This is a genomic window from Actinoallomurus liliacearum, from assembly GCF_039542035.1.
GTDB classification, from domain to species: domain Bacteria; phylum Actinomycetota; class Actinomycetes; order Streptosporangiales; family Streptosporangiaceae; genus Actinoallomurus; species Actinoallomurus liliacearum.
The window spans coordinates 57,116-169,807 of record NZ_BAABHJ010000001.1 but is presented as its reverse complement, the minus strand read 5'-3'; the positions used below and the strand labels follow the sequence as shown (position 1 = coordinate 169,807).

Below are 112,692 nucleotides of genomic sequence, written 5' to 3'. Positions count from 1 at the left end.
TGCGAAGAGGGTGTCCAAGATCGGTTTGTCCGCACTCGCGGTTCTTCTGGGAGCTGCGCCTGTATCTGGTGTGTACCCCGGCGGGAATGCCGATCCTGTGGGGCCTGGCCGATCCGAAGCTGGGCGAGCGGGAGGTCTTGGCGGCGATGCTGGAGGTCGACGCCGACCTGGTCGCCGACCGGCCGGGCCTGCTACTGATCACCGACAAGGGCTTCGCCGGAAAGGAGTTCGAGCAGTCGTTACGGTCCGGAACACGGCATCACTCTGCTCCGCCCGTCCCGCAAAACCGAGATCCTGCGGGCAGGTGAGCCGATGCCCAGGAAGGTCCGTCAGCTCATCGAGTCGATCAACGACACCCTCAAAGGGCAGCTTGACCTGGAACACGGCGGTAGGACATGGAAGGCGTCGCCGTGCGCGTCGCCCAACGCGTCTTGGCCCTGGCCGCCGCGATCTGGCACAACTTCCAGACCGGGCAGCCCGTCAGCCGGTCCCTGACCGCCTACGACCATTAACCGTAACCACGATTAGTCGGGTTCAGTCGCCTACCTGACCATCGACGAGCTCGCGGATGATGTCGATATGCCCGTTGTGTCGGGCGTTCTCCTCGATGAGGTGCATGATTACCCAGCCCAGAGTGACCGGCTCGCCGGTCTCGCGGGCCTTCCAGATGGTCTTGGTGTCGAGATCCATGCCAGCGATGATCTCGTTGTAGCGGGCGGACTGGGCCTGATAGTCGGCCAGTATGTCGGCCAGCGGCCGGTCGAGCTCGTAGTGGAACTCCCGGTCCGGGTCGTCCGGGTCGATCCAGGGGTGATCGGCCGTCTCGCCGAGGAGACGCTCCTCGATCCAGGACCACTCCACCCAACGCAGATGGCTGACCAGGCCCGATACCGACATCATCGGCGAAGTCGGCAACGGTGTCGCGCGGGCGTCCGCATCGGAGAGCCCTTCGCATTTATAGGCGGTGGTGGCGCGGGTGTAGTCGAGGAGCGTCATGAGCAGGCTGCGCTGGTCGAAAGCGCGCGGCAGGTCGGTTCTGTTCTGCATCCCATAACAACTACCGGGTATCCGGCGGTTGGCAAGTCAAATATCGCGTCCGCCAGGCCGCCCGCCCTCTTCGGGTGCCGCGACGCATCCACCACGGCGTGATCAATTTGGCTAGCGGAGGCCGGCCGACTGGACAGGTTCCCGGGCGGTGATCGACGGCTTGCACCTGCGGGTGCTCAAGGGCGGCCAGAGGTGGGCCATGCCCGATCGACCGCGCGCGAACGGATTCGAAACCTCGTGTCCTGATCAACGGCACGGGATCCCGCTCGCGGTGTTGGGGACCGGCAGCACCTGTAACGATGCCACCCGGGCTGATCGGCAAGGTCCCGTCGGTGCGACCTGGCGCAGACTCGTCCGGATCTTTCTGCTGCGACCTCTTAGGGACGAGTCAAGGATCCGCTGTGGTTGTTGCCCGTCAATGTGGCGACTGTCGATAAGACTGACACCTTGCTGACCCGCGTCTGATTCTTCTCAGTAGCATACTTCTACTACTGGGTCTTCGCTCTGATCACTTGAATGGGTGTGGAGCCATGGCGTCCAAGTATCCTCGGAGACCTCCTGAACCGGATCCGAGCCTATATCTCACTGAAGAACGTCTCGCGGAGCGATTTGGCTGTCATCGCGACTCCTTGTACGAACTTCGTCGCAAAGGTCGAATCCCGTTTATGCGCATCTCCAATCGTATCGTGTACAGGATTAAGGATATTGATCGCATTGAGGCGGCCTTCCTTAATGAGGTGGCAGAGTGAGTGCTGCAAGGCGCGTGACGGGCGCCCGTCGACCTTCATCAGCGTGTTATCTGATGTGGAGCCGTCTAGGGTTGGGCGGAAGATCATTGATCCGGTGCGGAGATGGCAAGTGACGCTCCAATGAGATCGAAGTCGAGTTCCAGGCCGGTGTCCAGGATCGTTGAGACGTCGGCGTGGTCGGCCGATCGTACCGTGCCGATGAGTCGTGTTCCTGAGAAGATGCCGATGGGTGCGGGCTCGGGGGAGCCGGGGACAGGTGCAAGGGAAAGTGGATCGGCGTTGGTGTCTGGGACGCTGTTCTCAAGGTTGATGTCGATGCGGGTGGTGGTGTTCTCGAGGAGATTGCGTAGGAGGCTGCGGTGGCGTGTACGGGTGAGGCCGAGCAGATCGAGTATTTCCGAGGTTGAGGCGGTGAAGCGCTGTCGCCATTCGGAGATGGTCATCGTCGCCAGCCACTCGCGGGGGTCGGTGCCGCCTGGCTGATCGTCTTCGGGGATCTGCTGGGCGATCTCGTGGGCGAGGCGCCAGGATCGCAGGCCCTGCATCATCAGTGACAGGGCGCTGGGGTCACTGACGCCGTAGCGGATGTAGGGGCCTAGTTCGGGGCAGAGCCGGTGGTCGCTTTCGGCGTCGGCGAGGTAGAGGTTCACGAGTTCGACCAGTGCGCCTACGGTCCAGGACAGGAAGTGTTCGAAGCGGCGGGTGACGGCGTCCACCATTGCCTCGATGCGTCGGGCGGCGTTGGTGATCTGGGTGAGGTGGGCCTCAGCGAGTTGTGCGTAGGAGTGGCCGTTTAGCCAGTCGGCGAGGACGGCGGGTACGGAGACCTCGAAGCTTGCTCCTTGAGGCGTGGTCCGGAAGCTCCATTGAGCGGTGTTTTCGGGCAGCGCGAGCAGGGCATTGATCGCGCCGTTCTGGCGAGGAGCTCGAGCGCGGGGCCGGCTCGGTTGAGAGGGTCGACTTCTGGGGTGTCTTGTTGACTGATCAGCGTGGCGAGCTGCCGGGCGCGAGCGTCGATGATCTGTGCTGACCCGATGCTGGTGCCGGTGCGGGGCCAGCGGCGCCGGGCGGTCGGATCGGTTCGCATGTACTGGCGTTGCACGGTGTGGGCGACCGCCGAGAACGTTGGCACGTGCTCAGGTGTCTGCGCCGCGGCGAGCAGTTCGTCGATGAAGGCGTCGAGGTCCACCTGATCAGGATCGATACCGTGGGCTTCTTCGTCGGCGAGGTAGAACCATAGGATTGCGACGAAGTCGGCGGCCGCGCCGCTGGCTCGGCGCAGGACAGCGTCATTCGCTTCCCTGGCGGTGCGCTCCAGGTCGGCGATGGCCTTGGGTGTGGTGGCGGCCGGCGCTGAACTGTCAAGCTGTCGCAGACGTCCAGGCGTCGCAGTGGCTTTTCCTGTGCTCGCAAGGTAGTCCGGCGCATCACTGCTCTCGGTCATTCGGCGGGTGCGGTCGTCCCACGCGCTCAAGCGGTCCGCAGATGACCGCTGTCACTCGTGGGGAAGCTCTGGCTGTCGCAGGCGTCATCCGGCTGTGCATGAAGTGGTCCGGCGGGTCAGCCTGGCGGCCTTTCCATGATCGATTACCCTCCGTCATGAGGCGATCACTCGGGTAGACGATGGGGCGGGGAAGGAACACGATGCGCACGAGTACGAGGGCATGTGTGGTGCTGGCTATGGGAGCAGGGCTGGCCGGGGCCGGTATGGGGTCCGCGACCGCAGCGACGCCCACGGCGGCGGCCACGCCGGTTCAGGCGCCGTCCCCGCAGACGAACGTCCCGGACCTGGATGCTCCGGGGCCGGCCAAGACGGTGGAGTACCCGCCGGACTACCAGACGCGGTCGCACCCGGATGAGGCCAGGATCGAGGCTCCGCAGTACACCCGGATCACCGGCGTGGACCCGCACTGTCCGAGCCCGATGATCTGCCCCGTCGACATCACCCCGGACGGCAAGTCCGCCACCGTCAAGCTGGACGGTACTAACTGGACCTGGACCCGGCCGTGGGCGGTGCATGTCGCCGCCAACAGCGACGCGCCGCTGGCCGGTGGCGCCTTCACGGGCACTCTGACCTTCGAAGGAGTGACCTTGCCGTTGCGGGTCAACATCACCGCAGGCGGCGCCCAGGCGATCTTCGGCGGATACGTCGCCAATGCTTCGGGCGGCGGGGGTGTCAAGGTCAACTACGTCGAGCCCGGTAGCAAGGCTGAGATGTCCGGGATCTTGCCGAACGACGTCATCACCACGCTGAACGGGCAGCCGACCCCGACCGTGAGCGCTTTCCACGAGATCCTGGCGGGCAAGCGCGCCGGTCAGACGGTGCCTGTGGTCATCAACCGCAACGGCGCCACGATGGCGTTGCAGCTCACGCTTGACGGAGCCTGACCAGATGGCCGGTGGGCGGCCGCCCACCGGCCATCTCAAGGCCGGTCCGCGCTGAGCGGTCCTCGACCGCCGGCGCCTCAGGCCTCGGGGACCGCGTCCGGTAAGGACGCCGGGCGGCCCGAACCTCGGCCGATGTGAGTTCCACACTCCTGCCCGGCCTGGAAGGTGACGCCGCTCAGTCCGGCACGTCGGGTCGCCGCGATGGACCGCGTATTCGCCCATCGCCGCGACTCGCCCACACACCCTGGAAGTAGGACATGCCCAATATTCGTCTGACCGGCCTGTTGGCCACATGCGCGTCGGCGCTGCTGATCGCCGGCGTCTGCTCCCATCAATCGGTGTTCACGGCGGCGGCGAGCGCAGCTCCTGCCGCCGTCGCGCCGCCACCCCCACCGACGCCCACGCCGACGCCGTGCCCGAATGGCGAACCGCACCCGTGTGGTGCGTCGGCGAAGGAACGCGAGGGCGTGGAGTCCGACCGTACGGCCGCTAAAGAGGACACCGCGAAGGCGAAGGAGGACATCGCCGCAGCGAAGCAGAAGGCGGAGAAATGTCCGCCGGGATCCAAGCAATGCATGGACGAGCTGACCGGCGGCGGCGCCGAGCAGCGCCGGGACATGAACCAGGCCCGGGAGGGGCTGGCCGGGATGCACCCGGTTCCTGAGGACAACGCGGGCCCGGTCATGGACCGGGCATGCCAGGAGTTCGCCGCGGACCTGCCACCCGGGCTCAAGGGGTCTTCCGATTCGGCTGAGCTGACGAGCCTGTGCGAGGCGATGCACTCATGACCATCACTGTGCCCCGCCTCCGGCGGATGTCACTGCCCGTGACCGCGGCGCTGGTCGCGCTCGGGCCGGTTGGCGCCTACGCCGCGCCTCGACCGGGTCTGCCGGTCGCGCAGGCCTTCGAGGGCGACAAGCCGCTGCCGTCGACTCGGCCGGCGATCGAGCAGTGCGCCGCCCATCCCGACGGCTGCCACTTCCACATCGACACCGCTTTGTCCGGTGAGTACTACAGCGCCGTGAGGTCGCTGGGCAACGCGATGATCAACTGCACCAAGGATCCGATCACGGTGACGCGCCAGGTCACGTTGAAGACCGGCAGCACCGACAACCTCGGCGGGGAGATCACCGGCAAGCTCGCGGTCGAGGGGCAGATCAACGCCTCCGGCGAGGTCACCGCCACGGTGCACGCCGAAGGCAGCGGGGACTTCACCACGCCGAACAAGCAACAGGGACCCTCGGCCACTGTCGGCGCCAAAGCGGGAGCCAACGGCGGCGGCAAGCTGGCGGGCGCGCTCGGTGTCAAGGGCGCGTTCGAAGGCGCTTTCAAGCTCACCTACCAGCACACCTGGACGACAGAGGTCACCGAGGCCACCACCTCCACCACCATGGTGCAGCCCGGTGACGCTCTCGTCTTCGGGGCGAGTTCGGCGATGCGGCGGATCGCCGGCACGCTCAACGTCGGTGGCCTGCAGGTCCGCAACATCGTCGTCGACGGTCCTTCGACGGTGAACACCAGCACGTTCATCGCCGACACCTTCACCGCGCCCGGTAATGCATGCGACCGGCTGCGCACCCGGGGCAGGACGGCCGTGGACGACACCATCAACAACAGCAGCGCCCGTATGAGCGGCTTGGTCAGAATTTCCGCACTTCCGGCGGGCGCACGGCTGACGCACCGGACGGTGCTGACCCCCGAGCGTTACTGACCGCCCTTCCGGCATCATCTCCTGGAGATCATTGTGAAGACACCGCACCTGCGCGTCTGGGCCGTGGGGACCGCCGCCACCACCGCCGGCCTGGGCCTGGGCCTTCCCGCCTCGCTCGCATACGCCGACCCGCCCGCCAGTACCCCGGTCGCCGTCATCAACGGCGACTTCACCCAGCCCGCCATCGTCGGCGACGGCCCGGACTTCACGGCGGTCAAGGGCTGGTCGGTCGGCTCGACCGATGGAGCCGGCACCGTGGGCGGCGTCGGGCGCTATCCGGGAACCGTCTCCGGCCACCCGGACCACAAACCCGCCGTCATGCTGCGCCTCCCGGCACGGGAGTCGGCGTTCAAGCAGCGGCTCCGCGGCGTGCGCCCCGGCGCCAAGGTCACCGTCACCTTCGACGACAGCCCCGGCATCGCCACCAAATGCGCCCCGGCAGCCGTCGCCCAAGGCCAGGCCTACACCGTTCAAGGCGCTGGCGGCCCGGTCAGTGAGCGGACCACCGCCCCGGACCCGGACAAGAAGGCCAACACACTCGGCAAAGGCGTCTGGCGCATCGGGCAGACCTACACCTTCACCGCCGGGGAGACCGAGCCCCTGCTCACCTTCACCTCCCAGGTGCCCGCCTCCGCCAACGCCACCGGATGGTGCGGCCCACTGATCGCCAAAGTCCAGGCCACGCAGATTCCACCGCCGGTGGACAAGACCATTCCCAAAACCGCGCTGCCGACCTCGGAGGCATTCCGGGGCAACGACCGCCGGAGCGTCGCCGACGCGGTGGCCCAGTGCGCCGGCGCACCGGGCGCGTGCACCTTCACCCCCGAAGCCGCCTACTCCTACGCCTACTTCGAACCCGCACAACTGAACGGCGACGTCTACATCAACTGCACCCGCAACACCCTCACCCGCACCCGCCCGGTCCCCTTCACCGGACGCTCCTACGGCGACCTGCCCGCCCTCGCCGGACTCCCCGGCACCGGATCCACCACTACCAACATGGCCAGACAGTTCACCGCCGGAACACGCACGAGCCCGCGCTGGACGACCGACATCACCCACAACATCAGCGAGATCGTCAAGCCCGCCGAAGTCGCCTGGATCGAGACCCAGGCCGGCCGCCGACGCACCGAAGGCTGGTTCACCACCTCACCGGATCCCGACGACCCACACACCCAATGGCGCCTGCACACCGTCCTGGACTACCCCGCCCCCGATCTCACCGACCGCTTCTACCAGCGCACCGGCCCGCTCACCCCCGCAGAGAAACAACGCTGCCAATCCGACCGACCCACCGCCAGCACCCCCGTCGGGGCCGACACCCCGGCAGGCGGCGGCAGCACGCTGCGGCTGTCCCGAGCCACCCGAAACCACTGATCTCCGAGCCTGGACGGCGAACCCGCCGGAACACCGTCGATTAGACGGCCACCGGTGGGCATCGTCGGCCGGCCCGGCCGGGGATGACCGGTGGGCAGCCGCCCACCGGCCACCCGGTCGGTCCCTGTCCAAGGTAAATAGGCGGGTCGTGGTGCTCCCGCCGCGATTGACGAACACGGGCACCGTGCGACTGGCGCGCATGCCCGCCGCTTCGGCCCTGCGCGTGACCCGTCCTTTCCGGGGCCCGGTGTATCGGAGGAGCGCGGGGCACTGGAGGCCGCATCCGGGGATTCGGGGAACCAGGCGAGGTGGGTCTGTCCCATCCAGCGCCCAGCATGGTCACGGTCTCCGGCTTGCCGGTACTCCCTCCTCAGGGGCCGGGCCTGGGCTGAAGCTCTTCGTTCTCTCCGACTGGTATGACGGCTGGACCCGCGGTGCGGTCACGAACTCCAGGAGCTGTCGTTGGCGTCGCTGCTCCAGAGCCGGTCGTTGCTGGGGTAGGCGGTGTCGAGGTAAAGGGTGTCCCAGCTGCCGTCGTTGTAGCGCGCCAGGCTGAGGGCGACGTTACGGTTGACCTTGGGCCGCCACATCCACCAGCCGGTGTACGCGTCGTTGACTTTCTCGGGCTCGAGCAACCACTTTTGAAGGTCGGAGCCGTTGCAGGTCTGGACGATGACCTGAGTGCCGCGCCCGGGGCTGGCGGATGCGGGTTGCAAACACTTGTTGGCGGCCCGGTTCTTGTAGACCGCGGTCCACCCGCCCGGCTCGTCGGGGGTCGGGGTCTCCTCCGCGTCCCACTGTTCGGTCGAGTATTTCCAGGCCGGGTCGCGCAGGGTGATGGCGGTGGCGCCCTCGGCGGTGCTGTTACTGCTGAGGGCCAGACGGCTGCCGTCCATCTTGTTGATCAGATCCAGGTTGGGCCTTGGCTCGGCCGACGCCGGCGACATGGTGATCGCCAGGGCGGCGGCGAACGCAGCCGGTAGGACGTCTCGGGCAGCGATAAGTAGGTTCATGATCGTCTCTTGTCGTTGGTGGGCTTCGCGGGGGCGCATCCGATGCGGTGATCGTGGTGAGCGGCCTTCAACGCGGTCCCTGAACACACAAGAGTGAACGTCCCGTCGTCGCTGGTCCCGCGGTCGTCCCCTCCGTTGGTGCTGCGTACGGCAGCACGAGGAATGATAACGGTGTGTACGCGACTCGCAGCAAAGGGTGACGCGTGTCGGGCGGTGCTGAGGGCGCGATCGATAAGTTCTGGCGCCACCCAGCCGACGCAGGTGGCCGCTTCTGACGTGCCGAAACTCTGACCGCACACTCGTGATGCCCCAGAGAAACGCCGGGGACCCTGACCCGAGCGGTGAGCACCTCTTCACGTCCCTGGCCGAGGACGTCATCGCGTTCGCGGCCGCTGGGGGCGCCGAGGTTGAGTTCGAGCGCGTCGCGGTCACCGCCCGAGCAGGTCGTGACCTACAACCTGCCGACGGCTCCCCCCAAGACGACCGATCGGCGCTCGTTCTCCGGCACCGCCACCACCCAGGCCGAGGCCCTGCCCCCGGACATCTTGGCTGCGATCGTGCGCGCGGCCATCGAAGTTCACCGCGATCCCGAGGTCCATCGGCAGGCCCTCACCCGTGAACAAGGTGAGCGCCGCGCGATCCGCCAGCGCCTGAGCAGGTGAGCGCACCCGGGTCCGGGCGACCATGCCCGGCAGGCTGCGGCGGTGAGGCCGGGCCTGCCGGACTTGGGCCGGTCGGTCAGCAGCGCCGGGGCGGCGCCCGCCGCGGCCCCCGCACGATCGTGATTCGCGTTCGTCGGGGATTCACGGTCGCGGGGAGAAGCGTGCCCGGTGCGTAAACAGTGGGATCCGGACGAGCTGATCGAGGCGTGGACGTTGGTCGAGGCCGACTGGGAGTTGGTGGGGAACAAGACCGGGGCGACTCGGCTGGGCTTCAGCTTGATCTTGAAGTTCTATGAGATCGAGGACCGGTTCCCCGCGTACGCGGAAGAAGTTCCCACGGCTGCGGTGGAGTACGTCGCGTCGCAAGTGAAAGTGGACACGGCGTTGTTCGCCAAGTACTCCTGGCGCGGCCGGACGATCAAATATCACCGGGCACAGATCCGCAAGGCGTACGGGACGCCGCCGCCGAGCGAGGCCGATGAGGAACGCTGGGCGCAATGGCTGGCCGATGAGGTCTGCCCGGTAGAGATCGACCGGGGCCGGCTGGCCGAAGCAGTGCGGCAGCGGTGCCGCAGCGAGCACGTCGAACCACCAACCGACGGGCAGCTGGAGCGGGCGGCCGCCTCGAGGACCTGCTGGGCAAACCCCGGCTGCTGGCGGAGCTGAAGTCCGATCCGGGACCGTTGGGGTTGGACACGCTGCTGGTGGAGATCGGCAAGCTGACCACCGTCCGCTCGCTCGGGCTGGGTGAGGAGGTGTTCGCCGAGGTCTGCTGAGCAGGCCGGCGATCTCTGTTCTTCGGTCACGGTTTGCACTCATGCGGTCCGTCCGGCGCCCACGACCGTCAGGATGGTGGCCATGGCGGGAGGCGAGTCGCGTTGGCGCGGGATCGTGGTCCTCGGGGGAATGCTAGGGCCTGCGTCACACCTTCGGCTACCGGCTCTCGGAAACATCAGGCCACAACCGCGCCGAACTCGAACGCCGACTCGGCCACGCCAACGACCGCTACCTCCGCCTCTACACCAACCCACCCGACGACATCGCCGCCAGCTACGTCGAAGACCTCTGATCTCCCCAGCGTCTCGGCAGGTCACTTATAGCTTCGTTGGATTTTCGGCGATTGCTACGGGGACCCCGACAAGCAGAGTGCCCTGCGTCACCTGACCGTCGACCACTGATCCTGGTCTGCTCCTGATCCGCGACGACGGTATGGCCATGACCTATCCCCGCTGGGCGCCCCTCTGACCAGGGCGTTGCCCCTTTTCGGCTTACCTTGGCTGCCCCCTAGAACTGGCCAGACGTCGGGGCGAGGACACCGTGGGCTGGGGCGCCTCACCGGTGGGGGAGGCGCGGTGACGGAGAACCAGAGAAAATCTTATGTGGCCGGAGTAGACATTCGCTGTCGGGGTGGGTAGTGTTCCCGATGTCGCGAGACGAGAGAACATCAAAGAGGCACGGGAGACAGCGAACTACCCGTGAACATGGTGAGCACGACGTCAGGTGCGCCGGGGCTAAGGAATGGTAAGTGGCTCCGGACGGTGGCAAGCGGCCGTCGGACGCGCTGAGACCGGGCTCGTGGGTCTTAGAAGGTCCTAGGCCGGCAGGAAAGGTATGAGGAAGATCAGAGGAGAAGGGGAGGGGCATACGCCGTCGGATCGCCCGCCGCTGGTTGTGTCTGGCCGCGCGGGTACCGCAGTCCCATCAGAACGAGAGGTGGTCTTCGGTCACGCTTACGCGATCCCCGCACCCTTCGCCGCTTCAGGTGGCCGGTGCGGAAACGACAAGCCGACGTCATCGTCGGTAGGTGGTGTTACCCAAAACCCTGGGGCCCCGGCGCATGGCGCCGGGGCCCCTCATGATGTGGAGGCTCAATGGACCCAGCCCAGCAGCACATGGCCGACAAACTCGACGATGAGGACTACCCCGCCTACACCATGGGCCGTGCCGCGGAGATGCTCGGCACCACCCCCGGTTTCCTGCGCAGCCTGGACGAGGCGAAACTGATCGCCCCGCAGCGCTCGCCCGGCGGGCACCGCCGCTACTCCCGCTACCAACTCCGCCTGGCCGCCCGCGCCCGCCAACTTATTGACGAGGGCATGCCCCTGGACGCCGCCTGCCGCATCATCATCCTCGAAGACCAACTCGCCGAAGCCCAACGCCTCAACAACACCCAGACACCCCAAACCAACTGAACCTGCGCGGCGGGACCGAGCGGCGTGAGCGGATCGGCCAAGACCGGAGAGCGCGACCCATGACCAGCCCCGAAAATCCCGGCCGAGACGGCTACCCGCGCAGCCGGGGCCGTGGTCATATACGGCCGGGAATTCCCGCTAGAGCCTGTCCTCAAAGCCACATGAGCAGGGTGGCCAGGTCGAGCATGCCCTGGTAGGACAGGGCGGTCTTGTCGTAGCGGGTGGCGATGGCGCGGTATTGCTTGAGACGGGCGAAGCAGCGTTCGACCACGTTGCGCCGCCGGTAGATCTGGGCGTCGAAGGCGGGTGGCCGGCCGCCCGCCGAGCCGCGGCGCAGGCGGCCGGCCCGCTGGTCACGTCGTTCGGGGATGGTCGCGGCGATGCCACGCCGGCGCAGCCAGGCGCGGATCGCGCGGGAGCTGTAACCCTTGTCGGCGATCACCCGGACCGGGCGCCGCCAGGGTCGTCCCGGGCGGGTGCGGGGATGACCGGGGGATACAGATCCCGGCCATCACCTGCTCGAACATGGTGCAGTCGTTGATGTTTCCGCCGGTCAGCACGACCGACAGCGGCCGGCCATGCCCGTCACAGGCCAGGTGGATCTTGGTGGTCGGGCCCGCCCCGGGATCGGCCGATAGCATGATCAACTGGTTCTGTGTGCCCGGCGCGGGGACGGGCCCCCTGTGTGGCCGGCCGGCCGGCGCCGGGCTCCGGCGGCGTGCTGATGAGCACGCACAATGCTGGAGTCCACCGACACCTCCCGGTCCAGCTCATCGATCGCCTCGGCGATCACCCGCACCCGGGAGACCAGCATGGTCAGCGTGCCGTTACGGGACCAGCGCCAGAACCGGTTATAGACCGTCTTCCACGGCCCGTACCGCTCGGGCAGATCCCGCCAGGCCACCCCGGTCTTGGCCTTGAACAACATCCCGTTGATCACTCGGCGGTCATCCACCCGGGGACGGCCGTTCGCCCCGGACGGGGGCAGCAACGGCTCGATCGCCTGCCACTGCTCATCGGTCAGCTCATGCCTGCGCACCACGAGGCAAGATCAAACCAGATCACCCGGACCCACTTTGAGGACAGGCTCTAGACGGCTGCGGTGAGGCAAGGAGCAGACCCGGCGCTCAGGGTCTGGCGGTTGGTTGAGCGGCCGCCGACGGCTTCCACCGCCATCGGCTTGTGCGGATCGGTCTTGGGCGAGGTGTGTGGAGCATCGGCATCAGAGGAAGGGAGTGGCCGTTATGGGTTTCCTAGACAAGCTCAAGAATAAGCTCGAGAAGGCGAAAGGGCGAGGCAAGGAGGCTGCGGGCCGAGGCGCCGGCGATCCGTACCTGGAGTCCGAGGGTCGCAGGGACCGTAGGAAGGGTGGCGCCAAGCAGGTTGGTGAGCAGGCCAAGGACGCCGCGAAGGAGGCCCGTCGCACCTTCAAGCGGTAGGGGGTCGGGAAGTAGGAAGGTTGCCGCCCGTCGTGCGGGCGGCAACCTTCCTTATTGAAGTCGCTAGCGAGGCCCGACGCTGTCACTCCTGGGCTCCCGTACTTCAGGGACGGATTGTGGTGTCCTCGCTCTTTTGACTGAAGGCGTGGGCCTGCTTCACGTGTTTCGATGTCGCGAATTCCGTTCGTGAACGGTATCTGCTCTATTTGTGGCGATTTCGAGGACCCTGTCCATGTTCTTGTGTACTAGGTCGTGAAACTCTGGCTGGACCCACGTGCCGTACCCGAAACACTGCCGATCGGCCGCATAACGCGTCAGCGTTGCGAGACGGCTTCGCACGCTATGGACGACCACGGCCGTCACGTCAACTTTGTACCCGCGTCGTTTGAAAGTCCTAAATAGGTCTTCGGCGTCTGTTGGATAAGTGAGATTCAGTGGCATCACAAAGTTTGCCCGCTGTCTCACTATATGACTCAGTGCCCACCTGTCCCAGCGCGCTACGGCACTCAAGATCTGCTGATCGGAAAATGCGCTGAGGTCGTCGGCCATCGCGGCGCCCTCGAAGCCTGGATGGTGGCGGAAGAGGTCATCTTGTTCATAGCGTACGCCCGATAGCTGGCGTGATGCCGTGGTCTTCCCCGAGCCTGGAGCGCCTATTACGAAATGCGCTGTCGGCTGCCCTGCCGTCGGTACTACGTCCAAGAGGGGTCTGATATCGCTGTCGAATATCCTTTTGCATTGGCGGCGAGACAGAAACATGTGATCATTCCCTGAGCTTCGTAAAGCTGGACGAGCCGATAGAGAATGTGACATTAGGTGCGCCCTGTCAGTGGGCCATTAGCTGCAGGTCAGGCAGGGCCGCTCAATGCGCCTCACAGACTGCCAAGGGTCTTGGCTCAGCAAGTCCAGGCTCGGTGGGCTGTCGATGGAAGAAGGCTGTACGGTCCGGGTCGTCGATCCTGGGGACAGCCGATCGCGGGCGGGCAGGTGTCGGACCGCGTGATCACGCGTGCGGACGCGTAGGCTCCACCGCCGACACGGTCTCTCGGAAGGCGGATCATGAGGCTCGAGTGGACGCCCCGGCCGTTAGCGTTTCGGCCCTTCGGCCGCGGCTGCAGGAGCCCAGGGCGGGGCTCGGGCCCCGGCTCGGTGACGATCGGCGCGCCGGCGGCATGAGCGGGCGCGGTCAGGTCCAGCGGCGCACCGCGTCCGGCCGGGCGGCAGACCATCTGGCGCGGATCACTGGACCGCTGCGCAGCGACCGGCGTTTCCGCCGGTACTTCATCGCCAGCCAGGTCGATGCCGCGGGGACGACGATGGAGGTCGGTGCCCTGGCGTTCGTGGTGCTGGGTACGGGGGCCGGTGCGCCGGGCATCGCGATGGTGCTGCTGGCGAACATGGTCGCCGGCATCGTGACGAGCCCGTTGGGCGGGGTCGTGGCCGACCGGCTGCCTCGGGCGTTGCTCATCGCGGTCGTGGAGGTGGTGATCGGCCTGATCACCGTCGCCGAGACCATCCTGATCGCCACCGGCCGTGCTGCCGTGTGGAACCTGGCGGTCCTCGCTGCGGCCAATTCGGCGGCCGCGTCGTTCTCCGACCCCGCCCGGGTCGGACTGATCGCGGCCATCGCACAGGCCGAGCGGCTCCAGGAGGCCAACGCGCTCGTCCAGCTGTCTCGGCATCTCATTCGCGCGATCGGGCCGGCGGTCGGCGGCACGATCGTCGCGACCGCCGGACCGGCCTACGGCGTCGGCCTCAATGCGGTCTCGTTCTTCGGCTCCGCTGCGCTGATCGCTACGATTCGCGTTCCGCGCGTCGTTCGCCAGCCTTTCAGTCTGCGTGCGGACCTGGTCGAGGGCTGGGCGGCGGTCCGATCCCGGCCATGGATCTGGGCTGGCTTGCTCGGTGCGGCGGTCATGGTTCCCGGCTGGCACGTCGGATATGGGATTCTGGGCCCGCCGTGGGTGAAAGCGCATCTGGGCGGGGCCTGGGCGTGGGGGCTGATCGCCTCGAGCCTGGGCTGCGGCATGGCGCTCGGCGCTCTTGTCGCGCTGCTGTGGCGGCCGCGGTGCGCCGGATGGACCAACTGCCTGGGCTGCGCCGCGCTCGCGCTCCCCGACCCCTTCATGGCGGCCGGCGCGCCGTTGCCGGTGGTGATGGCTTCGGTCGCGGTGGGCGCCGGTGGGCTCAGTATCGCCTCGATCGCCTGGCAGACCGCGATTCAGCAGCACGTTCCCGCCGGCCAGCAGGGGCGCGTTGCGGCCTACGCCGGGATCGCCGAGATTTCCCTGGCGCCGGTCGGGTACCTGCTGGTCGCGCCTGTCACCGGTGCGATCGGTGTACGCGCCACCTTGGCGGGGTGTGGGGTCCTGCTCGCCGCCGCGAACTTGGCTCCGTTGTTGAGCCGCGACGTTCGCCGGCTGAGACTGCACCCGCCCGGTTCGTCCGGTCCCGAGCAGGCCGGTTCGCCGCGTCGACGCGACGCTGGCGGCACCGTCGAGTCGGCCGAGACGCCAGCGGGTGCGTCGCAGGGGCGCCCCGGCGATGCACCGGTGCGGTGAGGATGCGGCGTTTGCGCGGGCGCCTCGGCGTGATGGCCGCGCCGCTGGGCGATCGGCAGTTCCGGGTCCTGTTCGCAGCCCAGGTGGTCTCCTCGGCCGGGGGAGCGGTCGCACCGATCGCCCTGGCCTTCGCGATCTTGCACCTGGGCGGCGGGGGCACGGGTATCGCTGTCGTGCTGGGGACCGAGTTCAGCGTCTACATCGTGCTCTTGCCGGTCGCCGGGGTGATCGCCGATCGGATGGCTCCCAAGCCGGTGCTGATCGCCTCCCAGCTCATCCTCGCCGTCTTCCAGCTGGCCGAGGCCGGCTTGATCCTTTCCGGCTGGGCGACGGTGTGGTCGCTGGCGGTCGTGGCCGGCGGAGGTGCTGCGGGGGCGGCGCTGTTCGGCCCGGTCGGGCGGCGCCTGCTCGCCCAGCTGCTGTCGGGGGAGCAACTGGGCCGCGCGAATGCGCTGACCCAGGCCACGAAGCATGGGACCGCCGCTTTCGGCCCGGTGGCCGGTGGCGCGCTCATCGTCACTGTCGGCGCCGGGTGGGGGATTGTGTGGGACTGTCTCACCTACGTCGCCGCCGCCGTGCTGTTCACGCGCCTTCGGGCCGTACGCACCGCAGGGGGACGCGATGGCCGGGGAGACTGCGGGACGCGTCTGGGGGACCTCGTCAGCGGGGTTCGCGCCATCACCGGCCGGACGTGGCTGTGGACTACGACGCTGGCCGACTGCGTGACCAGCGGGGCGTTCGCGGCCGCGATGCTGATCGGCCCGCTGTACGCGCGTGAGCATCTGCACGGCGCGCTGAGCTGGGGGACCATCACCGGCACGCTCGCCGCCGCCACCTCGATCGGCAGTATCCTCGCCGCCCGATGGCCAAGCCGCAGGCCCGGGATCGTCATGAGCCTGGGAACCGCAGCCACCGCGTCTGGTGTCGCCGCGATGAGCGCCGGCCTGCCGTTGCCGGTCATCGTTGCGGGAACGCTTGTGGCCGGCATCGCGTTTGGACCCGCCCAGGTCGCACGGGTGACCGCGGTGCAACAGCACGTCCCGATCGACCACCTTGGCCGCGTGGCCGCCTACCAAGAGTTCGCGACCGTCCTGCCCACCCCGCTCGTCTATGCCGCCGCCGGCATCGCCGCCGACACGCTCGGGTCCCGCACCGTCCTGGTGGCCTGTGCCGCCCTCATCGCCGGGCCTGCGCTCCTGCCGCTGACGGTCCCCAGTGTTCGCGCACTCGCCGCCGAGCCGACGGCCAGCAGCCGCAGCGCTGCCCGACCGCCCGCGGAAGCGCGATGATCCGGCGCGAGGTCGGGTCGCGGCCGCCAGCTCAACACCGCGCCCCGCACCGTCCTGGTCACCATGGCCGGGCCACGGCGGATGACCCCTCGCACGGCGACGCGCGGCAACGCCGGCGGGTCAGCGGCCAGCAGCGACGATCGAGTGCGCCAGATGAGCGGCCTTGACCGCGAGTGGGTGATCGGCCGGGCGCGTGAGCAGATCTGCGATCGCGAACAGATCCAGCGCCCGGCTGGCCTGCCGCCACTGGCTCGGCAGAACGCCACCGGCCTCTCGATAGGCCGACGGGAACCGCTCGATGAACCCCGGCGGGAGCTCATCGCCGAACCGCAGGAGGTTGCCCACGTCGAACAAGGCGCAGTCAGCGAACGCGTACTCCCAGTCCAGTACCGCCGACACCCGCCAGCCGTCCCCTGACGGTCGCAGCAAGAGATTCTTGGGGTTAAAGTCCGAATGGACCAGCCGGGGCCCCAATGCCGGGTCGGCCCGTACCTGGGCGACCAGCGGCGCCCACTCCCGGGCCAGGCCCACCAACGCCGCGCGGTCCTCCCGCGAAAGGCCAAGATCCGGCGGTGCCTGAGCCAAGCAGTCCTCGACGAAAGCCGGCAGGTCCTCGCAGAACTTAGGACGCGGCGCGTCCGTCCGTAGCTCCGGGCCGGAGAAGAAGCCCGCTGCCGGGAAGGTCACCGAGCCGATCGCCGCCAGCACCGTGGCGATGCTCTCAGCCAGTGGTGGGCCATCTTCGAGGGCGGCGCCAGCGAACACCGCCGCTCCCGACACGCCCGGAACGAACCGCGTTATCAGCAGCGGCTCGCCCACCAAGGAGCCGTCTTCATCGGCCAGCACCACCTCAGGCACCGGCACGTGCGGCGACACCCGGCGCATGACGGCCGCCTCCACCGCACAGGTGTTCCGCCGCTGGTAGCGGCGCAGCACATACGCCTCGCCGCCCGCCGTGCGCAGCAACACGTTGTCCGTGCTGAACCCCCCGGACAGCGGCCGTTCACCGACCACCGGCCCCCCGTCGAGCACCCGATCGCTCAACAGGTCGAGAATCTCGGGCTGCACTGTCGTCCCAGAAGTCGGCACCTGCCCACCCTGTCCCATGCCCCACATCGCGCCAAGCCGACACCCACAGAACATAGATTTTGATCTTTGAGGACCGCCGTCCACGCGGCGTAGGGCCGGCGTTCAACCGGCCGGTGGTCCTCCAGCCCCGCCCACTTCTCCTCGGGGACGAGCGCCTGGTCTCTCCCCGGCACCATGCCCTGCGTCGTCCGGCCGATAACCTTCCGTGCACCGGCGAGCTCTATCTCGCAGGCCAGCCGCTGAGCTCGAAAATCAGGCTAGCGCCCGGTCGAAGACCTCACGGTGTGCATAGACGAAGCGGTGCTCCCACCTGCTCCAGGCGATCCGGGCGGCCAGGACGTCCGGCGCGGCGGGGGCGGTCTCAGGCTGGGCCAGCAATTCCGCCCAGAACCGCACGTTGCGGGACTGGCGCTCGAGGACGCAGTCGAGCAGGGCATGACGCTCGGCGTCTTTCAGGCCGTATGTGTCGGCGATGAGCCGTACCTGCGCTGCCTGGACTTGCAGGGCCATGACCTGCTTGGAGGAGATCGACCACGTCCAGGCCATGTACGCGACGTCCTCGAGTCGGCTGCCGGGAGCGGCCTGGTCGAAGTCGATGAACGCGATCGGGATGCCGTTCTGGAAGACTGCGTTGTTTGGCCCAGGGTCGTGGTGGCATATGACGTCGAAGCGGCCGGCAAGGTCGCTTCCTCGCGTGGCGTCGTGCATCTCACGCAGGAGCCGGACCGCGGCCCGCACCTGCTCGTCCGACCAGGGCTGGAATTTCGCCGGAACTTCGCCCTCGATATAGGTCAGGACGTCCTTGCCGTCCACCTGCCCGAGGTATTTCGGGGCGCCCATGAAATTCTGCTGATCGAAGAGTTTCAGGAGGGAAGCCATGAATTGCGATGAATCGGACGCGGGCCGCAGCACCGTGTCATCCCTTCGGAGGACTTCAGACGCCATGCGCCCCCCGGTCAGTGCGACGGCACCGCCAGACCCATCGGTCATTGTGTCGCTTCCACAAGTTGATCACTGGCTCGCGGGCACCGCCTAGCGCTCATTCGCGCCGGGACATCCGCAGTCCGTCCCGCAACTATGCAGGCCATCGTGACCACGCCGCTCCCTGGCCGTGTCGTCAAGGGTCTATCCCTGCCGCCCGAGACGGAAGACCAGGTGCACAAGCAAGCCGGTCAGCTGCTACGGCGCTGGCACGATCACCCCGAACCGGTCCCCGGACACACCCGCGATTCGATCATGGCCTCGATCATCGAGCAGGCCGAGGAAGCCACAGCCTGCTTGGAGCGCACCGCCGAGCACCTACCCGACGCCCAGCGCGCCCTGGTCGAAGAGGTATCGCGTGACCTACCAGAGCTGACCGAAGGCCTCCCCCTCGTCTTCCGCCACGGCGACTACTCGCCCCGCAACTGGCTATGGGACGCCGAGCGGGCCACCCACGGCCTGATCGACTTCGAGGCGGCAACTCACGGTCACGCCATCGAAGACCTGGTATGGCTGCGCGGCGCGCCCGGACCTGAAGACCGCGTTCCTCACCGGCTACGGACGTGATCTGTCCAGCGTTGAACAGCGGGCACTGCTCCTGCTCACAGCAAGGCTCGCCGTCTCTTACCTGCACACCGGCCTGATCAAAGCCGAACCGGCTCTCATCGATCGCGGCCACAACGTCCTCCGCGACCTATCGCGTGCCGGCGGATGACCGGTGGGCATGGCCGTCGACCATCCGCGCTCGCCCCAGCGCCCCTTCGCCCCTGCAGGCGAGCAGCGCGCCCAACCACCTCCCGGCTACCAGCGCCGGTTGCCCAAATCGTGCGGGTACCGACGGGACAGACCCACCTGAACGGCGGCACGCATTACCTCCAATGGCCGCACCGCCCGGCAGCAACCGTTCCACTGGCGCGGCTTGGACGGCTGGGCCCGCGCGGTGCCTTGGTGGTGAAGGACCTGGAAGGAGTGAGATGAACACCGTCCTGGTCGTGGTGGCCCACCCCGACGACGCTGAGATCGCGATGGGCATGCGGATCCGGTGGTACGTGCTGAACGGTGCCCAGGTCCGAGTGCACTGCCTGACCACCGGCGCACCGGGCCCAGATGGCACCCAGGTACGCCAAGACGAATGCCTGGCCGCCGGTGCGCTGCTGGGCGTGGACCAGTACACCTTCTCTCCCATCCCCGACGCCCGCTTCGTGGAGCACCGCGGGGCCATCAACGCCGACCTGTTCTCCGTCTTCCACCAGCCCCGTCCCGACATCGTCTACACCCACTACCCCGCCGACCAGCACCTAGACCACAGCATCACAGCGCAGGAAGTCACGACAGTCGCCCTGCGAGAAGCCACGAACCTGCGCTACTTCCGCTCGCCCTACAGCATCGGGTTCGAGCCCACCATGTTCTTCATGGGCACCCAGGAACTCCTCAAGGCGAAGGTCCAGGCCCTCCAGTGCTTCGCCTCCCAACAGCAACTCGACATGGACGTCTTCCGGCAGTTGGCTGAGGTGACGCATCGCCAGTTCCTGCATCACCGGATTGTCGGGCGATTCCCATCCGAAGCGAGTTGCGCCGAACTTTTCCGGATCGCACGTCATCTGGAGTTCGGTCTCGGGGTGGGCGGCCAGCGGGTGCCGGCGAGGGCGGACGGCAAAGGCGTCAGTCGCCGCCGTGGGTGAGAGGCCGGCCGTGCTGCAGGTAGGCGGTTCTGCCGGTGGTCAGCGCGGTGGCGCAGGCGCGGACGCGCCGGGCCATGTGCACGGCGAGCAGGTCGGCCCACTCGGCAGGGCTCGCCAGATGCCAGGCGGTCAGTTCCCCAGGCGCCAGGTGCAGCGTCTGCTCGGCCTGGTCGGTGGTGATGGTGCCGCCGTCGAACAAGAAGTTCGCCAGCGCTGGCCGTCCGTCGGGCTGGGGCGGCACCCAGTCGACCGCGAGCAGGCCGCCGGGCCGCAGTTCGAGGCCGAGTTCTTCCTTGACCTCGCGGTGCGCGGTCTCCCACGGGAATTCCTCGCCTTCCATCGCGCCGCCCGGGAGCTCCCAGGTGTCGTCCCGGTAGGAGGGCTTGACCAGCAGGATCCGCCCATCCGGATCGTGCAGGATCGCGCCCGCCCCAGCGATGTGCTTCGGCAGGCTGGCGTAGTACTGCTCTGGAGGAAGGCTCACGCGCTGTGACGCTAGCGCCATGAAGCGATCCAGGCGGGAAAGCGGAGAGGTTCGCTCGCACCCCGGCACACGCGATCTCACCGTCGCCCACGCCCGCCTCATCCCGATGGGGTCGGCTGCGCCGCCCCCCCCGCGCGTTGATCGAGCAACGCGCGCCCGCATCTGCTGCTCGTTAGTGCCGAACGCCATCTGCTCGGCGCCGCCGGTGAGCTGTGCCAGCGATGGTGCCCCGCATCGCGTGCCGACCGGCGGCCTCTCCTGCTGTCCGCCCGACCAGGCGGGATGCTCTCGAAGAAGCCCGCGCCGCCTGGCCGAGCACGAGTTTCCATGGCTCTGCCGAACTACTGACCGCCAGCGCGCGGATTCACGCTGCTCTTGGAGAAAATGATGCCGCTGCCGATCTAGCGGCGAGGGCGACCGAAATCGCCGCGCAAACGAAATCAGCGAGGACGAACCTATGGGGTGCGCTCACGGTTCGGGCTTCCATCGCCGCGACGACGTGACGCACGTGTGCGGGGTTATTGGCCGTTCGGCTCCTCGCTCAACGGGCCCACGGGCACCAGAGCCGGCAATGCCCGGACACGCTCACGCAGGTCCCGGGCGGTGCGATCGGCGAGGTCGGCGTTCACCAGGTCTTGATCAAGGTCGCGGAGCCGTGTGCGGCTGGTCTCGCGAAGGGCGGAGGCGGGAATGGTGTCGAGGACCTGGTGGGCGAGGTCGACGGCGTCGCCGGTGTAACCCCGCGTGGCCTCGGCGCGGGCCAGGACGAGCGTCGCGGCGGCCCAGCCGGGCCGGCCGACAAGAATCACAGTTCGGTTGCTGCTCAAGCCCCGACTCGTGCTCAACGGCGTCGGTCATCTGGCGTCTCCTTGATCATCGGATCCGCCGTTGATTAGACACTCCCGACGCCCGCCGACACGGACGGGAAGATCTTCGTGCCCGTCCACGGTAGCCGGTCACGCTGAGAGACGAAACGAGAGCCGAAGCTGTCCAAATCTCTATGCACGCTGCGTCGTTCAGCAAAGGCCGCCAACGACGGCCAGCGGTTCCGAAAGAGGGATGAGATGAGTTCGGATCTGAGCGAACGAGCAGACACGGGTGGCAGCGGCTCGGCGATTCAAGCCGACGAGCGTGCGGTGCTCGCCGTGTTCGACGCGACGTCCCGGGCATGGGCGGAGGGCGACGCGGACGCGTTCGTCAGCTCCTACGGCGATAGGGCGACCGTGGTCCTTCCCGGGGTGTATCTCCACGGGAAGGACCACGTCCTCGCCGCTATGGCGGAGGCGTTCGCCCTGCAGCTGAAGGACTCTAAGCGCATTCATGAGGCGCGGGACGTCCGCTTCCTCCGTGCGGACACGGCGATCGTGGTCACCCGCAGCGTGACCGTCTTCTCCGGTGAGACGGAAGCCCCGGCCGAACGATGGGAGCTGGCCACATGGACGCTGTCCAGAAGTGACGGCGGCTGGCTTATCGAGGCCTACCACAGTTGCCCCGCGGGAACCGATCCCCAAGCTTGACAGCCCCAAAAAGAGAAGACAGCCGAGGAGAAATCGTGAAGATAGCCGGAAGCACGGCTTTCGTCACCGGCGCCAATCGCGGGCTGGGCAGACGGTTCGCGGAGCAACTCGTAGCACGGGGTGCCATGCTCGGGTTCAGCAGCAGGAGAACGCAGGTGGCAGCGGTTGCCGTCGGGGCGGCGTCACTCGCCGTCACATTCATGACGAGTGGAACGGCATCGGCCACGACCTACGAAGCGTGGCAGAACGTGAACTCGTCGCAGTGCCTGGGGAACGACCGCAGCCTCACCCCCGGGGCTGGGCTGGTGCAGAGGATCTGCGACGGTTCCCTCGACCGGGGCTGGTCGTTCACGTACATGGATACCAACAAGTCGCAGTTCCGGCTGCGCAACTACATCAGCGGGCAGTGTCTGGCGATCGCCGGTTCCAGTAAGAGCAACGGCGCTCGGGCCGTTCAGGAGCCTTGTGACGGCAGGCTCGACGAATCGTGGTCTAGGGACAACAACGGCAGCCTGCTCCTGTACAACGCCAACAGTCACCTGTGCCTTGCCGTGGCAGCCGGGAGCTTCGTGTCGGGTGCCAGCGTCATCCAGTGGACGTGCGGACTGAGCCACCGCGAACAGCAGTGGACGGCCTTCCCGAATACCTGACCCGTCCATTGGATCTGCATGGGCCGCTCCTCTCCGGGCGGCCCATGCCCATGTTTCGGCTGATCGGCGCAGGTAACCCGGATCGTGGCTCCAAGGCCGCGTACGACAGCGAGGACATAGTTCGCTGGACTCGATGCCCTTGCGTGCGACCCGGACGCCGATGCGCTTACCTCGTGACCATTTTCGCAGGTCAGTTCGGTCGTAAGCGTTGTCCGCATGTAGACGTTGGGGCTTGAGGTTCCGGTAGCGGTGGGGGGCGTATCTCGTTTGGTGACCAGCGACCATGGGATTCAGTCCGGCACGTCCCGCCACGGGGCGGCGCCTACCCGACCCCGCCACCGGACCCCGACCGGTCCCTCCGGCTCATCGCAGCGCGCTCGGAACGTGCCGGTCGTCACCTGGAGAGTTTCCGGGTGAGGGTTCTGAGGGCGTCTTCGAGGGCGCGGCTCTGTTCATGGGTGAGATGGGGCGACAGTTCGGCCAGCCGGACGGCGTGTTCGCCGAGTGCCGCGTCGACGACGCGCAGGCCCTTGTCGGTGAGGGTGATGCGGAAGCTCCGCCGGTCGTCGGGATCGAGGCTGCGCTCGACCAGCCCGGCGGCCTCCAGTCGGTCGACCCGGCTGGTCATGCCGGCCCGCGACATCATCAGCTCGGCCGCCATCTCCGACGGGATCAGTGCGTAGGGCGGGCCGGGCCGGCGGAGCGCGGCGAGCACGTCGAACTCTCCCCGGCGCAGTCCGTGGCGGGCGAACACGGCTTCGCTCGCGGGATCCAGCATCGCCGCCACCTGGACGAGCCGCCCGAAGACCCCCATCGCGGACAGGTCCAGGTCGGGCCGAGGCGCCACTGATCGGTGATCACGTCCATCGCGTCTCGGCGGTCGCCGTCCATGCACCGAATCTTATTCATCGTGAGATAGTTTGACTGCGTACTATCAACTCGCTTACTGTCATGCGCCTGACTATTAGGAGGTAGTTGCACATGACATCACACGAGGCGCTACTCGTACGCGGGGCCGAGGCCGAGGTGGTCGGTCGCGAGCCGAGCCTGACCCGGCTGCTGGCGGACGGCGACTCCACCGACGGGACGGTGAGCGCCATCCACACGACGATGGGCAGCGGAGTCGACGGGCCACCACCGCACTACCACGCGGGCTCGGCGGAGATCTTCTTCATCATCGACGGGGGACTGCGGGTGCTCGCGGGCGAGCGGATCCTCGTGGCAGGGAAAGGCGACCTCATTCTGGTCCCGCCGAACACCCCGCACGCCTTCCGTACGCCGGACGACACGGGCGTCGACATGTTGATCATCAAGCCGACGGCCGAGCGCTTCGACTACTTCCGCCTCGTCGACCGCGTCATCAGGGGCGAGGCGAGCCCGACGGAGATCCTCGAGAACCAGGATCGGTTCGACAACCACTTCGTCGACAGCCCGCTCTGGCGCGGTGAGGCAAGATGAGCACACCCGCCGCGCAGACGCAGGCCACGGAGGCTGGGGAGGTTACCGGCGCTCAGCGGTGGCTCACCCTGATCGTCGTTCTGATCGCCGCCTTCATGGACCTGCTGGACGTGACCATCGTCAACGTCGCCGTGCCGAGCATCCAGCGAGATCTCAACACCGGCTACTCGACCGTCGGCTGGGTCACCGCCGGCTACACGCTGGCCTTCGCCGCCGTTCTGATCAGCGGCCGGGCGGCTCGGCGACATCGACGGCCGTCGGCGCCTGTTCCAGATCGGCATGGCCGGCTTCACCGTCGCCTCCCTGCTCTGCGGCGTGGCGACCGGCCCGGGGATGCTGATCGGCGCCCGGTTCCTCCAAGGCGGCATGGCGGCGCTGATGATCCCGCAGGTTCTGTCGATCATCCACGTGACCTTCCCGCCGAAAGAGCGGGGCAAGGTCTTCGGGCTGTACGGCTCGGTGGGCGGCCTGGCCGTGGTGGCCGGTCCGCTGCTCGGCGGCCTGTTCGTCCGAGGGAACCTGTTCGGCTGGGAATGGCGGCCGATCTTCCTGATCAACGTGCCGGTCGGCCTGCTCGGGCTCGTCGCCACGTCGATCTTCGTACGAGAGTCGCGGTCGGCCACCCCGCTACGCGTCGATGTCGGGGGCGCGATCCTGGCCACCTCGAGCATGCTCCTCCTCGTCTATCCATTGGTACAGGGGCGCGATTTCGGCTGGCCCGCCTGGTCGTTCGCGATGATGGCCGGCTCAGTCGTCGTGTTCGCGGTGTAGCGGGGGTCCTTGCCGCGCACGCACCACAGGCGCGCGCCGTGACCTTCGCCCGCGCGTACCGCACCGGAATGCTGGGCGTCGCCGGGCTGATGCTGGTGGTCACCCTGCTGATGTTCAGCCTGCCCCGATTCGCCGTGCCTCGCGAGCCGTGACCCGTCCGAAGGAAAACCGATCATGATCGATATGACCCTGATGTACGCGACCCACGACGCCTTCCGGCGTGACCTGAGGCGGCTGACGGCCGTCGCCTCGGGCCAGGAGAACGGCATGCTCACCGCACGCGCGCCGATTCAGGCGGGCTGGGCCGACTTCTTCCGCTTCCTTACAGTCCATCACGAGGCCGAGGACGCGGTGCTCTGGCCGACCGTACGGGCGAAGCTCGGCGGGCGCCCGGCCGACCTGCGGTTGCTCGACGCGATGGAGGCCGAACACGCCGCGCTCGACCCGCCACTCGCGGGGGTCGAGGCCGCTCTCGCCGGCGGTGACCTCAAGGCACTGGCCGAGCATGTCGGCGCCCTGGCGACCGCGCTCGCCGCGCACCTCGACCACGAGGAGGCCGACGCGCTGCCGCTGATTCACGACACCCTGACCGAGGAGGAGTGGGCGAGGTTCGGGAACGAGCAGCGCCGACGGCTGGGCCTGTCCGGCGGGGCGGTGTACTTCCCCTGGCTGCTCGACGAGATGCCGGAGCAACGGGAGTCGCAGGTGCTGAGCGTGCTACCGTCCGCGCTTCGCCTGGTCTATCGGGTTCTGTGGCGTCCCCGATACGCTCGGCGATTGCGCTGGACCGCCTGACCCCGACGCCGGTCATACCGCCGGGCCGCCCGAAGTTGGTCACTCTCCCGGATGAGGCAACGCTTCCCCCTCGCGCTCCCGGCCACCACACGGCATGATCCCGGCACGGGCCCCACGCGCCCGACAGCGGCATGAGAGAGTGCGTCTCCGGGGTGGCCTCTGGCTTCGGTGTCCAGGGTTGCTAGTGGCTGTCAGGGGGGCTGGGCGTTGGACGGACTGGTGAGTGTGGACAGCGAGGTGTCCGCCGCGGTGCGAGCAGCGGACGGGACGGCGTTCGCCGCGCTTGCCGAGCGGTATCGGTGGGAGTTGCGGGTGCACTGCTACCGGATGCTGGGCTCTTTCGACGACGCCGAGGACCTTGTGCAGGAGACCTTGCTACGGGCGTGGCGCTATCGCGAGAGTTTCCAGGGCCGCTCCACATTCCGGGCGTGGCTCTATCGGATCGCGACGAACGCGTGCCTGGACTTCCTCGACCGGCACCTGCGGCAGCCGACTCCGGGAGAGACCGGCCGGCCGGCGGAGGTGTCGTGGCTGCAGCCGTACCCGGACCGGTTGCTGGAGCCGGTGGCCGCACGGGAGGCGGAGCCGGACGCCGTGGTCATCGCCAGGGAGACCATCGAGTTGGCGTTCGTCGTGGCTATCCAGCATCTGCCGCCTCGCCAGCGGGCGGTGCTGATCCTGCGGGACGTGCTCGGCTGGCCGGCGGCGGAGACCGCCGCGCTGCTGGAGATGAGCGTGGCCGCGGTGAAGAGCGCTTTGCAGCGGGCACGCCCGGTGCTGCGGGAGCACCTGCCGGAACGTCGCGCTGTGCAGGCCTCGGCCACGCCCCTTGCTGAGCGGGAGCGGGAGCTGCTGCGGCGTTTCATGGCCGCCCACGAGCGGGCCGACGTCGCGGCGCTCGCGGAGTTGTTGAGCGAGGACGTGCGGCTGTCCATGCCGCCGTTGCCGTACTCCTTCGTCGGCCGGGCGGAGGTCGCCGCGTTCGCCGAGAACGCCGTGGGACCGGGGTCGCCGTTGTATCGGGGGCAGTGGCGGGGTGTGCCGGTCGTGGCGAACCGGCAGCCGGCCATGGCCGGCTACATCCGGCTGCCGGGAGAGCCGGCCTACCAGCCACAGGTGCTCAACGTGCTGCGAGTCGAGGACGGGGAGATTACCGAGATCGTCGCGTTCGAGCCGCGAGTCTTCGGCGCGTTCGGCCTGCCGGCGACCCTGCCCTGATGGCTCCGATTCCTTTTCCGCGCTCCGGTGGTCTCACAGTCCACGACCGCGACCGGCGCGGTCGAGGACAAGGAGCTGGATGTGCGTACACTGACCCGCGAGGAACTGGCAGCCCTGCCGCAGGGAGACGTCCGCCTGCTGGACGGCGACGTCGCGCAGGCTTTGCTGGCTTCGACCGAGCTGGCGCGCGTGGCATACGTGGCCGCCGATGGCACTCCACGGGTGTTCCCGATGCTGTTCCACTGGACAGGGCAAGATGTGGTGCTGTCCACGTTCTTCCCCGCCCGAAAAATCGCGGCGCTGCGGGCCAGGCCCGATGTGGCGATCACGATCGACGCCGCCGGGACTCCACCGCGGGCGCTGTTGATCCGTGGACGTGCCCAGGTCACCGATGTCGACGGAATCGTCCCGGAGTACCTGCTGGCCATGCGCCGCTACGCCGGCGATGAGCAGGGCACAGCCCAGGTCGCGGCCGTCGACCATCCTGGCGTGCGGATGGCCCGGATCGCGGTGCGCCCCGCCTGGGTGGGAGTCCTGGACTTCCAGACCCGATTCCCCGGCGACTCCACGGCCGCCGAGTTCACCCGCCGGGGACAGGCGTGATGGCCGAGTACGTGTTCATCCCCGGAGCCGCATCCGATTCCTGGTACTGGCACCTGCTCGCCGACGAGCTGCGTACCCGCGGCCATCGCGTGGCCACTCCCAACTTGCCCTGCGACGATGATGCGGCCGGGCTGCCGGAGTACGCCGACACGGTGGCCGCCGCGATCGGCGACCACACCGGTACCGTGCTGGTCGCCCACTCCTTCGGCGGATTCACCGCGCCGCTGGTCTGCCGGCGTGCCCCCGTCGACCGGCTGGTCCTGCTGTCCGCGATGATCCCGCAGCCTGGCGAGGCCCCCGGCGACTGGTGGGCCAACACCGGTTACGAACAGGCCCGCCGCGAGCAGGATGAGCGCGACGGCCGGGACCTCGATGACGACGACGCCCTGTTCTTCCATGACGTCCCGCCTATGCTGGCCGCTCAGGCGCGCCGGCACAGCCGCCGGCAGTCCGCCACTCCGTTCTCCGCGCCCTGGCCGTTGCCCGCGTGGCCCTCGACGCCGACGACGTTCCTGCTCTGCCGACACGACCGCTTTCTACCCGCCGCGTTCATGCGCCGTGTCGTCGCCGACCGCCTCGGAATCGTTCCTGACGAGATCGACGGCGGCCACATGGTCGCTCTGACCCGGCCCCGACAACTCGCCGACCGCTTGGAAGCATGCACCACCACAGATTCAACCGACCAGCGCCGGTTGTGATCGAAACGCTGGAGGCTCTCTGCCCGTCCCTGTCAATGGCTGGTGACACACCACCTCCGCACTGGCCTGACATAGGCACCCCCACATCGGCCATGAGAGGTCGGCTCCAGCCCCGCGGCGGAGCGCTGAGCAGTGCCCACGGGCACGCTGATACATGCACGCGGACGCGCAGTACGGTGCCCAACGTGGTTGTATCCACGGAGGTGGTGTACGGCTCTGTACGGGGCCGAATACGGGCAGCGTTCGGGTGAGGGGGTTCAACCGCCGCAATGGGACCGGGAGCGGGACTGGGACACCCGGGCCGGCACGAGCGAGTTGGCGATCCCGAAGCTGCGGTTCGGGTCGTACTTCTCCGAGTGGCTGCTGGAACGGCGCCGCCGCGCCGAACAGGCCCTGGCCTCCGGGAAAGCTTCGGTGGAACTTCGAGAGGACGCTAGCCGAACACATGCCCGCGAGGACTGGCCGTTCAGACAGCAGCGCCTCGAACTGGCTCCACAGGGAATCATCCAGCCATGATGGAAGCACAGGCATAGGTGTCTGTGTTGATCACGAATCATCGAAAGTCCGTGAGTGACGGACCTTATTCCTGTGTCGCGTTTGGGGCTCGAAATGTTGCGCTTATATGCGCGACTTCTAAGTCCGGCAATGTAAGGGCCGGCAACAGAAGAATGTCCCGGCGGTGGAGAGGGCCCACGGCATTGAGCCGCTTCCCACCCCAACTCGCCGGGACATCACCTGGCGTCAGATGTTAGCTGAGGTAGTGCCTGCCACTTGCGCAGGTACTCAATGGCGGCCCGGGGCTCCCACTGCGGCATTCATGGGCTACCTGGCGAGCCCGGTTCGTTACATCAGGTGCGCGCGAAAGAGGTGCCCCTGGGTTGGGAGCGGCCCTGTGTGTCACCGGTGCTGGCTCTTGCCCCCCGCAGCTGCCTGGTAGACCGGAAGCCAGCGTTCCTTGGCAGCCGCGATCGTGGGGTCGACCTCGGACGCCTTGCGTGTCGGAGTGCCTGCGGTTCCGGCGGAACTGTCTTTGGCGCTGTCGGTCGCGGGCGTGCCCTTCTCCATTTGACTCTCCTTTGTTCGGGTCCCGCGCAAGCAGGACATCCTCAGTCAACGACTGTCCGGGTCGATGGGAACTTGTCATGTCTTGTCTTGAGTGGGTGGCTCCCGCCTGCGGGTGGGCCGGGCTTTGAGACCGGTGAGTTCGCCGCTTCTGGGACGCCGGGGCGCATCGGAATGCCGGTTGGCGTACTCTTCCTGCCCGGCGGCCCGCTATCGAAGCACCGGATCAGCCCTTACGTACGACACAAGCTGGCCCCGAGGACGCGGCCGCTAAGTACGTCGGATGGCAAGCCGAGGGCGGCTACTGGTCGGTGGGGCGCCTGGCGCAGCAAGATCCGGTTGCCGTCCGGATCCACTGCTTCGACGCGAACGCCGAGCGGATAGTCCTCCGGTTCGGGCTGAATGAATGTCACGCCTCGTTGGAGAGCGTCTGGAAGTCCTTCCCCAAGCCGTCCGACTCGAGGATGAGCGGACCGGGCGTGGCGACCTGCCGTGCCTCGATCGGCTGAGCTCGAGCCGCCGTCGGTGATGACGAGTTTGTCCCTTGCGGCGGAGTGCAGGCAGTGGTCCGGGACGTTCGGCGTGACCCGGCGGCCCGGCGCCGGCGGCAAGGGACCGGGCGGCACGATCTAGCGCCTGGGCGGCTTGCCCGGCGTTGTGGGCCCGAGGGGTGCACGCCGCCTCCAGCCGCGCCAGCGGCGGCACTGGGCAGAAAAGAAACGCCCACAAGCGCTGGCGCGGCAAAGATCGCGGATCGGATTCGTCGAGTGCTGACCATCGGCTCGCCCTTTCGAGCGAGGCGAACGTGCAATCAGCTCATCAGGGATTGAAAGACGAGCTCAGGGCGCCGGCCACCATCAGCCTCACATTTTCGGGCCGGCGTTCGCATGTCTCAGACGGGGGTGACGCCGTACTGGGTGTCGCCGCGGAATATGTCGGCGTAGCGGCGGGTGAATTGGGCGAAGGTGGTCGGTTCGATGTCGAAGCGCCGGTGGGTGCTGAGGTCGACGGTGGAGTGGCCCAGCTTGCGACGCTCCTCGAACAGCTGCGCGAATGCGCTCGCGCGCGGCGGCGGGTACCCGGCCTTCAGCCAGTCCTGCTGCTTTTCCTCGGAGGACACGTCGCGGTAGCGGACGGGTTTGCCGATGGCCTCGGAGATGTGCTGCGCGGCCTCGGCCATGGTGAGAGCCTCGGGGCCGGTCATGGGGTAGATCTTGCCTTCGTGACCAGGCGTGGTGAGCACCGCGTAGGCCACTTTGGCGATGTCGTCGATGTCTACCGGAGCTAGTGTTGTGTCGCCGAGCGGGAGGCGGAGTTCGCCGGAGCCGACAATGTCGGGTACCTCCTCGAAGTACACGTGCATGAACTGGCTCGGCTGGAGAACCGTCCACGGTGTCCCGGCGGCGAACAGATAGCGCTGGATCTGCTCGTGGCTCCGGCTGGAACGGAATTTCTCATTGTCGAATCCGTCGACCGAGTCCTTGCCGGAGAACTTCACGATGTGGCCGACTCCAGCGCTGATCGCGGCGTCGATGAACGTGCACTGGGTCTCCAGCATCAGCGGTCCGGCGCCGGAGATCATCAGCACGCGGTCCACCCCGGCCAGCGCGGACTTCAAAGTCTCAGGCCAGAGCATGTCGCCGTAAACGACGTCGACGCCCGGCAGGCCCCGCAGACCTTCCGCCTTCTCCGGGCCCCGTACGAGCGCGCGGACCGGTGTGCCCTGTCGCGCGAACTCACGGACGGTGGCCGATCCCGGGCGTCCGTTCGCTCCTGTGATGAGGATCATCGCTTCTTCTCCCTGCTCGGGGGTTGCCTGCGCCGAAGAGTACTAATCGATACCTATTAGTACAACTTCGTAACTAGCGTTGTTCGTTTCGGAACGAGCCTCGTTTAGACTCGGCAGGGTGGGAAGCATGCGGAACTACGGCGACGCCTGTGCGGCCGCGCACGCCCTTGATCTGGTCGGCGAGCGATGGGCTCTGTTGGTCGTACGCGAGCTACTGTTCGGCCCCAAGCGCTTCAGTGACCTGCGGAGCGGGCTGCCGAACGCGGGCCCGAACCGTCTGTCGCAGCGGCTGCGCGAGCTCGAGGATTCCGGCGTCGTGCGCCGCCGAAAGCTCGGGCCGCCCGGTCGATTCTGGGTGTATGAGCTGACCGACTGGGGGCGACAACTTCAACCGGTCCTCGTCCACCTCGGCCGCTGGGGCCGACTTTCCCCGTTTCGAGACCTCGAGGCCGATATCAGCGTCGACGCGCTCATGCTGGCGCTCCATGGGGACTTCGACCCGGAGGCGAGCGGCGGCCTCACCGCCACGTACGCGCTGGTCTTCGGCGACGACCACGTCACGGTGCGCGTCTCAGACGGCCGCATCGACATCACCCGCGGCGAATCCCCCGATCCCGACGCGGCCATCACCACCGACACCAGGACGTTCGCGGCCGTACTGACGAGGAAGCGTCGCCTCGAGGAGGCCGTACACGCCGGTCACGTCACCGTGTCCGGCGACATGCCCGCAGTCGAGCGTCTGCTCGCCTCCTTCCCCCGACCCGAGAACGCCGAGACGCCACCGGCGTAGCCGGGCCGCATCCTCTTCCATCTCTCGACGCTACGTGCTGTGGCGGTGATGATCGCCGCTGCCGAACCCGCGAGGGACTGGTACGCGCCGCCAGGTGCCGAGTCGGCGCCGTCTACGACTTCCCAGCCTGCCGCATCCGAAGCTGGCGCCGGCATCACTCGAACACCCTCCGCTCGGGTCCGTGCGATCAGATGAAAGGTGGCTCTGGAGACGTTCTTCACCTCCTGCGGCATCACCGTGCAGCGGGTGATCATCGACCACGGCCCCTGCTGGACATCCAGGCTGCACGCCTACATTCACCATCGCGGACGCACCGCGATGGGAGGTCGACCACCCGCCAGCCGCGTCCCCAACCTCACGGGAGAGAACACCTAGGGGTCACCGTTGAGTTCTTCTCCCTTTTCGGCCGATCACCTGTCCAAATCGCTATGGCAGCCGCGTCGAGTGGATGAGAGTCACCGCGAAGACGGCGGTGACCTTCGAACGCCACAAGGCCACGTAGGAGGTAGACATCATGGCGATCAAGCGGTCGCAGATGGTAAGGGATCACTGGCGCAGCATGACGGAGGCGGCCGTCGCGAATCCGAATCAGACCCCCGAGGAGGTGCGCGAGAGGGTTGAGCGGTCCTGGCCCGGTCTGACGGCCGAGCCCGGCGGGGTGGACTATCTTGAGGTCGAGGTGGGCGGTCTGCCCGCGCTGTGGGCGGTGCCGAAAGGGGCCGCCGAGGGCCGGGTGATCTTCAGCGTGCACGGTGGCGGTGGTATCAGCGGGTCGATCTATACCCATCGCAAGCTGTTCGGCCATCTCGCCAAGGCGGTGGGGGCCCGCGCGCTGCTGGTCGAGTACCGCCCGGAGAGCCACCCCGCCCCGCTCGAGGACACGACCGCCGCTTACCGGTGGCTGCTCGACCAGGGAGTCGACGCCGGGCACATCGCGGTCGTCGGTGACTCGATCGGAGGCGGGCTGGCCGTCTCGACGATGTTGCGCGCCCGGGAGCAGGGCCGGCCCACTGCGGCCGCGCTGATGCTGATCTCCCCCTGGGTGGACATGACGGTCGGCAACGAGACCTTCGAGACGAATCACGAGAAAGAGGCCTTTTTCTACAAGGAGGTGGTGACCTTCCTGGCCTCGTCGTACCTGGCGGGCGCCGACCCGAGGGATCCGCTGGCCAGCCCCCTCTACGCGGACCTGAGCGACCTGCCGCCGACATACGTCCAGGTGGGCGGACATGAGACGCTGCTCGGCGAGAGCCTTCAGTTCGAACAGCAGGCCCGCAAGGCCGGCGTGGACGTCCAACTCGAGGTCTTCCCCGAGCAGCAGCACACCTTCCAGATGGCCGCCGGGTATTCGGCCGTGTCCGATGACGCGATCCGTAAGCTGGCCGAGTGGGTCCGACCTAAGCTCGGCCTCGGCTGACCGTCCGGCCCGTTTCCACGATGGAAGTCCGGGATTTAGGGCTTCTCAATCGCAAGGCCTGGGTTCCGGGATTGCCTTTCGGGACACCCTGGCTTTGGAGTCTCTCCAAGATCCGAGATCTTCCGCTATCGATCGTTCTTAAATTTTCGGCACCTTATTCATGGGTGCCACCTCTATCTAGAAGGGAAGGTGACATGGAAGCAGGAATTCCCAAAGCTTCACATGTAGCTGTCGTCGCAGCAGCAGCTTTTACCGCTACTACTGCGATCGGAGTCTCTCAGCCTGCTAGCGCTGCTCAGGGTGTGTCGGTCGATAAGTCCGCCCCAGCTATCGACCTCACAGGCGTTTCTCAGGCGGATCTTCCTTTGCTTGGCGGGTCCGCGCTGGCGGTCGCTCTTAGTCGTCTCTTCAACAGTGCGGTCGCGCCGGCTGGATCGTTCAACAGTGCGGTCGCGCCGGCTGGATCGTTCAACAGTGCGGTCGCGCCGGCTGGATCGTTCAACAGTGCGGTCGCGCCGGCTTGAACATGTTCGCCGCGCGGCGTGTCTATTGCGTGGCCTAACTGCCGGAAGTCCACCCGTTCGGGTTTAAGGTGAGCATTCCGGGCGGCGTCGATCGCCGTCCGGAATGCTCATCTTGGATGTTTCTGGAGTGCAACATGACGATCGATCCTATAGGCCTGCCGAGGCGCTTGAAGTGGCCTGACGGAATCCTGCGGGCGGATGATATTGAAGGCAGTCGGCATATGACGGAGCGTCGGCCACTGGCCTGTCGGTGCGTGATGTCCCGTTCGACGCGGTGTTGCGCCACGCGTCCATTGTGGCCCGCCAGATAGGCGTCGCAGGGCTTAGCGACACCTGCCGCTCCTGCGCCGAACGAGATGTGTGCGGCGGCGGTTACTACCCCCACAGATATAAGAAGGACAGCGGCTTCCTCAACCCAACGCGCCGATTCGGACGGCAACGCAGAGCACGAGTCGATGAGTCTCAGCCGGCGGTCAGCGTCTCCAGCCGTCGCTCGAGCTCGGCGCGCTCTACACCGTTCGTGGAGAGCGTGATCGCTCGCTCGTAGGCGCGCACGGCGCCCGTCAGGTCACCGGCGCGTCTGAGCAGTTCGGCGTGCGCTGCGTGCAATGGCTGGTAGTGCTCGAGCGCCGGATCGTCCAGCAACGGCTCAAGGAATTTCAGACCGGTTTCGGCCCCGTAGGCGAACCCGACCGCGGTGGCATGGTTGAGTCCGACCACAGGGGAGGGGGCGAGCCGGCCGAGCGCACCGTACAGTTCCGCGATCTGCGCCCAGTCTGTCGCGCCGGTGTCAGTGGCCTGGATGTGCAGTGCGGTGATCGCCGCCTCGAGCTGGTACCGGCCGGGAGGCGCGAACCGCACGGCGCGCCCGAGCGCGCTGAGTCCTTCGCGAATCCGGTCCCGATCCCACAAGGTTCGGTGTTGATCTTCCAGCGCAACGTAGCGCCCGTGTGCGTCGACCCGGGCAGTGCGACGCGCGTCGTGCAGCAGCATCAACGCGAGGAGCCCCCACGCGTCGGGGTCGTCGGGCATCAACTCGCACACCAGGCGTCCGAGGCGGATCGCCTCGTCGCAAAGCTCGGCCCGCACCAGATGATCGCCCTCGCTGGCGGAATAGCCCTCATTGAAGATCAGATACACGACGCGGAGCACACCGCGGAGACGTCCCGGTAGCTCCTCGCCGTCGGGCACACGGTAAGGGATATGGGCATCGGCGATCTTGCGCTTGGCACGAACGATGCGCTTACCCATCGTGGGCTCGGCGACCAAGAACGCCCGCGCGATCTCACTGGTCGTCAGACCACCGAGCGTGCGTAGCGTCAACGCGACCCGAGCCGGCATGTCCAGAGCCGGATGGCAACACGTGAAGATCAACCTCAGTCGGTCATCGGCGATCGCACTCGTCTCGTCCATTGGAGGATGCTCCTGTTGGTCCAGGCGCAGCAGCGCGGTCAGCCGCGCGGCACGATCAGAGATCGACTGGGCGCGGCGCAGCAGATCGATCGCCCGCCGCCGGGCGGTGACCGTGATCCACGCTCCGGGATTGTCGGGGATCCCATCTCGCGGCCAGGTCGCGAGCGCGGCCTCGAACGCCTCTTGCACGGCGTCTTCGGCGACCTGGAAGTCACCGACATACCTGATCAGAGTCGCCAGGACGGCCGCCCGCTCATCGCGGAACACACGTACGGCCGTCCTGGCGGCAAGATCAACCACCATCGGTTCCTGCCCGCTTCCGGCCCGTCCTGTTCACCGGACCGGTCCGGTCGGAGACCGGGATCTCACTCGCGCTCATGAGCGGCCGGACCTCGACTGAGCCATGGCGCGCCGTCGGCATCCGCGCCGCGTGGCGCAACGCCTCGTCGAGATCAGCGCAGCTCAGCACGTAGTAGCCGGCGAGGAACTCCTTGGTCACCGCGAAGGGCCCATCGGTGAGCTCGGTCTCGCCACCCCGCACACGAACGGTGGTCGCGCTCGCCACCGGATGGAGGGGACTGTTCGCGACGAGCAGACCAGCCTTCCGCAGGCTCTCCGTCACGGCCAGCCACTCCGGCATGTCCGCCCACCTGTCCTGCTCCTCCTCGGTCTCAGCCTGATACAGCAACAACATGTACTCCGGCATCGGGCCTCCTCGATTCGCTGTCGTATGCCGTCTTCACTACACGACGCAGCACGACACGGAATTTGGACAGCTCCGCCATGAGAACGGCCACCGCCACCGGAATCATGATCGCTGTACACCGGCGCGCGTCCGCCTGCAGTCGTATTAAGAGCTCTGGGCCGCCTGCCGGCCGAACCGCTTCATCAGCCTTCGCGAAGGTTGCGGGTCCAGTCGGCGACCTTCGCCTGCCATGTGTCAGTCTGCTCGGGCCGTCCAGGTATGCCGGGCCGCTGTTGCCAGGGTAGGGGTCCGCCGTCCGGGCGGTACTCCACGCCGAGCGCCGCGAGGCGGGGCAGGTGGCCGTCAAGCCGCTGCCGGAAGTCCGCCAGATCCCGGTCCGAGGTGCTCCACACCGTCTCGGCGAACGCGGCGAGACGCGGGAAGGCCATGTAGTCCAGGTGCCGTGGGGAGTCGATGAGCTCGGTCCACAGGCAGCACTGCGAGCCGATGACGTGCTGGGCGGCCTGGTCGTCGGCGAGCGCGGCCGGTACGGGTTCGAAGGAGTAGACGTCCTCGAGGGTGAGCACCGTGCCGAACGGCACCGGCTCGTCCTCGCTCGGCGCCTGTCGGTAGTCGAGGTAGGTCGAGGTGTTCGGGCAGGTGATCACGGCGTGCCCGGCCTTCGCAGCGGCCACGGCGCCGTGGTCGTCGCGCCACGAGGCGATTACGGCGCCTTCGGGCGCTCCGCTCTCCAGGATCTCGTCCCAGCCGACCAGTTGCCGGCCGCGGGAGGACAGATGGTCGGCGAACCGGCCGATCATCCAGCTTTGCAGCTCCTCTTCGTCGCGCAGGCCGAGCTCTTCGATCCGGCGTTGCGCGGCCGGGCTCGCCCCCCACTGGTCCGTGCGGCATTCGTCCCCCCCAACGCAGATGTACGGGCTCGGGAAGAGCTCGAGGACCTCATCCAGTACGTTCTGGAAGAACGTGATCGTGTGCTCCTCAGCGTTCAGGACGTTCCCACCGACACCCCACGTCGTCGCCACCTCGAGGGGTACGTCGAGGTTGCCGAGCTCGGGGTAGGCGGCGATCGCCGCCTGGGTGTGTCCCGGCAGGTCGATCTCCGGGACCACCGTGATGTGCCGACGCGCGGCGTACGCGACGATCTCGCGGATGTCGTCCTGGGTGTAGTAGCCGCCGTGGGGGCGGCCGTCCATGGCGCCGTTCCAGCCGACCTGGCTCTCCCGGCGCCATGCGCCGACCTCGGTCAGCCGCGGGTAGCGTCGGATCTGAAGTCGCCAGCCCTGGTCGTCGGTCAGGTGCAGGTGCAGGACGTTCAGCTTGTGCACGGCCATCAGGTCGATGAACCGCAGCAGATCCGCCTTTGTGAGGAAGTGCCGGGCGACGTCGAGAAGGCAGCCGCGCCAGGCGAAACGCGGCTGGTCCTCGATCTGTACGGCGGGCAGCGACAGGGGCTGACCGGCGGTCGCCTTCCGGAACGTCTCGGGCGGGAGTAGTTGACGGAGTGTCTGCGCGCCGTGGAAGGCGCCGGCCGGGCCGCCTGCCTCGATGAACACCCCGCCGGCTCCCGCCGACAGCCGGTAGGCCTCCGGCGGCATCTCCCGTACGGAGAGCGTGATCGTGCCTGAGCTCGTTCCCGGTAGCAGCTCACCGCCGACGATCGGGCCGAGTTCGGCTCTGAGCCAGGCGGCCACCTCGCTGAATGCCGGATCGGCGGTCAGGGCGGTGTGCCGGTCGAGGACGAACCGGCCCGGGCTGGTGTCGAGACGCACCGGCTTCGGGATGATCATCTATGTCCTTACCCTTCGCAGGTGATCTTCGCGTCGGCGAAGTCGGCGTGGTCGAAGTAGGCGTTATCGCCGCCGTGCTCCGGCGGGCGGCCCGAGCTGGAACTCGTCGGGCAGAGGGGCACGGCGGGTCGCCGCGCGTACCGGGGAGGCACCCAGCGCGGCGGCGAGGCCCAGGCTCGTGATCACCCGGCGAGGAGAGATCGCCGGGTGATCACGAGGCTCCTTGGCTACTTGACGAGCGCGTTGCCGTCGGCGACGGCGTGGTCGGCGGCCTGCTGGGGCGTGAGCTTGCCGAGGTACATGTCATTGAAGGTCTGGTTGAGCTTGTTCTCGAAGGCGGTGAAGCCGGGGGTGATGGGCAGGTTGAAGGTGGTGCCCTTGGACTCCTCGAGGTAGGGGGAGACGTCCAGGCCCTTGTTCTTCCAGTAGTCGATGTAGCCCTGGGAGAGACCGTTCAGCGCTGGGAAGATGTAGCCGTCGTCAGCCATGATCTTCTGAGCCTGGGCACTGCCGAGGAAGCCGGCGAGTTTCATGGCCTCCGTCTTGTGCGGGGACTTGGCGTAGACGGCCTCGGACAGCCCGTTGATGTTCACCGCACGCCCGGCGGGACCAGCCGGCATTGACGCGATGCCGATCTTGAAGGTGGCGCCGGGACCGACGAAGGGAAGCAGTGCGTTGTTGGCGGGGAACATCGCCACCTGGCCGCGTTTGAACATCTCGTTGATCTTGTCGCTGGGCGGGTTGGTCTGCGCGGCCGGCGGGGACACGTGGTACTTGTTCACCAGGTCGACGCCGAACTGCAGGGCCGCCACCGAGGCGGCGTCGTTGAAGACGTACTTGCCGAACGGCTGATCCAGGATCTTGCCTCCGTTGGAGACCACCCAGTTCATCCACTGGGTCTGATAGTGGTTCCAGGACGCGAAGCCGTACTGCTTGACCGTATTGGCGTCGAAGCCGGCGTCGCCCGGGTGCCGGCCCTTGTCGTCGACCGTCAGCTTCCGTGCGATCTGCAACAGCGTGCCCGAGCCGTCGGGAGCCCAGGTGAGCTTGTCCGGCATGGTGACGCCGGCCTTCTCGAACAGATCCTTGTTGTAGAGCAGCCCGACGATGCCGAAGTCCTTCGGCACGCCGTACAGCTTGTTCTTGTAGGTGTAGGACTGTACGACGTTCGGCTGGTATTGGCTGGTGTCGAGCTTGAGGCCGCTCAGATCCGCCAGCACACCCTTGGTCGCGAACTCGGGGAACTGCGTAGTCTGCATCCAGAACACGTCCGGTGCCGTGCCCGCGACAGCATCCGCGGTCATCTTGGTCCAGTACTGGTCGTACGGCAGTAGTTCGATCTTGACGTGGATGCTGGGATTGGTTTTCTCGAAGGCCGCCATCACTTTTTCGTAACCGACCTTCTGCTGGTCGTCCCAGAGCCGGTAGGTGAGCGTGACATTTCCGCCGGAGTCCTTGGAGCCGCCACAGGCGGTCAAAGCCGACAGCAGGACGGCGGAGAGGAGCGCCGTGGCCCAGCGGAATCGGAGTGAGGACATCGTGCTGACCTTCCTTATGACGGGGCTTACTTGAGGCCGGTGAGGACCACCGAGCGGACGATGTAACGCTGGAACGCGATGAAGATCACGACCATGGGCAGCAGCGCGACCAGGCCGCCGGCCATCATCAGGTTCGGATCGACGCCGATGGCGCCCTTGAATCCAGCGATGCCGACGGTGACGACTTTCGTCTCGTCACCGCTCGTGATGATCAGTGGCCACATGAAGTTGTTCCACGACGAGATGACCGTGATGATCGCGAGCGTGCCCATGGCAGGCCGGGACAGCGGAAGCAGGATGCGGAACAGGATGGTGAGCGGCCCCGCTCCGTCGATGCGCGCGGCGTCCTCCAACCCGGCGGGCAGGCCGCGGAAGAACTGTCGCATCAGGAAGATGCCGTACGGCGTGCCGAAGAGGTACGGCAGGAGCAGTCCCCACCAGGTATTGACGAGTTGCAACTGCCGCATGATGAGGAACAGAGGGATCATGGTGACCGCGCTTGGCACCATCATCGTCGCCACATACAGCCAGAACAGCACCTCGCGGCCGCGGAAGCGCAGGCGGGCGAAGGCGTATGCCGCGAAAGTGGTGAACAGCAGTTGGCCGGCGGTGAGCACGGCGGTCATCAGCGCCGAGTGGGCGAGGTAGGCCCCGAATCCGGAGTGGAGCAGCCTGTCGATGTTCGCGAAGGTCGGTGGCAGGCCTGGCACCCATGGTCGGGTGGAGCTGAGCTGCCGCTGGGTCTTCAGCGCGGTCAGCACGACCAGCAGGTAGGGGAAGACGGAGACGAGGGCGCCGACGACGAGCGCGAGGTAGAGCGCGATGCGCTTGATCATGATTTCTCCTCAGCTCAGGTCGTAGGTGGTGCGTTTGGTGAAGAACCGGACCTGGACGAGCGTCACCGCGAGGATGAGCACGAAGAGGAGCGTGGCGAGCGTCGAGGCGTAGCCGAAGTCGAACTGGCGGAAGGCCGTCTGGAAGATCCGGAAGTTGAGGACCTCCGTGCCGTGGCTCGGCCCGCCGTCCGTCATCGCGTAGACCGTGTCGAACACCTGGAAGGCACCGACGAGGTTCGTGACGGTGACGAAGAACATCGTCGGGTTGAGCAGCGGCAGGGTGATGCGGAAGAACCGCTGAACCGGGTTCGCGCCGTCCGTGGCCGCGGCGTCGTACAGCTCCTGGGGGATGCCCTGCAACCCGGCCAGGAAGAACAGCATGGTGTAGCCGGTGTACTGCCAGACGTTCACCAGTGCCACCGACGGCAGCGCCCACGCCGGGTCGGTCAGCCAGTTCGGCCCCGTCACGCCGGCGAGGTGGAGCAGCTGGTTGAGCGCGCCGTCCCGCGGATCGAAGATCCAGGTCCACACGAGACCCATCACGATCGGCGTGGCCATCCATGGCACGACGAACAGCGCGCGGAAGAACCGGACCCCTCGGATCCGCTGGTTCAGCAGCAGGGCGAGGAGCAGCGCGAGCACGGTCTGCAGCGGGATGCAAAGGAGCACGAACAGCACGGTCAGCCATACCGAATGCCACGTGCCGCCGTCACCGGCGAGCCGCCGGTAGTTGGCCAGGCCGACGAAGGTGGGCTGGGACAACAGCTCCCAGTGGAACAGGCTCAGGCCCAGCACGATCAGCAGCGGCAGCAACAGGAAGCCGCACACACCGAGCAGACTGGGGGCGATGAACAGGTAGGCGTACCGGTCGCTGCGACCGCGCAGGCGGCGACGCCGCGCCCTCGCTGTTCCCGCGCCCGCCCGGTCGGCCGGCTCGCGACGGTCGGCCCGCGTGGTCAGGCAGTCCTCCACACTACGCGTCATGACGGCTCCGTCCGTGTGGGGACCATGAGCCGCCGGGTGGTGTCCAGGCCCCACGGGTCGAGCGCGGCGATCGGATCGCTGGATCCGCGCAGTCCGCCGGTCGTATCGATATGCGCCGCCCATTCCGCCCGCGCTTCGACCTCGGGCCGGGCCATGATGCAGTCGGGGTCGTTGACCCACCACCGGGCGTGCAGGAACTCACGCGCCGCTCCGGCGAGCCGGGCGCCCAATTGCGACGGCTGGCTGATGTCGCCCGCCTTCGGCAGGACCCGCGGCGCGGTGTCGGGGCTGACCCGCATGATGTCGACGAGGCCGATGCTCGGCAGCATCGGAGCGCCGCACCCGTGCAGGGTCGCGTCTGGGCCGGCGCCCGTACGGATGAGCTCCAGACCCCGCCGGTAGGCCGCGATCGGGTCGATGTCCTCGTGCCGCCGACCGTGCAGGGCACCGGCGTAGAGGTAGTCGAGCTTGAAGTGATCGATTCCCAGCGCGGCGAGGTTGCGGAAGACCTCGACCAGGTGAGCGGCGGCCTGCGGATGAGTGACGTCGAGTACCGCGAGTTCCTGATCCCACATCGTCCCCGCGTGCGTGTCCCGCACGAGCCAGTCGGGATGTTCCCGGTAGATCCGACTGCGCCGGCCCACCAGGAACGGAGCCACCCAGATACCGGCCCGCCGGCCCGCCTCGCGCACGGCGCCGACGGCCCGCTCCAGCGACCCGAAGCCCGGCCGGAGTTCCAGCCAGTCGCCGATCTCGGCCTCGTAACCGTCGTCGATGAGGAACATGTCGGCGCCGATGCGGTGCCGCTCGGCGAGGGCGAGGTTGTCGAGGATGTCGGTGTCGGTGACCTTGTCCCAGTAGCCGTACCAGGAACACCACATCGGCGGCACCGCCGGGAACTCCACGGGCGCGTGCCCCTCCGCCACGGTCACCGCCCAGTGCCGGAGCGCCGCACCGAGCTCGCCGTCGCTCGCCGTGCAGCGTACGGGACCGTCGGCGGACACACGCAGCCGGTCGCCATGCCGGCGAGCCCGGATGGAGGGCACCAGCGTCGGGCCGGGAGCCGAGAAGACCGAGACCGGGCCGCCGTCGCCAGGATCCACGGCCAGCAGGCCCTCGCCCTGGAACACTCCGGCCGGGACCGGTGTCTCCGGGCGATAGCAAATGATCTGTATGTTCTCGTCGGCGGCCCGCGGTGGGGTCCCCTCGAGACGGTAGACGCCGGTCGGGCTCCATGACTGCCAGCCGAACTCAAAGACCCGCGTCCGCGAGGTGACCGTGATCTCTCCGACGTCGGTGAACGGCATCTAACACCTCATTTCGGGAGGTACTTATTAAGGAGACCATCATTAGTACTCGCTTCCCAGGCCGGAGGCAATGGTGTACGGCGGGTATCTTTAGGTTTTACTTGCAGCGTGCCGGTGGAACCGCCTGGTGTTTAGAAGGGATCCTTCTGATGTCGAGCCTGTCGTTGAAAGGCGGCGATCTGTCCAGGTTGCGGCAGCTCAACTCGGTGTCCGTGATCAAGGAGCTCCGCGGAGCCGAGCCCGCGACCCTGTCGATACTCGCCGAGCGCACGGGCCTGTCGCGGCCGTCGACCAAGGACGTCGTCGACGAGCTGACCCGCCTGGGATGGGTGGAAGAGGTTCCCCCCGCCACGGGCACCATGGGCAGACCGGCACGGCGCTACCGGTTCCGCGCGGACGGCGGCCATCTCGTGGGCGTCGACATCGGTGCGCACAACATCCGCGCGGCCGTCGCCGACCTCGAGGGCAACGTCCTCGCCGAGACGCGTCGGCCGGCGCGGCCCGACGCGCCGCTTGAGGAGCGGCTGGCGGCGATCAAGCGGGTGGTCATGAACTGCCTGGATCTGGGCGGGCTGACGATGTCCGACCTGTGGATGGTCGCGGTCGGCACGACTGGGCTGGTGACCCCCGAGGGGCGCATCATCATGTCGGCGTCGATTTCAGCCTGGAAGGACCTCGACCTGTCGCGTCTGCTGGAGGAGACGTTCCCCTGCCGGGTGTTGATCGAGAACGACAGCCGCCTGGCCGCACTGGCCGAGACGAGGCGCGGCGTGGCGCGAGGCGCCAGGGATGTGGTGTTCCTGCATATCGGGCGGCGTATGGGCACCGCGTTGATCCTTGACGGCAAGCTGCACCGTGGCTTCGGTGCGGCGGCAGGGGAGATCGTCATGTTGCCGGAGACCGGCTGGGTCACCGCGCCGGAGGATCTGAACAGCGCCGCGATCGTCCCGGAGGGCACGCCGATCGAGGACGCGGCCGGGTTCACTCTGGCCGCAGCGAGGAACGGCGATCCGACGGCGCTGGACGCCGTCGGGCGCTTCACCAAGAAACTCGCGGTCGGTGCCGCCGCGGCGATCCTTCTGCTCGACCCGGAGATCGTGGTGCTGGGAGGAGGGTTCTCCCGCTCGGCCGACGTGCTGCTGCCGCCGCTGCGCCACGCGCTCGAGCGAGTCTGTCTGCGCATGCCGAAGCTCAGCGGGTCCACGCTCGGCGACGAGTGCGTGGTGCTCGGCGCCATCGACTATGCCATCGACCACCTCGACCAGTTCTTCTTCGCCCCCGACGGCCCCGCCCTGCGCCCGCCGGTGCGCCCAGCCGTCGTGCCCAAACCGGGCTTGTCGTCGAAGTAGATGATCTCTCGTCCGTCCGCGAGCCGCACGGACGTGCGAGCGGCGGACGCGGTGACGGCGTGGGCGGACATCGTCTCCTTTCGCGGAGACCGGGGGTACTACGCGGGAGGTCGCCCGGTCGGATCGTCGGCGCCGGGGCGTGTCGAGACCTCCGAGGGCCGGCGGCACGGCGCAGCCCGGCGGACGCAGACCGCGCCGGGAGGGGGATGCGGGGCGGGTGGCGTGGTGGACGGGCCGGGCGGACCGGATCGGGGACCGCCCGGCCGTCGTCGGAGGCCGTCAGCAGCGGGTGCCGGGCGGCAACGCCGGCCGGGTGTCGCGGCTCGTGACCGGCGGTGGCACGTACGCCGGGGCGGCGGTCCGCGGATGCGGCACGGTCGATGTGGCCCGGCCCAGCGACGGCGGGTCGATCGTGCGGCGCGTCCGTACGTACCGGATGAACCCCTCATGGTCGAGGCTGTGCCGCACCGCGTCGGTGTACTCCGTGAACGCCGGGTACCCGTCGTACGCGAGCACCGTGTAGGCGTTCGTCGCGACCCGATACGTCGCGCGCAGGTCGATCGGCGTGCCGTTGATCAGCAAGTTCGCGGGGTCGATGCGCTCCCCGACCGGCTTCGTCGGGTCGTACGTGTAGCGGATCTCGGCGGAGACCGCGACCGGGCAGTACCGCACCGAGCCGTCGGGCTGCGTCTGCCACTGCTGTTCGAGCCCACGGTGGAAGGCGTCGCCGGTCATCGAGACCGTAACGATCGGCGAGTCGAACCCGTACACGGTCCACGCCTCGCCGAAGAGGATCGTCCCGTCGGTGTCCGTGGCGTTGGCCCCCTTCACGTACGGCAGGTCGCCGGACAGCGGGCTCCGCCCCTTCGGCGGCAGGACCGGCGTGAACGCGAACTGCGCGTGTCCGTCGTTGCTCTGCAGGGTGTCCCACCGGATGAAGTCGGCGACCAGGTTGCCGAGTGTGCTCTCACCGTCGGCGTTCGGCTTTCGGGTGAGATCGCCGGTCTGCCGCGCGATCGGTGTGGCGTAGAGCTTGTCGGAGCTGCGGGACCAATAGTCGGCGATGTCCTGGATCTGCGGATCGACCGGCACGTCCCGGGTCACCGCGTGGTTGGTGGACGTGGTCAGCTCACGGATGACGCGGCCGGTGTCTCGGTCGAGCTTCAGGTGGATCTCGTTGATGACCTGGCCGTAGTAGCCGGCCTCGACGACGGGGCGCGGTACGCCGTTCGGGTCCGGGATCATCATGTTGAAGCGGCAGTGCCAGTGACCGGTGATGATCGCGGCGATGTCGGGGTCGGCCTTCGCCGCCAGATCGAACGCCGGGCCGGTCGGGTTCACGCCCGAGTTGAAGTCGGGCCCGGCGTACCCGCCCTCGTGCATGACGATGACGATCGCCCGGACGCCGCGGCGCTTCAGCTCCGCCGCCGACCGGTTGGCGGCCGCCACGAAGTCGGTCGTGGCGAGCGTTGGCTGGTACGAACAGTTGAATCCGGGGCCGTCGACGCAGCCGTCGACCGTGACGTGGACGAACCCGATCGGCAGCCGGCGCCCGCCGCCCGCGTCGACGTACTCGATGTTGTACGCCGGGACGATCAGCCGGCCGTTGTCCCGGTACACCACGTTGCCGCTGTAGTACCGGAAGTCAGCGCCATGGAAGCGGCGGCCGGTCGAGTCGACGAAACTGTCGAATGGCTCGTCGAGATGGTACGGCGCGCCCTTTTCCATGTGGTCGATCAGGAACGTCGGGCTTTTGTCCAGCTCGTGGTTGCCGACGGAGGAGAACCGCAGGCCGAGAGCGTTCAGCACCTCGATCGTGGGCTCGTTGTTTTGCGAGTCGACGTAGTAGGGCCAGCCTGAGAAGTTGTCGCCGGCCGAGCAGAAGATCGAGTTGTGGTCGCCCTCGCGGAGCCGGTTCAGGTGTGTGGCGAGGTATCCGACGCCGCCGACGGTGAGCTTCACCCCGTCGGCGCCGGTGATGACCCCGCCGTCGTTCGGCGCCGGCGGCTGTAGGTACCCGTGCAGGTCGGTGATGTTCAGCAGTTGGACGTCGACGTACCCGGTGCCACTGGCCGGGTCCGCCGAGGCGCGGGTGGAGAACGCGGTGGAGCCGACGGCCACACCGGCCGCCGCCACTCCGCCGGCCCGTAGTATCGAACGGCGGCTTACCGGCTTTGTGTTGCTGTCCATGGGATCTCCCGTCTTCGCGGGCAGCGGCCACCCACGACGCGCCGAGGGGACGGGCGTCCACGATGGACTCAAAAGGTCGGGGCGGCGTGCGCTGGGGGCTTGCGGACAGAACATAAGGCGCCATCCGGCGGTTCCCCATACAGCGTGCGGCTGTGCTTTTGCCTGATCCCGCTGACCTCGCCAACGGCAGGCGATCTTCGGGTGTGCGCGAGGTCAGGCGGGCGCGCGCCGGCGGACGCGCGCCCGATAGGCGGAGGGGCTCTCGCTGAAGCGGCTGCGGAACTGGCGGCTGAAGTAGTACGGCGAGGAGAAACCGACGTCGGCCGCGATCCGGCCCACCGGGCGGTCGGAGAACTCCAGTAGGGACGCCGCCTTGCGGAGCCGGGTGGCCAGCACGACGTTCACGATCGAGTCGCCGACCTCCTGGCGGAACAGGTGCGACAGCCGGGACGGCGACAGCGAGACCGAGCGGGCCAGTTCCTCGATCGTGACCTGGCGCGCGGGATCCGCGACGATGCGGTCGAGCACGCACTGGATCCGCGGATCGGGCAAATGCTTCTTACGCTGCTCGTGATCGATCATGGCCAGCAGCAGGATTTCCTCGAGCGCGTTGAGCGCGAGTTCGGTCGCGAACATGCCCGTCAGCTCACGGGACGGCGCGATCAGCCGTCCCTGCGCCACGTCCATCGTGGCCTGCATCGCGTTGCGGTGCACGCGTTCGAACGCGGCAACGGCCTGGGCGAGGCGGTCGCCGGCGAGCCGGGTGAGGCTGAAGCCGGGCGAGACTTCGGGCAGCCGTAGCCAGGAGAACCAGGCCGCCCGTGGCTGGAAGTGCGCCCACCAGTAGCCCCACGGGCCACCCTCGGGCGAGGCGCGGTAGTGCTGCACGGCGCCCGGTGCGATCAGGACGAGATCGCCTGGGCGGGTCACGAGATGCCGCTCGCCGGCCCAGTAGTCGGCGGTGTTGGTGACGGTGAGGCTCAGCATCCAGTTCCGTGCGCCGTGCTCGCGGTAGACGGTGAAGCCGGGCTTCTCGTCGAACCTGCCCGCGCACAACAGATCCGGAGCCGGAACCTCGGTGTACACGGGCTGGACTCTAGGTCCTCGCGGCTGTCGCCGAAAGGTCCACGAGGCCTGCCCGAGGCACGGGCAGCCGATGCAGACCGGCGGTGAGCCGGTTCGTTCGCATCGCGATGGGTTCGCCACAGTGGTCCCGCACCGTCCGGACGAGTACATCGGTGCCCGGTTCGACGTCCAGGACCTGGCCGCGATCGACGGTCCGGACGCCTACGACCCCTCATCTACTCTTGATTGTTACGCTCCTCGTGATACCCGACGTGCCCGCGTCTCCTACAGTCCGAGCGCGATTCGGTACCGGTCATAGATCGCCCGGTGTCCGGCGTCGTTCGGGTGGAATCCATCGGTGGTGTACGCGCCGAACGCCGGGACCCCCGTCGGGTTGCGGTTCGAGTCGTCGTCGAACAGGTCGGTGAACGGGACGTACATGCCGTCATGCCGGTGCGCCTGCTCCGCGATCAGCGCGTCGTAGCGTGCGACGTGTCGGCAGTCCGTCCACGTACCTCCGTCGCTCGGCATCCACACCCCGCCGACCACCAGCAACGCGTCCGGCGCAGCGGCGCGCACCTGGTCCAGCGTGTAGGCGCAGTCCGAGTAGAAGCCGCCGTACTCCTGTGCCTCCCGCACGTTGTTGGTGCCTAGCATCACGAAGGTTACGTCCTCGCCGCCGCTGACGTTGGAGAGCGAGGTGAAGACGGTGTTGCCGTTGGCATTGTGGGTGTGGGTGTAGGTGCCGTAGGTGACCGGCCCGACGGACTCCAGACGGGCCCGCATGAGATATCGCCAGGAGTTTTCCCGGGTACTGGCGAAGGATCCTCGGTAGCCGACGGAGTCCCCGAGGAAGTTCACTCGTAGCATTCCGCTGTCGGGCCAGGTGATTCTTCCCGCCTGAGTCACTGCCTGGACTCCATTCCGCCTTCTAGGGGTCGGCCCCAAGGGTAGCGGGCGGGCATTTTTCAGCGGACGGAAGAGTCGTGTCGGTGGCGGCGTAGCCGTCGATCAGCTCGGCGACGCCGGGGGAGCGAAACGTCGCGGCGGCTGGCCTTGGACTTCGGGGTAGGGCTTGTTCGACACGTTATCGGACCCGCCTGGCGCTCTACCACCGCGTCGACGTCTTCGACGCGAATGTCGTTGATGCGCTCCCTCCCGGAGCTATCGCTTGATGGCTGGACATTTGGGGCGAAGGTGGCGAACCTGGCGGGATGTCCGAAATGCTCGAAGGGGAGGCCGCGTCCGTCCGGCGAGCCTTCGCCGTGCGGCTGCCGGCCTGGATGCCCCGATGGTCGGCTGAGGCGGCATTGCGCGCGCTGCGGACCGTCATCGTGGTGCCGGGCCTGTTCGCGTTCGCCGCCAAGGTGATCGGCGATCCACAGGTGGCGACTTTCGCGGCGTTCGGTGGGTTCGCCACGCTGGTCATGGCCGGATTCGGAGGGACGCGGCGGGACAAGCTGACCGCCCACCTCGGGCTCGCCGTCGTCGGAAGCGCCCTCATCGCACTCGGGACCGTCGTCGGCTCGTCCCCGGTGCTGGCCGCCCTGGTCACCCTACCGACGGCCTTCGTGGTGATGTTCGCCGGCGTGGCCGGGCCGGCCGCCGCCTCGGGCGTGACGGCTGCCCTGGTCGCGTACGTGCTGCCGGCGGCGACGCCCGGCACGGCCGAGATGATCCCCTCGCGGCTCGCCGGGTGGTGGATGGCCTCGGTCGCGGGTACGGCGGCGGTGCTGCTGCTGTCGCCGCGCCCGCCGGGACACCGGCTCCGGGCCTGCGCCGCGGCGTGCGGTGACGCCCTCGCCGATCAGCTCGACGCGGCGCTGCGCAACGAGCTGACCCCCGAGCACGCCGAGGCGTCGGTCGCGGCCAAGCACGCACTGCTGAGCGAGTTCACCGCGACTCCGTACCGGCCCACCGGCCTCGGCACCACCGAGCAGGCGCTGGACAACCTGGTCGGGCTCCTCGAGTGGTGTACCGCCGTGGTGTGCGAGAGCCTGGCGGAGTATCGCGACCTCAGCGCGGTTCCCGCGGTGGAGCGCGAACTGCTGACGGCGACCGCGCGGACGCTGCGCGATATGGCCGCCGTACTTTCGGACGAGCGGGGCACCCCGGACCTGCCGGCGCTGCGAGAGAGCCTGGAGACCAGCGTCGCCCACCTGCGCGGGCTGGGCGTGATCGAGACCCGCTACCGTGACGCGGTCCACCTGTCCTTTCACGCGCGGACGCTCGCCCTCGCGGTCCAGCAGGCCACCGAGGACGCGCTGATCGCGATGGGGCGGGCCGATCCCGACATGATCGTCGGACGCAGGCGGCGTTGGTACGGTCTGTCCGCCGACCCACCCGCCACCAGGCCCCCCGCCGGCCCTACGGCCGTGGGGGAGCGCGGGCCGCGCGGAGGCGCGCCGCGCACCGCCGCGCTCGCCGGCGCCGCGACCGTGACCTGGCGGCACGTCAGCGTACGGTCGGCGTGGTTCCTCAGCAGCGTGCGCGGCGCGGTCGCGCTGGCCGCGGCGATCGCCGTGGCCGACGCGACGGGCGTGCAGCACGGCTTCTGGGTGGTGCTGGGCACGCTGTCGGTGCTGCGGACGAGTGCCGCCTCGACCGGCGCGACGGCGCTGCGTGCCCTGGCCGGCACGGTCGCCGGATTCGTCGTCGGCGCTCTGCTCCTGCTGACGCTCGGCACCGGCCCGACCGCACTGTGGGTGGCGCTTCCGGTCGCGGTCGTCGTGGCCTCGTACGCGCCGGGGACGGCGCCCTTCGCGGTCGGGCAGGCGGCCTTCACCATCACGGTCTCGGTGCTGTACAACCTGGTGGCGCCGGCCGGGTGGCGGGTCGGCATGCTGCGCCTGGAGGACGTGGCCATCGGCTGCGCGGTCAGTCTCGTGGTCGGCGTGCTGTTGTGGCCGCGCGGGGCGAGCGCGGTGGTCGGAGACGCGCTCGCGGACGCGTTCCGGCGTGGCGGCGACTACCTGTGCCAGTCGGTCGCCTGGGCGCTCGGGGTCCGGTCGTCGCCGCCCGACGCGGCGCCGGCCGTCACGGCGGGACTCCGGCTCGACGACGCGCTTCGCGGCTTCCTGGCCGAGCGAGGCACGAAACACATGCCCAAGGAGGACCTGTGGCGGCTCGTCGGGGGAACGGTGCGACTGCGCCTGACGGGCCTCTCCCTGGCGGGGTTGCCCAGCCCGGACGCCGAGCCCGATCCGGCGAGCCGCGCGCTCAGCGCGCAGGCCACCCGGCTGACCGGCTGGTTCGGCGAGGTCGCCGGGCATCTCGGTCCGCCCACCGGTCGGCCGTTCGTTCCGCTGCGGCCACCCTCCCCAGAGTCACTGCGACTGGCCCGGTCCGCGCTCGACGCGTCGCATCGGAACATCGCCTGCACGCTGTGGGTGGCCCAGCACCTCGAGCACATCGTGCCGTACCTGGACGGCCTGACCGGCCCGGCCGACCAGATCGCACGGCTCCGGCGGGCGCCCTGGTGGCGCTGACCGGCTCATGGTTCCCTACCTGGCGGGCGTTCCACAGTTCGAGAGGGACGCGCTGGGCTTTCAGGCGGTGGATGCGGGCGCGGGAAGTGCGCCGCCGGCCAGGGTGGGATGGAAGCGGCTCTCGTCACGGTGGCGGTTTCCGGAGGAACCTTCCTCCGCATCGACGACGTCTTACCTGGCATGTTCGCGACATTGACCGGGCTTGGGCTGTCCGCATCGGCCGGTCTGAACGCCTATATCCCGATCCTGGTGGTCGGCCTGCTCGCCCGCTTCACCGACGTGATCGTGCTGCCGCACCAGTTCGCGTGGATGTGCAACGGATGGGCGCTCACGGCCGTGGCAGTCCTGCTCGCCGCGGAAGTCGTTCTCGACAAGGTCGCCGTCGTCGACCATGTCAACGACGCGATACAGACATTCGTACGGCCTGCGGCCGGCGGTGCCGTCTTCGCCGCCTCGGACGCGGCCGCGCGGATCGACCACTCCGGGTGGATGGCCGATCATCCCTGGGTGGGCTGGGCGCTGGGCATCGTCGTCGCGCTGTGCGTACACGTCACCAAGGCCGGCGCGCGTCCCGTCATCAACGTCGGCACGGTCGGCGTCGGAACGCCCTTCGTGAGCGCGGCGGAAGACGCGATGTCACTGGTGGTGAGCCTTGTCGCGCTCCTGATCCCAGCGCTCGTCATCGTGTTCCTGATCGTGTTCGTGCTGATCGGATGGCGGTTGACACGAATGATTCGCAGGCGGCGTAAGCCGAAGAAGTCGATGAGCGGAACGCCCAGCGGAGCCGACGGTAGCTGATCCACGAGTGCTGGGATCGCCGCCCAGACTGGATGGGCGCTCCGCCTGAGTCACCCGCGCGCCCGGTCTCGGGGGCGGCCACGCTGTTTAACCTGGCGTGAACACCGCAGGCGCGATCATTGCGTCGTAGGCGGGGCGGCGATCGTGTCGACCGCCGCCGCGATGGCGGGGCCCGCCTCGGCGGGCCCTTGTGCGGCGGGTTCCACCGGCCCCTTCCACTTGGCCAGAGTGTGGCTCCCGCGCCATTCGCGCGCGCCGTTCGACCAGACAGAGGGAGAGCGAATGCCTTCCAGCCGCCGTGCCGTGCTCGCGGCCATGGCAGCAGGCGCGCTCGCCGGATGCGCGGGCCCGGCGAGGACCAGGGACGGCGCGTCGGCCTCCGGTCGGCCCGGCGCCGGGACCGGAAGCGGTACACCGAGCCGTACCCCGCGCATCGCCGGCTCGGCGGCGGCGCCTGCGGTGAAACGTGCCGACATCGTGGCTCGCTACGGCCGTCTCAAGCCGCGTACCTGGGGTTTCGACGCGCCCGGCGTGGTGCACACGCTTCCCACCACCCAGCGCGTCATCGCGCTGACCTTCGATGCCTGCGGCGGACCAGGCGGCAGTGGCTACGATCGCAAGCTGATCGACTTCCTCCGCAGGCGAGAGATACCGGCGACCCTCTTCCTCAACTCCCGCTGGATCGACGCCAACCCCGCGGTCTTCCGCCGGCTGGCCGCCGAACCGCTGTTCGAAATCGCCAATCACGGCACCCGGCACCGCCCGCTGTCGGTCACCGGGCGGTCCGCCTACGGCATCGCCGGCACGCGCAACGCCGGAGAGGTGTACGACGAAGTCGCCGGGAACCACGTGAAGCTCAGCCGCCTCCTGGGCGCCCCGCCGCGGTTCTTCCGGTCCGGCACCGCGTACTGCGACGACATCGCGGCACGTATCGTCACCGACCTGGGGGAGCGCTTCGCCGGCTTCACCGTCAACGGCGACGCGGGCGCCACCTTCACCCCCGAAGAAGTCCGCCGAACCGTTACCGCCGCCCGCGGCGGCTCCATCGTGATCTGCCACATGAATCGGCCGACGGGTGGTACGGCCCGGGGCATCGCGGCGGCCGTTCCGCACCTGCTGGCCTCCGGGTACCACTTCGTCCGTCTCTCCGACGAACTGCACTGACCGGCCACCCACTCCCCGCCACGCGGCACGAGCCATCATCGATACCCGAACGCCGCTGACGTCTTCCCGTGCGGAGCGTCATGGTGCCGAGGCGAGGAATCGGTCGATCTCGTCGCGGTCGGGTGCCGTCGCCGGGCCCTGCCGCGTCACGGCGATCGCGGACGCGGCGTTGGCCCGTCGCGCGGCCCGTACCGGCGGCAGACCGTCCGCCAGCGCGGCGACGAACACGCCGACGTGCGCGTCGCCGGCGCCGTTGCTGTCGATGGCGGCCACGTCGAAGGCGGGGATGTGCCGGATGCCGGAGCCGGGGGTGTTGAGAAGGCAACCGTCCGGGCCCATGCGGACCACCACACCGGCTCGGCCGGTGCGCTCGGCCAAGGCGATGGCCGCCCGCTCCGGGTCGGCCTCGCCGGTCATGGCCAAGGCCTCATGGAGATTGCAGCTCCACCAGTCGGTGCGTGCGAGCACCGGCTCGAGGACGGCGGAGGGGATGTCGGCGACGAGCGGGCCGGGATCGACGACCACGGTCGCGTCGTCGGGCAGTGTGCCGAGCCAGCGTGCCAGGGCGGTGCGGTTGGCCGGGAAGACCAGCCCGTAACCGGAGACGTAGATCGCGTCGGTCGCGCCGACGCGTATCCCGGCGAGTTGTTCGTAGGTCAAGGTGGCCTCCGCCCCGACACTGGTGGCGAACGTTCGTTCCCCGCCGCCGTCGACGAGCGCGACGTCGAAACCGGTGTCGACGCCGGCGGTCGGCTCCTGGAGGATCGAGACGCCGGCCTCGGCGAGGCGCGCGCGGGCGAGTTCACCGAACGGTCCGCTGCCGTGCGCGCCGCCGTACGCGACGGGCAGGCGCTGGCGGGCGGCCGCGACCATCACGTTGTACCCGCCTCCAGGGGTGACCTGACTGGAGGTGGCGAGGACGTCTCCGCCGGCCCGCGGCAGCGCGGGGATGTTCATGACCAGGTCGATCAGCACGTTACCGACGTGAACCAGCCGCTCGATCGGGGAGTTCACGAGGCCGCCCCGCTCACGGACCGGGCCGGTTCGGTCACCCGTGCGGCGCGGGCGGATCCCCTCGCGACGTGAAGGAGGAGGTAGATGGCGGCGGCGACGGCGAAGGAGATGAGCCAGCCCAGGCCGTTGCGGGCGGGCCAGGTCTTCGACAGCGGTCCGGCGAACCACACGTCGGTGTCGGACGTCTCGGCGACGGTGAACAGCAGGCCGGTGGCGATGCCCGCGACCCACGCGACGAAGGCGGACCATGCCACACCGCCACGGTTCCAGTAGACGCCGGCGCGGGTGGTGTCCATCAGCCCGTCGGGGTCGTAGTCGCGCCGGTTGATCATGTCCACGAGGAAGACGGCGACCCAGGAGGTGATGGCGACGGCGAGCAGTGAGATGAAGGTGATGAACGGACCGTAGAAGTTCTTGGCGATGAGCATCAGGTAGACGCCCCCGGCCAGGGTCAGCACGACGTCGATGCCGACGGCGACGGTGCGACGGAGCCGGACACCCAGAGTGATCATCGTGAGGCCGGCCGAGTACACGGACAGGTGGTTGGACAGCAGCAGTCCGCCGAAGGCCGCGAGCAGGTACGGGATGGCCATCCAGGACGGCAGCATCGCCTGGATCGCCGCGACGGGGTCGGAGGCGGCGGCGAGCGTGTGGTCGCCGGTCGACAGCAGCCCGCCCAGCGTGATGAGAAGGACCAGCGGGATGCCGGCGCCGGCCGAGGCGGCCGCCACGATCCGGCCGCCGGGGACTCGGCGGGGCTGATAACGCGCCATGTCGGCGCCGGCGTTCGCCCAGCCGATGCCCGTGCCACCGGCGATGATCCCGATTCCGGCGATCATGGCGCTGGCCGGTGCGGCGTGGGCGTGCAGGACCGCGTGCCAGTGCACCTTGGTGACGAGGAACCCGGCGACGACCAGGTTGAGGGCGCCGAAGACGTACGTCGCCTTCTGCTGGATCCATACCAGGGTGGCGTGGCCGAGCCCGGACACCAGAAGGGTGAGGGCCACGAAGGCGAGCAGGCAGACGATGGTGAGCGCCCAGTTCGCCCCGACTCCGAAGGCGATGTGCAGGATGGCGAGCAGCGCGTACGCGGCGGTGGTCGTGTTCACCACCTCCCAGCCGACCCGCGACAGCCAGGACACCAGCGTCGGTCCCCGGTTGCCCCGGGGGCCGAAGACGGCACGCGACAGGGTCATGCTCGGCGCCCCGCCCCATTTGCCGGCGACGCTGATCAGACCCACCAGGGCGAACGAGCCGAAGGAGCCGATGGCGCCGACGAGCAGCGCCTGCCAGATGTTCAGGCCACGCAGGGCGACCAGGGTCGCGCCGAGCGGCAGCGCGAGGATGGAGATGTTCGCGGCGAACCACACCCAGAAGAGTTGAAGCGGGTTACCGCGGCGTTCGTCGTTCGGGACCGGTTCGATGCCGCGGGTTTCGACGGCACCGACCTTGTTGTCGCTGGCGCTTGGCATGGGAGGACCCTTTTCTTGGCGCTGGGTGGGGGAGGGGCCGGTCACGGACGCAGCGCGAGCAGCCGACCCGCGAGGTCGTCGAGTGGGAGCGCGTTCACCGCGCGGATCGTGTCGATGGCGTCGCCGGGAAGGCACTCGACGCCGTGGCACGCGCCGGCGATGGCGCCGGCGATCGCCGCGATGGTGTCGCAGTCACCGCCGAGGGACGCCGCCCAGAGGCACGCCTGCCATGGGTCGTCCGGGTACACGGCCAGGACCGCGAACGCGGCCGGCACCGACTCCTGGGTGGCCAGGCTGGTGCCGACGAGGCGATAGATGTCGTCGGCGGCGGCCACCGCGGGCCGGCCGGCGACGAGCTCGGTGGCCCACCGTATGCGGGAGGCGATGTCGGCGGCGGCCACCCAATGACCGCGGCGGACGCCGACCGTGGCGGCCTCCGCCGCGTAGCGGGTGGCCTCCTTCACGTCGGCTCCGTCGATTCCCGCGCTGACCGCCGCCGCGACGGCCGCCGCACCGGCCAGCGCGACGCTCGTGTTGTGGGTCACCGAACTCGCCTCGACGACACTGTCGACGAGCGCGGTCAGGTCGCTCCCGGCCGTGATCCCGACCGGTGCGATCCGCATGGCGGCACCGTTGGTGTCGCCGTAGCGGCCGGCCGCCTCGACCGGCGCGCCCGCCGCGACGGCGGCCACCGCGCGCTTCGTCGATGGGCCGAGCAGGTCCAGCGATCCGCGGCGGCGCATCTCTTCCTCCCATTCCAGGAGGGATCGGGCCAGTACGACGGGGTCCACATGGCCGGCGCCGTCGATCAGCAGTCGCGCGAGGAGAAGGGCCTGCTCGGTGTCGTCGGTGACGGATCCCGCGGGCATGCCGGCCGCGAGGGGGTGATCGGGTGCCGCGGGAAGGAACCCGGTGAGCACGCCGTAGGCGTCCTTCACCTGTTGCCGGGAGAGCGACTGCGTCGGCATGCCGAGTGCGTCGCCGATCGCCAGGCCGTACAGGGTCCCGCTCGCGCGTTCCTCGGCCCGCGTCACGATTCGCTCCCGAACCGCAGGTGCAGTTGGAACCGCAGCGGGTCGAGCAGGCTTTCGACGTGTTCCACGAGTTCCCCTGTCGCGGTCCAGGAGACGCGGCGGGCCGTCAGGAACCACTCACCGGCCGGGCGTCCCAGTTCGGCGGCGTCCGTCTCGTCCAGGGGGCCGGCCGATACCCATTCCTCGCCGCGATCGGCGAGGAGTCCGACGGAGGCCAGGGTGGCGGTCAGCGATCCGCCGATCAGGCCGTGGGCGGGCAGGTCGAGCAGGCCGTCGACGCCGGGGATCCTGCTGCGCTCCAACGACACCGCCGGCCCATGTGTCAGCGTGCGCACGCGGTCGATGGCGAAGAACGACGGCGAGTCCACGCCCAGCCGCTCGGCGAGCTCCGGGTCGTCCACCCTCTCCAGGCGCAACAGCTTCGTCTCGGTGGACACGCCCTGGTCGGCCAGTGCTCTGGCCCAGCCCAGGCGGTCGTCGAGCGGCCGCCCGTCGAAGGTGACGAACGAGCCCCTCCCGGAGTGGGTGGCGATGAGGCCTTCCCTGCTCAACTCGGTCAACGCGGAACGGATCGTGTTGCGACTGACCGAGAACCGGGCCGCCAGCGCGTGCTCGCCGGGCAGCCGGCTGCCGCGCTTCAGCCGACCCGTACGGATCTCACGCGCCAGAGTCTCCGCGATGCTCTGGTGCTTGAGTACATGCACGTCGTCGGCCATGTCCACCCCTGTTCTCAAACCTGTCCAAACATGTTCAGCGCAGGCTACGCTCAGGAAGCCGGTTCGACAAGGGGGCGGCACCGGGGCCGGTGGGGTCCGGCCGGCCGCCAGGTGGGCGCTCCTAGGATTCACAGTTATCAGTTAGGCGCAATCGTCCCGGTCAGCGACTTATCCCATACCTATGCTGCGGAACGCCGACGGCGCCCGGGGCGAGCGGCGAGATATGAGATCGGAGCGGCCGTGCACGACTTCCTCCATACGTTCTTCGACTGGTCGGAGATCGCTGGCGTTCTGCCTTCACTCCTTGTCGAGGGACTGCGGAACACACTCCTGATCGCCGTACTGGCGATCATGTTCGGCCTGATCGGCGGCATGCTGTTGGCGGTTCTGCTGTTGTCGCGCAGGCGGCTGGTCCGGCTCCCGGCCCGGATCTACGTGGACGTGTTCCGGGGACTGCCCGCGATCGTGACGGTGAGCCTGATCGGCCTGGGACTCCCGGCGGCCGGTATCCGGCCGTTCGGACGCAGCCCGCTCGGGTACGCGGTCGTCGCCGTCGGCCTGATCTCCGCGGCGTACTGCGCGGAGATCTTCCGCGCGGGCATCCAGGCGGTGCCCGCCGGGCAGATGCAGGCGGGCCGCAGCCTCGGGATGTCCTACCTGAAGACGATGCGGCTCGTCATCGTGCCGCAGGGCGTGCGCAACGTCCTGCCCGCGCTGACCGGCCAGTTCATCGTGGACATCAAGGAGAGTTCCCTGGTCTACCTGCTCGGTCTCGGCGCCGGGCAGCGCGAGCTGTACTTCATCGCGCAGGAACGCCAGGCCGCCAGCTACAACGCGTCCGCGCTGGTCGCCGCGGGACTCTGCTACCTCGCCGTCACCATCCCGCTGACGTACCTCGTCAACTGGCTCGACCGGCGGATGAGAGAGGGCCGGCCCGTACAGGCGAGCGCGGAGGACCTGCGGCCCGAGCCGGCGCTCGCGGAAGGATCAGCATGATGACGACACCCGTCCGTCCTCCCGGCCCGGCGATCAGTGTCCGGGACCTGCGCAAGTCGTACGGCCGCAACGAGGTGCTGCGCGGCGTCACCTTCGACGTGACGCCCAGTGAGGTGCTGTGCGTCCTCGGCCCTTCCGGGTCGGGCAAGTCGACCATGCTCAAGTGCCTCAATCTGCTGGAGACGCCCACCGCGGGCAGCGTCGTCGTCGGGGGCATGACCCTCACCGACCCCGGCGTGGACATCGACGCCGCGCGAACCCGGATCGGGATGGTGTTCCAGCACTTCAACCTCTTCGGCCACCTCACCGCGCTGGACAACGTCACCCTCGCGCTCCGGCACGTCAAGAGGCTCTCCAAGGCTGAGGCGGAGGAGATCGGGCGCGCCCAGCTCGAGCGGCTCGGCCTCGGCCACCTGGCCCGTCACCGGCCCGCGAACCTGTCCGGTGGGCAGCAGCAGCGCGTGGCGATCGCGCGGAGTCTGGCGATGAGGCCCGAGGTGATGCTGTTCGACGAGGCGACCTCCGCGCTCGACCCCGAGCTGGTCAAGGAGGTGCTGGCGGTCATGCGCGAGCTGGCCGGATCCGGCATGACCATGGTCGTCGTCACCCACGAGATCGGCTTCGCTCGGGAGGCCGCCGACCGCGTGATCTTCATGGACGACGGGCTGATCGCCGCGGACGGCGCGGCCCGCGAACTTCTGGACGACCCGCCGAGCGCTCGCTTCCGCGAGTTCCTCGCGCAGGTCCTCTGATTCCCCCCAACCCCCGAAGGAAGAACGATGATCAGAAACCGGGTTCTCGCGGTCGGCGTGGCCGCCGCGCTGTCCCTCACGGCCTGTGGCGGCGGAGCCTCGAAGGACGACCCGTACGGCCTGGAGACCGCGGGCACGATCGAGGCGGCGGTCTCCACCGACCAGCCTCCGTTCGCGTCGGCGTCCAAGGCCGGCGCCCCGCAGGGGTACATCGTCGACATCACCAACGAGGTCGCCAAGCGGCTCAAGCTCAAGGTGAACTACAAGGCCAGCACGGTCCCCGCCGCGCTGCAGGGCCTGACCTCGGGACAGTACGACCTCGCCGCCAGCGGGCTCGGCGTCACCGCGGAACGCCAGAAGCAGGTGTCCTTCACCAAGGCGCTGTACTGGAGCACCACCGCCGTCGTCACGCGCACGGACGAGAGCGCGTCCCAGGTCACCGACTTCCGCGGCAAGCAGGTCGGCGTGGTGACCGGCACCGTGCAGGAGGCGTTCATCGCGCAGAAGATGACCGGCGCCCGGAAGGTCCAGTTCCCCAACCAGAACGCCGCCGTCTCGCAGCTGCTGTCGGGCAACCTCGACGCGTTCGTGGTCGGCGGTCCGGACGCCGAGGCCTACCTCAAGCAGTACAAGAAGCTGAAGATCGCTACCTCCGCACCGGTCGACCACCCGACCTCGATGGCGGTGCAGAAGAAGAACACCAAGTTCCTTCAGGCGGTCGACGCGCAGCTCACCGCGATGGTCGGCGACGGCACCTTCCTGCGGCTCTACAAGAAGTGGTTCACAGAGGCGCCGGCGGACGACCTCGTCTCCGTGTGGCCCGCGCTGAAGAGCCAGCTGGGGAGCTGAGCCGGCGACATGACATCGGTGAACACGGAGCCGGCGGCGGATCGGATCCCGCTGCCGGATGGGGGCTCGGTGTGGCGGCGGGTCGTACGGACCCCGATGCGCGACGGCGTCGAGCTGGTGGCCGACGTCTACACCACCGACCCGCGGCCGCGGCGGCGCCCGGTGCTCCTCGAACGCACTCCGTACGGGCGGCGGACCCGTCGCGAGTCGGACGGTCTCGGCCGCGACGGCCGGTCGATCATGCCGGACGAGTCCGCCGCCCACTTCGCCCGGCAGGGGTTCAACGTCGTACGGCAGGACTGCCGGGGACGCGGGGACTCCGGCGGGACGTTCGTGAAGTACCTCGGCGAGGCAGCGGACGGCTATGACACCGTGGAGTGGATCGCCGCGCAGGAATGGTGCGACGGACGGGTCGCCACCACCGGTGTCTCCTACTCCGCCCACACGCAGACCGCGCTCGCGGCGCTGTCCCCGGCTCACCTGGCGGCGATGTTCGTCGACTCCGGCGGATTCGCCAGCGCGTACGAGGCCGGGATCCGCATGGGCGGCGCCTTCGAGCTCAAGCAGGCCACATGGGCGTACCGGCACGCGCTGAACAGCGTCGCCGCCCAGCGGGATCCGGTCGTGGCCGCCGCCCTGCGCTCCCAGGACCTGCGCGCCTGGTTCCGCGCCACGCCGTGGCGGCGCGGCGCGTCGCCGCTCCGGGCGACGCCGGAGTACGAGGACTACCTGCTGCATCAGTGGGAGCGCGGCGCGTTCGGTGAGTTCTGGCAGCAGCTGGGGCTGTTCGGCCGGGGCTACTACGACCAGTTCCCCGACGTGCCGAGCCTGCACATGGTGAGCTGGTACGACCCCTACGTCCGGACGGCGGTCGAGAACTTCCAGCGGCTCGGCGCGGTCAAGTCCAGCCCCGTGTACCTCGTCGTCGGGCCGTGGACGCACGGCGCGCGCAGCGTCCGTCACGCCGGGGACGTCGACTTCGGCTCCGAGGCCACCCTCGACGGCAACCTCGCCGCCGACTACTGGGAGTTCCGCGCCCGCTGGTTCGCCCGGCACCTCGGCGTACGGCCGGATGACGCGGCGGCTCCCGAGGAGGAGCCGGCCGACCCGCCCGTCCGGTACTTCGTGATGGGCGGTGGCAGCGGGCGGCGAACCGCCGAAGGCCGCCTCGACCACGGAGGGCACTGGCGCACGGCCGGCGACTGGCCACCGCCGGAGTCGACCCGGCTGCGGCTGTACCTGCGGCAACGGGGGGAACTGAGCACCGAGCCGCCGGTCGAGGGCATCGACGACAGGCTGGAGTACGACTTCGACCCCGCGCACCCGGTACCGACGATCGGCGGGCAGATCACCTCGGGCGAGCCGGTGATGGTGGGCGGGGCGTTCGACCAGACCCCGACGGAGACGACCTTCGGCTGCGAGCCCCCGTACCTCCCCCTGGCGAGCAGGCCTGACGTGCTGGTGTTCCAGAGCGAGCCCCTCGAGCGGGACTTCGTGCTGGCCGGCCCCGTGGAGGTGCGCCTGTCGGTCTCGTCGAGTGCGCCGGACACCGACTTCACGATCCGGCTGATCGACGTGCATCCGCCGAACGACGACTATCCCAACGGCTACGCGATGAACCTGACCGACGGGATCCTGCGCTGTCGCTACCGTGACTCCTACACGGAACCGTCGCCGATGCGGCCGGGCCAGGTGTACTCGATCGCCGTGACGGCGCCGGACACCGCCAATCTCTTCGCGGCGGGGCACCGGATCCGGCTGGACGTGTCCTCCAGCAACTTCCCGCGCTTCGACGTCAACGCGGGAACGGGCGGGCCGGAGGCCACGGAGCGGCGGCGCGTGGTGGCGATCAACACCGTCCATCTCTCCCCGGAACACCCCTCGTGGCTGTCGGTGCACGTTCTCCCGGAGTGAGTCGGGACCGTGCCGGTCCGCACCCTAATATGCAGCCGTGGTGGTAACGCTCGACGTCGACGAGGCCCTGCCCGTGCACTTCACGGCCGGGGCCTCCCCGCTGTCCGAGCTGCTGGCCTGCCTGCACACGCTGGCCGAGCCGGAGCACCACCCGGAGTCGAGAGTGTGGCTGGCATCGACGCGGGAGCGACTACCCGAATCCATCGTCCAGCGGCTGAACCACTACGCCCCGCTGTGGGCGCGGTACCGCTGCCGGCTGCTGTTCCCGCTGCGCGCGCCGCTGGACCGCGATCTGCCCACCGAGCTGCGCACCCTGTCCCGTCTCGACGAGCGGATGTTCGTCTCGCTCGCGGCGAGCGGGATCCGCGGAACGAGCTTCGAAGGCGCCGACGACCTGTACGACGCCGCGCGGCAGCAGGCCTTCATCAGGGCCAGCGAGCGCCACTCCTTCTCGCGCGGCGAACTCGCGCGCGCTCTGATCGACGATCCCGACGCGTTCCGCGCCGGACTGGTCGAGACGCTCGAAAGCTGTGTGGACGCCTTCTTCGAGGCCGAGTGGCGGCGAGTCGGCCCGCACCTGAAGGACACGGCGGCGCGGGTGCGCGGCCAGCTGCGCCGGGATCCGCCGGCCACCGTCCTGGCCTCGGTCACCCCGACGGCCAGTGTCACCGAGCGGCCGGTGCGCGTTCGTTACGACAAGCTGCAGTCGGCGTTCGGCAAGGTCAGCGACCATGGTTGCTTCCTCGTTCCCACTCTGCACGGCTGGCCGCACCTCATCCTCAAGCTGGACCCCGGCCTGCCGTTCGTCGTGCATTTCGTGGGCGGTGACTGGGAGCAGCGCCCTTCGGTCCCGCAGTCCCTGATCCGGGACCGGCTCGCCGCCATCGCCGAACCCGGCCGCTTCGAAATGTGCCGTCACCTGCTCGGCGAGCCGATCACGACATCCGAGCTGGCCGTCCGGATGGGCATCTCCGAGCCTCAGGTCTCCCGGCATCTGAAGCGCCTGCGCCAGGTCGGTCTGGTCACCTCACGCCGGGAGGGCCGCATGATCTACCACCGCCTGCACGCCCAGCTGCTTCTGGGACTGGGCTCCGACGTGCTGACGACGATCATGCGTTGACGTTGAGCGGACGCGGCGAGGCGACGCCGCCGAAGCCCCGGCGGACACTACATCAGCCCCGCGTCGTTCCGGCCGTCCCATGAGACATGGAGCACGGTGACGTCGCCATGAGGCCACGGGTGGCCATGGTCGGCGGGCACCACTTGCAGGTCGTTACGAAGGTGATCGTGCAGGCGGCCGGAGTTCAGGATGCCGGGCGAGAGCCGGGCTCCGTCGCTGCTGACGACGATCTCCTCGACCGGGCCGAATTCCCCCGAGGCCGGCTTCAGCTCGGCGAACGCCCCCACGGACGGGTTGTTCCACGCGTCAGGCGAGCCGAGAAGCGCCTCCTGCGCGGACCAGCGCTCACGGTCACCCGCACCTGGATGTTCGCGCAGCCAGCCGTCCCAATCGCGTCGTGCCGCCTGCGTCAGCGCGTCGCCCGCCACGGAGCGCCAGGAGCGCTCGCGAAGCCATACCTCGCTGTCCGCGCTGATGACCCACCGTCCGGACGGAGAGGTCATCGACAGATCGACGACCGCGCACGTCGCCATGGGCTGCCGGAACGGACCGCGTGAGGGAACGTGCAACCGGCGATGAGCCGCCTCGATCCCGTCCAGGGCGCTTGGGCGGCGCCGGAGTCCGGCCGCGAGGGTGTCAACGGCGTGGTGTCCCATTTCGGCGGCGTCCGCGCCGTTGTTCGCGTTCACCGCCGCGTCCATCACCGCGACGCGGAGCATCGTGTTCGGTAGAGGAGAGACAACATAGTGGTCCAAGCTGGATGCGCCTGGGTGGATCGGCTCAGCCCACACGGATATTCGCCAGGGACCGTAACGCAGTTCTCCACGCACTGGTGACCAGCCCGGCACCTTACGCATGTCGTGGACCGCCGGCGCAGGCTGTGCCGTCATGGCCATGTGATCCTCACCTTCCCTCGACATGAACACCAGGTGACTACTGTCCGGCCGGGAGGTATATGGGCACACGACCGTCCGGGAAGCCTCGGCGCGCGGCTGAAAAAGCGTCTACTGCCATAGGCGCATGGCCAGGATTCGGCCCTTCGTCGAGGCGCGTCAGGCGCGGCTCGGCGCCGCCGCGGTCAGGCGAGGAGGCGGTCCACGGCGACGTGCAGGTCGGCCGGCGCCGTGACGCCCACGGCTCGGACGATGTTGCGCTCATCGACGAGCACGTTCGTCGGGACTCCGCGGATACCGACCCGGGCCGCGTACGTGCCGGTCTCGTCCAGCAGCACGGTTCCTTCGATGCCCCACACGCTCGCGAAGTGGCTTGCTTCGCGGCGGGCGTCCCGGCTCTCCCACACGTTGATGCAAATGATCTCCGGCCCCGACGGCGGCCCGTGCCGGCTTCCACGACGCAGTCGCCGGGCCCGTACTCGACCCGGATCCGGTGGGTCTCGGCGCCGGTTTCGGTGTCGAGCACGCTGATCGTGCCGGCCCCCCGGTTGCACGCGTACACCCGGCGGCCGTCGCGGGAGGCGGCCAGGCCCACCGGAGCCCGCTCGACCGGGAACCGCCCGCCGATCCGCCCGTCGGTGAGTGAGAGCAGCGTGACCGTGTTGTCCAGCGAGTTCGCCACGTACAGCCGGTCGAACGCCGTGTCGACGATGACCTTGCAGGGTCCACGTCCCACGGGGATCCGACCGAGCGGGCGCAGGGTGGTCGAGTCGAAGACGGTGAGCGACGCGGCCATGAAGTTCGCGCAGTATCCACGGCCGCGCCGCAGGTCGACCGCGATGGCCTCCGGTCCCATGCCGACTCGCAGGTGCGCCAGGACACGATGAGTTCGATCGAGCCCGCACGACGCACCTGCCACCGGCTCCCCGGCGTCCATAGGGCTACGCGTAGCCCGCCGTGCGGCACCGAAACAGGGCCGCACGCAAAAGGAAGGACGATCGTCGGCGATGCGCCGTGTCCGGCCCGGCGCCAAGGAAGCGGATCCGGTCGCGCGTTCGGCGTCCTTCACGGTGTTCCGGGAAGAACGGTGACGGCCGGCCGCCGGTGGGGGCTGATGCCACTCGGGGCCGACCGTCACGGCTGAACCGGCGGACCGGTCAGGCGGTGGCCTCCACCAGGGCGTTGACCTCCGGGAGGACGGCGTCCGAGACCTGGATCCGTCGTTCGATCAGCCCGTTGGCGTAGAACAGGTCGGCGGCCCGCTGCTGTTCGGCGATGAAACCGTCGTCGACGGGGCGCAGCCCCCATGGCCGGGTGCGGAGCGCGTGCTCCCAGGCATCCAGATCCCCGCCGTCGTCGGCGGCGAACAGTTCGGCGGCGGCACGCGGGTTCTCGCCGGTCCAGGCGTCGGCCTCCTGGAGCGCGGCGACGATCGCGGCGAGTTCGTCCCCCCGCTCGGTGGCGAAGGACCGGCTCGTGAACCAGAGCGATCGGTGGCTGAACAGCCCGTCCGTCTCGATCACCGTACGGACCGGTGCCCGCTCCTCGACCTCGGTGAGGTACGGGTAGGAGCCGACCCAGGCGTCGACCTTCCCGTTCAGGAAGAGCTCCGCGGCGTTGCCGTAGGCGTCGACCGGCTCGATGTCACTCCACGTCAGCCCGGCCTGTTCCAGGGCGAACAACAGCAGTGTGGTCTGCCAGGACCCGTGACCGAGCGCGACCCGGCGGCCCTTGAGGTCGCGCGGTGTGGTGATCGGTGAGTCCGCCGGCACGACGAGCCGGCCGTTCTCGACGCGCGGTCCGGAGACGGCGACATAGACGACGTCGTGGCCCTTGGCCTGGGCGGTGACGGGCGGTGTCGATCCGGTGCCGATGAAGTCGTATCCGCCGTCGAACAGGTGGTCGCCGTGGGCCGAGGGCAGGCCCTCGGTGGGCGCCGGTCGCTCGCCGGCGGGCAGGGACCGCAGATCGACCCACTGGACGTCGGGGATGGCACGTTCCAGGATGCCGCGGTGCCGTAGCACCCACAGCGAGTTGTTCTGCGGGAAGAAGCCGACGCGCAGGCTCATGACAGTCGTCCTTTCAGCAGGGGCAGTACGTGGCGGCCCACCCGGCGGGCCTCTTCCAGATGGGGCACCCCGGCGAGGATGAAGGCGTCCACGCCGAGGCCGATCAGTTCGTCCAGACGCTCGGCGACCTGGTGGTAGTCGCCGACGAGCCCGAACAACGGACCGGGCCGGAGCCGGTTGAAGCCGCCCCAGACGTTGGGCTGGACCTCCAGGTCGCGGAAGGAGTCACCGGCTCCGGCGGTGAAGGCCTGGCCGCGCCGCCAGCCGACCGACTCGCTCGCCTGCGGTGTCCGCTCGGCCTCGCCGATCCACTCCCATCCGCGGCGGATCTCCTCCCATGCCTCCTCCTCGGTCTCCCGTGCCAGGACGTCGACCCGTACCGCGAACTTCGGCGGCGTGTCGGCGTGCCTGCGGACGAGGTCGAACTTCTCGGCCAGGGCGTCGAACGGTTCCAGCCAGGACAGGTAGTGATCGGCGTGGCGCCCGGCCGCGGCGATGGCGGCCGGCGAGGAGCCGGAGAAGTAGATCTCCGGGAACGGCTGGCCGCGCAGTTCCTCGGGCAGCACCGCGCCCTCGACCCGATAGAAGCGGCCGTCGTGGTCGTACGGGCCGTTCCACACGCCCTTGAGGACGTCCAGGAACTCCGAGGTCCGGGCGTAGCGATCATCGTGCTCGACCTTGTCGCCCCACCAGAGCTGCTGAGGCCCGCCACCGCCGGAGATGATGTTGTAGACCACACGGCCACCGGTGGCGGCCTGCAGGCTCGCCGACATCCGGGCCGCCTGCACGGGGTGCAGGAACCCGGGCTGAAAAGCGATCATGAAGCGGTACGCGCGGGTCTCCCGGGCGAGCGCGGCCGCCGCGGCCCATGGATCGTCCGTCTGCGGGAAGGACGGCATGAGGCCACCGACGAACCCGGACTGCTCGGTCGCCCACACGACCTCGGACATGTAGTCCAGCGGCCCGTACCCGTCCGGCCCGCCCTCCCGCCTACCGGGACCGAGGCTGCCCGGCAGGTACGGCCCGAAGCCGCCGCGGGTGATGTCGCCCAGCCGCAGGGCCGGGGCGTCGCCCTCCATGGCGATCCGCCAGTAGATGTCAACCGGCATGCTCGATCTCCTTCTCCAGCAGCGGCAGCACGCGCTGCCCCAACCGGTAGGTGTCCTCCGCGGGAGCGGCCAGGTCGAGGAGGAACTCGGTGATGCCGCGCTCGCGATGGCGCCGGATCTCGTCGGCGAGTTCGCGTTCGGCCCGGTCGGTGGCGGCGAGCGGGGCGGGAACCGCGAGGTGTACGGCGGGTGCGACGCCCTCGGGGACCAGGGCCGGATCGTCCCCGGGGTCGAGGACGTGGACGTCGGCGTGGCGGGCCGACAGTTCCAGGGCCGGCGCGGACGTGCCGGACAGGTACACGCGTGGGAACGGCCGCGGCGTCCGCGAAGGGGGCAGCCCGCCGTCGAGCACCTGGAAGTACTCGCCCTCGTAGGTGTATCCCCGCCGGTCCCAGACGCCCTTGGCGATGGTGAGGAACTCGTCGGCGCGCGCGTAGCGAGCCGGTCCTTCGAGGAAGTCGCCGTGGGCGCGGGCCACCGCGCGGTCCAGGTCGACGAGGAGACGCCACCCGAGCCGCGCGCCGGTGTACCGCTGCAGCGACGCCGACAGCTTCGCCGCGTAGACCGGGGTCGCGATCGCGGGATGGAACTCGGCGATCACCTCGATGTGCCGTGAGTCGCGCAGCAGCTCGGCCGCCACGATCAGCGAGTCGCGACCGCAGGGGTCGAACGGCACCAGCGCGCCGTCCCATCCGGCCAGTTCCGCGCCGCGGCCGACCAGGTGGTGTTCGCCCTGATGGCCGGGCGGACGCAGGTCGGTCACGACCTCGGGCAGCACCACCGGGGTGCGGCGACGGGTCGGCACGACCACGTGGAAGCGGGTCATCTCACTGCTCCTTCCGAGGCCGTCGGCATCGGCCGGTGATCCGATTCGCCGTGTCGTACGGGTGGCGCTCCGCCGCCCTCCGGCGCCGCCGCCTCGCGAACGCCGAGATCGGCGAGCAGCCGGCGGCGCAGCGCCGTGAAGGACGGGTCGGTGACGTCCCGGGGCCGGTCCCCGGTGACCGTCTCGTCCGTGACGAGGCTTCCGTCCTTGAGCACGGCGACCCGGTCGGCGAGCCGGACCGCCTCCTCCACGTCGTGGGTCACCAGCAGCACGGCCGGCCGGTGGGTGCGGACGAGCTCGCCGACGAGGTCCTGCATCCGCAGCCGGGTCAGCGCGTCCAGGGCGGCGAACGGCTCGTCGAGCAGCAGCAGCTCGGGCTCCCTGACCAGGGCACGCGCCAGCGCCACGCGCTGGGCCTCCCCGCCGGACAGAGTGTGCGGCCAGGCCCGCGCGTGCTCGGCCAGGCCGACCTCGGCCAGGGCCCGCAGCCCCCGGTCCCTGACCTCCGCCGTACGCTTCAGGCCGACGAGCACGTTCCCGAGAACGCGTTTGGACGGGATCAGCCGGGGTTCCTGGAAGACGATGGTGCGGACCTTCGGCACCAGCACGGTCCCCGAATCCGGGCGTTCCAGCGCGCCGAGGATCCTGAGCAGCGTCGTCTTTCCCGTTCCGCTGGCGCCCAGCAGCGCCACGAACTCTCCCCGCCGGATGTCGAGGTCCAGGCCGTCCAGCACCGAGCGGGGGCCGAAGGTCCGGCGCAGCCCCTCGACGTGTACCGCGACGCTCATCGTGCCTCCCCTCGCGGGCGCCAGGGCATCAGCACCCGTTCGGCGCCGCGTGCGACCAGGTCGGCGACCAGCCCGAGCAGCCCATAGATCAGGACGCAGACCGACAGGATGTCCGTGCGCGAGAAACTCTGCGCCTGGGTCATCAGGTAACCGAGTCCGGAGGTCGAGTTGATCTCCTCGGCGGCGATGAGGGCGATCACGCTGAGCGTCATGGACAGCCGGAATCCGGCCAGCAGTGACGGCAGCGCCCCGGGCAGCACGACCTCCCGTACGGTCGCCCAGCGGCCGAGCCCGAAGGAGTCCATCGCCTCCACCAGCCGCCGGTCGACGGACCGTACGCCGCTCGCCGCGGACACGTACATCGGGAACGTGGTGGCGACCGCGATGAGGATCACGCGGGCCGTCTCGCCGATGCCGAACCAGACCATGAACAGCGGCACCAGCGACAGGAACGGCAGCGCCCGCAGCAGTTGCAACGGCGAGTCGAGCAGTTCCTCTCCCAGCCGGGAGAAGCCGGTGATCACCCCCAGGACGAGTCCGGCGGTGAGTCCGCAGGCCAGGCCCAGCACGGCTCTGGTGAGGGAGACCCGGAGCGCGGCGGTGAGCTGACCGTCGGCCCACAGTTCCCGGGCCGCCTTGGCGACGGTCGCCGGCGAGGCGAGTACGTCCGCGCTCAGCACCCCGGTGGCCGAGGCGATCCACCACGCGGCGACCAGCGCCACCGGCCCGGTGACGCGCAGGCTGAGCGTCAGGCCACGCCGGCGTGGCCGCGAAAGGCGGGGCCGCGGCGCGACCAGTCCGGGGTAGGCGACGCTCACGACCCGCTCCCGGCGAGGGACAGGACGTGGGGCTGTACGTTCACCGTCGTCGGGATGATCTTCTGCTCGGCGAAGAAGCGAGCGACCTCTCCGAAGTCGTTCACGTTCGACGAGCCGATCCGGTCCGGCGCGGCGGTCTGCGCGAGATCCTGGACGGTCAGTTGGCGCGCGGTGCCGCTGACCGCCTGCGGCCCCGCGTCGGTGAAGACGTTGATGTAGGAGGCCGGATTCTGGGCCTGCCGCCCCCCGGCGTCGTGCAGGTACTGGTAGAACGCCTGGACGACGGCGGGATGCGCGTCGGCGAAGCCGTTGCGCACGGCCCAGACCGAGTAGTTCTGGGAGCCGATCTGCCCGCCGCTGACCAGGAAACGCGCGCCGGTCGAGGCGATCTCGGGGATGGAGTAGGTGGACCAGACGGCCCACGCGTCGACCTGACCGGAGTTGAAGACCGGTGCCGTCTGCGCCGGGTTCAGGTAGACACGGGTCACCCGGTCGGCCGGAATCCCCGCCGAGGCCAGCGCCTTCAGCAGCAGGTACTCGGCGGTGCCGCCCTTGTTGACCGCCACCTTCTTACCGGCGAGGTCGCGCACCGAGGCGATCGGCGAGCCCTTGCGGACCAGGATCCCCTCTCCGGTCTTGTTCGGGGCGATCTGCGCGAACAGCTTGAAACCCGGATGCTGGGCGAGCGCGGCGATCGCCGAGGTGATCGAACCTTGCGCGACGTCGAGCTTGCCGGCGTCGAGTTCCTGCGCGGCGGGTGCGAACGGCCCGGAGCTGCCGGTCCAGGCGACCTTGGCGCGCACGGCGGCGAGCGCCTTGGCCAGGCTGCCGTCCTTCTTGCCCAGCGCCAGCACCCCCGCGTTGCCGGGGTCGGGGATCCTGATGGTGACGGTCGAGTCGCTCGCCGAGTCGTGCTTCGACGAGCCGCCGCACCCGACGGCGGTCAGCAGGAGGGCGAGGGCTCCGGCCAGCGGGGCGACGAAGAGGCGTGTCATGGCTGTTCCTCGGTGATGAAGGGGAGGCGGGCGGTGAGCGCGCGCGCCTCGGTCAGGGGTGCGGGGTCGGCCCAGGCGGTGACGTCCACCGGGGCGTCGTGGAATCCGTGGCGGCGCAGAAAGTCCTCTTGCTCGGCCAGCAGGGCGAGGCGGTCGTCGTCGAGGGTCGCGTGCAGGTGGCGGTGATAGTCGCCGCGGTAGGCGGCGGCCACTCCGACCGGTCCCGAGCCGGTCTCCGCCTGCAGGATCCGCCCGACCTCGACCGCGTGGTCCTTGGCCCAGTCGGCGGCCCCCAGCAGTACGGCGAGGAACCGGACGACCAGCTCCGGATGGTCGTCCAGCAACCGCTGGTCGACGGTGATCGGGCGAGGGGTGCCGTTGTTGATCCGCGACCGGGGGTCCGGGAGCGCGTCCAGATCGATGGCCACCTCGGCGCCGTATCGCGCGGCGGTCTCCACGGCCACCGCGCCCTTGGTGTAGACGGCGTCCACTCGCCCGTCGCGCAGCGCGGCCAGCTCGGTCTCCCATTGACCGGGCCGGTCGCCTGCGAGTTCGACCAGCTCACAGTCGTCCAGGCTCAGCCCGGCCTGCCCGAGGGCGCCGTCGAAGCCGCGCAGCGCCATCGCCCGCCAGAAGTCGATCTCTATCGCGCGACGCGGGACGGCCAGCCGGCGCCCCTTGAGGTCCGCCGGGCCCTCGATCCCCGAATCGGGCCGCCCCACGATGACCTGCCGTTCCTCGATCCACGTCAGGCCGATGAGCCGGGTCGGCGCGCCGTTCGAGCGGGCCCAGAGCGCGGGGACGTTGCCGCCCTCCCGGATCAGGGTGGCGAGGCGATGCCGGAAATGCTCGCCGCGTACGCCCTCGGCGTCGGCCTCCTGCAGGGAGCGGACGGTGACGCCGTCCCGGGCGAACTCGGCGGTGAGCCAGCCGCGGTCGGCGGCGATTCCGGTGGCCGTGGGCACGGGACAGCGGGTGAACCAGAGCGTGGTGGGAGGAGCGGTGACCATGACCGCGAGGATTCACTACTTTTCCTACCTATTCAACATAGATCCCACGATGTGGGAAGATCTCTCCTAAGTCCCGTGAGTACGCGCACCGTGTCGCTGGGACATGAGGAGATGGTTGCTGCGATGTGGGCAGGTCGCCGATGCCCGTGACCAACGGATCCGCGGGCGCTCAGGCGGTGCAGCGGGCCCTGAACGTGCTCGAGTGCTTCCGCGACAACGCGCAGGCGCTCAGCGCCTCCGACATCGCCCGCCGGCTCGGTCTCAGTTCCTCCACCGCGCACCGTCTCGCGCAGGCCCTGGCCGGGGCCGGCTTCCTCGAGCGGGACCTGCTCACCGCGCGGTACCGGCTGGGGCCGGCCGTCCTCGAACTCGGCCTGCTCTCCTACCACCAGCGCGGGCTGCATCAGGTCCTGCCGGAGCTGGACCATCTGTCGGAGCTCACCGGTGCCACCGTCGACCTGGCCATCCGCAGCGGGCGACACGCCGTCCTGGTCGCCGGCGGCACCGTACGGCGGAGTTCCGCCGGCGTCGGACTGCGCCGCCCGCTCTACTCCACCGCGCTGGGCAAAGTACTGCTGGCCTGGGCGCGTCCCGGCGACGACGACATGTCCGACGTCGGCCCGCTCCGCCCGCTGACCGACCGCACCATCGTCGACCCGGCCCGCCTGCGCGCCGAGATCGACCGAGTACGGGCGCGCGGTTACGCCCTCAACGACGGGGAATCCGCCGAAGGCGTTCGCACGGTCGCCGTTCCGCTGCTCGACCGCACCGGGTACGTCCGCTTCGCCCTCGCCGTACGCTCGACCCCCGAGGTGATCAGCGACGCCCACATCCCATGGCTCCTCACCAGGGCCAGAGCCTGCGTCCGGGCCTTGGAGGTGCTCCTGCTCACCCCTGCCGAACGCGGCCACGCCGATCCGGAGCCGACGCACTGAGCCGCCCGGCCATGATCAGGTACGGATCGTCAACGGACCTGGCAAAAGCCCCTGAGGCGCGGCCGTACGGCGGGGTGGACGTGATGACGTCGATCTCTGAGTCGAACTCACAAGGAGCTCAGATGATCAAATCGCTCGGCCGATGCGCCGCCGCCGTCGCGACGGCGGTGCTCGCGGCCGGTGGCCTCGGCGCCGCATGGCAGACGACCGCGCGGGCCGCCGCGTTCTCCGCGGCGTTCACCTGCAACATCGGCGACCTCGGGCAGACGGCGGCCGTCCTCAACGGCTGGCTGACCCCGCCCGGGAACACCTACGACGGGCCGGCGCGCTTCTGGCTGCACATCTCGAACCTGAACCTGCAGGCGCCGTTCCCGATCGACTCGTGGAGCGGGGCCGCCTGGGTCAACGTCACCGGCGCCGAGAACGCGACCTTCCAGGTGACCGGCTCCGGGGGCGCGGTCCCGGAGCAGGGCGCGCTGGCCGGCGACCTGGCCGGCGACTGGGCGCCGGCCGTGGCCGGAACCCACCTGCTGAGCGTCGGCGGCCTCGAGATCACCGCCAACAGCCCGCAGGCCGGCAGCGTCGCCGTCCAGTGCGTGCCGAACGGCACACCGATGGCCGAGGTCCTCCAGGTCGCCGCTCCGTACCGCGGGCAGTGGGTCCACCCGCCGGTTCCGCTCTTCCACGTCGGACCGTGGTATCGCCCGGGCATGATCCTCCAGCGCCCCGTGTGGGTCCGGCCGGGCTGGAATCGTCCCGGCTGGAACGGCCCCGGCTGGTACCACCCGCCGGTGTACAACCGGCCGGTCGGCCCGGGAGGCGGCTGGTACCACCCCGGCCCGATCCACCACGGCGGCTGGTCGCGCCACCGCTAGTCCGAGGTCTCCGGGTCTCCTCGGCGACAAGATCTTTTATGCTCGGCTCGCGGCGCCGGAGCAGTCGCCGAGGATCGGACAGGAGCGGACATTGGCCAAGACCTATCGCGTAGGAACCGGCACCAGGTTGGTGAACCTCGTCTTCCGGGTGATGACCCGCCTCGGCCTGGGCAAGGGCTATCGGCACGTGCTGACCGTCCGGGGCAGGAAGACCGGCCAACCGTATTCCATCCCGGTCGACGTCATGCGGAACGGCGGTCAACGATGGCTGGTGGCCGCCTACGGCATCGCCAACTGGGTGCACAATGCCCGTGCGGCAGGGGAGGTGCAGATCGCCCGAGGCCGTTATCGAGAGACCTTCCGCGTCGCCGAGCTGACTCCCGAGGACAGCGTTCCGGTTCTCCGGCAGTACCTGCGCGAGGTGCCCGTCACCCGCGCGTACTTCGACGTCACGCTCGACTCGACCGACGAGCGGTTCGCCGCCGAGGCGGCTCGCCATCCGGTGTTCCAGCTGCTACGACCTGGCGACTGATCCGTACCGGCTGACCAATAAGCTCGACCGGGCACCGTGCGCACGCGGGCGGGCCGCGATCACTCAGCCGAGCGGAAAGAACCATGTCCCATTCATGCTGCGCCCCCGGCCGCGAGCCGGAGCGGACCCCCGTGGTCGCGGTTCCACGGTCGCCGGTGCCTCGCCACCGGCAGATGATCGGGCTTCCCGGCGGCTCCTTCCTGATGGGCACCGACGACCGGGAGGGCTTCCCGGCCGATGGTGAGGGCCCGGTCCGCCGGATCGAGCTGAGCCCCTTCCACATCGACGCCACAGCGGTGACGAACGCACAGTTCGCCGGGTTCGTCAAGGCGACTGGATACGTCACCGACGCCGAGCGCTTCGGATCCTCCTTCGTCTTCGAAGGCTTCCTGAACGCGGACCTGAAGCGCGTCTCACCGGCGGTCGACGCCGCTCCCTGGTGGCGCGCCGTCACCGGCGCCTTCTGGAAGCACCCTGAGGGGCCCGGCTCGTCCATCACCGCCAGACAGCACCACCCTGTCGTGCACGTCTCCTGGAACGACGCGCAGGCCTACTGCGCCTGGTCGGACACCCGGCTGCCCACCGAAGCGGAATGGGAGTACGCGGCGCGGGGCGGCCTGGAGCAGCGCCGCTATCCGTGGGGGGACGAGCTGACACCCGGAGGACGGCACCTGTGCAACATCTGGCAGGGCGACTTCCCGGTCCGCAACACCGGCGAGGACGGCTACCTCGGCACCGCGCCGGCGAAGTCCTTTCCGCCCAACGGCCACGGCCTGTACAACGTCGTCGGCAATGTCTGGGAATGGTGCGCCGACTGGTTCAGCGTCCGCTTCCACCGCACCGGCCCGCGGAGGGATCCGGCCGGACCACCCGACGGCGCCGACAAGGTGATGCGCGGTGGCTCGCACATGTGCCACGCGTCGTACTGCAACCGGTACCGCGTGGCGGCCCGTTCCGCCAACACTCCGGACAGCTCCGCGGGGAACATCGGCTTCCGCGTCGCACGTGGCCGACCGCAGGTCGTCGGCTCCGTCCCTACCGAACCCTCCTGGCCGACCGGGCGGTGAGAGCCGCCATCGCCTCGTGAACCCGGCCGGTGGCGCGGGAGGCCACCGGCCGGAGCGGTGCGTCAGTCGCGGTAGGTGTGGAGGTAGTCGAACCGGGCGACGGCCCCAGACGTGTTCATCGAGACCAGGCCGATCCTGAGCCTGCCCTTGATCGGCAGCGTCCATACGCCGTTCTGGACCCAGTGTTCGCCGTCCCTGCTGGTCGCGGCGCGCACCTCGTTCTCGTTGTGCGTCACGTCGGCGTGGTACGAGAGCCGCAGCCACATGGTGTCGGCGGTGGGACCGCCGAACATGGGAGCGTTGGCCACGGCGGTCGGCGGGGTGGTCGTGGGCTGCTCGCCCTCTTTGCCGAACTCGCTCACCTGGAGAACGGCGCCGTTGCCGTTCTGCAGCGGGAGTGCCGAATGCACCATCTTGAACCAGCGATCGTCGTTCTCGTACAGCACGATGCCCGCCTGCTGGGCCGGCCGGTCCGGCGCGAACCGGATCTTCGTCTCGACGGTGTAGTCGCCGGCCGGCGCGTCGCGCAGCAGGACCGACGCGCGGTTGTCGCCGAGGTACAGGTCCCCGTCCTGACTCGGCCACGACAGCGTGCCATCCGTCATGGTGATCCCGGCGGCGGGGCCGCGCACCCACTGCCACGGCGAGTCGCCGGTCGTGCCGGGGACGGTCGTCCCGTCGAACTCGTCGCTGTAGGCCGGGAGGAGCGCCCCGGGTTCCGGCTCGGGCGCCCGTTGCGTCACCGGCGTGTACAACGCCGTCGCGCCCACATTGTCGGCGGCCGCGCCGTCGCCGCGCGCGGCAGCGCCCACCGCTCCGGCCCGCACCGCGGCCCGGGGCAGATCGCGACTCTGCCGGGCCGACGCGTCGCGCAGCCGGTCGCCGCTCACCTGCACGGTCATCCGGCTGCCGCGCACCTCGACCGTCACGTTGTGCCACGTGTCGAACCGGAAGCCGGCCGCCAGGGGCGTCACCGACTCACCACGGCTTCTACCGCCGATCACCACATCGGTCACCAACGCGCCGCGGCTCGCGTCGAGCCACGCGACGACGTGATTCTCGCGGTTGACGTAGCCGATCGTCAGCCCGGCCGCGCCGGTTCCCGAGGTCACCCGCAGGTCCGCCTCCGCGCGCAGCCGGGCCGGTGCCCGGCCGGCCGACACCAGGTACGCGTCGCCGTCGTGGGCCGCGCGCCCGTGCCCGGCCGGGGTCGCGCCGTCGGCGCCGTGGGTCGCGTACCCGTGACCGTCCGGGTCGTCGGCGAGCCGCCAGCCGACCGTTCCGGCGCCCTCGGCGTGCCAGCCCGCGAGGGAGCCGTCGTTGAACGCGCCGCCGGCGCTCCAGGTCATCACCGGTCCGGGCTGCTCGCCTCCGGACGGTCCGGCTCCGGCCCGGACCACCGGCCAGCCGTCGATCCAGTCCAGCCGGTCGATCAGCATCGGCCGTCTGGTCAGCTTGAGGGTGCCCTGCGCGGCCGGTCTCAGGTCGGGATCGTCGGACGGTATCCCGTGGTAGACCAGCCAGTCCTGGCCGGACAGGTCGGTCTGGATCCCGTTGTGGCCCGGTCCGATCCACCGGTTGCCGTTCGCCCCCACGACGATGCCGCCCTTGGATGTCAGGGACATGAGGTCGACGCCTTCGGGGTCGGTGAACGGTCCCGTCGGGCTGGTGGCGCGGCCGACCTTGACCTGGTAGCCGCTGTAGGCGCCGGAGCAGCACCCGGCGTCGGAGTAGAACAGGTAGTAATAGCCGTCTCGCTCGACGACATATCCGCCCTCGACCCGGCGCCCCCGGGCGACCTGGGTGACCGGGCCTTCGACGCGGGTCAGCGCGGCGTTCATCTTCGCCACGCAGATGGTGTCGTAGCTGCCCCAGTACATGTACGGGGTGCCGTCGGTGTCGGTGAACTGGGCCTCGTCGATGTTGCCGGTGGGACAGCCGCTCGGTGAGGGGAGTACCGCTCCCGCGTCGCTCCACGGTCCGGTGGGGGTGGGCGCCGTCACCAGGCCCACGGTGTTCCGGCCGGGCACCGCGAAGTACAGGTAGTACCGGCCGTCGACGTAGCGGATGTCCGGAGCCCACAGCCGCGAGTGGTCCTGCCAGGCGGGCTGGGTGGCCGGGGTGAAGACCTCACCGGCGTACTGCCAGTGCGTCATGTCACTGGAGCGCAGGATCGGCAGCATGCGCTCACCGTCCTCGCCCTTGCTCTGGAAGACGGGGTTCTGCGTGCCGTATGCGTACCAGAGCCCGTCCTTGCCGCGGATCATCGTCGGGTCGGGGAAGGTGTCGACCACGCCTGCCGTCACCGGGTTGGCGTAGGTGTTCCGCGCCGGGGCCGGCGTCGCCTGCGTGGCCGGGGCGGTCGCACCGGCCGGAGGCGCCGGTGCGATGGTGAGCAGGCCGGCCAGAACGGCGGCCAGGCCCAGCCCGGCGGTGAGTCTGCCCGTCATGTGGTCGTACCCTCCGTTTCGAAGGCGCTCAACGTGGGGTCGTAGTCCGAGGCGCCGATGTCGTACATCGGCGTCATCCAGTGGTAGAAGTTGTCGCCGCGCTCGCGGAGGAGGTCGTAGAGCCTGCGCATCAGGCGCCGCCGGACCGGGCGCAGTTCCGGATGCGCGTACCGGTTGACGAGCTCGTGTGGATCGGCCACCAGGTCGTACAGCTCGTTGACCGACTCGGGATTGACGACGAGCTTGTAGCGGTCGTCGCGGATCATCCGCTGCGGGTAGGGGAAGTGGTGGCCGTGGAACTCGGCGGTCAGTTCGGTCCGCCAGGCGGGGTGCTCGCCGCGCACCAGCGGCAGCAGGCTGCGGCTGTCCACGGCGGGGGAGGGATCACAACCCGCGAGCTCCAGGATCGTCGCCGTGCAGTCGGTGAGCGTGACGAATTCATCTCTGACCTGCGGCGTCTCGCCTGGTACGCGTACGATGCCGGGGATGCGGTAGATGTCCTCGTACATGGCCGGCCCCTTGTCGTGCAGCCGGTGCGCGCCGGTGAACTCCCCGTGGTCGGCGGTGAAGAAGACCGAGGTCCGGTCGGTGAGGCCGAGTTCGTCCAGCCGGGTGAGTATCCGGCCGATCTGCTCGTCGATCAACGTGACATAGCCCCAGTAGACCGCGATCAGCTTGCGCGTCACCTCGATCGGCATCGTGTCGAACGTCCAGTGCGCGCTGTAGTTGCGCTGTACCGGCGGCTTGCCCTCGAAGGTCTCGGCGATCGACGGGGGCAGCTCCACGAGGTCCGGGTCATAGCGGTCGAAATACTCGTCGGGCAGCAGGTACGGCAGGTGCGGCCCGAAGAAGTGGGTGGCGAGGAAGAAGGGCCTGCCGTCCTCGGCGTACCGTTCCAGGTGCTCGATCGCCCGGGTCGCCAGGTAGTGCTCGAACGTCGCCTCCACCGGCTGGTGCAGCCGTGCCGCCAGCAGGTTGCCCGGATTGCCGTTGGGCGTCGTTCCCCGGATCGGATCGGAGATGCGGTACGGCGGAAGGTCGCGTTCTCGCAGGTAGGCGAGGTAATCGGGGTGGTCGACCGGGTTGTGCCAGCCAGGCAGGTCGGGCCCGTCGAAGCCGTATGACGCGGCGTTGCGGTTCGAACCCGCGTGCCACTTGCCGATCAGGCCGAGCTGGTAACCCTTCGCCCGCAGCGCCGCCGGGAAGGTGAACGCGTCCGCGCGGAGGTCCTCCAGGTAGCCGACGTTGCGTTCCTGGTTGGCCAGCACCTGGTGCCGGAACGGCGACTGCCCGGTGAGCAGGCTGGCCCGCGCCGGCGTGCAGATGGCCGTCGGTGTGTAGCACCGGTCGAACCGGGTGCCGGTCGCGGCCAGCCGGTCCAGGTTCGGCGTGGCCACGTGCGGGTTGCCGTACGCGCCCAGCGTGTCCACGCGATGCTGGTCGGTCATCAGGAACAGGAGGTTCACTGCCCGGCCGCCTGGGTGTAGAGGTCGCCGGTGTAGTAGGTGGCCGGGTCGGGAGCGGACTTGAGCTGGCCGGTGCCGACGAAGAAGTTCCCCAGTCCGTTCAGCCACTTGGCGACGGTGCCGTCCTTGGTCTTGGCGACGAGGTCGGCGGTCGTCATGGTCTGCACGTTGGCGGCGTCGGCCTTGACCTTGGCCTGGTCGACCTTCAACAGGCCGGCGGCCTCGGAGATCGCCTGATCCGGGTGCGCCGCACGCCAGTCGTTGGCCTGCTGCAGCACCTTGAGCACCTTGTCGGTCAGCGCGGTCTTGGTCTTGGTGCCGGACACGAACGCGGTCGGGAAGGAGGTGTCCGGGAAGTCCTTCTCCCCGGCGAGCTCCACCAGGCCCGGCACCTTGGTCTTGATCGTGCCGAGCAGCGGGTACCAGATCCCCGCGCCGTCGATCTGACCCGAGGCGAACGCGGTGACGATGGTGGCCGGATCCATCGGCACCTCGCGGATGTCCTTGGCCGTCATGTTCGCCTTGTGCAGCGCGAGGTTGAGCACCATGTCGCCCGAGGTGCCCTTGGGCACCCCGACCTTCTTGCCGCGCAGTCCCTCGATGGAGGTGATGCCCGGACGGGCGATGACCCGGTCGGCGGTGGTGAGGGTGTTGATCGCGACGACCTTGGCCTTGCCCGAGGCGGGCAGCCACATCGCCCCCGGGCCGATGTAACCGAAGTCGAGGTCGCCCGCGCCGAGCGCCGTGATCTGCAGCGGTCCGTTGGTGAAGACCTTCACCTCCGGGGTGAGCCCCTGCTTCTTCCACAGCCCCTGCTTGGCGGCGATCGCCAGGAGGCTTGCCCCGTTGTAGTCGGCGATGTAGCCGAACCGGACCTTCGTCCCGTTGTCGGAGCAGGCGGTCACGGACGGTGCCAGCATGGTCACCACGATGACCGGCATGAGGGCGCGACGTAGCACACGCATGAGGAAGAGGTCCTTTCCCGGAAGGTCAGGCGGCGGGCGCCTGGTGGTAGACGGAGTGCCAGACCGCGTTACGGATCCGGCCGAACTCGGGGGAGAACCGCATCTCCTCGGTCCGCGGATAGGGGAGGTCCACATCGACGATCGTGTGGACGCGGCCCGGCCGGGACGCCATGACGACCACGCGCCCGGCGAGGTAGACGGCCTCATCGACGTCGTGCGTGATGAACATGACCGTGCGCCGCATGCGGCTCCAGGTGCGCAGCAGTTGGTCCTGCATCTGAACGCGGGTCAGCGCGTCGAGGGCGCCGAACGGCTCGTCCATGAGGAGCACCTGCGGGTCGACCGCGTACGCGCGGGCGATCGCGCAGCGCTGCCGCATCCCACCGGACAGCGTCTTGGGCAGCGCGTCGGCGAAGTCGGACAGCCCGACGAGCTCGATCGCCTGTTCGGCACGCCGCCTGCGCTCCTCGGCCGGCAGGCCGGTCAGCTTGAGTCCGAACTCGACGTTCCCGCGCACCGTCAGCCACGGGAACAACGCGTACTGCTGGAAGATGACCCCCCGGTCCGGCCCCGGCCCGGTGACCGGCACGCCGTCCACCAGCACCTCGCCCGCGGTGGGCTCGGCGAGGCCGGCGGCCATGTTCAGCAGCGTGCTCTTCCCGCAACCCGACGGCCCCACGACCGTGACGAACTCCTGGTCGGCCACGTCGAGGGAGACCCGGTCGAGCGCGGTGAAGGTGGTGTCCTTCATCGGGTAGGTCTTGACGACCTCCCGGAAGGAGATCTTGGCGGTCAACGGCGCTCCTGCCAGCCGGTGAGGCGTCGCTCGGCGAGCAGCAGGAGCCGGTCCATCGCCAGCCCGAGGACGCCGATCGTGATCAGCCCCACGAAGATCGTCGGAAGGTCGTAGTAGAGCTGGGCCTGCTGCATGCGGTAGCCCAGGCCCTGCGTGGCCGCGATCAGCTCCGCGGCGACGAGCGTGCCCCAGGCCGAGCCGAGCCCGACCCGCATCCCCACCAGGATGAACGGCGTCGAGGCCGGGATGACGACCTTGAGGAAGATGGTGCGGTCGGATGCCCCGAGCACCCGCGCGGCGTTGATCAGCGTGCGGTCCACGTCGACGACGCCCTGCAGGGTCGCCACCACGCTGGACAGGAACGCCGCCAGGAAGATGACGAAGATCTTGGGAACCTCGCCGATGCCCAGCAGCACGACCGCCAGCGGGATGAGTGCCAGGGGCGGGATGGTGCGGAAGAACTGGACGTAGGGCTCCAGCAGGGCGCGCGCCGTGGGGTACCAGCCCATGAGGAAGCCGACCGGGACGGCCAGCAGGGTGCCGAGGGCGAAGCCGAGCAGGACCCGCCGCAGGCTGGCCAGCGCGTCCTGGAGCAGTGTGCCGTCGGCGATCAACTGCCCCGCTTTCGCGGCCACCTGTGGCGGGTTCGGCAGCGACTGCACTCCGGCCAGGGACAGGAGCGTCCACACCAGCATCCCGAACAGGACCGCCGCCAGGCCGAGCAGGAGCGTGCGGGGGGAACGGCGGGTGCGCGGGGTGGCCTGCCGTTCGGCCGGGGGCGCGACCACGGTCATGGTCGCCTCGAATGGTTCATCGGTCTCTCCTCCGGATCCGGCTCCGCCGGGTACCGGGATAGCAGTGGGGATTCATGAAGTACGAGGGCGATGCCGCCGAGGGCGCCGCCCGCGTCGCCGAGCGTCGCCCGGCGCAGGCCGACCCGGTGCCGGGAGATGCGCATGACGTGTGCGGCCAGCGCCTCCTCGATCGGCTCGATGAGCGGCGCGCCCAGCCGGGTGAGCTCGCCGCCGACCACGATCACCTGGGGGCCGATCGCGTTGCTCAGCGCGGCCAGCACCGTGCCGATCATGGCGCCGACCTCCCGGAGCACACCGAGTGCGAGCGTGTCACCGGCCTGGGCCGCGGCCGCCAGGTCCGCCAGGTCATCGGCCTGACCGCCCGCCGCCCGGTAGGCGGCGAGCACGGCATTGACCGAGGCCACGGTCTCCAGGCATCCGACGCCGCCGCATTCGCAGCGAGCCCCCTCGGTCGGGTGGACCGGGATGTGCCCGAACTCGCCCGACAGCCCGTACGCGCCGCGGTGCAGCGATCCGCCGGTGACGAGGCCACCGCCGACGCCGTGGGAGAGCCGCAGGTACAGCACGTCCTGATGGCCGGCGGCCGCGCCCCAGATCGACTCGGCGAGCGCGGCCAGCCGGGTGTTGTTGTCCACCAGCACCGGCATGCCGAAGCGCTCGCGCAGCAGGGTCTCCAGGGGCGGGGCGCCGGCGGTCTCGTCCGGCGGCCCCACCACCGGACCCACGACGCCTACGCCCATCGCGGTGAGCGTGCTCAGCCGCAGCGGACCACCGGTGAGCGTGCCGATGAGATGTGCCGCGATGGCCACCCGCTCGGGCCAGGGCAGGTCCGCCGGGTGCGGCTCGCCGGCCGAGCCGACGATCTCATGCGCCACGTTGACGGCCGCGACGTGCACGGCGCGCCGGGCGAAGTCGATGCCGATGGCCTGGCCGGCGGCGGGGTTGAGGGCCAGTGTCTCGGCCGGCCGGCCGCGTCCGCGCGGTGCCGTGTCCGCCCCGGTGCCGGGTCCGGCCTCCCGCGCGACCACGACGCCGTCCGCGAGCAACCCGGCGAGGATGTCGTACAGCGTCGTGCGGGACAGCCCGCAGCGCTTGCCGAGCTCGCCCCGGCTGAGCGGGCCGTGCGCGCGCAGCAGGCCGAGCACCAGTTCCTGGTGCCCGTGCCGGAGCTGGACGAGCGGGCTCCCGGACGGTCGCGTTGGGGCGTTCACGCGGCAAAGTCTGCATACCTGGTAGGTTTTATGTCAATACTCCGGAAAAAACCGGCGCTATCCCCGGCCGACCGTGAAATGCCCGGGTGAAGGGCCTGGTGGAAGCGACATGAGGAGCGACGTGACCAGCCTCGGCCCGCCCCCGCTCGGCCCCATCGACGCTGCGGCCGGCATCGTCGTCCTCGATGCTGAGCGGCCGGAGCCCGGCTACTGGGTGGGCGGCGCGGGCGTGACATACGACGGCGAACGGTTCTGGCTGACCTATCGGCAGCGGCGTCCGCGCGGCCTCGACCGGGAGCGCGGCTGGCGCTGTGCGGTGGCCGTCGGGGACGACGGTGTGCACTTCACCGACGCGTGGTCGGTACGGAAGGACGAGCTGGGCTCTCCCTCGATGGAACGCTGCCGCCTGACGGTGACGCCCGACGGCGGGTACCAGCTGTTCATCTCCTATGTCGACCCGGCCGATCGGCGATGGCGGATCGACGCGCTGACCGCGGACGACCCGTCGCGCTTCGATGTCGGCGCCGCCCGCCCCGTGCTGACCGCCGCCTCCACGGGGACCGAGGGCGTCAAGGACCCGTACGTGCTGGTGGCCGGACCGGTGACCTACCTGTTCGCCAGCTACGCCGCGCCTCGTCCCGATCTGAGTGCCGCCGCTCACGCCACCGGCGACATCTACGCGGTGGGCGCCACCGTCCACCCCACCGGCGTGGCGGTCTCGCTGGACGGCGGTGCCGAGTTCCAATGGCACGGCGAGGTGCTGCCGGTCGGCGCCGGCTGGGATCGCTACCAGGCGCGGCTGAACAGCGTCGTGCCGGCGGCCGGGGGATACCTCGGCTTCTACGACGGATCGGCCGGTCATGAGGAGAACTACGAGGAGCGATGCGGCATCGCCGTCTCCGCCGACCTGTTCACCTGGCGGCGGCTGACCCCCGACGCCCCGTGGGCGGTGTCGCCGTACGGGACGGGCTCCCTCCGCTACGTCGACGCTTTGCTCGTGGATGATGAGTGGTGGCTGTACTACGAGACCGCCCGGCCCGACGGCTCACATGACCTTCGCCTGACCCGGTGGCCGCGCCGTTAGGCCGCCGAAGCCGCCCCTGGGCGGGCGGATTCATGCCGGACGTCGCGAAGGCTTTCGTGGTGGAATACCTACTGATTCGGTAGACATTTACGAGGCGAGAGTGCGCACACCCGCCCGCCACGACCGCCATGGAGGCCCGCACCGTGAGCATCCCCACCGCCGATCATCCGCGCGACGCCGGGGCGGTACCGCCGACCGGCGCCGAATCCCCGCATCCGCTCGACAACCCCGCTCTTGCCTCGTTGACCGGGCCGCACGCGCACTTCGCCGAGCACCGCGGCGACGTCGTGCGCTATCCGACCGACGTCTCGCCCTTCCTCGCGCTTCCGGCGCGGCCCAGCGAGCGGGATTGGACCGATGCCGCCGCGCTCGCCGGACCCGGCGCGCTGGTCTCGCTCGCCGGAGTGGAGGCGCTGCCGCGTGGCTGGGACGTGGTGGCCCGCATCCCCGGCGTCCAGTTGGTCGACGACGGCCTCGACGAGGCGCCCGACGACCAGGCCATCCGGCTTTCGGAGGCCGACGTGCCCGAGATGCTGGCACTGACGGAACGCACCAGGCCCGGCCCGTTCCTGCCAAGGACCATCGAGCTGGGCACCTACCTCGGCATTCGGCGGGACGGGAAGCTGATCGCGATGGCCGGTGAGCGGTTGCGTCCTCCGGGGTGGACCGAGATCAGCGCCGTGTGCACCGACGCCGCCCACCAACGGCAGGGCCTGGCCACCAGGCTGGTGCGGGCGGTCGCCGACGGCATTCGCCGGCGCGGCGAGACGCCGTTCATGCACGCGGCCGCGAGCAACATCGACGCCATCCGCCTCTACGAGGCGCTCGGCTTCCGGCTGCGCCGCACCACGACCTTCCTCGCCGTACGGGTGCCGGACGACCGCACGTCCGCGTGACGGCGGCACGGGCGGCCGTCATGGGACGTCCTCGGTGGGGCCCATGATCGTGTCGGCCGGGTACTCCCGGCCCGATTCGGTGATCACGCCGCCGGATGGGAGACGAGCATCGGGTTGAGGATTAGCTCGAAGGTCAAGAAGATGCCGAGTCGCGATGCCTTCTGCAGGAGCGGGAACCGCCGATTGAGGCGGCGGCGCCACCTCGGGTAGACGCGGTCCCATTTGTAGCCGACCCAGTGCGGGGAGCGCTGGAAGACCCGCAGCAACTCCGAGACCTGGCTCGCCGCGCTGCGGCGGACCGGCGGTGGAGGCGACCCCGACCTCGTCCGGATCCTGGACGAGGCCCGCGACCGCGCCGTCGACCGGATCAACGAGGTCGTCGGCGTCACCACGCTGGCCGCGGAGCACCCCGAGGTCAACGCCGTCCTGCGCGGCGACAGCGGAATGGCCGAGTCGGTCTCCCGGGAATGGCTCGAACGCGGCCGGTTGAGCCGCCGCCAGGCCCAGGTCATGTTGGAGGAGACGCTTCTTCACCTCATCTCCACCGTCCTGCCGCGGATCATCGGAGAAGGGGCGTAAGACGCCTCGTAAGCGCCGGCGTGCGGCGCCCCTTCACAGCCCGAAGGTCTTGCCGATGATGTCGCGCTGGATCTCGCTGGTCCCGCCGTACACGGTCGACACGACGGTGGACCGCAGCAGACGTTCCATGCCGTACTCGGTCGCGTAGCCGTAGCCGCCCATCATCTGCATGCCGTCCAGCGCCATGGCCTTGGCGAACTCGGTGGCCTTGAGCTTGGCCATGGACGCCTCTCGAGGGAACATCCGGCCCGGTTCCGCGTCGATCCTGCGGGCGACGTCGTGGACCAGCAGCCGCGTGCACTCCAGCTCGGTCGCGTGGTCGGCGAGCCGGTGCCGCAGCGCCTGGAAGCTGCCCACCGGCCGGCCGAACTGCCGGCGTTCGCGTACGTAGGACACCGTGTCGTCGAAGGCCCGGCGCGCGGTGCCGAGCATCATCGCCGCCAGGATCATCCGTTCGAGGTTCAGCCCCGCCATCAGCTGCCGCCAGCCCTGGCCGACCTCTCCGACGACGGCGTCCTCCGGGAGGAGGCAGTCGGTGAAGTACAGGTCGTTGACCTCGCGCCCGCCCATCGTCTCGATGCCGTGGACGGCCAGCCCCTCGACGCCGGCGGGGACGGAGAACATGGTCAGGCCATCGTGCTTGTCGCCGGACTTCGACGTGCGCGCGACGAGCAGGATGTGCTCGGCGATGTGGGCGTTGGAGCACCAGGTCTTCTGGCCGTTGATCACCCATCCGCCGGCACGCTGTTCGGCCTTGCAGGTCAGCGCGCCCACGTCCGATCCGGCGCCCGGCTCGGACATCGACACCGCCAGCACCTCGCCGCGCAGGAAGCCGCCGAGCACCCGGCGTTTCTGCTCCTCGGTACCGAACCGCTCGTACGACGCCGCGGTGATCGCCGAGGTGGCGAACCCGCCGATCGGCGCCTGCCAGTAGCCGATGGTCTCCAGGAAGAGGACCAGGTCGATCATGCCCTGACCCGCGCCGTCGTACTCCTCCGGCACGGCGATCCCGAGCCAGCCCAGGTCGGCCATCTTCTCGTACAGTTTCGCGCTGTGCGGCGCGCGGCCGCCGTCGGTGTGCTCGAGCCACTTCTCCCGGGTACCGACCTCGCGCCGGCAGAGGTCCTCGACGGCGGCGACGAAGTCGCGCTGCTCATCGGTCAAGATCATGAGGTTCGCCCTTCCGCGTAGAGCTCGTCGATCTCGGAGGCGTAGCGCTCTTCGATCACGCGTCGCTTGAGCTTGAGCGTCGGCGTGAGTTCCCCGCTGTCCGGCCCCCACGGGTGGCCGAGCACGCGGAACGCCTTGATCTGCTCGGGCCGGGACAGCACGCGGTTGGCCCGCTGGACCGCGGCGGTGAGTTCCCGGCGGATCAGCGGGTCGGCGGCGAGCGCCGCGAGGTCCATCGCCGCCAGACCCCGCGCCTCGGCCCAGGCCGGCGCGGCCTCCTCGTCCAGCACCAGCAGCGCCGTCACGTACGGGCGGCGATCACCGATCACCACGGCGTGACCGATCAGCGGGTGTCCGCACAGCAGGGACTCCGCGACGCTCGGGGCGATGTTCTTGCCGCTGGAGGTGATGATCAGCTCCTTCTTGCGGCCGGTGATCCGCAGCATGCCGTCGGCGTCGAACGCGCCGAGGTCGCCGGTGGCCAGCCAGCCGTCGGAGTCCACGGGGGATTCGATCCGCCCGTCCGGCCGCAGGTAGCCGAGGAACACCAGCGGTCCGCGGACCTCGACCTCACCGTCGGCGGCCAGGCGTACCTCCATCCCCGGCAGGGGCAGGCCGACGGTGCCGGGCCGGTAACGGTCGGGGTAGGTGGTGGTCGCCGCTCCGGTCGTCTCGGACAGGCCCCACACCTCGGTGATCGTCAGGCCGAGACTGCCGAAGAACTCCAGCGCCTCGGCCGAGATCGGAGCGGATCCGCTGCCCGTGCGGATCGCCTCGGCGAGCCCGAGCCGTTCGCGCAGCGGGCGGAGCACCGTCCGGTCGGCCTCCGCGTGCGCTCGGGCGAGTTCTCCGGGCACGTCTCCGCCGTCGGCCCGGATCCGGTACACCTCGCCGGCGAGGTCGCGGGCCCGCTCGATCACGGCTTGCGTCCCCTCGTCCAGGCCGGACAACTGGTGCTGGACGCCTGCGGCGAACTTCTCCCACACGCGTGGCACACCGAAGAACCCGTGCGGCCGCACCGCTCTCAGCGTCTCGGGAAGCCGGCCGGCGTCCTGGCAGATCGTCACGTGCCCCGCGGTGTAGACCGGCAGGTACATGCCGAGCACCCGCTCGGCCACATGGGCCAGCGGGAGGTAGGCGACCTGCCGCGGATGGCGGGGACCGGGCTGCATCAGCTGCTGCGCGGCGCACTGGTAGAGCACGTTGCGGTGGGAGAGCACCACGCCCTTCGGGTCGCCGGTCGTGCCGGAGGTGTAGATCATCGCCACGGGGTCATCCGGTTCGACCCGTTCGGAGGCGTCCGCCGCACGAGGCGTCGCCGCCAACTCGGCGTAGGGGATGAGGCGATCACGGGCGCCGTCGAGCACGACGACCGCCTTCAGCCAGGGCATCGCGGCCAGCGCCGACTTCCACCGGTCCAGCTCGGCGGCGCCCTCCAGGACCACGACCGTCGCGGCGCTGTGCCGTGCGATGTGACGAATCTGCTCAGGGCTCAGCGTGGCGTACGTGGTGCACGGGATGGCGCCGAGCTCGGCCGCGGCGAAGTCGACGACCCAGTGCTCCGGGCGGCTGGACATGTCGATGAGCATCCGGTCGCCGCGCCGCAGCCCGAGCGCGCGGAGCCCGCTCGCCACGGCCAGGACCTGGTCGCCCAGCCGCTGCCAGGTCCAGGTGCTCCCGTCCGCTCCGGTGACGGCGGGGAGGTCGCCGTACTCGGTGGCGTTGCGCCGCAGTAGCCGGGGGACCGTCTGCGTCCCCATCGCCGCGTCCACGTCGGCAGCCGTGATCATCCGTCGCTCCCTTCACCGGGTGCTCCGAGCGAACCCATCACAGACCCGAACGAGGTTCAGTGTCAATAGACGACCCGAACGACCACTTACTTAACTCGTCATCATCCCAGGTAGACGCGTTTAAGCGCGGCGCGAGACGGCGATTCCGTTCTTGCGTCGGTCGTTACACTCGCCTCATGCCGAGTCAGCGCCGAAGGCCGAAGGACCGCAAGGCGGCGATCGCCCTCATCGCCGCGGAGCGCTTCTGTGCCCGCGGTTACCACAACGTCGCGCTGGAGGACATCGCCAAGGAGGTCGGCATCACCGGCCCGGCGATATACCGGCACTTCCCGACCAAGCAGACGCTGCTCGCCGCAGCGGTCGAGGAGCTCGGCGCGCACTTCGCGGAATGCGTCGAGGCCGGCGCCGAGGGAGACGCCCCGGCCGACCGCCTGGACGCCGCGTTGAGGGCGCTGGTGCGCTTCAGCTTCGACCGGCGCACGATGGCCCGCCTCTACCAGTGGGAGAGCCGCTACCTAGACGCCGGCCGGCAGGCCGCGCTCGCCGGGCCGTTCGCGAACGCCGTGCGCGCGCTGCGCGAGATGCTGTGCGGCGCCCGGCCCGGGCTGCCGAGACGCGACGCCGCGACGCTGGTCACCGCGGCGCTCAGCGTGATCGCGAGTCCCTCCACCCACCGGGCGAGCCTGGCCCGGGGCAGGGCCGAACGCGCCGTCCTCGAGTGCGCCACCGCCGTGATCGCGACGAACCTTCCCCCCGCGCCGTCGCGGCGGACACCGCCGCCGCGTTCCCGCGCGGACCGGTTCGCGCTGCTGCCCCGCCGGGAGCGGCTGCTCGTCGAGGCCGTACGCCTGTTCCACGAGCGCGGTTACCACCGGGTCAGCATGTGCGAGATCGGGGAGGCCGCCGGAATCAACGCCTCGAGCGTGTACTCCCATTTCGCGAGCAAGACCGATCTGCTGGCCGCCGCCTACTACCGGGCCACCGGCCGTCTGGAGCAGGCCGTCGCCGAGGCGCTGGGCGACGCCGCCACGCCGGCCCAGGCGCTGCGACGGCTGATCGACATCTATGTCAGGAGCACGTTCGAACAGGCGGATCTCGCCGGGGTCTACCTCTCCGAGCGGGAGAACCTGGCCCCGGCCGACCGCCGGCGGCTGCAGGCCGCCCAGCGACGGCACGTGGACACCTGGATCGGTCTGGTGGCCGAACTGCGCCCGGAGGAGGAACCCGCCGCGATCCGCTACCGCGTGCACGCGGCGTTGAACGTGGTGACCGACCTCGCCCGGTCGGCGAGCCCGTCGGCGACCGAGGCGAGGACCACCGCGTTGCTCCGCCCGATCCTGGAACCGTCGGGCGGCGGGGTCAGCCGGACGTTCGAGGCTCCCGATCGGCGAGCGCGGTGAAGATGTGCGCGCACTCGGCGACGAGCTCGTCCTCGCTCATCGCGAGCGTGCCGGACAGCCAGGCGGTCAGCGTCTGCGCCAGGCCGCCGACGACGAACTGGGCGGCGAGGTCGAGTCGTGGACCGTCGGGGATCCCGTAGGACCGGCGGGCCTGTCCGCTGAGCAGTCGTGCGAAGAACCTGGAGGACTCCAGGCGTCGCCTCGCGAGCACGGGATCCGTCAGAGTCACGGAGAACAACACACGTCCATGGCGCGGGTCCCCGGCCACCGCGCGGACGAGTCGCTCGAGCCCGGCCCGGATCTTGGCTTCGGCCCGTGGCCCGCGCGCGCAGGCCACCATCGCGGTCATCGAATCGGTCCTCGCCGAGCGCATCGGGCAGGCGTCGACTCGTTGCGGCAGGCCCTGACCGCCGACTGGGGCGAGCCGCCGCTCGTCGCCGCCCCTTGAGAGGGCACGGGCCGGGCCGGGGAGGCCGGGTTCACACCTGGTCGAGGGTGACCAGTCGTTCGATGCCGCGGGCGGCCAGGTAGGCGGTGTCGGTGCTGCGGCTGCGGAGGACCACTGCGGGGCGCGTGCCCGCGGCGACGAGCTTCATGAAGGGCTCGAAGAATCCGCCGTAGTCGGCCGCCGGAATCATGTCGTCGGGCAGCACGAGCGCGGTCGTCCGGACTCGCGGCGCCGGCGGGTGGGCGTCGAACTCGGCGATGACCTTGCGAATGGTCCTGCCGATCGGCTTGATCTTGCGGTCGTTGGTGAACAGGCCGAGGTCGTATTCCAGGTCGACGTACCCGCTGAGCTTCGGGTTCAGGTCGTGGGAGTCCCACCAGGTGATGCCGAACAGGTGATCGCAGTCGGCCATCGAGCGGATCGAGCGCTCGGTCCACGACGGGATGTCGGCCGCGTTCATCCACACGGTCGACACCCCGGTCTCCTCGATCCAGACCTTGCGGTCGAGGTCGGTGTGGAACGCCTTGATCAGTTCGATGAAGAACTCGGAGTAGTGCGTGGACGCGGTGGACAGCGATCCGTACCGCTGGATCACCTGAGTCCAGCCGGCCCAGGTGTGGTTGGCGGTCATCGTGCCGGCGGTCGCGAGTCCGTGGCGGGTCCAGTAGGCGTTGTTCTGCCAGGGCCAGTGGTCGATGCCCGAGACGTGGATCCTGCCCGGCGCGACCTTCTCGCAGGTGTCGAACAGGGCGGTGTGCCAGGCGTCGCCCTGTGCCTGGGTCGCCGTCATGCCCAGCGGGATGGCGAACCAGTGAATTTCGTTGGACAGGTCGAAACCCATGAACCGGCGGTGTCGCCCGATTCGTTCGGCGATCCGGCCGAGCACCCACTGCTCTCGCTCGATCGCGACCGGATCGGTCAGGACGTTACGGATCTTTCCGTTGCCGTTGTCGATGAGGTGCGGCGGGACGAAGAGGACTCCGCTCACCGCGCCGTTGAGAACGGTCACCTGGACGTCCAGGTGCCGATCGTCGGCGAGGTCGAGCAGTTCCTCCAGTCGGTCGAGCTGCTCACCGCGCACGTAGGTGGCGTTTGGCTGGAGCTCCGGCCAGAGAAGCATGATCCGGATGTGGTCCATCCCCAGGGAGGCGATGTCGTCGAGGTCGGCCGCGATCGACGCCCGCTTCCAGTCCGACCAGGAGAACCACCAGTTCTCGCTCGGTACGTAGTTCACGCCGAACCGGACCGGACGGTGTCGGCCGCGGTCGGCGGGCGCCGGGACGCCGGTGCGCGTCGCGGTCGCGGCGCTCGCCGTGGCCGGGTTCAGCAGCGTGGAGATCGCGGCGGCGCCCGCCGTCGCGCCGAGGAATCTCCTGCGGGCCATCGACGGCTGGTCGTCAGCGGATGCGGAGGGGAGTTCGGGCACGGGACGACTCCTTCGGACATCTGCGACTAAACCGGTTTAGCACAACAGGGAAGTCCCATATCAGTCAAGCGCCGGTCAGCTCGAAGGAATGCGCGTCGGCGCCCGGACCCGCCCGCTCTTTCTCGCGACGGATCCGATCCGCGCGGTACGCGGCCGCATCGCGGCGGAAGCGGCGAGCGGCACCCGGTCCCGCTCGCCGGTCTCGTTGAACCGGTGACCGCGCCCGCCGGCGGGTCCTCGCGGCTGGGACGCGCCGGTCCCGGGTTCGGCGGCGGGGGAGGCGGCGCCGACCGGCAGGCGGAATCGGATGTCCGAAATCTTCTCGTAACACCCATTGACATCGCCGAAACGGCGAGTACGGTGTGATCTCAACGATCACGTGAACGTTAATGTTCGCCTCCGACGCCACCGATTCGGCGCGTCCCGTAGCCGACTCGGTCGCCGGATCCCCGGCCCGATCCCCTCCGTTCCGACCACACCCCGCCCTACGCGAACGTCCGCCCGAAGGGAACGTCCTGTTGACGACCACGCCCTATGCCGATCCACGGCTGCTCGACCCGAGACTGGCCAAGTTCAACCCGCTGCGCCGGATCCTCGTGCACGACGACTTCAACAGCGGCACCCACGGATGGGTCGAGCTGATCGGCAACCACGATGAGCACGGCGACCTCGACACCGTCGACGAGCACATGTCCGACTTCCGGCCGCCGCAGCTCAGTTCCTGCAGCTTCTTCGACGTGGGCACCCACGGAGCCATGTCGGGCACGTACGCGCTGAAGGTCGCGACCCGGCCCGTCACCGGGCACACCGGGGTCGCGATCCGCAGGCTCACCATGTCGGGTCGCGGCAAGGTGCAGTTCGAGACGTACTTTGCGTACAAGGCCGAGGCGGCCTCGGCCGAGAACGGCGCCGCGACCGCGCCCGGGGGCGGGCGGTGGGACGCGAACAACCATCCCTCGGAACAGCAGTTCGGCGCGTTCACCGTCGCGACCGACATCTGTGACGGCGTGCGCTACCACAACGTGGTGCGGTACCTGAACACCGATCTGGACCATCGGGTACGGCACCAGTGGGTTTATCCCACCGTTCCCGAGCCGACCCCGCGCGAGCACTTCGAAGGCAAGCTCAAGCTCGAGCGGACCGCGGACTTCACCGCCCCGAACCCCGACGACTGGAAGCCGTTCGGCGAGCAGGACATGTGCTTCAACGAGGTCCCGACCAAGGTCAACTGGCACTACCTGCGCTGGGTGATCGACACGAGCACCCGCAAGAACGTCGAGCTCCAGGTCAACGACGTCGTCCACGACATGTCCGATGTGCCGGTTCCGCCGTACGACGAGGAGTACGGGTCGCTGCAGAACCTGCTGAACTTCTACGTCTCCGTCCGTACGCACACCGATGTCCGGAACTTCCTCTATCTGGACTCGGTGCTGATCTCGGTGGACTGGTAAGGAACGAACGAAAAATGCGACAGTCACTCACCGCGGTCATCGAGCGCAACACGACGCTGACCGGCGAGTTCACCACCGAGCCCTACGAGGCGGCCTGGGCCGGCGAGGCCCGCTGGTTCGTGCGCGTGCTCGACTCCACCGGGCGTTCCCCTCGTCTTCTCGTGCGTACCCAGATCTCCCCGGACGGCCTGCACTGGTGCGACCTCGACGGGGTCGACCAGATCGTCACGCCCGGCGACGGACCGCTGCACAGCTGGTCGGCGGCCGGCTTCGGCGGTTGGCTCAGGCTGCGCGGCACCGTCGTCGGCGAGCAGGCCCCGGAGGACGGCTCGCGGGACGAGGCCGCGGGCGTCAAGGTCCTGATCTACCTGGCGCTCAAGGCATGACCGGGGCGGCGACATGAGGAGAGCGGACAGGCCGGAGACCGGCGCGCGCATCGGCCGCCGGGACTTCCTCGCCATGGCGGGGCTCGGATCCACGGCGGTGCTCCTCTCGGGCTGCGGCATCGGAAGCGGCGGCGGAGGCGCCCCGAAGGGGGCGCTGCGCGCCGCGTTCGGCCAGCCGGTCACCGACCTGGATCCCTACAACGCCGCGACGGCGGTCGACGAGGCGTCACTGATCGTCAAACGTCTGGTGTTCGACACCCTCGTCCGGCGTCAGGGCGACCGGCTGGTCCCCGGGCTGGCGAGCGGCTGGAAGCGTACGGACGACACCACGTGGGTGTTCACGCTGCGCGGCGGCGCCCGGTTCCACGACGGGACGCCCGTCACCGCGGCCGACGTCGTGGCCTGCCTGAAGCGCACGAAGTCGGTCGCGTCCGCGCAGACACCACTGTGGGCGTCGGTCACCGGTGCCGAGGCCCGGGACGACCGCACGGTGGTCTTCCACACCGACGGCCCGCTCGGCTCGCTCCCGGTCAACCTCACTCTGCTCTTCGTCGTCCCGGCCGCCCGGGTCGCCGACCCGGAGCAGAAGCGCCGCCCGATCGGCTCCGGACCGTTCCGCGTCACCGGGTTCACCCCGTCGACGTCCGTCGAACTGGCGCGGTTCGACGGTTACTGGGGCGGCCGGGCCGATCTGCCCGGGATCTCGATGCCGTACATCGCCGAGACCTCATCGGCGATCACCGCCCTGCGCAACGGCGACGTCGACCTGCTCTGGCCGATCCCGCCGGACCAGTTGCCCGAGGTCACCGGGGTGGGCGGCGTGACGGTCGAGTCCGTTCCCTCATGGACGTACTTCCTCAACTGGTTCAACTGCTCGCGCCCACCGTTCAACGACCCCAACGTCCGCCGGGCGATGTGCCAGGCCGTCGACCTGCCGCAGATCGTGCAGTCGCTCTTCGGCCGTGGGGGACAGCAGATGCGCGCGCCGATCCCGTCGACGGTCGCCGGGTACGCCGCGCAGGAGCCCTGGAAGCACGATCCGGCCGCCGCGAAGCGCCTGCTCGCCGACGCCGGCCTCGGCAGAGGCTTCACCACCTCCATGATGTGGTTCGACGCCACGGGTCCGCTCGCCCGTGAGCTCGCCGAGTCGATGATCTCCTCGTGGGCGGAGATCGGGGTCACGGTCCGCCCGCAGAGCATCGAGAAGGCCCAGTGGCTGGAGCGCCTGAACAGCCTCGACTGGGACATGAACCTGCAGACGAACACGGTGACCACGGGCGACGCCGCGTTCACCGTCGGGCGGCTGTACACGTCCAAGGCCCACCGGATGGGCTACAAGAACCCGGCCCTCGACCAGATCCTCGCCCGCGCCGCGGCGGCCCCCTACGGGCCGGACCGCGACGCTCTCTACGGCGAGGCGTGCAAGGTCATCTGGTCCGACGCCGTCGGGCTGTTCCCCGTGACCCTCGTCACCGGGTACGGGCGCTCGGGCCGGCTCACCGGCTTCACCCCGGCCCCGAACAACCAGCCCGACCTCGCGGCGGTGGGGCGCCGATGACACCGTGCCGGAGGATCCGATGAGCCCACGACGCCGTACGACGCTGCGCGACATCGCCACGGCGCTCGACCTGTCCGTCAACACCGTCTCCCGGGCGCTCGCCGACAAGGACGCGGTCAGCGTGGAGACACGGCGACGCGTCAAGGCCGAGGCCGAGCGACTCGGCTATGTGCCCAACACGATGGCCCGATCGCTGGTCCTGCAGAACGCGATGACCCTCGGGCTGGTCATCACGAACCCGTCCAACCCGTTCTACGCCCGCCTGATCTCCGCGATCGAGGAACGCGGCCGCACCCGCGGCTACTCGCTCATGCTGATGGTCACCGAGGACTCGATCGACAACGAGCGCCGCGCCGCCGAGGAGCTGATGCGCTGGGGCGTCGACGGGGTGCTGGCCATCCCGGTCCAGCACGGGACCGAGCACTGGGAGGGGCTCCGCAAGTCCGGCATCCCCCTCGTCCTGCTCAACCGTCATCTGCCCGGCCTCGACGTCGACCTCGTCGGCGTGGACTACTACGCGGGTGCCCGCGCGGCGACCGAGCACGTGCTGAGCACCGGCGCCACCGAGCTGTATCTCGCCGAGGAGAACCTCGACATCTCGCCGGTCTCCGAACGCATCCGGGGGTTCCACGACACGCTCGCGGCCCACGGCCTCAGCGCTCCCGACGACGCGGTCGTACGCGTCGACTCACCCGGAGGGGGCGGCGTCTCGGTCCCGTTCGATCCCGGCCCCGCGTACGAGATCGGCGCCGCCCTCGCCCGGAGGGCCGGTCCCGGCGCCGTCGTGCTGGCGGGCAACGACTATCACGCCCTGGGTCTGTACCGCGCGTTCACCGAGCACGGTCTGCGGGTCGGCGTCGACGTGGGCGTCGTCGGCCACGGCGACCATCCCTTCTCGGCGTACCTCGACCCGCCGCTGACCTCGGTCCGGCTGCCCGCCGCCGAGGTGGGGCAGGCCGGCGTCGACCGGCTGCTCGAACGCGTCGAGACCGCCGGGCAGGCAGAGGGCGGCGAGGCCGCCCCGGCGCACACGCTGCTGCCTCCCGAGCTCGTCGTGCGCGCGTCCGTGCCCCGGCCAGACGGAGGTGAACACTGATGGGAGTGTTCGTGGCCAAGCGTCTCGCCCAGGCCGTGGTGGTCGCCTGGGGCGCGCTGACGCTGGTCTTCATCATCGTCCGGGTCGTGCCCGGCGATCCCGCGAAGCTCATCCTCGGGCCCGACGCCTCGGCCGACCAGGTCAAGAACGTGCGGGCGAACTTCGGCCTCGACCATTCGCTGGGGCAGCAGTACCTGGAGCACCTCGGCGGAGTCCTGCACGGCGACCTCGGCGACTCCTGGCGGCTCGGCGGATCCGCGCTCGGCGACACCCTGGCACGCTTCCCCGCGACCCTCACCCTGTCCCTGGTCGCGCTCGTGCTGACCGTGCTGATCGGCTTCCCGCTCGGCATGCTGTGCGCGCGCCGGCCCGGAAAGGTGCTCGACCTCCTGGTGTCCACCGGGTCGCTGGTCGGGCAGGCCGTCCCGTCGTTCTGGCTCGGCATCGTCCTGATCCTGCTGTTCGCCCGCGAACTCGGATGGCTGCCCGCGACCGCGGACGGGTCGTTCGCCGGGGTCCTGCTCCCGGCGTTCACCCTCGCGCTGCCGTTCATCGGCTGGCTCGCCCGCCTGGTCCGCAACGGCGCCCTGGAAGAGGGCGCCAAGGACTACGTGCGTACGGCCCGCGCCAAGGGCGTATCGGAGGGATTGGTCCAGTACGTGCACGTGGGCCGGAACATCGCGGTCCCGGTCGTCACCGTGCTCGGCCTCCTGATGGGCAACTTCATCGCCAACGCGGTCATCATCGAGGTCGTCTTCTCCTGGCCGGGCATCGGGTCGCTGATGGTCGACGCGATCACGAATCGCGACTACGCCGTCGTCGAGGCCGCGGTCCTCACGATGACGCTGTCCTACATCGTCCTGAACCTGCTGGTGGACGTCGTCTACTTCGCCCTCGACCCGCGCCTCACCCCGGAGAACGCATGAGCAGTATCACTGCCCCGGCCAGTGGAGTGGCCGCGGAATCGCGCACCGCCCGGCGCCGGATCCCGGCGCGGGTCTGGGTCGGCATCGCGGTGCTGGCGGTGTTCGTCCTCGCCGCGCTCGTGGGCCCGCTGCTGCGGCCGTACGACCCGGTCGCGACGGATCTGCCGAACCGGCTCCTCACCCCCGGCTCGCACACCCACGGGGGCGGGATCGCCTGGCTGGGCACCGACCAGGTGGGACGCGACCTGCTCGCCAACCTGCTCGCCGGGGCCCGCATCACGCTCCTCGTCGCCGGTGCCACGGTCATCGTGGGGGGAGCCGCCGGTCTCGTCGTCGGGCTGATCTCGGGGTACTTCGGCGGGCCGTTGGACACGATCCTGTCGCGCATCGGTGACGTGCAGCTCGCCTTCCCCTCGATCCTTCTGGCGATCCTGCTCGCCGGCGTCCTCGGCCCGAGCATCACGAACATCGTCATCACGCTCGCGATCACCCGCTGGGTCATCTTCGCCCGCGTCGTTCGCGCGTCGGCCATGTCGACGCGGCGGCTCGAGTTCGTCGACTCCGCGCGGGTACTGGGCTGCGGGCACCTCCGTATCCTCGTCCGGCACGTGCTGCCGTCCTGCTGGCAGCCGCTGCTCGTCGCGGCGACGGTCCAGGTCGGCCTCGTGATGGTCGCCGAGGCGTCGCTGAGCTTCCTCGGCCTCGGGGTGCCGGTCGACACGGCCTCCTGGGGCGCGACGGTCTCGCTCGGGCGCGACTACCTGGGGTCGGCGTGGTGGATCTCCACGGTGCCGGCCGCCGCCCTCGCACTCGTCGTCACCGCGGTCGGCGTGGTCGGCGACGGCTTCCGTGATCTGTCCGACCCCCGGTCCCAGATCTGAACGAGAGGAGCGACCCGATGCCTTCCACCATCGACGAGGTCGCCGGGGCCACCGACGCGCCCCCGGTCGCGCGGCTGCGTGACGTCCACATCGGCTTCGGCGCCCACGGGAGGGAACGCCCGGTCATCCGGGGCGTCGAACTCGACCTCGTACCGGGACGGGTCACCGCTCTGGTCGGGGAGTCCGGCAGCGGCAAGTCCATGACGACCCTCGCCCTCATGGGCCTGCTGCCCAAGGGCGCGCGCGTCAGCGGCGGGTCGGTCGAGATCGACGGGCAGGACACGGCCGGGTTCACCGACGCGCAGTGGAGGCGGCTCCGGGGTCCCAAGATCGCGATGGTCTTCCAGGACCCGATGGCCGCCCTGAACCCGTCCTTCACGGTCGGGTGGCAGGTGGCCGAGACGTTCCGGCGCCACCGGGGCGTCTCCCGCCGGACCGCCCGGGACCGGGCGGTCGCGCTCATGCGGACCGTCGGCATCCCCGACGCCGAGCACAAGTACGACGCCTACCCGCACGAGTTCTCCGGCGGGATGCGCCAGCGCGCGGTGATCGCCATGGCGCTGGCCCTGGAACCCGAGATCCTGCTGGCGGACGAGCCCACGACGGCCCTCGACGTCACGGTGCAGGCGCAGATCCTGCGGCTGCTCACGACCCGGCAGGCCGAGGCGCGGATGGCGATGCTGCTCGTCTCGCACGACCTGGGGGTGGTCGCCAGCGTCGCGCAGCACGTGGCGGTGATGTACGCCGGCCGGATCGTCGAGGCCGGGCCCCTCGACGAGGTCTACACCCGCCCGGCGCACCCGTACACGCGCGGGCTGCTCGACGCCATGCCGGACCCCGGCCGGCCCGGCCGGCTGGTGCCCATCGGCGGGCAGCCTCCCGTCCCCGGCACCGTACGGGCCGGCTGCGCCTTCGCGCCACGCTGTCGCTTCGCCACCGAGGTGTGCCGGACCGACGACCCCGAGCCGGTGCCCATCGCCGGGACCGGCCCGGCGACCTCCACCGGCCACACCGCCGAATGTCACCACACCGCCCGAGTACTGGGGGCGCAGTCATGAACACCGCACAGGCGAGCCTGCCCGAGGCCGAGACCGCCCTCCTGCGAATCCGCGGGCTGCGCGCCGGATATGCCACGAGAGGCCGCTCCGGGTTCGGCCGGCGCCGCGTCGACGCGGTCGCCGGCGTCGACCTGACGGTCCGGGCGGGTCAGACCGTCTGCGTCGTGGGGGAGTCCGGATGCGGCAAGTCGACTCTGGCCCGATCGATCGTGGGACTGCTGGACCCGTTCGGGGGGACGATCTCGTTCGAGGACGTCGACCTGTCCGCGGCCGGGCGACGTGAGCGGCACCGGATCGCCCGTGACCTGCAGATGGTCTTCCAGGACCCGTACACCTCCCTGAACCCGCGGATGCGCGTCGCCGACGTCATCGCCGAGGGCTGGCGCGTGCACCGGGGCGTGCTGGCCGCCCGCGAGCACGCCGCCGAGATCGACCGCCTGCTCGCACTCGTCGAACTGGACTCCTCCTATGCCGGACGCCGGTTGCACGAGTTGTCGGGAGGGCAGTGTCAGCGGGTGAGCATCGCGCGGGCGCTGGCCCTGCGGCCGAAGCTGATCGTGTGCGACGAGGCCGTCTCCGCCCTCGACGTGTCGGTGCGCGCGCAGATCCTCAACCTGCTCATGGAGCTCCAGGAGGAGTTGGGGATCGCCTACCTGTTCATCTCCCACGACCTCGACGTCGTCCGCCACATCGCGGACGAGGTGGCGGTGATGTACCTCGGCACCATCGTCGAGCACGGCACGGCCGCGCAGGTCTTCGAGAACCCGCGGCACCCCTACACCCGGGCGTTGCTGTCGGCGGCGCCGTCGATCCACGACCGTCCGGGTGGCACGGGCGAGCCCGCCCTGATCGGCGAGGTCCCGTCGCCGACGGCACCGCCGTCGGGGTGCCGGTTCCGGACCCGGTGCCCGATCGCGGCCGACGTCTGCGCCACCGACGTGCCCGAGTTGCGCGTCCACGACGACGGCGACCACGCGACGGCGTGCCATTTCGCCGGCGAGGGCTCCGGCGCCGCCTCATGAAGCCGTAGGCCCTCTCTCAGTCCACGGTCGCTGGGCCGGGCTCTCCGGCGTCGGCAGGGTCTTCGGGCGCGGTGGCCAGCCGGAAGGTCTTGATCGCCAGGTGCAGCAGGAGACGGTCCGCTCCGGAGTCCAGGTCGAGGCCGGTCAGCGCCTTGATCCTGGACAGCCGGTAGTACAGGGTCTGCCGGTGTACGGAGAGGGCCTCGGCGGTGCGCTGGGCATGACCGGCGTGGTCCAGGTAGGTCTCGGCGGTGCGCAGCAGGTCGGCGCGCGCGGGCTCCAGGAGGGGGAGCAGGGCCGGGTCGGCGGGCGGCGCCGTCGGTGTCGCCATCGGGGGCGCGGCGATCAGCCGGTAGGCGCCCAGACCGTCCCAGCAGGCCACGGGGCCCAACCGGGGTTCGGCGCGCGCCGCCCGTACCGCCAGCCGGGCCTCCCGCCATGAGTGCCGGGCGTCGGGCAGGTCCGTCCTGGCGCCGCCCACGCCCGCGAGCGTCCGGTCGGAGCCGGCGATCGAAGCGAGGAGTCCGGCGGCGATCGTCCGGGCGGGGGCGGTCTCGGCGGGGTCCGGCAGCGGCACGAGGAGCGCCAGGCCACCCGGGCTCCGCTGGGTCAGCACGCCGCCCGGGAGCCGGGTCGGGGCGGCTTGCGGGGCGGGGCTCACCCAGACCACGGTGACGGACGCGGACGCCGACACCGGATGCCGCAGCGCGCCGAGGGTCCGAGCGGCCTCGGCGCGGTCCGCGGCCGAGCCCGACAGCAGCCGCGCGAAGGCCCGCGGCGCGGCCTGCGCCTGCCAGATGTCGGCGGCCAGCAGCCGTCCGGCCCGGGTCGCCAGGGTCATCACCCGGGTCATGCGGGGATCGGCGGGGTCGACGGCGCCGTCGTCCAGCAGCCACAGGTAGCCGTAGACGGCGCCCTCGTGCCGGGCTGGCAGGCACAGCCGCGCGCGGATCCCGGCCGCGGGGTCGGCGGGCGTACGGGTCGGGCCGGTCGCGCGGGCGATCCCGAAGCCCTCGAACCAGGCACGGACCGCCGGGGAGGAGCGGCGGCGCAGGATCGAGCGGGTGCGCACCGGGTCGAGGTCGTCGTCGTGGGAGCTGAAGGCGATGAGGGTGAACTCGCGGTCCTCCAGCGTCACCGGTGCCTGAAGAAGCGCCGACACCTCGTCGACCAGGCTCTGGTAGTCGCTCATTTCATACAAATGTACAAGGCGTGGTGGCCAGGGTCGTGACCGCTGTCGATGGCGGCCGCACCGCCCGGCTCGTACCTTCAAGAGCATCGATGATCCCCGCTTTGACCTGGGAGGTTGCCAGTGCTGGGCCCTGTCTTGCTCGCCGCCTCGCGCAGTGACCGGATCCATCGGATCGTCAGCCGGGCCCCCGTGACCCGGCCCGTCGTCGACCGTTTCATCGCCGGGAACGGGTTGCCCGAGGCGCTGGAGGTCGTCGACGCGCTGACCGCCGACGGCATCGAGGTCACCCTCGACCACCTGGGCGAGGACATCACCGACGCTGCTCAGGCCCGTCGCAACCGCGACGCCTACCTCGCGCTGCTGGACGCGCTCGGCGGCAAGGGGCTGGGCGGGCGCGCCGAGGTCTCGGTGAAGCTGTCGGCGTTCGGCCAGGGCCTGCCCGGCGGCCACGACCTGGCCCTGGCGGGCGCGCGCCGGGTCTGCGAGGCCGCCGCGGCGATCGGCACCACCGTCACGCTCGACATGGAGGACCACACCACCGTCGACTCGACCTTGGCGATCCTCGCCGAGCTGCGCCGCGACTTCCCGCGGACGGGCGCCGTCCTGCAGGCGTACCTGTCGCGCACCGAGGACGACGCACGGGCACTGGCCGTCGAAGGGTCGCGGGTGCGCCTGGTCAAGGGCGCCTACAAGGAGCCCGCCTCCGTGGCCTACCAGAGCAAGCGGGACGTGGACCTGGCCTACGCGCGCTGCCTACGGATCCTGATGGCCGGAGACGGCTACCCGATGATCGGCTCGCACGACCCCCGGATGATCGAGCTGGCCCTCCGGCTCGCCGAGAGGTACGGCCGCTCGCCCGACACGTACGAGTTCCAGATGCTCTACGGCATCCGCGACGCCGAGCAGCGCCGGCTGGCCGCCGCGGGGCGGCGGATCCGCGCCTACGTGCCCTACGGCGCCGACTGGTACGGCTACTTCATGCGCCGCCTGGCCGAGCGGCCGGCGAACCTCGCCTTCTTCCTGCGCTCGTTCACCACCCGCCACTGACCCCCAGGAGGTTCCCATGGACGCCATCACCCGCGTGCCCGCGCCGGTCAACGAGCCGGTGCACGACTACCGGCCCGGCAGCCCAGAGCGCGCCCGGCTGGAGTCCGAGCTGGCCGCGCTGTCAGGCGGTGACGCCGAGCTGACCTGCACGATCGACGGCAAGGAACGGATGGGCGGCGGCGAGCGGATCCCGGTCGTCCAGCCGCACAGCCACCGTGAGGTGCTGGGCACCACCGCCAACGCCGACCACGCCGACGCGCGGGCCGCGCTGGACGCCGCCCGCCGGGCCGCCCCCGGCTGGCGGGCCCTCGACTTCGACGACCGGGCGGCGATCCTGCTGCGCGCCGCCGACCTGCTGTCGGGGCCCTGGCGGGAGAGGATCGCCGCCGCCACGATGCTGGGCCAGTCCAAGACCGCCCAGCAGGCCGAGATCGACGCGCCCTGCGAGCTGGCCGACTTCTGGCGGTTCAACGTGCACTTCGCCCGCCAGATCCTGGCCGAACAGCCCGTCTCGTCGCCCGGCGTGTGGAACCGCGCCGACCATCGGCCCCTGGAGGGCTTCGTCTACGCGGTCACCCCGTTCAACTTCACCGCGATCGCCGCGAACCTGCCGACCGCGCCCGCCCTCATGGGCAACACGGTGATCTGGAAGCCCTCACCCACCCAGCAGTTCGCCGCGCACTTCACCCTGCGGCTGCTGGAGGAGGCCGGACTGCCGCCCGGCGTGATCAACATGGTCACCGGGGACGGCCGCGCCGTCTCCGACGTCGTGCTGACCGACCCCGACCTGGCGGGCGTCCACTTCACCGGCTCGACCGCGACCTTCCAGCACCTGTGGCGCACCGTCGGGGAACACCTCACCGGCTACCGCTCCTACCCGCGCCTGGTCGGCGAGACCGGCGGCAAGGACTTCATCGTCGCGCATTCTTCCGCGGACCCGGTGACGCTGGTCACGGCGCTGATCCGCGGCGCGTTCGAATACCAGGGGCAGAAGTGCTCGGCCGCCTCCCGCGCCTACGTGCCGCGCTCCCTGTGGGGGCAGATCAGGGACGAACTGGTCGCCGAGACCGAGGCGCTGACCATGGGGGACGTACGCGACCTTCGCAACTTCGGCGGCGCGGTGATCGACGCCCGATCCTACGGCCGGCTCGAGGACGTCCTGGAGCGCGCCGCCAAGGACCCGTCCATCGACGTCCTGGCGGGCGGGACCTGTGATGACAGTGAGGGCTACTTCGTCCGCCCGACCGTCCTGGTCTGCGACGACCCGGGCCACGAGGTGTTCCGCACCGAGTTCTTCGGGCCCATCCTCGCCGTCCACGTCTACGACGACGCCGACTACGAGCCGATGCTCGCCCAGCTGGAGTCGGTCAGCCCGTACGCGCTGACCGGGGCGGTCTTCGCCCGGGACCGGGTCGCCATCGCCCGCGCCACCGAGGTGCTGCGGTTCGCCGCCGGCAACTTCTACATCAACGACAAGCCCACCGGCGCGGTCGTCGGCCAGCAGCCCTTCGGCGGCGGACGCGCCTCGGGCACGAACGACAAGGCCGGCTCCGCCCAGAACCTGCTGCGCTGGACGTCCACCCGGACCATCAAGGAGACCTTCGTCCCGCCGGCCGGCCACCGCTACCCGCACATGGGCTGACCCGCCCCATGAGCCACCGGCCCCGCACAACGGCGTGCGGGGCCGGTGCCGGCCGCCCTGGACCGTACGCGAGGGATCGTTCAGCGCGAATCGGCGTTCCTGCGAACGCCGCGATCCGGATGTGACCTGAAGACGACGAGGAGGCGCCCCCAGGGGCGCCTCCTCGTCGTAGGGAGGGGTCCTCTCTGGGTGGGCTCAGGCCTCGGGGATGGCGCGGCCGTAGCTGCCGAGCGTGACGGCCTCGGGCTCGGGACCGCCGCGCCGGCCGGTCTCGAGCGCGTCGAGGGCGGCGAGCTCGTCGGCGGTGAGCTCGAAGTCGAAGACGTCGATGTTCTCGGCGATGCGCTCGCGCCTGGTGGATTTGGGGATGACCGAGCGACCGTGCTGGAGCCCCCAGCGGAGGAGCACCTGGGCCGGGCTCTTGCCGTGGGCCTGGGCGATGCCGGTGACGACCGCGTCCTGCAGGACGCTCTTGCGGTCCTCGCCGTATCCCGGGTAGAAGGTGATCCCTCCGATGGGGGACCAGGCCTGGTTGAGGATGCCGTGCTGGTCGTCGAAGTCGAGCACGGCGCGCTGCTGGAAGTAGGGGTGGATCTCCAACTGGTTGACCGCGGGTACGACGGAGGTCGCGTCGAGCAGCGTGGTCAGGTGGTCGACCATGAAGTTGCTGACGCCGATGGCACGAAGCCTGCCGTCGGCCAGGAGCTTCTCCAAGGCTCGATAGGCCGCGAGAGTCCGGTCGAAGTCCGAAGGCAGGGCTTGATGCAGGATCAGCAGGTCGATCTGGTCGACCCCGAGCTTTGCGGCGCTCTTGTCGAAGCCGTGCAGGGTCTCGTCGTACCCGTAGTCGCTGATCCAGATCTTGGTTTCGATGAAGATCTCGTCGCGGGGCACCTCGGAGTCACGGATGGCCCGGCCGACCTCGCGCTCGTTGCCGTACGCCGCGGCGGTGTCGATGTGCCGGTAGCCGAGCCCGAGGGCGGCTGTGACGGCGGCCTTGGTCTCGTCGGGCGGGGTCTGGAAGACACCGAGTCCCAGGGCGGGCATCTCGACGCCGTTGTTCAGGGTGAGGGTCTGCATCAGCTGGACCTTTCGTTGCGGGCGGCGCGTGATGGCAATACGAGCGTCACGACGGCCAGGGTGGCGAGGACGAGAAGGACGGCGGAGCCGGTGAGGGCGGCACCCGAGCGAGCCGCGATGTCGGCGGCCGCGTGGGCCGTGGACGCGGTGGCGGCCACGGCGGTGAGGATGCTGAGGCTCAGCGCGCTGCCGATCTGGTGGACGGTGTTGACCAGGCCTGAGCCGGCACCCACGTCCGTAGGGGCGACGCCGGCGACACCGCTCGACGTCAGCGGAGCCAGCGTCAGTCCCTGGCCGGCGCCGATGAGCGCCATCGGCAGCGCCACTCCTGTGATGTAGGGCGTGCCGAGGTCGAGGCGGCTGAGCCACACCATCCCCACGGCGGTCAGGGCGATCCCGGTCAGGAGCACCCGCGAGCCGCTGACCCGGTCCAGCAGCCGCGGCACCGCGACGGCGAAGACGAAGTTGACCAGCGTCATCGGCAGGAAGGAGAGGCCGGCCTGCAGGGGCGTCCAGTCGTAGACGGTCTGTACGAACTGTGCGGTGAAGAAGAAGCCCATCATGGCGCCCAGGTAGAGCATCCGGGTCACGTAGGCCCCGTTGCGCTCCCGGTTGGAGAACAGCCGCAGCGGCACGATCGGCTGCGCGGCCCGCTGCTCCACCAACACGAACGCCCCCAGCATGACCATGCCGGCCACCAGCGGCATCACGGTGACCGCGGCGGTCCAACCATGGTCGGTGGCGTCCACGATTCCGAGGACCAGCGCGGTCGAGCCCAGCGTCGCGAGCACCGCCCCCGCCACGTCGAAGCGGCCCCGCTGCCTGGCGGTCTCCGGGAGGAACCGCACCGCCAGAACCATCATCACGATGCCGATCGGAACGTTGAGGAAGAACCCGGCCCGCCACGAGATAAGGTCCGCGACCAGTCCTCCGACGACCAGACCGAGAGCGGCGCCGATCCCGGCGACGGCGCTGTAGGCGGCCATCGCACGGTCACGCGGCCGGCCCTCGGCGAAGCTGCGCGTGAGCAGGGACAGGGCGGAGGGTGCCAGCACCGCGGCCCCGATGCCCTGGAGCGCTCGTGCGCCGATCAGCCACGCCTGGGTCTGCGCGGCGCCGACCAGGAGCGAGGTGAGTGAGAAGACGACCAGGGAGAACAGGAACACCGGGCGGTGGCCGAACAGGTCACCGGCCCGGGCTCCCAGGAGCAGCAGCCCGCCGAAGACCAGGATGTAGGCGTTGGTGATCCATGACAGGCCGGTCTCGGAGAACTCCATGTCCGACCGAATCTGCGGCAGCCCGGTGAAGACGATCGAGTTGTCGAGGATGACCATGAAATAGCTGATGCAGACGATCGCGAGGATCAGCGTGGTGTGGGCCGGGGCCCTGTCCCGCGTCTCCTTGGCGGGCATCGACTCACGCGGCTTCGTGACGGGCATCGCGGCGTCAGCTTCATCGTCGCGCCCCGGGCGCCCGTGCCGGTGATCGTCTCGGTGAGGAACGACGGGGGTTCCTTGAGGCTCGGGTCGGCGACGTTCCCGACGCGGACGTCGCCGGCTCCGTACATGAGTGCTGCGCGCACGGTGTTCCTTCAGCTGGGCGTCGGACTTGGAGTCCCTGACCCTCTTCATGGAACGCGCTCGTATGCGCAGGTGGGAGTCACTGCTCTTCCAGGTAATGGCAGTACCTCTCAGGGCGGCCATCGACGGACTTACCGTGAGGTGGACGGCATAGGTTTCGCGACGACCAGGAGGAGCCACGCATGACCCTGACCGCCGAGGTCCGGGAGTTCCTGAGCACCCGGCGGGCGCGGATCACCCCGCAGCAGGCCGGGCTGCCGGTCTATGGCGGGAATCGCCGCGTCGCAGGCCTCCGTCGTGAGGAAGTCGCCTTGCTCACGGGAATGAGCGTGGACTACTACGTCCGGCTTGAGCGTCGACTGACGACACAACGAGGAGAACACCTTCATGGACTACCGACCGCTCGGTCGCACCGGCGTCCAGGTCAGCCCGCTCTGCCTGGGAGCGATGATGTTCGGGCCCTGGGGCAACGAGGACGAGGCCGACTCGGTGCGGATCATCCACCGCGCCCTCGACGCGGGCATCAACTTCGTCGACACCGCGGACGTGTACTCCGGTGGGGTCTCGGAGGAGATCGTCGGCAAGGCGCTGAAGAACCGTCGCGAAGACGTTTTCCTCGCGACCAAGTTCTTCATGCCGATGAGCCAGGCCGACCCCAACCATCGGGGTGGCTCGCGGCGCTGGATCATCCGCGAGGTCGAGAACTCCCTGCGGCGGCTCGGCACCGACTACATCGACCTCTACCAGGTCCACCGTCCCAGCCCGGACACTGACGTCTCCGAGACCCTCGGTGCTCTCTCCGACCTCGTACACCAGGGAAAGGTCCGTTACCTCGGCTCTTCGTCGTACTCCGGCTCCCAGATCGTCGAGGCCCAGTGGGCCTCCCGGGAGCGCCACCTGGAGCGGTTCGTGACCGAGCAGCCGCCGTACTCGATCCTGGTCCGCGGCATCGAGGAGGACGTGCTGCCCACGGTGCGCCGCCACGGCATGGGCACGCTGACCTACAGCCCGCTCGCCGGCGGCTGGCTCTCGGGCCGCTACCGCAGGGACACGTCTTCCGCCCCGGCCTCCGCGGCGCGACCCCCCGCCCGCTTCGACATGAGCACCCCGGCCAACCAGCGCAAGCTCGACGCCGTCGAGCAGCTCGCGCTCCTGGCCGAGAAGGCCGACCTCACCCTGATCGAGCTGGCCGTCGCCTTCGTCATCAACCATCCCGGCGTCACCTCGGCGATCATCGGACCGCGCACCATGGAGCAGCTCGAGGCGTTCCTGCCCGCTGCCGACGTCACACTCTCAACCGAAGTCCTCGACCGCATCGACGAGATCGTCGCTCCCGGGGTGACGGTCAACCCCGTCGACAACAGCTACGGCGACTTTGAGCTACGAGCCGACCAGCGGCGCCGTTGACACACGCCGGCCTCGCAGGGGCTCGGGGAGCCCGTCTCTGCGACCGTTGAGGCGTACCGTGGGCGTCCGAGGCGGTGGCGTGAGGGCGCGCGGTGTTGGGCCGGCCCTTGGACCGTTCGCGCTGGACTTGGAGCCATGACCCGGTGTATCGCTCTACAGTCACGTAGCGAAGCGGGCGAAGAGTGAAGGGTGTGGCATGGGGGGACTGCAGTCCGGAGGCGGAACGAGTGCCGTCGCCGCGTCGGCGCACGCCGGGTGCGAGCGGTTCCGGCTGACCGATCCGTTCATCACCCGCAGGACCCGCAAGGCTCTGGCCACGCGCATCGGCCACCCCGACACCGGCGCCGGGATCCCCGAGGCCCGGTGGACGCGGGCGATGACCTTCGAGAGCCTCGTGCACTCCGAACTCTTCGTCTCCGCACTGCTCACCCAGGCGGTCGGACGGCTCGGCCTCGCCCGCCCGGATGCCGTCCGCCGGCGCGACTGCCACGGCGACCTCGCCGACACGGCCGACGAACTCGCCCGGGCCCACCGCGAGGCGGAGTCCTCCGGTGCGGCGACCATGCTGACCGCGCTCGCCGTCCCGTACCTCGACCTCGAGTCCGTCCCCGACGCGACCCCCGTCCAACCGGACTTCGCGATCGTCTGCCCCCGGAAGGAGGACGACCGTACGGTCGGCTCCTGGCTGATCATGGGCGACGCCAAGGACTACGAACGGGTCCGCTCGCGCATCGACGACGGCCGGATGCTCAAGGGCTTCCTGCAGGTCGCTCTGGGCGCCGAGTCCGCCGCCGCCTGGAGCGGGCTGCCGACCGGCATGCGCGTGCACCGCCACGGTGCGCTGGCCGTACCGCGCAACGCCTTCTTGCAGCCCGAGGTCGTCGTGGAGCTGCTGGACGACCATCGGATCGAGGTCCGCACGAGGGCCGATGAGCGGCTGAAGGCCAAGGCCGAGCTCGGCACCGGGTTCCCGGCGGAAGCGGAACTCGTCCCGTACGTCGCCCGGCTGACCGCGGACTTCGATCCGCGCGGTTGCGTGACCTGCAACCTCTTCTCGTACTGCCGGGCGGAGCTGCGCAAGGCCGACGACCCGCGCGCCGTCCTCGCCGAGATCGGGATCGACCGTCTCCGGCGTCCCGCCGTGGCGGGGCTCGTGACCGGTGAGAGCACCGACGGGCCCGCGCCGCGAAGCATCGTCGACCAGGTGCGCGCCACCGTCACGGGCCTGCCGTCCTGGACCGGGCGGCTGCGCATCGACCCGTGCGGCCTGCCGGGTACCGTCGACCTCGTCCTCGTGAAGTCGGACGCGTCGGCTCTGGGAGTGCACGGTGTGGCCGTGCGGAAGGTAGGGGCCGACGGACCGGCCGCCTGGGCGCGGCGGGTGTTCCCCGACCCACAGTCCCCGTTCACCCGCCGGGCCGTGATGCGGATCCTCGGCGCGGCCGTCCGCGAGCTCCGGGAGGCGGGGGTCGGACCGGTTCACCTGGTCGTCCCGGACCGGTCCACCGCCGACCTGCTGGCCACCGCCGCGGACTCCCTGGCCGGGGTCGAACTCAGCCGCCTCCGTTGGCAGCACGACCTGGACAGCGGCCGCCCGGCCCTCACCTTCGACGGGGAGCCGGCCACGCTGCCGGAGCCGCTGCACGACGACGAACGGCTCGCCGTCAGCTTCCTCCTGGAGGAGGACCGGGCCCGCGCCATGAGCCTGCGCACGCCCATCGTCGACGTACGGGCCGTGCTCGCCACCCACGTGACGCCCGGCGGCCCGGCCGTCGACGCCGGCCGCCTGGACTACCTCCTCACCTGGGCGGAGGCCACCGACCCGCTGGACCACCGCGAGGTCTCCGACGTCATCGCGCAGCAACCGGAGACCCCCGGCGCCCGGCTGTCCAACGTCACGTCCGACGCGATCGACAAGGCGCGGCGCGAGGAGGACCCGGAGGCGTACAAGGCGCTCGTCGGCGCGGCTCTGGACTACCGCGTCCAGGTGCTCGAGAGGGCGCAGCGCGTGCTCGGGGGAGTGGGGGTCTCCCGGCTGCGCGAGGTGCACCGCGTCCTGGAGGCCGACGCGCAGGAGGTCTGGGGCCGCCGTGTCGCGCTGCAGGCCTCCGACCTCGTCCGCTTCTCCCGGATGTACTCACACTGGCGCAACGCCCATGTCGACCTGCTGGACGCCGATCGCAAGTGCTTCGACCAGCTCACCTGCCTGGTCGACACCTCGGTCGCACGCGACAGGGCGGCCGACGCCGGGATCCGCGAACTGGCCCTGGCGACCGTGATCGGCCTCGACCCCGTCCGGCTCGACGTGCAGTCACGGCGCCTGGGCGACGGGTCGGAGGTCGTCGCCCTGCACGTCGGCGACCGTGCCGTCGTCGAGCAGCCGGCCACGACCTTCAAGATTCAGCGAGGGTCCTTCAAGCTCGGTCAGTTGCCGATCGGGGCGCTCAGGCGTCTCGACGGCGTCGAGGGACTCCTCTGGGACCCCGAGGTCGTCCCCAACCTGGCGGTCGGCGACACCCTGGTCCTGGCGGACGCCACCTGGTTCACGCGGTTCAAGTCAGGCCATGAGCTCGCGGTGAAGCGGCCGTCCCCGGACGACCGGTCCGCTCCGAAGGCCACCTGCACCCCGGACGCCTACGCCGAGGACCCGGAAGAGCACCAATGGTGCTGCCGGCCGCACACGGTCGCCGAGGCGGAATGGGCGGACACGCTCGCGGAGCGCCGATCCCTCGGTGAGCTCAACCCGGAGGTCTGGCCGCCGCTGGTCGACGAAGAACGGTTCGACGTCAGACCGCCTGCGGAAGTACCGCTCCTCGTGGTGCCCATGCCCATCCCCGACGAGCTGACCATCGACGACCTGGACTGAACGGGAATGACGATCACCTTCTCGGCCCCCGCCGTACCACCGGAAGACGCGCGCCACCACGAGTCCGCGGCCGAGGGCAACATCGAGGCCGCGCAGCGAGCCATCTCCGCGCTGCTGTCGGCCCTCGAGGGCACCGCCGACTACGACAGGATCCTGCTGCGCGCCGCCGCCGGCGCCGGGAAGTCCTACGCGCTCGTCCGCATGGTCCGCGAAGCCCTCGCCCATGAGAACTGCGCCAGGGTGGGCGTCACCGCGTTCGCGAACAAGCAGGTGTTCCCGCTCGCCGGCGAACTGGGCAGAGAGCTGGGCGCCGCCCGGGTCTGCCTGTTCGTGGCCAAGGACCGGCTGCCCGAGGTGCCGCAGGACGTGCTCGACCAGGTCTCCGTCGCGACCTCCGCCGGCGGCGTCCCCGACACGTGCGACGTGGTCCTCGGAACCTCCCACAAGATGGGCGCGTGGGGCGAGCCACAGCGGTTGCTCGACCGCCTCGGTCCCGGCGTCAACGCCACGCTGCCGTTCGACGTGCTGTTCGTCGACGAGGCCTGGCAGCTCCCCCTCCACCGCTACGCGACCGTGCAAGGACTCGCTCCGCTGTCCGTCGGGGTCGGCGACGTCGGCCAGCTGCCGCCGATCGACCCCGGCCAGAACCCCTGGCGCGGCGACCCGGGCTACAACCCCTACCGCGCCTGGCCGACCGCGTACGAGAACGACGAGAAGACCTTCGCCGTGGACCTCCCCGCGGTATGGCGCCCGACGGCCGCGCAGCTTCCCCTCTGGCGCGCCTTCTACGGTGACTGGGACCGGCTGGACTGCGTGGCGGCCCCGGGCGACCGGACCGTCGAACCGCCGGCCATGACCGGACCCGCCGCCGCGGTCTGGGAGTCCGTCGCCACCGGGACGCCGACCCTGCTCGAGGTCGAGGGCCTCCCGGATCCCGAGGCGCCGGACATCGACCCGGACCTGCTCGGGGTGGTCGAGGAGGTGCTCATGCCCCTCCTGGAGGGCGGGTTCGCGATCACTCGCCGACGGTACGACGGCGTCGGCAGGCCCCTGAACGAGGAGCGGATCACCTCCGGCGCGCCGTCCGGGGATCCTCTGATCGTCGTCCTCGCCACGCGCAACCAGGCGGTGGACGACGCGACCGCGATGGTCGAACGCCTCACCGACAAGTACGGTCTGCCGGAGGGCGTGCTGCTCGCGTCGACGGTGGACTCCTGGCAGGGGCAGACCAACGCCATCACCGTCGCCGTCCACCCGCTGTCCGGAGCCGACCGGCTGGACGAGTTCAACTCGGCGTTCGGCCGGCTCGCCGTCACCTGCACGCGGGCCACCCATGGGCTGCTGATGGTGGCCCGGGCCGGTCTGGACGACCTGCTGGGCGAGGCTCCGGCCCGGCCGGGTACGCCTCTGGGCGAGCCCGGAAACCGGTCTCTTCCCCGCCAGACCCACCAGCGGATCCTCACGACGTTCAGCCGCGCGACGCTGCGGCTCGGCGGCCGGGGGTCAGGAGGTAGGCGATCGCCATGTCGCTGAGTTCCTCTGCGTACCGGTGTCGGGCTGCCTCACCTGTAGCGGAGTCGGGACGTACGGAGTTGTGGAAGCAGGGTTCCAGCATTGGTTCGGTCAGCGCCGCAACCAGCTGGTCCTTGTCCTCGAAGCGGCGGTAGATCGTACCGACCGAGACGCCGGCGCGTTCCGCGACGCCTGTGATCGTCATCTCCTCCAGGCCGGCCGGGTGGCGATCTCCTCAGCCGCCTGCAGCACGCGAGCCAGTGTCGCCGCGCGGCAGCTTCAAGGGGGGAACGACGGTGCTCGCCACCCAGGGCCTCACCTCAGGCGCGTTCCTGGCCTGGATGGACAAGGCCTTCGCCGACGAGAACGTGCTTCTCGCGGCGGAACCCGAGCACTAGGTGATGGGCGCCGAGGCCGACGGATCCTTCCGGGTGGTGGAGAACATCGGCTCCCACGTCAGCTCCTTCTCCATGGGCGGCTGGGGCACGGAGACGCCGGCGTGGGTCGCGGACGCCGACGAACTCCTCCCGGAGTCCGAGTTTCCGCACAAGATGTCCTCCAACCTCTTCCTGGCCGACGGCACGGTCATCGGGCGGGCGCTGGTTCAGTTCGGTGACACCGCCGACGGCTTCACCGCCAGCTTGACGGTCTACGTGCCCACCGCATGCCCGGACGACGTCCTGGAGCACCACCTTCGGCACTTCGCTGTCGAGTTCAGGAACTGGATCACCGCCGCCGGTGCGGCACGCGCCTGAGGAGCTGAGGGCAACGCCCGCTGGTTCCCGCCGCAGGAAGATACGGCGGCAGGGGCCGGCGATCTGCGGGTCGGTCATCCGGTGACGTGTGCCGGGGTGAACGTGACGGGTAGGGCGGTCAGGCCGCGCATCTGCATGGACGGCCGCCAGCGAAGTTCGTCGGGGGAGACCGTGAGCCTGACGTCGGGGAGCCGGTCCAGGAGCACTTCGACGGCCGTTTGGGCGATGATCTCGGCGATCTCTGGTGCCGGGTGCGGGCATCCGTGTTCACCATGGGCGAAGGCCATGTGGGCGTGGTTTCCGAGCGCACCGGCGGAGGAGTCCGGCCGCACCTGCGGGTCGGCGTTCGCGCCTGCCAGGCCGAGGACGATG

Annotated in this window: 105 protein-coding genes and 6 pseudogenes (1 of these 111 running past the window's edge); 57 read left to right on the top strand and 54 right to left on the bottom strand. The window is 69.7% G+C overall.

The window, feature by feature from the left end; translation table 11 throughout:
* Nucleotides 1-32 precede the first annotated feature (32 nt).
* A pseudogene (locus ABD978_RS00790) lies at nt 33-512 on the top strand (IS982 family transposase); the annotation flags it as partial.
* Nucleotides 513-534: 22 nt separating this feature from the next.
* Here ABD978_RS00790 and ABD978_RS00785 read toward each other — a convergent pair.
* Nucleotides 535-1,047 carry a DinB family protein gene (locus tag ABD978_RS00785; protein ID WP_345346508.1) on the bottom strand — a complete coding sequence of 171 codons (513 nt, stop codon included), beginning with the start codon at nt 1,045-1,047 and terminating at the stop codon, nt 535-537.
* 530 nt (nt 1,048-1,577) lie between these two features.
* Between ABD978_RS00785 and ABD978_RS43700 the strand changes: the two genes are divergently transcribed.
* Nucleotides 1,578-1,796, top strand: coding sequence for a helix-turn-helix domain-containing protein (locus ABD978_RS43700; RefSeq protein WP_425550654.1), 219 nt, complete (start codon nt 1,578-1,580; stop codon nt 1,794-1,796).
* A gap of 83 nt (nt 1,797-1,879) precedes the next feature.
* Here ABD978_RS43700 and ABD978_RS00780 read toward each other — a convergent pair whose 3' ends face one another.
* Both ABD978_RS00780 and ABD978_RS00775 read right to left on the bottom strand, forming a co-directional pair.
* Nucleotides 1,880-2,515 (bottom strand): hypothetical protein, encoded by a 636-nt coding sequence (locus ABD978_RS00780; protein ID WP_345346505.1) that lies wholly within the window; start codon nt 2,513-2,515, stop codon nt 1,880-1,882.
* A 74-nt stretch (nt 2,516-2,589) separates the two neighbouring features.
* Nucleotides 2,590-3,240 (bottom strand): hypothetical protein, encoded by a 651-nt coding sequence (locus ABD978_RS00775; RefSeq protein ID WP_345346502.1) that lies wholly within the window; start codon nt 3,238-3,240, stop codon nt 2,590-2,592.
* A 236-nt stretch (nt 3,241-3,476) separates the two neighbouring features.
* Here ABD978_RS00775 and ABD978_RS00770 point away from each other — a divergent pair, with 236 nt between their 5' ends.
* The 4 genes from ABD978_RS00770 (at nt 3,477) to ABD978_RS00755 (ending at nt 7,272) form a co-directional block, all read left to right on the top strand.
* Nucleotides 3,477-4,184, top strand: a complete 708-nt coding sequence (locus ABD978_RS00770; RefSeq protein WP_345346500.1) for a PDZ domain-containing protein — start codon at nt 3,477-3,479, stop codon at nt 4,182-4,184.
* A 257-nt stretch (nt 4,185-4,441) separates the two neighbouring features.
* On the top strand, nt 4,442-4,972 hold the full coding sequence (locus tag ABD978_RS00765; protein WP_345346497.1) for a hypothetical protein: 531 nt from the start codon (nt 4,442-4,444) through the stop codon (nt 4,970-4,972).
* A complete protein-coding gene (locus ABD978_RS00760) occupies nt 4,969-5,895 on the top strand; it encodes a hypothetical protein (RefSeq protein WP_345346494.1) in 927 nt (308 codons plus the stop codon). Before ABD978_RS00765 ends, ABD978_RS00760 begins: the two co-directional genes overlap by 4 nt.
* A gap of 33 nt (nt 5,896-5,928) precedes the next feature.
* Nucleotides 5,929-7,272, top strand: a complete 1,344-nt coding sequence (locus ABD978_RS00755) for a hypothetical protein (RefSeq protein ID WP_345346491.1) — start codon at nt 5,929-5,931, stop codon at nt 7,270-7,272.
* Between the two features lie 440 nt (nt 7,273-7,712).
* Here ABD978_RS00755 and ABD978_RS00750 read toward each other — a convergent pair whose 3' ends face one another.
* Nucleotides 7,713-8,285 carry an RICIN domain-containing protein gene (locus ABD978_RS00750; RefSeq protein WP_345346488.1) on the bottom strand — a complete coding sequence of 191 codons (573 nt, stop codon included), beginning with the start codon at nt 8,283-8,285 and terminating at the stop codon, nt 7,713-7,715.
* A 446-nt stretch (nt 8,286-8,731) separates the two neighbouring features.
* On the opposite strand from ABD978_RS00750, the gene ABD978_RS00745 reads away from it, so the two are divergent.
* The 3 genes from ABD978_RS00745 to ABD978_RS00735 all read left to right on the top strand — a co-directional run bounded on the left by ABD978_RS00745 (nt 8,732) and on the right by ABD978_RS00735 (nt 11,139).
* Nucleotides 8,732-8,947, top strand: coding sequence for a hypothetical protein (locus ABD978_RS00745; protein WP_345346485.1), 216 nt, complete (start codon nt 8,732-8,734; stop codon nt 8,945-8,947).
* 168 nt (nt 8,948-9,115) lie between these two features.
* Nucleotides 9,116-9,613: a DUF4158 domain-containing protein gene (locus ABD978_RS00740; protein WP_345346482.1), complete on the top strand. Its 498-nt coding sequence runs from the start codon at nt 9,116-9,118 to the stop codon at nt 9,611-9,613.
* Between the two features lie 1,205 nt (nt 9,614-10,818).
* Nucleotides 10,819-11,139 (top strand): MerR family transcriptional regulator, encoded by a 321-nt coding sequence (locus ABD978_RS00735; RefSeq protein ID WP_345346479.1) that lies wholly within the window; start codon nt 10,819-10,821, stop codon nt 11,137-11,139.
* Between the two features lie 151 nt (nt 11,140-11,290).
* Here ABD978_RS00735 and ABD978_RS00730 read toward each other — a convergent pair.
* Nucleotides 11,291-12,178 (bottom strand): annotated as a pseudogene (locus ABD978_RS00730) (IS5 family transposase).
* Between the two features lie 205 nt (nt 12,179-12,383).
* Between ABD978_RS00730 and ABD978_RS00725 the strand changes: the two are divergent.
* Nucleotides 12,384-12,578: a CsbD family protein gene (locus ABD978_RS00725; protein WP_345346476.1), complete on the top strand. Its 195-nt coding sequence runs from the start codon at nt 12,384-12,386 to the stop codon at nt 12,576-12,578.
* A 156-nt stretch (nt 12,579-12,734) separates the two neighbouring features.
* Here ABD978_RS00725 and ABD978_RS43695 read toward each other — a convergent pair whose 3' ends face one another.
* Complete coding sequence (locus ABD978_RS43695; protein ID WP_425550653.1) at nt 12,735-13,337, bottom strand: zeta toxin family protein; 603 nt, start codon at nt 13,335-13,337, stop codon at nt 12,735-12,737.
* 311 nt (nt 13,338-13,648) lie between these two features.
* On the opposite strand from ABD978_RS43695, the gene ABD978_RS00720 reads away from it, so the two are divergent.
* Together ABD978_RS00720 and ABD978_RS00715 are read left to right on the top strand one after the other, a co-directional pair.
* Nucleotides 13,649-15,139, top strand: a complete 1,491-nt coding sequence (locus ABD978_RS00720; protein ID WP_345346473.1) for an MFS transporter — start codon at nt 13,649-13,651, stop codon at nt 15,137-15,139.
* 11 nt (nt 15,140-15,150) lie between these two features.
* Complete coding sequence (locus ABD978_RS00715) at nt 15,151-16,428, top strand: MFS transporter (RefSeq protein WP_345346470.1); 1,278 nt, start codon at nt 15,151-15,153, stop codon at nt 16,426-16,428.
* A 120-nt stretch (nt 16,429-16,548) separates the two neighbouring features.
* Here the strand turns inward: ABD978_RS00715 and ABD978_RS00710 are convergent, their stop codons facing one another.
* The gene (locus ABD978_RS00710; protein ID WP_345346467.1) at nt 16,549-17,496 is read right to left on the bottom strand and encodes a phosphotransferase family protein; all 948 of its coding nucleotides are present in this window, start codon (nt 17,494-17,496) and stop codon (nt 16,549-16,551) included.
* A gap of 273 nt (nt 17,497-17,769) precedes the next feature.
* On the bottom strand, nt 17,770-18,429 hold the full coding sequence (locus ABD978_RS00705) for a phosphotransferase (RefSeq protein WP_345346464.1): 660 nt from the start codon (nt 18,427-18,429) through the stop codon (nt 17,770-17,772).
* Nucleotides 18,430-18,606: 177 nt separating this feature from the next.
* Between ABD978_RS00705 and ABD978_RS00700 the strand changes: the two genes are divergently transcribed.
* A complete protein-coding gene (locus ABD978_RS00700) occupies nt 18,607-19,065 on the top strand; it encodes an aminoglycoside phosphotransferase family protein (RefSeq protein ID WP_345346462.1) in 459 nt (152 codons plus the stop codon).
* 407 nt (nt 19,066-19,472) lie between these two features.
* Nucleotides 19,473-20,180, top strand: a complete 708-nt coding sequence (locus ABD978_RS00695) for a PIG-L deacetylase family protein (RefSeq protein WP_345346459.1) — start codon at nt 19,473-19,475, stop codon at nt 20,178-20,180.
* On the opposite strand, the gene ABD978_RS00690 is transcribed toward ABD978_RS00695, so the two are convergent.
* Complete coding sequence (locus ABD978_RS00690; protein WP_345346456.1) at nt 20,161-20,664, bottom strand: NUDIX domain-containing protein; 504 nt, start codon at nt 20,662-20,664, stop codon at nt 20,161-20,163. The genes ABD978_RS00695 and ABD978_RS00690 overlap by 20 nt on opposite strands.
* A 518-nt stretch (nt 20,665-21,182) precedes the next feature.
* Entirely contained in the window at nt 21,183-21,473 is a 291-nt protein-coding gene (locus ABD978_RS00685; RefSeq protein ID WP_345346453.1) for a hypothetical protein, read from the bottom strand.
* Nucleotides 21,474-21,728: 255 nt separating this feature from the next.
* Between ABD978_RS00685 and ABD978_RS00680 the strand changes: the two genes are divergently transcribed.
* Together ABD978_RS00680 and ABD978_RS00675 are read left to right on the top strand one after the other, a co-directional pair.
* Nucleotides 21,729-22,181 carry an SgcJ/EcaC family oxidoreductase gene (locus tag ABD978_RS00680; RefSeq protein ID WP_345346449.1) on the top strand — a complete coding sequence of 151 codons (453 nt, stop codon included), beginning with the start codon at nt 21,729-21,731 and terminating at the stop codon, nt 22,179-22,181.
* 35 nt (nt 22,182-22,216) lie between these two features.
* Entirely contained in the window at nt 22,217-22,831 is a 615-nt protein-coding gene (locus ABD978_RS00675) for an RICIN domain-containing protein (protein ID WP_345346446.1), read from the top strand.
* A gap of 394 nt (nt 22,832-23,225) precedes the next feature.
* Here the strand turns inward: ABD978_RS00675 and ABD978_RS00670 are convergent, their stop codons facing one another.
* Complete coding sequence (locus ABD978_RS00670; protein ID WP_345346443.1) at nt 23,226-23,678, bottom strand: MarR family winged helix-turn-helix transcriptional regulator; 453 nt, start codon at nt 23,676-23,678, stop codon at nt 23,226-23,228.
* 134 nt (nt 23,679-23,812) lie between these two features.
* Between ABD978_RS00670 and ABD978_RS00665 the strand changes: the two genes are divergently transcribed.
* The 7 genes and pseudogenes from ABD978_RS00665 to ABD978_RS00635 all read left to right on the top strand — a co-directional run.
* Nucleotides 23,813-24,289: a cupin domain-containing protein gene (locus ABD978_RS00665; RefSeq protein ID WP_345346441.1), complete on the top strand. Its 477-nt coding sequence runs from the start codon at nt 23,813-23,815 to the stop codon at nt 24,287-24,289.
* Nucleotides 24,290-24,529: 240 nt separating this feature from the next.
* Nucleotides 24,530-25,060 (top strand): annotated as a pseudogene (locus ABD978_RS00660) (MFS transporter); the annotation flags it as partial.
* A 174-nt stretch (nt 25,061-25,234) separates the two neighbouring features.
* Complete coding sequence (locus ABD978_RS00655) at nt 25,235-25,855, top strand: hemerythrin domain-containing protein (RefSeq protein WP_345346438.1); 621 nt, start codon at nt 25,235-25,237, stop codon at nt 25,853-25,855.
* Between the two features lie 219 nt (nt 25,856-26,074).
* Nucleotides 26,075-27,073, top strand: a complete 999-nt coding sequence (locus ABD978_RS00650; RefSeq protein WP_345346435.1) for a sigma-70 family RNA polymerase sigma factor — start codon at nt 26,075-26,077, stop codon at nt 27,071-27,073.
* Nucleotides 27,074-27,154: 81 nt separating this feature from the next.
* Complete coding sequence (locus ABD978_RS00645) at nt 27,155-27,676, top strand: pyridoxamine 5'-phosphate oxidase family protein (protein ID WP_345346432.1); 522 nt, start codon at nt 27,155-27,157, stop codon at nt 27,674-27,676.
* Entirely contained in the window at nt 27,676-28,374 is a 699-nt protein-coding gene (locus tag ABD978_RS00640) for an alpha/beta fold hydrolase (RefSeq protein ID WP_345346429.1), read from the top strand. Before ABD978_RS00645 ends, ABD978_RS00640 begins: the two co-directional genes overlap by 1 nt.
* Nucleotides 28,375-28,587: 213 nt before the next feature.
* Nucleotides 28,588-28,776, top strand: a pseudogene (locus tag ABD978_RS00635) (transposase); the annotation flags it as partial.
* A gap of 495 nt (nt 28,777-29,271) precedes the next feature.
* Here the strand turns inward: ABD978_RS00635 and ABD978_RS00630 are convergent.
* Both ABD978_RS00630 and ABD978_RS00625 read right to left on the bottom strand, forming a co-directional pair.
* Nucleotides 29,272-29,439: a hypothetical protein gene (locus ABD978_RS00630; RefSeq protein ID WP_345346426.1), complete on the bottom strand. Its 168-nt coding sequence runs from the start codon at nt 29,437-29,439 to the stop codon at nt 29,272-29,274.
* Between the two features lie 889 nt (nt 29,440-30,328).
* The gene (locus ABD978_RS00625) at nt 30,329-31,225 is read right to left on the bottom strand and encodes an SDR family oxidoreductase (protein ID WP_345346423.1); all 897 of its coding nucleotides are present in this window, start codon (nt 31,223-31,225) and stop codon (nt 30,329-30,331) included.
* Nucleotides 31,226-31,352: 127 nt separating this feature from the next.
* Here ABD978_RS00625 and ABD978_RS00620 point away from each other — a divergent pair, with 127 nt between their 5' ends.
* The 3 genes and pseudogenes from ABD978_RS00620 to ABD978_RS00610 all read left to right on the top strand — a co-directional run bounded on the left by ABD978_RS00620 (nt 31,353) and on the right by ABD978_RS00610 (nt 33,432).
* Entirely contained in the window at nt 31,353-32,015 is a 663-nt protein-coding gene (locus tag ABD978_RS00620; protein WP_345347422.1) for a winged helix-turn-helix transcriptional regulator, read from the top strand.
* Between the two features lie 264 nt (nt 32,016-32,279).
* A pseudogene (locus tag ABD978_RS43690) lies at nt 32,280-32,390 on the top strand (IS481 family transposase); the annotation flags it as partial.
* Between the two features lie 139 nt (nt 32,391-32,529).
* Complete coding sequence (locus ABD978_RS00610; RefSeq protein ID WP_345346419.1) at nt 32,530-33,432, top strand: alpha/beta hydrolase; 903 nt, start codon at nt 32,530-32,532, stop codon at nt 33,430-33,432.
* A 986-nt stretch (nt 33,433-34,418) separates the two neighbouring features.
* On the opposite strand, the gene ABD978_RS00605 is transcribed toward ABD978_RS00610, so the two are convergent.
* The 8 genes from ABD978_RS00605 to ABD978_RS00570 form a co-directional block, all read right to left on the bottom strand.
* A complete protein-coding gene (locus ABD978_RS00605; protein WP_345346416.1) occupies nt 34,419-35,672 on the bottom strand; it encodes an RNA polymerase sigma factor in 1,254 nt (417 codons plus the stop codon).
* Nucleotides 35,662-36,075, bottom strand: a complete 414-nt coding sequence (locus tag ABD978_RS00600; protein WP_345346413.1) for a YciI family protein — start codon at nt 36,073-36,075, stop codon at nt 35,662-35,664. Before ABD978_RS00600 ends, ABD978_RS00605 begins: the two co-directional genes overlap by 11 nt.
* 182 nt (nt 36,076-36,257) lie before the next feature.
* On the bottom strand, nt 36,258-37,862 hold the full coding sequence (locus ABD978_RS00595) for a beta-N-acetylhexosaminidase (RefSeq protein WP_345346410.1): 1,605 nt from the start codon (nt 37,860-37,862) through the stop codon (nt 36,258-36,260).
* A 63-nt stretch (nt 37,863-37,925) separates the two neighbouring features.
* Nucleotides 37,926-38,048 carry a hypothetical protein gene (locus ABD978_RS00590; RefSeq protein ID WP_345346407.1) on the bottom strand — a complete coding sequence of 41 codons (123 nt, stop codon included), beginning with the start codon at nt 38,046-38,048 and terminating at the stop codon, nt 37,926-37,928.
* A gap of 41 nt (nt 38,049-38,089) precedes the next feature.
* Nucleotides 38,090-39,400, bottom strand: a complete 1,311-nt coding sequence (locus ABD978_RS00585; protein WP_345346404.1) for an ABC transporter substrate-binding protein — start codon at nt 39,398-39,400, stop codon at nt 38,090-38,092.
* A gap of 26 nt (nt 39,401-39,426) precedes the next feature.
* Entirely contained in the window at nt 39,427-40,236 is an 810-nt protein-coding gene (locus ABD978_RS00580; RefSeq protein WP_345346401.1) for a carbohydrate ABC transporter permease, read from the bottom strand.
* Nucleotides 40,237-40,245: 9 nt separating this feature from the next.
* Nucleotides 40,246-41,220 carry a carbohydrate ABC transporter permease gene (locus ABD978_RS00575; RefSeq protein WP_345346398.1) on the bottom strand — a complete coding sequence of 325 codons (975 nt, stop codon included), beginning with the start codon at nt 41,218-41,220 and terminating at the stop codon, nt 40,246-40,248.
* Nucleotides 41,217-42,527 (bottom strand): glycoside hydrolase family 36 protein, encoded by a 1,311-nt coding sequence (locus ABD978_RS00570; RefSeq protein WP_345346395.1) that lies wholly within the window; start codon nt 42,525-42,527, stop codon nt 41,217-41,219. Before ABD978_RS00570 ends, ABD978_RS00575 begins: the two co-directional genes overlap by 4 nt.
* 101 nt (nt 42,528-42,628) lie before the next feature.
* Here ABD978_RS00570 and ABD978_RS00565 point away from each other — a divergent pair, with 101 nt between their 5' ends.
* Nucleotides 42,629-43,876 (top strand): ROK family transcriptional regulator, encoded by a 1,248-nt coding sequence (locus ABD978_RS00565; protein ID WP_345346393.1) that lies wholly within the window; start codon nt 42,629-42,631, stop codon nt 43,874-43,876.
* Between the two features lie 279 nt (nt 43,877-44,155).
* Here the strand turns inward: ABD978_RS00565 and ABD978_RS00560 are convergent, their stop codons facing one another.
* From ABD978_RS00560 to ABD978_RS00550, 3 genes are all read right to left on the bottom strand, one after another.
* A complete protein-coding gene (locus tag ABD978_RS00560) occupies nt 44,156-46,066 on the bottom strand; it encodes a bifunctional metallophosphatase/5'-nucleotidase (RefSeq protein WP_345346391.1) in 1,911 nt (636 codons plus the stop codon).
* 213 nt (nt 46,067-46,279) lie between these two features.
* The gene (locus tag ABD978_RS00555; RefSeq protein ID WP_345346388.1) at nt 46,280-47,152 is read right to left on the bottom strand and encodes a helix-turn-helix domain-containing protein; all 873 of its coding nucleotides are present in this window, start codon (nt 47,150-47,152) and stop codon (nt 46,280-46,282) included.
* A 264-nt stretch (nt 47,153-47,416) separates the two neighbouring features.
* Nucleotides 47,417-48,001: an SGNH/GDSL hydrolase family protein gene (locus ABD978_RS00550; RefSeq protein ID WP_345347420.1), complete on the bottom strand. Its 585-nt coding sequence runs from the start codon at nt 47,999-48,001 to the stop codon at nt 47,417-47,419.
* 344 nt (nt 48,002-48,345) lie between these two features.
* Between ABD978_RS00550 and ABD978_RS00545 the strand changes: the two genes are divergently transcribed.
* Complete coding sequence (locus ABD978_RS00545; protein ID WP_345346385.1) at nt 48,346-50,619, top strand: FUSC family protein; 2,274 nt, start codon at nt 48,346-48,348, stop codon at nt 50,617-50,619.
* Between the two features lie 108 nt (nt 50,620-50,727).
* Nucleotides 50,728-51,417, top strand: a complete 690-nt coding sequence (locus ABD978_RS00540) for a DUF4126 domain-containing protein (protein ID WP_345346382.1) — start codon at nt 50,728-50,730, stop codon at nt 51,415-51,417.
* 116 nt (nt 51,418-51,533) lie between these two features.
* Here the strand turns inward: ABD978_RS00540 and ABD978_RS00535 are convergent, their stop codons facing one another.
* Nucleotides 51,534-51,893 carry a hypothetical protein gene (locus ABD978_RS00535; RefSeq protein WP_345346379.1) on the bottom strand — a complete coding sequence of 120 codons (360 nt, stop codon included), beginning with the start codon at nt 51,891-51,893 and terminating at the stop codon, nt 51,534-51,536.
* A gap of 1 nt (nt 51,894) precedes the next feature.
* Between ABD978_RS00535 and ABD978_RS00530 the strand changes: the two genes are divergently transcribed.
* Nucleotides 51,895-52,581, top strand: coding sequence for a polysaccharide deacetylase family protein (locus ABD978_RS00530; RefSeq protein WP_345346376.1), 687 nt, complete (start codon nt 51,895-51,897; stop codon nt 52,579-52,581).
* Between the two features lie 78 nt (nt 52,582-52,659).
* Here ABD978_RS00530 and ABD978_RS00525 read toward each other — a convergent pair whose 3' ends face one another.
* The 4 genes from ABD978_RS00525 to ABD978_RS00510 are packed head-to-tail and all read right to left on the bottom strand — an operon-like array spanning nt 52,660 to nt 56,817.
* Nucleotides 52,660-53,595: a PfkB family carbohydrate kinase gene (locus ABD978_RS00525; protein ID WP_345346373.1), complete on the bottom strand. Its 936-nt coding sequence runs from the start codon at nt 53,593-53,595 to the stop codon at nt 52,660-52,662.
* On the bottom strand, nt 53,592-55,067 hold the full coding sequence (locus tag ABD978_RS00520) for a purine-cytosine permease family protein (RefSeq protein ID WP_345346370.1): 1,476 nt from the start codon (nt 55,065-55,067) through the stop codon (nt 53,592-53,594). The genes ABD978_RS00525 and ABD978_RS00520 overlap by 4 nt, the downstream gene beginning before the upstream one ends.
* 41 nt (nt 55,068-55,108) lie before the next feature.
* Entirely contained in the window at nt 55,109-56,101 is a 993-nt protein-coding gene (locus ABD978_RS00515; RefSeq protein WP_345346367.1) for an ADP-ribosylglycohydrolase family protein, read from the bottom strand.
* Nucleotides 56,098-56,817 carry a GntR family transcriptional regulator gene (locus ABD978_RS00510; RefSeq protein WP_345346365.1) on the bottom strand — a complete coding sequence of 240 codons (720 nt, stop codon included), beginning with the start codon at nt 56,815-56,817 and terminating at the stop codon, nt 56,098-56,100. Before ABD978_RS00510 ends, ABD978_RS00515 begins: the two co-directional genes overlap by 4 nt.
* A gap of 240 nt (nt 56,818-57,057) precedes the next feature.
* Between ABD978_RS00510 and ABD978_RS00505 the strand changes: the two genes are divergently transcribed.
* Genes ABD978_RS00505 through ABD978_RS00485 form a run of 5 tightly spaced genes read left to right on the top strand, consistent with a single transcriptional unit; the run spans nt 57,058 to nt 62,448 of the window.
* On the top strand, nt 57,058-57,813 hold the full coding sequence (locus tag ABD978_RS00505) for an amino acid ABC transporter permease (RefSeq protein WP_345346362.1): 756 nt from the start codon (nt 57,058-57,060) through the stop codon (nt 57,811-57,813).
* Nucleotides 57,810-58,565, top strand: a complete 756-nt coding sequence (locus ABD978_RS00500) for an amino acid ABC transporter ATP-binding protein (RefSeq protein ID WP_425550652.1) — start codon at nt 57,810-57,812, stop codon at nt 58,563-58,565. Before ABD978_RS00505 ends, ABD978_RS00500 begins: the two co-directional genes overlap by 4 nt.
* Nucleotides 58,566-58,592: 27 nt before the next feature.
* On the top strand, nt 58,593-59,414 hold the full coding sequence (locus ABD978_RS00495) for a substrate-binding periplasmic protein (protein ID WP_345346359.1): 822 nt from the start codon (nt 58,593-58,595) through the stop codon (nt 59,412-59,414).
* A 9-nt stretch (nt 59,415-59,423) separates the two neighbouring features.
* Nucleotides 59,424-61,328 (top strand): CocE/NonD family hydrolase, encoded by a 1,905-nt coding sequence (locus ABD978_RS00490; protein WP_345346356.1) that lies wholly within the window; start codon nt 59,424-59,426, stop codon nt 61,326-61,328.
* A gap of 37 nt (nt 61,329-61,365) precedes the next feature.
* Entirely contained in the window at nt 61,366-62,448 is a 1,083-nt protein-coding gene (locus ABD978_RS00485; RefSeq protein WP_345346353.1) for an ArsR/SmtB family transcription factor, read from the top strand.
* A 47-nt stretch (nt 62,449-62,495) separates the two neighbouring features.
* On the opposite strand, the gene ABD978_RS00480 is transcribed toward ABD978_RS00485, so the two are convergent.
* From ABD978_RS00480 to ABD978_RS00440, 9 genes are all read right to left on the bottom strand, one after another.
* Nucleotides 62,496-63,344 carry a hypothetical protein gene (locus ABD978_RS00480; RefSeq protein ID WP_345346350.1) on the bottom strand — a complete coding sequence of 283 codons (849 nt, stop codon included), beginning with the start codon at nt 63,342-63,344 and terminating at the stop codon, nt 62,496-62,498.
* A 182-nt stretch (nt 63,345-63,526) separates the two neighbouring features.
* Nucleotides 63,527-63,748, bottom strand: coding sequence for a TlpA family protein disulfide reductase (locus ABD978_RS00475; protein ID WP_345346347.1), 222 nt, complete (start codon nt 63,746-63,748; stop codon nt 63,527-63,529).
* A 750-nt stretch (nt 63,749-64,498) separates the two neighbouring features.
* Nucleotides 64,499-65,410: an ABC transporter substrate-binding protein gene (locus ABD978_RS00470; RefSeq protein WP_345346344.1), complete on the bottom strand. Its 912-nt coding sequence runs from the start codon at nt 65,408-65,410 to the stop codon at nt 64,499-64,501.
* Nucleotides 65,407-66,519 carry an LLM class flavin-dependent oxidoreductase gene (locus ABD978_RS00465; protein WP_345346341.1) on the bottom strand — a complete coding sequence of 371 codons (1,113 nt, stop codon included), beginning with the start codon at nt 66,517-66,519 and terminating at the stop codon, nt 65,407-65,409. The genes ABD978_RS00470 and ABD978_RS00465 overlap by 4 nt, the downstream gene beginning before the upstream one ends.
* A complete protein-coding gene (locus tag ABD978_RS00460) occupies nt 66,509-67,345 on the bottom strand; it encodes an LLM class flavin-dependent oxidoreductase (RefSeq protein WP_345346338.1) in 837 nt (278 codons plus the stop codon). Before ABD978_RS00460 ends, ABD978_RS00465 begins: the two co-directional genes overlap by 11 nt.
* Nucleotides 67,342-68,133 (bottom strand): ABC transporter ATP-binding protein, encoded by a 792-nt coding sequence (locus ABD978_RS00455; protein ID WP_345346335.1) that lies wholly within the window; start codon nt 68,131-68,133, stop codon nt 67,342-67,344. The genes ABD978_RS00460 and ABD978_RS00455 overlap by 4 nt, the downstream gene beginning before the upstream one ends.
* The gene (locus tag ABD978_RS00450) at nt 68,130-68,951 is read right to left on the bottom strand and encodes an ABC transporter permease (RefSeq protein ID WP_345346332.1); all 822 of its coding nucleotides are present in this window, start codon (nt 68,949-68,951) and stop codon (nt 68,130-68,132) included. The genes ABD978_RS00455 and ABD978_RS00450 overlap by 4 nt, the downstream gene beginning before the upstream one ends.
* Nucleotides 68,948-69,946, bottom strand: coding sequence for an NrtA/SsuA/CpmA family ABC transporter substrate-binding protein (locus ABD978_RS00445; RefSeq protein ID WP_345346329.1), 999 nt, complete (start codon nt 69,944-69,946; stop codon nt 68,948-68,950). The genes ABD978_RS00450 and ABD978_RS00445 overlap by 4 nt, the downstream gene beginning before the upstream one ends.
* Nucleotides 69,943-70,956, bottom strand: a complete 1,014-nt coding sequence (locus tag ABD978_RS00440) for an ABC transporter substrate-binding protein (RefSeq protein ID WP_345346326.1) — start codon at nt 70,954-70,956, stop codon at nt 69,943-69,945. Before ABD978_RS00440 ends, ABD978_RS00445 begins: the two co-directional genes overlap by 4 nt.
* A 146-nt stretch (nt 70,957-71,102) precedes the next feature.
* Here ABD978_RS00440 and ABD978_RS00435 point away from each other — a divergent pair, with 146 nt between their 5' ends.
* From ABD978_RS00435 to ABD978_RS00420, 4 genes are all read left to right on the top strand, one after another.
* Entirely contained in the window at nt 71,103-71,891 is a 789-nt protein-coding gene (locus ABD978_RS00435; protein ID WP_345346323.1) for an IclR family transcriptional regulator, read from the top strand.
* Between the two features lie 122 nt (nt 71,892-72,013).
* Nucleotides 72,014-72,766: a hypothetical protein gene (locus ABD978_RS00430; RefSeq protein ID WP_345346319.1), complete on the top strand. Its 753-nt coding sequence runs from the start codon at nt 72,014-72,016 to the stop codon at nt 72,764-72,766.
* A gap of 91 nt (nt 72,767-72,857) precedes the next feature.
* Nucleotides 72,858-73,298, top strand: a complete 441-nt coding sequence (locus ABD978_RS00425; protein ID WP_345346317.1) for a nitroreductase family deazaflavin-dependent oxidoreductase — start codon at nt 72,858-72,860, stop codon at nt 73,296-73,298.
* Nucleotides 73,299-73,471: 173 nt separating this feature from the next.
* Complete coding sequence (locus tag ABD978_RS00420) at nt 73,472-74,365, top strand: formylglycine-generating enzyme family protein (RefSeq protein ID WP_486303908.1); 894 nt, start codon at nt 73,472-73,474, stop codon at nt 74,363-74,365.
* A gap of 62 nt (nt 74,366-74,427) precedes the next feature.
* Here ABD978_RS00420 and ABD978_RS00415 read toward each other — a convergent pair whose 3' ends face one another.
* From ABD978_RS00415 to ABD978_RS00390, 6 genes are read right to left on the bottom strand one after another with little or no spacing between them, the layout of a single operon-like run.
* Entirely contained in the window at nt 74,428-76,815 is a 2,388-nt protein-coding gene (locus ABD978_RS00415) for a glycoside hydrolase family 43 protein (protein ID WP_345346311.1), read from the bottom strand.
* Nucleotides 76,812-78,281: a sulfatase family protein gene (locus tag ABD978_RS00410; RefSeq protein WP_345346308.1), complete on the bottom strand. Its 1,470-nt coding sequence runs from the start codon at nt 78,279-78,281 to the stop codon at nt 76,812-76,814. Before ABD978_RS00410 ends, ABD978_RS00415 begins: the two co-directional genes overlap by 4 nt.
* Nucleotides 78,278-79,246, bottom strand: a complete 969-nt coding sequence (locus ABD978_RS00405) for an aliphatic sulfonate ABC transporter substrate-binding protein (protein WP_345346305.1) — start codon at nt 79,244-79,246, stop codon at nt 78,278-78,280. Before ABD978_RS00405 ends, ABD978_RS00410 begins: the two co-directional genes overlap by 4 nt.
* A gap of 25 nt (nt 79,247-79,271) precedes the next feature.
* On the bottom strand, nt 79,272-80,042 hold the full coding sequence (locus ABD978_RS00400) for an ABC transporter ATP-binding protein (protein WP_345346302.1): 771 nt from the start codon (nt 80,040-80,042) through the stop codon (nt 79,272-79,274).
* Nucleotides 80,039-80,836 (bottom strand): ABC transporter permease, encoded by a 798-nt coding sequence (locus ABD978_RS00395; protein WP_345346299.1) that lies wholly within the window; start codon nt 80,834-80,836, stop codon nt 80,039-80,041. Before ABD978_RS00395 ends, ABD978_RS00400 begins: the two co-directional genes overlap by 4 nt.
* Nucleotides 80,833-82,068: an ROK family transcriptional regulator gene (locus ABD978_RS00390; protein WP_345346296.1), complete on the bottom strand. Its 1,236-nt coding sequence runs from the start codon at nt 82,066-82,068 to the stop codon at nt 80,833-80,835. The genes ABD978_RS00395 and ABD978_RS00390 overlap by 4 nt, the downstream gene beginning before the upstream one ends.
* A 109-nt stretch (nt 82,069-82,177) precedes the next feature.
* On the opposite strand from ABD978_RS00390, the gene ABD978_RS00385 reads away from it, so the two are divergent.
* Together ABD978_RS00385 and ABD978_RS00380 are read left to right on the top strand one after the other, a co-directional pair.
* Entirely contained in the window at nt 82,178-83,152 is a 975-nt protein-coding gene (locus tag ABD978_RS00385; protein WP_345346292.1) for a hypothetical protein, read from the top strand.
* Between the two features lie 143 nt (nt 83,153-83,295).
* Nucleotides 83,296-84,048, top strand: coding sequence for a GNAT family N-acetyltransferase (locus tag ABD978_RS00380; RefSeq protein WP_345346289.1), 753 nt, complete (start codon nt 83,296-83,298; stop codon nt 84,046-84,048).
* Nucleotides 84,049-84,131: 83 nt separating this feature from the next.
* Here the strand turns inward: ABD978_RS00380 and ABD978_RS00375 are convergent, their stop codons facing one another.
* The 3 genes from ABD978_RS00375 to ABD978_RS00365 form a co-directional block, all read right to left on the bottom strand.
* Complete coding sequence (locus ABD978_RS00375; RefSeq protein ID WP_345346286.1) at nt 84,132-84,560, bottom strand: hypothetical protein; 429 nt, start codon at nt 84,558-84,560, stop codon at nt 84,132-84,134.
* Between the two features lie 100 nt (nt 84,561-84,660).
* Nucleotides 84,661-85,797, bottom strand: a complete 1,137-nt coding sequence (locus ABD978_RS00370; RefSeq protein ID WP_345346283.1) for an acyl-CoA dehydrogenase family protein — start codon at nt 85,795-85,797, stop codon at nt 84,661-84,663.
* Complete coding sequence (locus tag ABD978_RS00365) at nt 85,794-87,587, bottom strand: AMP-dependent synthetase/ligase (protein ID WP_345346280.1); 1,794 nt, start codon at nt 87,585-87,587, stop codon at nt 85,794-85,796. Before ABD978_RS00365 ends, ABD978_RS00370 begins: the two co-directional genes overlap by 4 nt.
* 176 nt (nt 87,588-87,763) lie before the next feature.
* On the opposite strand from ABD978_RS00365, the gene ABD978_RS00360 reads away from it, so the two are divergent.
* The gene (locus ABD978_RS00360; RefSeq protein WP_345346277.1) at nt 87,764-88,987 is read left to right on the top strand and encodes a TetR/AcrR family transcriptional regulator; all 1,224 of its coding nucleotides are present in this window, start codon (nt 87,764-87,766) and stop codon (nt 88,985-88,987) included.
* Here the strand turns inward: ABD978_RS00360 and ABD978_RS00355 are convergent.
* Together ABD978_RS00355 and ABD978_RS00350 are read right to left on the bottom strand one after the other, a co-directional pair.
* The gene (locus ABD978_RS00355) at nt 88,947-89,336 is read right to left on the bottom strand and encodes a hypothetical protein (protein ID WP_345346274.1); all 390 of its coding nucleotides are present in this window, start codon (nt 89,334-89,336) and stop codon (nt 88,947-88,949) included. The genes ABD978_RS00360 and ABD978_RS00355 overlap by 41 nt on opposite strands.
* A gap of 130 nt (nt 89,337-89,466) precedes the next feature.
* Nucleotides 89,467-90,861 carry a glycoside hydrolase 5 family protein gene (locus tag ABD978_RS00350; protein WP_345346271.1) on the bottom strand — a complete coding sequence of 465 codons (1,395 nt, stop codon included), beginning with the start codon at nt 90,859-90,861 and terminating at the stop codon, nt 89,467-89,469.
* A gap of 518 nt (nt 90,862-91,379) precedes the next feature.
* Between ABD978_RS00350 and ABD978_RS00345 the strand changes: the two genes are divergently transcribed.
* From ABD978_RS00345 to ABD978_RS00310, 8 genes are read left to right on the top strand one after another with little or no spacing between them, the layout of a single operon-like run.
* Complete coding sequence (locus ABD978_RS00345) at nt 91,380-92,312, top strand: DUF6772 family protein (RefSeq protein WP_345346269.1); 933 nt, start codon at nt 91,380-91,382, stop codon at nt 92,310-92,312.
* Nucleotides 92,313-92,326: 14 nt separating this feature from the next.
* On the top strand, nt 92,327-92,698 hold the full coding sequence (locus ABD978_RS00340) for a hypothetical protein (RefSeq protein ID WP_345346266.1): 372 nt from the start codon (nt 92,327-92,329) through the stop codon (nt 92,696-92,698).
* Nucleotides 92,699-92,711: 13 nt separating this feature from the next.
* Entirely contained in the window at nt 92,712-94,256 is a 1,545-nt protein-coding gene (locus ABD978_RS00335) for an ABC transporter substrate-binding protein (protein ID WP_345346263.1), read from the top strand.
* 19 nt (nt 94,257-94,275) lie between these two features.
* A complete protein-coding gene (locus ABD978_RS00330; protein WP_345346260.1) occupies nt 94,276-95,352 on the top strand; it encodes a LacI family DNA-binding transcriptional regulator in 1,077 nt (358 codons plus the stop codon).
* Complete coding sequence (locus ABD978_RS00325; RefSeq protein WP_345346257.1) at nt 95,352-96,278, top strand: ABC transporter permease; 927 nt, start codon at nt 95,352-95,354, stop codon at nt 96,276-96,278. Before ABD978_RS00330 ends, ABD978_RS00325 begins: the two co-directional genes overlap by 1 nt.
* Entirely contained in the window at nt 96,275-97,159 is an 885-nt protein-coding gene (locus ABD978_RS00320) for an ABC transporter permease (protein WP_345346254.1), read from the top strand. Before ABD978_RS00325 ends, ABD978_RS00320 begins: the two co-directional genes overlap by 4 nt.
* A 17-nt stretch (nt 97,160-97,176) precedes the next feature.
* A complete protein-coding gene (locus ABD978_RS00315; protein ID WP_345346251.1) occupies nt 97,177-98,217 on the top strand; it encodes an ABC transporter ATP-binding protein in 1,041 nt (346 codons plus the stop codon).
* Nucleotides 98,214-99,239, top strand: coding sequence for an ABC transporter ATP-binding protein (locus ABD978_RS00310; RefSeq protein ID WP_345346248.1), 1,026 nt, complete (start codon nt 98,214-98,216; stop codon nt 99,237-99,239). Before ABD978_RS00315 ends, ABD978_RS00310 begins: the two co-directional genes overlap by 4 nt.
* Nucleotides 99,240-99,255: 16 nt before the next feature.
* Here ABD978_RS00310 and ABD978_RS00305 read toward each other — a convergent pair whose 3' ends face one another.
* Complete coding sequence (locus ABD978_RS00305; RefSeq protein WP_345346245.1) at nt 99,256-100,431, bottom strand: PucR family transcriptional regulator; 1,176 nt, start codon at nt 100,429-100,431, stop codon at nt 99,256-99,258.
* Nucleotides 100,432-100,551: 120 nt separating this feature from the next.
* Between ABD978_RS00305 and ABD978_RS00300 the strand changes: the two genes are divergently transcribed.
* Together ABD978_RS00300 and pruA are read left to right on the top strand one after the other, a co-directional pair.
* Nucleotides 100,552-101,478, top strand: coding sequence for a proline dehydrogenase family protein (locus tag ABD978_RS00300; RefSeq protein WP_345346242.1), 927 nt, complete (start codon nt 100,552-100,554; stop codon nt 101,476-101,478).
* 16 nt (nt 101,479-101,494) lie between these two features.
* Nucleotides 101,495-103,120 (top strand): L-glutamate gamma-semialdehyde dehydrogenase, encoded by a 1,626-nt coding sequence (gene pruA / locus ABD978_RS00295; protein WP_345346239.1) that lies wholly within the window; start codon nt 101,495-101,497, stop codon nt 103,118-103,120.
* A gap of 195 nt (nt 103,121-103,315) precedes the next feature.
* Here the strand turns inward: pruA and ABD978_RS00290 are convergent, their stop codons facing one another.
* The gene (locus ABD978_RS00290) at nt 103,316-104,200 is read right to left on the bottom strand and encodes an aldo/keto reductase (protein WP_345346236.1); all 885 of its coding nucleotides are present in this window, start codon (nt 104,198-104,200) and stop codon (nt 103,316-103,318) included.
* Complete coding sequence (locus ABD978_RS00285) at nt 104,200-105,639, bottom strand: MFS transporter (protein ID WP_345346233.1); 1,440 nt, start codon at nt 105,637-105,639, stop codon at nt 104,200-104,202. The genes ABD978_RS00290 and ABD978_RS00285 overlap by 1 nt, the downstream gene beginning before the upstream one ends.
* A 323-nt stretch (nt 105,640-105,962) precedes the next feature.
* Between ABD978_RS00285 and ABD978_RS44170 the strand changes: the two are divergent.
* From ABD978_RS44170 to ABD978_RS00265, 4 genes and pseudogenes are all read left to right on the top strand, one after another.
* Nucleotides 105,963-106,136: pseudogene (locus tag ABD978_RS44170) on the top strand (transcriptional regulator); the annotation flags it as partial.
* 31 nt (nt 106,137-106,167) lie between these two features.
* The gene (locus ABD978_RS00275; RefSeq protein ID WP_345346231.1) at nt 106,168-107,187 is read left to right on the top strand and encodes an aldo/keto reductase; all 1,020 of its coding nucleotides are present in this window, start codon (nt 106,168-106,170) and stop codon (nt 107,185-107,187) included.
* 196 nt (nt 107,188-107,383) lie between these two features.
* A complete protein-coding gene (locus ABD978_RS00270) occupies nt 107,384-110,053 on the top strand; it encodes a hypothetical protein (RefSeq protein ID WP_345346228.1) in 2,670 nt (889 codons plus the stop codon).
* A gap of 6 nt (nt 110,054-110,059) precedes the next feature.
* Nucleotides 110,060-111,586, top strand: coding sequence for a hypothetical protein (locus tag ABD978_RS00265; protein ID WP_345346225.1), 1,527 nt, complete (start codon nt 110,060-110,062; stop codon nt 111,584-111,586).
* Here the strand turns inward: ABD978_RS00265 and ABD978_RS43685 are convergent.
* Nucleotides 111,522-111,770, bottom strand: coding sequence for a helix-turn-helix domain-containing protein (locus ABD978_RS43685; protein ID WP_425550651.1), 249 nt, complete (start codon nt 111,768-111,770; stop codon nt 111,522-111,524). The genes ABD978_RS00265 and ABD978_RS43685 overlap by 65 nt on opposite strands.
* 196 nt (nt 111,771-111,966) lie before the next feature.
* On the opposite strand from ABD978_RS43685, the gene ABD978_RS00260 reads away from it, so the two are divergent.
* A complete protein-coding gene (locus ABD978_RS00260) occupies nt 111,967-112,320 on the top strand; it encodes a hypothetical protein (RefSeq protein ID WP_345346222.1) in 354 nt (117 codons plus the stop codon).
* A gap of 74 nt (nt 112,321-112,394) precedes the next feature.
* Here the strand turns inward: ABD978_RS00260 and ABD978_RS00255 are convergent, their stop codons facing one another.
* A protein-coding gene (locus tag ABD978_RS00255) for a cytochrome P450 (RefSeq protein ID WP_345346219.1) crosses the window boundary here: on the bottom strand, nt 112,395-112,692 show its 3' portion. Its footprint extends 980 nt past the window's final position; 298 of the gene's 1,278 nt are visible here — the last part of the coding sequence; its start codon lies beyond the right edge, outside the window; it ends in the stop codon at nt 112,395-112,397.

Coding starts and splice junctions, on each gene's coding strand:
- ABD978_RS00785 (WP_345346508.1), bottom strand. CDS start 1,047: ATGCAGAACAGAACCGACCTGCCGCGCGCTTTCGACCAGCGCAGCCTG.
- ABD978_RS43700 (WP_425550654.1), top strand. CDS start 1,578: ATGGCGTCCAAGTATCCTCGGAGACCTCCTGAACCGGATCCGAGCCTA.
- ABD978_RS00780 (WP_345346505.1), bottom strand. CDS start 2,515: ATGGTGGACGCCGTCACCCGCCGCTTCGAACACTTCCTGTCCTGGACC.
- ABD978_RS00775 (WP_345346502.1), bottom strand. CDS start 3,240: ATGACCGAGAGCAGTGATGCGCCGGACTACCTTGCGAGCACAGGAAAA.
- ABD978_RS00770 (WP_345346500.1), top strand. CDS start 3,477: ATGGGAGCAGGGCTGGCCGGGGCCGGTATGGGGTCCGCGACCGCAGCG.
- ABD978_RS00765 (WP_345346497.1), top strand. CDS start 4,442: ATGCCCAATATTCGTCTGACCGGCCTGTTGGCCACATGCGCGTCGGCG.
- ABD978_RS00760 (WP_345346494.1), top strand. CDS start 4,969: ATGACCATCACTGTGCCCCGCCTCCGGCGGATGTCACTGCCCGTGACC.
- ABD978_RS00750 (WP_345346488.1), bottom strand. CDS start 8,285: ATGAACCTACTTATCGCTGCCCGAGACGTCCTACCGGCTGCGTTCGCC.
- ABD978_RS00735 (WP_345346479.1), top strand. CDS start 10,819: ATGGACCCAGCCCAGCAGCACATGGCCGACAAACTCGACGATGAGGAC.
- ABD978_RS00725 (WP_345346476.1), top strand. CDS start 12,384: ATGGGTTTCCTAGACAAGCTCAAGAATAAGCTCGAGAAGGCGAAAGGG.
- ABD978_RS43695 (WP_425550653.1), bottom strand. CDS start 13,337: ATGTTTCTGTCTCGCCGCCAATGCAAAAGGATATTCGACAGCGATATC.
- ABD978_RS00695 (WP_345346459.1), top strand. CDS start 19,473: ATGAACACCGTCCTGGTCGTGGTGGCCCACCCCGACGACGCTGAGATC.
- ABD978_RS00680 (WP_345346449.1), top strand. CDS start 21,729: ATGAGTTCGGATCTGAGCGAACGAGCAGACACGGGTGGCAGCGGCTCG.
- ABD978_RS00665 (WP_345346441.1), top strand. CDS start 23,813: ATGACATCACACGAGGCGCTACTCGTACGCGGGGCCGAGGCCGAGGTG.
- ABD978_RS00655 (WP_345346438.1), top strand. CDS start 25,235: ATGATCGATATGACCCTGATGTACGCGACCCACGACGCCTTCCGGCGT.
- ABD978_RS00640 (WP_345346429.1), top strand. CDS start 27,676: ATGGCCGAGTACGTGTTCATCCCCGGAGCCGCATCCGATTCCTGGTAC.
- ABD978_RS00630 (WP_345346426.1), bottom strand. CDS start 29,439: ATGGAGAAGGGCACGCCCGCGACCGACAGCGCCAAAGACAGTTCCGCC.
- ABD978_RS00625 (WP_345346423.1), bottom strand. CDS start 31,225: ATGATCCTCATCACAGGAGCGAACGGACGCCCGGGATCGGCCACCGTC.
- ABD978_RS00620 (WP_345347422.1), top strand. CDS start 31,353: ATGCGGAACTACGGCGACGCCTGTGCGGCCGCGCACGCCCTTGATCTG.
- ABD978_RS00610 (WP_345346419.1), top strand. CDS start 32,530: ATGGCGATCAAGCGGTCGCAGATGGTAAGGGATCACTGGCGCAGCATG.
- ABD978_RS00605 (WP_345346416.1), bottom strand. CDS start 35,672: ATGGTGGTTGATCTTGCCGCCAGGACGGCCGTACGTGTGTTCCGCGAT.
- ABD978_RS00600 (WP_345346413.1), bottom strand. CDS start 36,075: ATGCCGGAGTACATGTTGTTGCTGTATCAGGCTGAGACCGAGGAGGAG.
- ABD978_RS00595 (WP_345346410.1), bottom strand. CDS start 37,862: ATGATCATCCCGAAGCCGGTGCGTCTCGACACCAGCCCGGGCCGGTTC.
- ABD978_RS00585 (WP_345346404.1), bottom strand. CDS start 39,400: ATGTCCTCACTCCGATTCCGCTGGGCCACGGCGCTCCTCTCCGCCGTC.
- ABD978_RS00580 (WP_345346401.1), bottom strand. CDS start 40,236: ATGATCAAGCGCATCGCGCTCTACCTCGCGCTCGTCGTCGGCGCCCTC.
- ABD978_RS00575 (WP_345346398.1), bottom strand. CDS start 41,220: ATGACGCGTAGTGTGGAGGACTGCCTGACCACGCGGGCCGACCGTCGC.
- ABD978_RS00570 (WP_345346395.1), bottom strand. CDS start 42,527: ATGCCGTTCACCGACGTCGGAGAGATCACGGTCACCTCGCGGACGCGG.
- ABD978_RS00560 (WP_345346391.1), bottom strand. CDS start 46,066: ATGGACAGCAACACAAAGCCGGTAAGCCGCCGTTCGATACTACGGGCC.
- ABD978_RS00550 (WP_345347420.1), bottom strand. CDS start 48,001: ATGCTACGAGTGAACTTCCTCGGGGACTCCGTCGGCTACCGAGGATCC.
- ABD978_RS00545 (WP_345346385.1), top strand. CDS start 48,346: ATGTCCGAAATGCTCGAAGGGGAGGCCGCGTCCGTCCGGCGAGCCTTC.
- ABD978_RS00540 (WP_345346382.1), top strand. CDS start 50,728: ATGGAAGCGGCTCTCGTCACGGTGGCGGTTTCCGGAGGAACCTTCCTC.
- ABD978_RS00535 (WP_345346379.1), bottom strand. CDS start 51,893: ATGTCGGCACGTTTCACCGCAGGCGCCGCCGCCGAGCCGGCGATGCGC.
- ABD978_RS00520 (WP_345346370.1), bottom strand. CDS start 55,067: ATGCCAAGCGCCAGCGACAACAAGGTCGGTGCCGTCGAAACCCGCGGC.
- ABD978_RS00510 (WP_345346365.1), bottom strand. CDS start 56,817: ATGGCCGACGACGTGCATGTACTCAAGCACCAGAGCATCGCGGAGACT.
- ABD978_RS00500 (WP_425550652.1), top strand. CDS start 57,810: ATGATGACGACACCCGTCCGTCCTCCCGGCCCGGCGATCAGTGTCCGG.
- ABD978_RS00495 (WP_345346359.1), top strand. CDS start 58,593: ATGATCAGAAACCGGGTTCTCGCGGTCGGCGTGGCCGCCGCGCTGTCC.
- ABD978_RS00490 (WP_345346356.1), top strand. CDS start 59,424: ATGACATCGGTGAACACGGAGCCGGCGGCGGATCGGATCCCGCTGCCG.
- ABD978_RS00480 (WP_345346350.1), bottom strand. CDS start 63,344: ATGGCCATGACGGCACAGCCTGCGCCGGCGGTCCACGACATGCGTAAG.
- ABD978_RS00470 (WP_345346344.1), bottom strand. CDS start 65,410: ATGAGCCTGCGCGTCGGCTTCTTCCCGCAGAACAACTCGCTGTGGGTG.
- ABD978_RS00465 (WP_345346341.1), bottom strand. CDS start 66,519: ATGCCGGTTGACATCTACTGGCGGATCGCCATGGAGGGCGACGCCCCG.
- ABD978_RS00460 (WP_345346338.1), bottom strand. CDS start 67,345: ATGACCCGCTTCCACGTGGTCGTGCCGACCCGTCGCCGCACCCCGGTG.
- ABD978_RS00455 (WP_345346335.1), bottom strand. CDS start 68,133: ATGAGCGTCGCGGTACACGTCGAGGGGCTGCGCCGGACCTTCGGCCCC.
- ABD978_RS00445 (WP_345346329.1), bottom strand. CDS start 69,946: ATGACACGCCTCTTCGTCGCCCCGCTGGCCGGAGCCCTCGCCCTCCTG.
- ABD978_RS00440 (WP_345346326.1), bottom strand. CDS start 70,956: ATGGTCACCGCTCCTCCCACCACGCTCTGGTTCACCCGCTGTCCCGTG.
- ABD978_RS00430 (WP_345346319.1), top strand. CDS start 72,014: ATGATCAAATCGCTCGGCCGATGCGCCGCCGCCGTCGCGACGGCGGTG.
- ABD978_RS00420 (WP_486303908.1), top strand. CDS start 73,472: ATGATCGGGCTTCCCGGCGGCTCCTTCCTGATGGGCACCGACGACCGG.
- ABD978_RS00415 (WP_345346311.1), bottom strand. CDS start 76,815: ATGACGGGCAGACTCACCGCCGGGCTGGGCCTGGCCGCCGTTCTGGCC.
- ABD978_RS00405 (WP_345346305.1), bottom strand. CDS start 79,246: ATGCGTGTGCTACGTCGCGCCCTCATGCCGGTCATCGTGGTGACCATG.
- ABD978_RS00395 (WP_345346299.1), bottom strand. CDS start 80,836: ATGACCGTGGTCGCGCCCCCGGCCGAACGGCAGGCCACCCCGCGCACC.
- ABD978_RS00385 (WP_345346292.1), top strand. CDS start 82,178: ATGAGGAGCGACGTGACCAGCCTCGGCCCGCCCCCGCTCGGCCCCATC.
- ABD978_RS00375 (WP_345346286.1), bottom strand. CDS start 84,560: ATGACCTGGGCCTGGCGGCGGCTCAACCGGCCGCGTTCGAGCCATTCC.
- ABD978_RS00370 (WP_345346283.1), bottom strand. CDS start 85,797: ATGATCTTGACCGATGAGCAGCGCGACTTCGTCGCCGCCGTCGAGGAC.
- ABD978_RS00365 (WP_345346280.1), bottom strand. CDS start 87,587: ATGATCACGGCTGCCGACGTGGACGCGGCGATGGGGACGCAGACGGTC.
- ABD978_RS00360 (WP_345346277.1), top strand. CDS start 87,764: ATGCCGAGTCAGCGCCGAAGGCCGAAGGACCGCAAGGCGGCGATCGCC.
- ABD978_RS00355 (WP_345346274.1), bottom strand. CDS start 89,336: ATGACCGCGATGGTGGCCTGCGCGCGCGGGCCACGGGCCGAAGCCAAG.
- ABD978_RS00340 (WP_345346266.1), top strand. CDS start 92,327: ATGCGACAGTCACTCACCGCGGTCATCGAGCGCAACACGACGCTGACC.
- ABD978_RS00335 (WP_345346263.1), top strand. CDS start 92,712: ATGAGGAGAGCGGACAGGCCGGAGACCGGCGCGCGCATCGGCCGCCGG.
- ABD978_RS00330 (WP_345346260.1), top strand. CDS start 94,276: ATGAGCCCACGACGCCGTACGACGCTGCGCGACATCGCCACGGCGCTC.
- ABD978_RS00325 (WP_345346257.1), top strand. CDS start 95,352: ATGGGAGTGTTCGTGGCCAAGCGTCTCGCCCAGGCCGTGGTGGTCGCC.
- ABD978_RS00320 (WP_345346254.1), top strand. CDS start 96,275: ATGAGCAGTATCACTGCCCCGGCCAGTGGAGTGGCCGCGGAATCGCGC.
- ABD978_RS00315 (WP_345346251.1), top strand. CDS start 97,177: ATGCCTTCCACCATCGACGAGGTCGCCGGGGCCACCGACGCGCCCCCG.
- ABD978_RS00310 (WP_345346248.1), top strand. CDS start 98,214: ATGAACACCGCACAGGCGAGCCTGCCCGAGGCCGAGACCGCCCTCCTG.
- ABD978_RS00305 (WP_345346245.1), bottom strand. CDS start 100,431: ATGAGCGACTACCAGAGCCTGGTCGACGAGGTGTCGGCGCTTCTTCAG.
- pruA (WP_345346239.1), top strand. CDS start 101,495: ATGGACGCCATCACCCGCGTGCCCGCGCCGGTCAACGAGCCGGTGCAC.
- ABD978_RS00290 (WP_345346236.1), bottom strand. CDS start 104,200: ATGCAGACCCTCACCCTGAACAACGGCGTCGAGATGCCCGCCCTGGGA.
- ABD978_RS00285 (WP_345346233.1), bottom strand. CDS start 105,639: ATGCCCGTCACGAAGCCGCGTGAGTCGATGCCCGCCAAGGAGACGCGG.
- ABD978_RS00275 (WP_345346231.1), top strand. CDS start 106,168: ATGGACTACCGACCGCTCGGTCGCACCGGCGTCCAGGTCAGCCCGCTC.
- ABD978_RS00270 (WP_345346228.1), top strand. CDS start 107,384: ATGGGGGGACTGCAGTCCGGAGGCGGAACGAGTGCCGTCGCCGCGTCG.
- ABD978_RS00265 (WP_345346225.1), top strand. CDS start 110,060: ATGACGATCACCTTCTCGGCCCCCGCCGTACCACCGGAAGACGCGCGC.
- ABD978_RS43685 (WP_425550651.1), bottom strand. CDS start 111,770: ATGACGATCACAGGCGTCGCGGAACGCGCCGGCGTCTCGGTCGGTACG.
- ABD978_RS00260 (WP_345346222.1), top strand. CDS start 111,967: ATGGGCGCCGAGGCCGACGGATCCTTCCGGGTGGTGGAGAACATCGGC.